The 114,285-nt window shown below is 70.3% G+C and carries 97 protein-coding genes, 1 tRNA gene and 1 pseudogene (2 of these 99 running past the window's edge); 63 read left to right on the plus strand and 36 right to left on the minus strand.

All coding sequences use genetic code 11. From position 1 onward, the window contains the following. From TA3x_RS03060 to TA3x_RS03085, 6 genes are all read right to left on the minus strand, one after another. Positions 1-1,406: the start of a protein kinase domain-containing protein gene (locus tag TA3x_RS03060; protein ID WP_435018630.1), read on the minus strand. The gene continues 1,963 nt to the left of window position 1, outside the view; 1,406 of the gene's 3,369 nt are visible here — the first part of the coding sequence; it begins with the start codon at positions 1,404-1,406; the stop codon falls past the left edge of the window. After that, entirely contained in the window at positions 1,403-2,098 is a 696-nt protein-coding gene (locus TA3x_RS03065; RefSeq protein ID WP_435018631.1) for an RNA polymerase sigma factor, read from the minus strand. Before TA3x_RS03065 ends, TA3x_RS03060 begins: the two co-directional genes overlap by 4 nt. An 81-nt stretch (positions 2,099-2,179) precedes the next feature. Beyond that, positions 2,180-2,398 carry a hypothetical protein gene (locus TA3x_RS03070; protein WP_435018632.1) on the minus strand — a complete coding sequence of 73 codons (219 nt, stop codon included), beginning with the start codon at positions 2,396-2,398 and terminating at the stop codon, positions 2,180-2,182. A 20-nt stretch (positions 2,399-2,418) separates the two neighbouring features. Beyond that, positions 2,419-3,504 (minus strand): PA0069 family radical SAM protein, encoded by a 1,086-nt coding sequence (locus TA3x_RS03075; RefSeq protein ID WP_435018633.1) that lies wholly within the window; start codon positions 3,502-3,504, stop codon positions 2,419-2,421. Positions 3,505-3,605: 101 nt separating this feature from the next. Continuing rightward, positions 3,606-3,974, minus strand: a complete 369-nt coding sequence (locus tag TA3x_RS03080) for a bifunctional nuclease family protein (protein WP_435018634.1) — start codon at positions 3,972-3,974, stop codon at positions 3,606-3,608. Between the two features lie 69 nt (positions 3,975-4,043). Next, entirely contained in the window at positions 4,044-5,105 is a 1,062-nt protein-coding gene (locus TA3x_RS03085) for an SDR family oxidoreductase (protein WP_435018635.1), read from the minus strand. Positions 5,106-5,208: 103 nt separating this feature from the next. On the opposite strand from TA3x_RS03085, the gene TA3x_RS03090 reads away from it, so the two are divergent. From TA3x_RS03090 to TA3x_RS03120, 7 genes are all read left to right on the plus strand, one after another. Beyond that, positions 5,209-5,610 (plus strand): winged helix-turn-helix transcriptional regulator, encoded by a 402-nt coding sequence (locus TA3x_RS03090; RefSeq protein WP_435018636.1) that lies wholly within the window; start codon positions 5,209-5,211, stop codon positions 5,608-5,610. Positions 5,611-5,700: 90 nt separating this feature from the next. Then, on the plus strand, positions 5,701-6,519 hold the full coding sequence (locus TA3x_RS03095; RefSeq protein ID WP_435018637.1) for a HEAT repeat domain-containing protein: 819 nt from the start codon (positions 5,701-5,703) through the stop codon (positions 6,517-6,519). 144 nt (positions 6,520-6,663) lie between these two features. Continuing rightward, positions 6,664-8,037 (plus strand): ATP-dependent protease ATPase subunit HslU, encoded by a 1,374-nt coding sequence (hslU, locus tag TA3x_RS03100; protein WP_435018638.1) that lies wholly within the window; start codon positions 6,664-6,666, stop codon positions 8,035-8,037. Between the two features lie 17 nt (positions 8,038-8,054). Further along, positions 8,055-8,567, plus strand: a complete 513-nt coding sequence (locus TA3x_RS03105) for a hypothetical protein (RefSeq protein ID WP_435018639.1) — start codon at positions 8,055-8,057, stop codon at positions 8,565-8,567. Between the two features lie 155 nt (positions 8,568-8,722). Then, positions 8,723-9,745: a DUF1559 domain-containing protein gene (locus TA3x_RS03110; RefSeq protein WP_435018640.1), complete on the plus strand. Its 1,023-nt coding sequence runs from the start codon at positions 8,723-8,725 to the stop codon at positions 9,743-9,745. A gap of 478 nt (positions 9,746-10,223) precedes the next feature. Further along, positions 10,224-11,315 (plus strand): DUF1559 domain-containing protein, encoded by a 1,092-nt coding sequence (locus TA3x_RS03115; protein WP_435018641.1) that lies wholly within the window; start codon positions 10,224-10,226, stop codon positions 11,313-11,315. Positions 11,316-11,409: 94 nt separating this feature from the next. Beyond that, complete coding sequence (locus TA3x_RS03120) at positions 11,410-12,513, plus strand: C2 family cysteine protease (RefSeq protein ID WP_435018642.1); 1,104 nt, start codon at positions 11,410-11,412, stop codon at positions 12,511-12,513. A 180-nt stretch (positions 12,514-12,693) separates the two neighbouring features. Here TA3x_RS03120 and TA3x_RS03125 read toward each other — a convergent pair whose 3' ends face one another. Further along, on the minus strand, positions 12,694-13,248 hold the full coding sequence (locus TA3x_RS03125; RefSeq protein ID WP_435018643.1) for a hypothetical protein: 555 nt from the start codon (positions 13,246-13,248) through the stop codon (positions 12,694-12,696). Positions 13,249-13,653: 405 nt separating this feature from the next. Here TA3x_RS03125 and TA3x_RS03130 point away from each other — a divergent pair, with 405 nt between their 5' ends. Together TA3x_RS03130 and TA3x_RS03135 are read left to right on the plus strand one after the other, a co-directional pair. Further along, complete coding sequence (locus TA3x_RS03130) at positions 13,654-14,079, plus strand: hypothetical protein (RefSeq protein WP_435018644.1); 426 nt, start codon at positions 13,654-13,656, stop codon at positions 14,077-14,079. 124 nt (positions 14,080-14,203) lie between these two features. Beyond that, the gene (locus tag TA3x_RS03135) at positions 14,204-14,773 is read left to right on the plus strand and encodes a DinB family protein (protein ID WP_435018645.1); all 570 of its coding nucleotides are present in this window, start codon (positions 14,204-14,206) and stop codon (positions 14,771-14,773) included. Between the two features lie 34 nt (positions 14,774-14,807). Here TA3x_RS03135 and TA3x_RS03140 read toward each other — a convergent pair. From TA3x_RS03140 to TA3x_RS03150, 3 genes and pseudogenes are all read right to left on the minus strand, one after another. Continuing rightward, a pseudogene (locus TA3x_RS03140) lies at positions 14,808-15,171 on the minus strand (nuclear transport factor 2 family protein). Positions 15,172-15,209: 38 nt separating this feature from the next. Beyond that, positions 15,210-15,872, minus strand: a complete 663-nt coding sequence (locus TA3x_RS03145; protein ID WP_435018646.1) for a hypothetical protein — start codon at positions 15,870-15,872, stop codon at positions 15,210-15,212. Positions 15,873-15,967: 95 nt separating this feature from the next. Beyond that, positions 15,968-17,284, minus strand: a complete 1,317-nt coding sequence (locus TA3x_RS03150) for an NAD(P)/FAD-dependent oxidoreductase (protein WP_435018647.1) — start codon at positions 17,282-17,284, stop codon at positions 15,968-15,970. Positions 17,285-17,342: 58 nt separating this feature from the next. On the opposite strand from TA3x_RS03150, the gene TA3x_RS03155 reads away from it, so the two are divergent. Then, positions 17,343-18,014 (plus strand): HAD-IB family phosphatase, encoded by a 672-nt coding sequence (locus tag TA3x_RS03155; protein WP_435018648.1) that lies wholly within the window; start codon positions 17,343-17,345, stop codon positions 18,012-18,014. 299 nt (positions 18,015-18,313) lie between these two features. Here the strand turns inward: TA3x_RS03155 and rpiA are convergent, their stop codons facing one another. Both rpiA and tkt read right to left on the minus strand, forming a co-directional pair. After that, complete coding sequence (gene rpiA, locus TA3x_RS03160) at positions 18,314-18,985, minus strand: ribose-5-phosphate isomerase RpiA (protein WP_435022281.1); 672 nt, start codon at positions 18,983-18,985, stop codon at positions 18,314-18,316. A 68-nt stretch (positions 18,986-19,053) separates the two neighbouring features. Further along, positions 19,054-21,147, minus strand: a complete 2,094-nt coding sequence (tkt, locus tag TA3x_RS03165; RefSeq protein WP_435018649.1) for a transketolase — start codon at positions 21,145-21,147, stop codon at positions 19,054-19,056. A 415-nt stretch (positions 21,148-21,562) separates the two neighbouring features. Here tkt and TA3x_RS03170 point away from each other — a divergent pair, with 415 nt between their 5' ends. The 3 genes from TA3x_RS03170 to TA3x_RS03180 all read left to right on the plus strand — a co-directional run bounded on the left by TA3x_RS03170 (position 21,563) and on the right by TA3x_RS03180 (position 23,895). Further along, on the plus strand, positions 21,563-22,003 hold the full coding sequence (locus TA3x_RS03170; RefSeq protein WP_435018650.1) for an RNA recognition motif domain-containing protein: 441 nt from the start codon (positions 21,563-21,565) through the stop codon (positions 22,001-22,003). 230 nt (positions 22,004-22,233) lie between these two features. Further along, a complete protein-coding gene (locus TA3x_RS03175) occupies positions 22,234-23,232 on the plus strand; it encodes an NAD-dependent epimerase/dehydratase family protein (RefSeq protein WP_435018651.1) in 999 nt (332 codons plus the stop codon). A gap of 87 nt (positions 23,233-23,319) precedes the next feature. After that, on the plus strand, positions 23,320-23,895 hold the full coding sequence (locus TA3x_RS03180) for a type 1 glutamine amidotransferase domain-containing protein (protein WP_435018652.1): 576 nt from the start codon (positions 23,320-23,322) through the stop codon (positions 23,893-23,895). A gap of 9 nt (positions 23,896-23,904) precedes the next feature. On the opposite strand, the gene TA3x_RS03185 is transcribed toward TA3x_RS03180, so the two are convergent. Further along, entirely contained in the window at positions 23,905-24,228 is a 324-nt protein-coding gene (locus TA3x_RS03185; RefSeq protein ID WP_435018653.1) for a tetratricopeptide repeat protein, read from the minus strand. A 372-nt stretch (positions 24,229-24,600) separates the two neighbouring features. Here TA3x_RS03185 and TA3x_RS03190 point away from each other — a divergent pair, with 372 nt between their 5' ends. From TA3x_RS03190 to thiL, 6 genes are all read left to right on the plus strand, one after another. After that, positions 24,601-26,016, plus strand: coding sequence for a trypsin-like peptidase domain-containing protein (locus TA3x_RS03190; RefSeq protein WP_435018654.1), 1,416 nt, complete (start codon positions 24,601-24,603; stop codon positions 26,014-26,016). Between the two features lie 144 nt (positions 26,017-26,160). Continuing rightward, positions 26,161-26,562 (plus strand): hypothetical protein, encoded by a 402-nt coding sequence (locus tag TA3x_RS03195; protein WP_435018655.1) that lies wholly within the window; start codon positions 26,161-26,163, stop codon positions 26,560-26,562. A gap of 72 nt (positions 26,563-26,634) precedes the next feature. Next, positions 26,635-27,291: a hypothetical protein gene (locus TA3x_RS03200; protein ID WP_435018656.1), complete on the plus strand. Its 657-nt coding sequence runs from the start codon at positions 26,635-26,637 to the stop codon at positions 27,289-27,291. Positions 27,292-27,406: 115 nt separating this feature from the next. Then, positions 27,407-28,558, plus strand: coding sequence for a glycerate kinase (locus TA3x_RS03205; RefSeq protein WP_435018657.1), 1,152 nt, complete (start codon positions 27,407-27,409; stop codon positions 28,556-28,558). Further along, complete coding sequence (locus TA3x_RS03210) at positions 28,555-28,902, plus strand: hypothetical protein (RefSeq protein ID WP_435018658.1); 348 nt, start codon at positions 28,555-28,557, stop codon at positions 28,900-28,902. The genes TA3x_RS03205 and TA3x_RS03210 overlap by 4 nt, the downstream gene beginning before the upstream one ends. After that, complete coding sequence (gene thiL / locus TA3x_RS03215; protein WP_435018659.1) at positions 28,889-29,854, plus strand: thiamine-phosphate kinase; 966 nt, start codon at positions 28,889-28,891, stop codon at positions 29,852-29,854. Before TA3x_RS03210 ends, thiL begins: the two co-directional genes overlap by 14 nt. A gap of 89 nt (positions 29,855-29,943) precedes the next feature. On the opposite strand, the gene TA3x_RS03220 is transcribed toward thiL, so the two are convergent. The 3 genes from TA3x_RS03220 to TA3x_RS03230 all read right to left on the minus strand — a co-directional run bounded on the left by TA3x_RS03220 (position 29,944) and on the right by TA3x_RS03230 (position 35,376). Then, positions 29,944-30,519, minus strand: a complete 576-nt coding sequence (locus TA3x_RS03220) for a helix-turn-helix domain-containing protein (RefSeq protein ID WP_435018660.1) — start codon at positions 30,517-30,519, stop codon at positions 29,944-29,946. Between the two features lie 540 nt (positions 30,520-31,059). Continuing rightward, positions 31,060-32,847, minus strand: coding sequence for a flagellar basal body P-ring protein FlgI (locus TA3x_RS03225; RefSeq protein ID WP_435018661.1), 1,788 nt, complete (start codon positions 32,845-32,847; stop codon positions 31,060-31,062). Between the two features lie 255 nt (positions 32,848-33,102). Beyond that, a complete protein-coding gene (locus TA3x_RS03230) occupies positions 33,103-35,376 on the minus strand; it encodes a DPP IV N-terminal domain-containing protein (protein WP_435018662.1) in 2,274 nt (757 codons plus the stop codon). Between the two features lie 424 nt (positions 35,377-35,800). Between TA3x_RS03230 and TA3x_RS03235 the strand changes: the two genes are divergently transcribed. The 9 genes from TA3x_RS03235 (at position 35,801) to TA3x_RS03275 (ending at position 46,042) form a co-directional block, all read left to right on the plus strand. Further along, positions 35,801-36,949, plus strand: a complete 1,149-nt coding sequence (locus tag TA3x_RS03235; protein WP_435018663.1) for a WD40 repeat domain-containing protein — start codon at positions 35,801-35,803, stop codon at positions 36,947-36,949. A gap of 167 nt (positions 36,950-37,116) precedes the next feature. Then, positions 37,117-37,809, plus strand: coding sequence for a hypothetical protein (locus tag TA3x_RS03240; protein WP_435018664.1), 693 nt, complete (start codon positions 37,117-37,119; stop codon positions 37,807-37,809). A 132-nt stretch (positions 37,810-37,941) separates the two neighbouring features. After that, complete coding sequence (locus TA3x_RS03245; RefSeq protein ID WP_435018665.1) at positions 37,942-38,223, plus strand: hypothetical protein; 282 nt, start codon at positions 37,942-37,944, stop codon at positions 38,221-38,223. A 243-nt stretch (positions 38,224-38,466) separates the two neighbouring features. After that, the gene (locus tag TA3x_RS03250) at positions 38,467-39,087 is read left to right on the plus strand and encodes a hypothetical protein (RefSeq protein WP_435018666.1); all 621 of its coding nucleotides are present in this window, start codon (positions 38,467-38,469) and stop codon (positions 39,085-39,087) included. A gap of 379 nt (positions 39,088-39,466) precedes the next feature. Further along, on the plus strand, positions 39,467-40,396 hold the full coding sequence (locus TA3x_RS03255; RefSeq protein WP_435018667.1) for a hypothetical protein: 930 nt from the start codon (positions 39,467-39,469) through the stop codon (positions 40,394-40,396). A gap of 689 nt (positions 40,397-41,085) precedes the next feature. After that, positions 41,086-42,996 (plus strand): dihydroxy-acid dehydratase, encoded by a 1,911-nt coding sequence (ilvD, locus tag TA3x_RS03260; protein WP_435018668.1) that lies wholly within the window; start codon positions 41,086-41,088, stop codon positions 42,994-42,996. Positions 42,997-43,355: 359 nt separating this feature from the next. Next, a complete protein-coding gene (locus tag TA3x_RS03265; RefSeq protein ID WP_435018669.1) occupies positions 43,356-44,708 on the plus strand; it encodes a hypothetical protein in 1,353 nt (450 codons plus the stop codon). Between the two features lie 81 nt (positions 44,709-44,789). Further along, positions 44,790-44,862 (plus strand) — tRNA-Val (locus tag TA3x_RS03270). A 244-nt stretch (positions 44,863-45,106) separates the two neighbouring features. Then, complete coding sequence (locus tag TA3x_RS03275) at positions 45,107-46,042, plus strand: alpha/beta hydrolase (protein ID WP_435018670.1); 936 nt, start codon at positions 45,107-45,109, stop codon at positions 46,040-46,042. 290 nt (positions 46,043-46,332) lie between these two features. Here the strand turns inward: TA3x_RS03275 and TA3x_RS03280 are convergent, their stop codons facing one another. Continuing rightward, complete coding sequence (locus TA3x_RS03280) at positions 46,333-46,662, minus strand: hypothetical protein (RefSeq protein ID WP_435018671.1); 330 nt, start codon at positions 46,660-46,662, stop codon at positions 46,333-46,335. A 20-nt stretch (positions 46,663-46,682) separates the two neighbouring features. Further along, a complete protein-coding gene (locus TA3x_RS03285) occupies positions 46,683-46,901 on the minus strand; it encodes a hypothetical protein (protein WP_435018672.1) in 219 nt (72 codons plus the stop codon). A gap of 416 nt (positions 46,902-47,317) precedes the next feature. Here TA3x_RS03285 and adhP point away from each other — a divergent pair, with 416 nt between their 5' ends. From adhP to TA3x_RS03325, 8 genes are all read left to right on the plus strand, one after another. Continuing rightward, entirely contained in the window at positions 47,318-48,343 is a 1,026-nt protein-coding gene (gene adhP, locus TA3x_RS03290; protein ID WP_435018673.1) for an alcohol dehydrogenase AdhP, read from the plus strand. Between the two features lie 81 nt (positions 48,344-48,424). Continuing rightward, positions 48,425-49,468 (plus strand): zinc-dependent alcohol dehydrogenase family protein, encoded by a 1,044-nt coding sequence (locus tag TA3x_RS03295; RefSeq protein ID WP_435018674.1) that lies wholly within the window; start codon positions 48,425-48,427, stop codon positions 49,466-49,468. A gap of 61 nt (positions 49,469-49,529) precedes the next feature. Beyond that, positions 49,530-50,204, plus strand: a complete 675-nt coding sequence (gene phoU / locus TA3x_RS03300) for a phosphate signaling complex protein PhoU (protein ID WP_435018675.1) — start codon at positions 49,530-49,532, stop codon at positions 50,202-50,204. A 433-nt stretch (positions 50,205-50,637) separates the two neighbouring features. Then, complete coding sequence (locus TA3x_RS03305) at positions 50,638-51,468, plus strand: universal stress protein (protein ID WP_435018676.1); 831 nt, start codon at positions 50,638-50,640, stop codon at positions 51,466-51,468. Positions 51,469-51,535: 67 nt separating this feature from the next. Next, positions 51,536-53,125, plus strand: a complete 1,590-nt coding sequence (locus tag TA3x_RS03310) for an AAA family ATPase (RefSeq protein WP_435018677.1) — start codon at positions 51,536-51,538, stop codon at positions 53,123-53,125. 3 nt (positions 53,126-53,128) lie between these two features. Beyond that, positions 53,129-55,042 carry a heavy metal translocating P-type ATPase gene (locus TA3x_RS03315; protein ID WP_435018678.1) on the plus strand — a complete coding sequence of 638 codons (1,914 nt, stop codon included), beginning with the start codon at positions 53,129-53,131 and terminating at the stop codon, positions 55,040-55,042. A 1,097-nt stretch (positions 55,043-56,139) separates the two neighbouring features. Then, positions 56,140-56,925 (plus strand): S24 family peptidase, encoded by a 786-nt coding sequence (locus tag TA3x_RS03320; protein WP_435018679.1) that lies wholly within the window; start codon positions 56,140-56,142, stop codon positions 56,923-56,925. A 103-nt stretch (positions 56,926-57,028) separates the two neighbouring features. After that, positions 57,029-58,735 carry an ABC transporter permease gene (locus TA3x_RS03325; RefSeq protein WP_435018680.1) on the plus strand — a complete coding sequence of 569 codons (1,707 nt, stop codon included), beginning with the start codon at positions 57,029-57,031 and terminating at the stop codon, positions 58,733-58,735. On the opposite strand, the gene TA3x_RS03330 is transcribed toward TA3x_RS03325, so the two are convergent. From TA3x_RS03330 to TA3x_RS03340, 3 genes are read right to left on the minus strand one after another with little or no spacing between them, the layout of a single operon-like run. Next, positions 58,689-59,471 (minus strand): prolipoprotein diacylglyceryl transferase, encoded by a 783-nt coding sequence (locus tag TA3x_RS03330; RefSeq protein ID WP_435018681.1) that lies wholly within the window; start codon positions 59,469-59,471, stop codon positions 58,689-58,691. The genes TA3x_RS03325 and TA3x_RS03330 overlap by 47 nt on opposite strands. Next, positions 59,468-60,913 (minus strand): radical SAM protein, encoded by a 1,446-nt coding sequence (locus TA3x_RS03335; protein WP_435018682.1) that lies wholly within the window; start codon positions 60,911-60,913, stop codon positions 59,468-59,470. The genes TA3x_RS03330 and TA3x_RS03335 overlap by 4 nt, the downstream gene beginning before the upstream one ends. 31 nt (positions 60,914-60,944) lie before the next feature. After that, positions 60,945-61,580: a hypothetical protein gene (locus tag TA3x_RS03340; RefSeq protein WP_435018683.1), complete on the minus strand. Its 636-nt coding sequence runs from the start codon at positions 61,578-61,580 to the stop codon at positions 60,945-60,947. Between the two features lie 229 nt (positions 61,581-61,809). On the opposite strand from TA3x_RS03340, the gene TA3x_RS03345 reads away from it, so the two are divergent. Next, positions 61,810-64,746 (plus strand): mechanosensitive ion channel family protein, encoded by a 2,937-nt coding sequence (locus tag TA3x_RS03345; protein WP_435018684.1) that lies wholly within the window; start codon positions 61,810-61,812, stop codon positions 64,744-64,746. Here TA3x_RS03345 and TA3x_RS03350 read toward each other — a convergent pair. The 3 genes from TA3x_RS03350 to TA3x_RS03360 all read right to left on the minus strand — a co-directional run bounded on the left by TA3x_RS03350 (position 64,743) and on the right by TA3x_RS03360 (position 68,335). Beyond that, complete coding sequence (locus TA3x_RS03350; RefSeq protein ID WP_435018685.1) at positions 64,743-66,716, minus strand: hypothetical protein; 1,974 nt, start codon at positions 66,714-66,716, stop codon at positions 64,743-64,745. The two genes, TA3x_RS03345 and TA3x_RS03350, sit on opposite strands and share 4 nt — an antisense overlap. Before the next feature lie 63 nt (positions 66,717-66,779). Then, positions 66,780-67,775, minus strand: a complete 996-nt coding sequence (locus TA3x_RS03355; RefSeq protein WP_435018686.1) for a GNAT family N-acetyltransferase — start codon at positions 67,773-67,775, stop codon at positions 66,780-66,782. Further along, positions 67,772-68,335, minus strand: a complete 564-nt coding sequence (locus TA3x_RS03360) for a pyridoxamine 5'-phosphate oxidase family protein (RefSeq protein WP_435018687.1) — start codon at positions 68,333-68,335, stop codon at positions 67,772-67,774. The genes TA3x_RS03355 and TA3x_RS03360 overlap by 4 nt, the downstream gene beginning before the upstream one ends. A 555-nt stretch (positions 68,336-68,890) precedes the next feature. Between TA3x_RS03360 and TA3x_RS03365 the strand changes: the two genes are divergently transcribed. Next, a complete protein-coding gene (locus TA3x_RS03365) occupies positions 68,891-69,568 on the plus strand; it encodes a macro domain-containing protein (protein ID WP_435018688.1) in 678 nt (225 codons plus the stop codon). Positions 69,569-69,721: 153 nt separating this feature from the next. Beyond that, complete coding sequence (tsaE, locus tag TA3x_RS03370) at positions 69,722-70,210, plus strand: tRNA (adenosine(37)-N6)-threonylcarbamoyltransferase complex ATPase subunit type 1 TsaE (protein ID WP_435018689.1); 489 nt, start codon at positions 69,722-69,724, stop codon at positions 70,208-70,210. Between the two features lie 9 nt (positions 70,211-70,219). Here the strand turns inward: tsaE and TA3x_RS03375 are convergent, their stop codons facing one another. After that, positions 70,220-73,657, minus strand: coding sequence for a hypothetical protein (locus TA3x_RS03375; RefSeq protein WP_435018690.1), 3,438 nt, complete (start codon positions 73,655-73,657; stop codon positions 70,220-70,222). 248 nt (positions 73,658-73,905) lie between these two features. Between TA3x_RS03375 and TA3x_RS03380 the strand changes: the two genes are divergently transcribed. Beyond that, the gene (locus tag TA3x_RS03380; RefSeq protein WP_435018691.1) at positions 73,906-75,333 is read left to right on the plus strand and encodes a hypothetical protein; all 1,428 of its coding nucleotides are present in this window, start codon (positions 73,906-73,908) and stop codon (positions 75,331-75,333) included. Between the two features lie 33 nt (positions 75,334-75,366). Here the strand turns inward: TA3x_RS03380 and TA3x_RS03385 are convergent, their stop codons facing one another. Beyond that, the gene (locus TA3x_RS03385; protein ID WP_435018692.1) at positions 75,367-79,629 is read right to left on the minus strand and encodes a virginiamycin B lyase family protein; all 4,263 of its coding nucleotides are present in this window, start codon (positions 79,627-79,629) and stop codon (positions 75,367-75,369) included. A 298-nt stretch (positions 79,630-79,927) separates the two neighbouring features. Between TA3x_RS03385 and TA3x_RS03390 the strand changes: the two genes are divergently transcribed. The 11 genes from TA3x_RS03390 to TA3x_RS03440 all read left to right on the plus strand — a co-directional run bounded on the left by TA3x_RS03390 (position 79,928) and on the right by TA3x_RS03440 (position 89,831). After that, positions 79,928-80,683: an RDD family protein gene (locus TA3x_RS03390; RefSeq protein WP_435018693.1), complete on the plus strand. Its 756-nt coding sequence runs from the start codon at positions 79,928-79,930 to the stop codon at positions 80,681-80,683. A gap of 4 nt (positions 80,684-80,687) precedes the next feature. Then, positions 80,688-81,665, plus strand: coding sequence for a stage II sporulation protein M (locus TA3x_RS03395; protein ID WP_435018694.1), 978 nt, complete (start codon positions 80,688-80,690; stop codon positions 81,663-81,665). Next, positions 81,655-82,440: a hypothetical protein gene (locus tag TA3x_RS03400; protein WP_435018695.1), complete on the plus strand. Its 786-nt coding sequence runs from the start codon at positions 81,655-81,657 to the stop codon at positions 82,438-82,440. The genes TA3x_RS03395 and TA3x_RS03400 overlap by 11 nt, the downstream gene beginning before the upstream one ends. Continuing rightward, the gene (locus tag TA3x_RS03405) at positions 82,434-83,153 is read left to right on the plus strand and encodes a DUF4129 domain-containing protein (RefSeq protein WP_435018696.1); all 720 of its coding nucleotides are present in this window, start codon (positions 82,434-82,436) and stop codon (positions 83,151-83,153) included. Before TA3x_RS03400 ends, TA3x_RS03405 begins: the two co-directional genes overlap by 7 nt. Then, on the plus strand, positions 83,150-84,268 hold the full coding sequence (locus tag TA3x_RS03410) for a DUF4350 domain-containing protein (RefSeq protein WP_435018697.1): 1,119 nt from the start codon (positions 83,150-83,152) through the stop codon (positions 84,266-84,268). Before TA3x_RS03405 ends, TA3x_RS03410 begins: the two co-directional genes overlap by 4 nt. Beyond that, on the plus strand, positions 84,265-85,320 hold the full coding sequence (locus TA3x_RS03415; protein ID WP_435018698.1) for an AAA family ATPase: 1,056 nt from the start codon (positions 84,265-84,267) through the stop codon (positions 85,318-85,320). The genes TA3x_RS03410 and TA3x_RS03415 overlap by 4 nt, the downstream gene beginning before the upstream one ends. Positions 85,321-85,345: 25 nt before the next feature. Then, complete coding sequence (locus tag TA3x_RS03420) at positions 85,346-86,665, plus strand: DUF58 domain-containing protein (protein WP_435018699.1); 1,320 nt, start codon at positions 85,346-85,348, stop codon at positions 86,663-86,665. A gap of 23 nt (positions 86,666-86,688) precedes the next feature. Beyond that, positions 86,689-87,657: a hypothetical protein gene (locus TA3x_RS03425; protein WP_435018700.1), complete on the plus strand. Its 969-nt coding sequence runs from the start codon at positions 86,689-86,691 to the stop codon at positions 87,655-87,657. A 103-nt stretch (positions 87,658-87,760) separates the two neighbouring features. Beyond that, positions 87,761-88,420: a hypothetical protein gene (locus TA3x_RS03430; RefSeq protein ID WP_435018701.1), complete on the plus strand. Its 660-nt coding sequence runs from the start codon at positions 87,761-87,763 to the stop codon at positions 88,418-88,420. 42 nt (positions 88,421-88,462) lie between these two features. Further along, positions 88,463-89,137: a hypothetical protein gene (locus TA3x_RS03435; protein WP_435018702.1), complete on the plus strand. Its 675-nt coding sequence runs from the start codon at positions 88,463-88,465 to the stop codon at positions 89,135-89,137. Positions 89,138-89,165: 28 nt separating this feature from the next. Continuing rightward, complete coding sequence (locus tag TA3x_RS03440; RefSeq protein ID WP_435018703.1) at positions 89,166-89,831, plus strand: hypothetical protein; 666 nt, start codon at positions 89,166-89,168, stop codon at positions 89,829-89,831. A gap of 29 nt (positions 89,832-89,860) precedes the next feature. Here the strand turns inward: TA3x_RS03440 and TA3x_RS03445 are convergent, their stop codons facing one another. Together TA3x_RS03445 and TA3x_RS03450 are read right to left on the minus strand one after the other, a co-directional pair. Then, complete coding sequence (locus tag TA3x_RS03445) at positions 89,861-90,451, minus strand: redoxin family protein (RefSeq protein WP_435018704.1); 591 nt, start codon at positions 90,449-90,451, stop codon at positions 89,861-89,863. After that, the gene (locus TA3x_RS03450; RefSeq protein ID WP_435018705.1) at positions 90,444-93,170 is read right to left on the minus strand and encodes a fused MFS/spermidine synthase; all 2,727 of its coding nucleotides are present in this window, start codon (positions 93,168-93,170) and stop codon (positions 90,444-90,446) included. Before TA3x_RS03450 ends, TA3x_RS03445 begins: the two co-directional genes overlap by 8 nt. A 356-nt stretch (positions 93,171-93,526) precedes the next feature. On the opposite strand from TA3x_RS03450, the gene TA3x_RS03455 reads away from it, so the two are divergent. Both TA3x_RS03455 and TA3x_RS03460 read left to right on the plus strand, forming a co-directional pair. Next, on the plus strand, positions 93,527-93,826 hold the full coding sequence (locus TA3x_RS03455) for a hypothetical protein (protein ID WP_435018706.1): 300 nt from the start codon (positions 93,527-93,529) through the stop codon (positions 93,824-93,826). 16 nt (positions 93,827-93,842) lie between these two features. Beyond that, complete coding sequence (locus TA3x_RS03460; protein WP_435018707.1) at positions 93,843-94,784, plus strand: 1-phosphofructokinase family hexose kinase; 942 nt, start codon at positions 93,843-93,845, stop codon at positions 94,782-94,784. A gap of 70 nt (positions 94,785-94,854) precedes the next feature. On the opposite strand, the gene TA3x_RS03465 is transcribed toward TA3x_RS03460, so the two are convergent. The 3 genes from TA3x_RS03465 to TA3x_RS03475 all read right to left on the minus strand — a co-directional run bounded on the left by TA3x_RS03465 (position 94,855) and on the right by TA3x_RS03475 (position 99,867). Next, positions 94,855-95,457 carry a sugar transferase gene (locus tag TA3x_RS03465; RefSeq protein ID WP_435018708.1) on the minus strand — a complete coding sequence of 201 codons (603 nt, stop codon included), beginning with the start codon at positions 95,455-95,457 and terminating at the stop codon, positions 94,855-94,857. 342 nt (positions 95,458-95,799) lie between these two features. Next, positions 95,800-97,083 carry a Gfo/Idh/MocA family protein gene (locus tag TA3x_RS03470; RefSeq protein ID WP_435018709.1) on the minus strand — a complete coding sequence of 428 codons (1,284 nt, stop codon included), beginning with the start codon at positions 97,081-97,083 and terminating at the stop codon, positions 95,800-95,802. 153 nt (positions 97,084-97,236) lie between these two features. Beyond that, a complete protein-coding gene (locus tag TA3x_RS03475) occupies positions 97,237-99,867 on the minus strand; it encodes a c-type cytochrome (RefSeq protein WP_435018710.1) in 2,631 nt (876 codons plus the stop codon). 155 nt (positions 99,868-100,022) lie between these two features. On the opposite strand from TA3x_RS03475, the gene TA3x_RS03480 reads away from it, so the two are divergent. Both TA3x_RS03480 and TA3x_RS03485 read left to right on the plus strand, forming a co-directional pair. Further along, complete coding sequence (locus TA3x_RS03480; RefSeq protein ID WP_435018711.1) at positions 100,023-101,402, plus strand: sensor histidine kinase; 1,380 nt, start codon at positions 100,023-100,025, stop codon at positions 101,400-101,402. After that, a complete protein-coding gene (locus TA3x_RS03485; RefSeq protein WP_435018712.1) occupies positions 101,399-102,790 on the plus strand; it encodes a sigma-54-dependent transcriptional regulator in 1,392 nt (463 codons plus the stop codon). The genes TA3x_RS03480 and TA3x_RS03485 overlap by 4 nt, the downstream gene beginning before the upstream one ends. A gap of 49 nt (positions 102,791-102,839) precedes the next feature. On the opposite strand, the gene TA3x_RS03490 is transcribed toward TA3x_RS03485, so the two are convergent. The 3 genes from TA3x_RS03490 to TA3x_RS03500 form a co-directional block, all read right to left on the minus strand. Further along, positions 102,840-103,967 carry a redoxin domain-containing protein gene (locus tag TA3x_RS03490; RefSeq protein ID WP_435018713.1) on the minus strand — a complete coding sequence of 376 codons (1,128 nt, stop codon included), beginning with the start codon at positions 103,965-103,967 and terminating at the stop codon, positions 102,840-102,842. 141 nt (positions 103,968-104,108) lie between these two features. Then, entirely contained in the window at positions 104,109-104,960 is an 852-nt protein-coding gene (locus TA3x_RS03495; protein ID WP_435018714.1) for an aldo/keto reductase family protein, read from the minus strand. Between the two features lie 85 nt (positions 104,961-105,045). After that, a complete protein-coding gene (locus TA3x_RS03500) occupies positions 105,046-105,957 on the minus strand; it encodes a bestrophin family protein (RefSeq protein ID WP_435018715.1) in 912 nt (303 codons plus the stop codon). A 349-nt stretch (positions 105,958-106,306) separates the two neighbouring features. Here TA3x_RS03500 and TA3x_RS03505 point away from each other — a divergent pair, with 349 nt between their 5' ends. The 3 genes from TA3x_RS03505 to TA3x_RS03515 all read left to right on the plus strand — a co-directional run bounded on the left by TA3x_RS03505 (position 106,307) and on the right by TA3x_RS03515 (position 108,189). Further along, positions 106,307-106,723, plus strand: coding sequence for an Hsp20/alpha crystallin family protein (locus TA3x_RS03505; RefSeq protein WP_435018716.1), 417 nt, complete (start codon positions 106,307-106,309; stop codon positions 106,721-106,723). 93 nt (positions 106,724-106,816) lie between these two features. Then, on the plus strand, positions 106,817-107,494 hold the full coding sequence (locus TA3x_RS03510; RefSeq protein WP_435018717.1) for a class I SAM-dependent methyltransferase: 678 nt from the start codon (positions 106,817-106,819) through the stop codon (positions 107,492-107,494). A gap of 119 nt (positions 107,495-107,613) precedes the next feature. After that, positions 107,614-108,189, plus strand: coding sequence for a DUF1579 family protein (locus tag TA3x_RS03515; RefSeq protein ID WP_435018718.1), 576 nt, complete (start codon positions 107,614-107,616; stop codon positions 108,187-108,189). Between the two features lie 75 nt (positions 108,190-108,264). Here TA3x_RS03515 and TA3x_RS03520 read toward each other — a convergent pair whose 3' ends face one another. Then, on the minus strand, positions 108,265-108,804 hold the full coding sequence (locus tag TA3x_RS03520) for a BON domain-containing protein (RefSeq protein WP_435018719.1): 540 nt from the start codon (positions 108,802-108,804) through the stop codon (positions 108,265-108,267). Between the two features lie 252 nt (positions 108,805-109,056). Here TA3x_RS03520 and TA3x_RS03525 point away from each other — a divergent pair, with 252 nt between their 5' ends. Continuing rightward, positions 109,057-109,956: a DUF4886 domain-containing protein gene (locus tag TA3x_RS03525; protein ID WP_435018720.1), complete on the plus strand. Its 900-nt coding sequence runs from the start codon at positions 109,057-109,059 to the stop codon at positions 109,954-109,956. 62 nt (positions 109,957-110,018) lie between these two features. Continuing rightward, positions 110,019-110,243, plus strand: coding sequence for a hypothetical protein (locus TA3x_RS03530; protein ID WP_435018721.1), 225 nt, complete (start codon positions 110,019-110,021; stop codon positions 110,241-110,243). 24 nt (positions 110,244-110,267) lie between these two features. On the opposite strand, the gene TA3x_RS03535 is transcribed toward TA3x_RS03530, so the two are convergent. Then, positions 110,268-111,542: a metal-dependent hydrolase family protein gene (locus TA3x_RS03535; RefSeq protein ID WP_435018722.1), complete on the minus strand. Its 1,275-nt coding sequence runs from the start codon at positions 111,540-111,542 to the stop codon at positions 110,268-110,270. A 234-nt stretch (positions 111,543-111,776) separates the two neighbouring features. On the opposite strand from TA3x_RS03535, the gene TA3x_RS03540 reads away from it, so the two are divergent. The 3 genes from TA3x_RS03540 to TA3x_RS03550 all read left to right on the plus strand — a co-directional run. After that, positions 111,777-113,015 carry an aldo/keto reductase gene (locus tag TA3x_RS03540; RefSeq protein WP_435018723.1) on the plus strand — a complete coding sequence of 413 codons (1,239 nt, stop codon included), beginning with the start codon at positions 111,777-111,779 and terminating at the stop codon, positions 113,013-113,015. A gap of 164 nt (positions 113,016-113,179) precedes the next feature. After that, a complete protein-coding gene (locus TA3x_RS03545; RefSeq protein WP_435018724.1) occupies positions 113,180-113,569 on the plus strand; it encodes a thermonuclease family protein in 390 nt (129 codons plus the stop codon). 148 nt (positions 113,570-113,717) lie between these two features. Continuing rightward, a protein-coding gene (locus tag TA3x_RS03550; RefSeq protein ID WP_435018725.1) for an amidohydrolase family protein crosses the window boundary here: on the plus strand, positions 113,718-114,285 show its 5' portion. The gene runs 329 nt beyond the window's last position; only the first 568 of its 897 coding nucleotides appear in the window; it begins with the start codon at positions 113,718-113,720; its stop codon lies beyond the right edge, outside the window.

The following is a 114,285-nucleotide window of genomic DNA, read 5'->3' on the forward strand; positions in this document are numbered from 1 at the left end:
ACGTAGAGCGTCTGCTTGAGCTCGTCCCGGGCGCGGGCCTCGGCGGCGGCCCCCCGGGTGATCCGGATGGCGGCCAGCGTCGACCCCACGGCGATGAAGGCCAGCAGCAGCGCGACGGTCGCCGCGGAGCCGACCAGCAGCGGACGCTTCCTGGCCCAGCGCCCGGCCTTCGCCCATCCCCGGGGCGGCCGGGCCAGGATCGGCTCGCCATCGAGGTGGCGGCGCAGGTCCTCGGCCAGCTCGCCGGCGGTGCCGTAGCGCCGCGACGGCGACTTCTCCAGGCATTTCATGCAGATCGTGCTCAGGTCGCGCGACAGGCCCGGCTGGAGCCGGTCGGGGGGCACCGGCTCGGTCGTTCGGACCAGCTCCAGGGTCCGGATCACGCTCGCCGCCCGGAACGGCGGCCGGCCGATCAGCAGCTCATACAGGATGACGCCCAGGGCGTGGAGGTCGGCCGGCGGCCCGACCGGCTCCCGGCCCGGGTCCGCCTGCTCCGGGGCCATGTAGGCGGGCGACCCGAGCAGCGTCCCGGTCTGGGTGTGCCGCTCGTCGAAATCCAGGAGCTTGGCCAGCCCGAAGTCGCCGATCTTGGGGGTGCCATCGGCGGCGAAGAGGATGTTGTCCGGCTTCAGGTCGCGGTGGACCACGCCCAGCCGGTGGGCCTCGGCGATCCCCCCGGCCAGGCAGCGGACCAGCCGGGCCGCCTCCTCGGCGGGCCAGGGCGTGCCGTCCAGGCGATTGGCCAGCGACCCCCCGGCCATGTACTCCATGACGAGGTAGGGCCGCCCCTGGTGCTCGCCCGCGGTGTGGACCTGGAGCACGTTGGGATGCCGGAGCCGGGCGATCGCCTCGGCCTCCGTGCGGAACCGGCCGAGATCTCCGGCGCCCCCCAGCCGCATCATCTTGATGGCCACCGGGCGGCGGAGCCCGATCTGCTGGGCCAGGTAGACGACCCCGGTCCCCCCCCTCCCGATCGCGGCCTCGATGATGTAGCCGTCCGGGGCGGATGGGAGCGGGCCGTTCCCCTCGGCCGCCGGTGGTCCCCGGTGGTCCCCGATGGTCGTGGTCAGCGGATCCCCGGGGTCGTCGACCGCTTCGAGCAGGCGTTCCAGCGCGAAATGCCGCCGGATCGGCTCGGCCAGGTGCGGGAAGCGGAGGCAGTACGATTCCTGGTCGAACGAATCCCCCCGCTCCTGCCGCAGCGCGACCTCGCAGCCGATCAATTCGAGGGCCACCTCCCCCGCGGGATCCTCCTCGGGGGCCATCCCTTCGAGGTACGACTCGGCGGGATGGCACAGGCCCGCCCGCCAGTCCCGGATCATCGCATCCAGGGCGTCATCCGGCGTCCGGCCGGCCGGCCCGATCGCCCCGGGCGGATCCTCGCCGGGCTCGGGTCGGGAGGTCATTGGATGTCCAGCTCGGCGGCGAGGCGATGGAGCACGCGGGACCATTGCTTCCGGCGTGCCTCGGCGGTCCCCCCCAGGCGGTCGGCGATCTCGGCCCAGGTCAGGCCCTCCCCCCTCAGGTCCGCCATGGCCCGCTCCTCGGGGTCGAGCTTCTCCTGGAAGGTCTCCCACTGCTCGCGGGCGGCCAGGATCCGGCTGGGCGTCATGGCCCGGGCATCGATCAGGTCCGCGACCATCGGCCCGACCCGCCGGACGTCGCGCTTCTGCCGGTACTGGTCCCGGAGCCTGATGCCGAGCTTGTGCCGGGCCATCGCCACCAGGAGGCCGAGGACGCGGTCGGGCCGATCCAGGTCGAATCGGCCGCTCTGGGCCTGGTCGAAGAACTCGGCCAGGACCGACTGGCAGACGTCCACCGATTCGAGCTGCGAGGCGACCGCCGCGCCGCGAAGGCGCAGCCAGATCCGCACCTTGCGGCGGATCTCCGGTTCGAATTCCCGCACGAATTGCTCGGCGGCCTCGGCATCCCCGGCCCGGATGCGTCGGATTTGGTCCGCGGAAAGCCTGAGTGGGGCAGTCGGGCCTTCGGTCATCCTGCTCGACCTCTCGGTACGCCCCACGCGTCCCGGCCGGGACGAAAGCGGGGACGTTAAAGCATCACGGGTTGATTCGAGTTTGCCCGATCGCTCGCCCATGGGCAATCGCAAGGACGGATTTCGCCCCGACGTGGCGTGGGATAACGCGAGCGATCGCCCGCCCCCTCAACAGCCGCCGCCTCACGGGTTCTTCGCCGGGGCGGGCGCGAGGGGCTCGTCGAGCCGGGCGAAGACCTCGGACCAGAGGTGGCGCACGTTGGCCAGCGGTCCGGGCCTGGGCCCTTCCCCCAAAGAGCGGATCGGTCGGGCCCGCCGCCCCAGCCGGAACAGCCCGGAGTCGAACCCATCGGCCGACCGGACGTACCGGCGGACTTTGTCCTCGCCCCGGATGGAGAGCATCGCCCGCGGCTTCCTGGGCGTCAGAACAGCCGCAACTGGCCCGTGGTCGGCAAGGGGGGGCGGAACCGGGACGAGTCCAGCGGGGGCATCCCGCCGTCCAGCCCGAGTTTCCGCGCGTACAGGCGGAACAGGGCCGAGACCTGCCCGGCCATCACCCCCGTCCCGGTCATCCGGGTGGCGAAATCGCTGACGTTGAGCCGGCCGCCCCGGGCCTCCCGGACCCGGCCCAGGACCCGGGCGGCGCGCTCGGGCCGGGCGCGTTCCAGCCACTCCACGAACACCGGGGCCACCGTCAGCGGCAATCGGAGCATCGTGCAGCCCGCGGCGACCGCCCCGGCCTCCCGGGCCGCGCGGAGGATGGCGGGGATCTCCGAATCGGTGAGCCCGGGGATCACCGGCGCGACCAGGACGCCCACCGGCACCCCCGCCTCGGCCAGCCCCCGCACGGCCCGGAGCCGGGCCTCCGGCGTGCTGGTCCGCGGCTCCATCGACCGCGCCAGCTCGGCGTCGAGCGTGGTGATGCTGACATGGACGCCGATCAATCCCTCCCGGGCCATCCCCCGCAGCAGGTCGAGGTCGCGGAGGATCAGGGCGTTCTTGGTGATGATCATCATCGGCTGGCGGGCCTCGGCGGCAACTTCCAGGCAGCCCCGGGTCAGGCGAAACCGACGCTCGCCGGGCTGGTAGCAGTCGGTCACCCCGGACATCGCGATCGGATGCCCCGCCCATCCCTCCCGGCCCAGGAACTCCCGGAACAGCGCCGGGGCCTCGTGCTTGACCATGATCCGGGTCTCGAATTCGAGCCCGGCGTTGAAGCCCAGGTACTCGTGCGTCGGGCGGGCGAAGCAGTAGGAACACCCGTGGGAGCACCCGCGATAGGCGTTGATGCTGTAACGGAAGCCGACGTCGGGGCTGTCGTTCTCGGCGACGATGGACCGCGACCGGTCGGCGAGATACTCCGTGGCCGGGCGACGGAGCCCGTCCAGGAACTCGTCATCGCGTTCGAGCTGCTCGAAGTCGAGTTCGTGATGCGTCCCGCCGAATCGGTTGGGCGGGGCGATCTGCGATCCCCGACCCCTGGCGGTCGGTCGGTCCGGGGTGGGCATCGACGCAGGCTCCGGCGGGCGAATGTGTCCTTTTGTTCAGGATAGCATCCGGGGCCCGGTCGGGGAAGCCGGTGCTCGATTCCCGCGATCCCGGCGGATGCTCATCCGTCGAGGTAGATCGGGGCATCCAGGGCGAGGGCGACGGCGATGGCATCGCTCGGGCGGGCGTCGACCCGGATCAATCGCCCCTTCCGGCGGATGCGGAGCGTCGCGGGATAGGTGTGGTCTCGCGGGTCATCGATGACCACGTCCTGGAGAATCCCGCCCAGCCGTCCGATCAGGGCGGCCAGGAGGTCATGGGTCAGGGGCCTGGATGATGGCCTCCCTCGGGCGAGGCGATCGATGGCGATCGCCTCGAACCGGCCGATCACGATCGGCAACGACCGTTCGCCCCCGGCCTCCTTGAGGAAGATGATCTGCGGCTCGTTGTTGTCGCTGATGATGATCCGCGCGAGTTCCACCCGAATCACGGCGATCCGCTCCTTGTCCATGACGCCCGGCGGGTGCCCTGCCCCGGCGAGGCCCGGGCCGGGGTGGGCTCAGGGGATGATCCGCTCGCGGCGCAGGCGGTTGAACACGTCGAAGAAGGCCGTGGTGCTTTCCTTGAAGTCGTGGAAGCCGAGCGACCGGCCCCGGGACAGGTCGTGGAACGCCTCGAAGCTGCGCGAGAGGTCGGCGTCGGTGTGCCACCAGGGGGCCAGGTCCTCCACCTTGTAGGGCTTCAGGCCGTGCTTCGCGACGATCGAGTCCCAGATCGGGCCGGCGTCCTTCATCTGCTCGACCAAAGGCGTCGGATGCTCCGGGTAGGGGGCCGCCTCCAGTCCGAAGTAGGCCGCGATCCGGGGCCACATCCAGTCCCAGCGGAAGAGGTCGCCGTTGGCGACGTTGAATGCCCGATTGGCCGCCTCCGGGGTGGTCGCCGCCCAGGCGATCTGCCGGGCGAGGATGTCCGCATCGACCACGTCCACGATGCAGCGATAGGTCACGGCCGAGCCCGGGAAGACGAACGGGCGGCCGGTCTCCTTGCAGATCGTCGCGTAGGCCGCGAGCGTCGTCCCCATGTTCATCGCGTTGCCCGGCGCGTAGCCGATGATCGTGGTGGGGCGGTGGACGTTCCAGGAGAACCCCTTCCTCCGGGCGTGCTCGAACAGGATGTCCTCCTGGGTGTAGTAGAAGTTGAGCCCCGGCTTGCGCGGCTGCTCCTCGCGGAACGGGGTCGTCACGTCGTACTGCCCGGCCTCGTCGAACGAGCCGAAGTAGTTCTTGCCGCCGGTCACCAAGGCCACATGGCGGAGATCCCGGCGGTCGTCCAGCGCCGCCAGGAGGTTCTCGATCATCGCCCCGTTGACCCGGCAGTTCTCGGCCTCGGTGGGCTGCCGCAGCCAGGCCGTGAAGAAGACGTGGGTCGGGTCGATGCCGTCCAGTGCCTGCTTCAGCGAGCCGGGGTCGAGCATGTCGGCGGCGACGGGCCGCACCCCGGCGCGGTCCTTCGGGGGCTTGCGGGCGATCCCGTACACGTCCCAGCCCAGAGAGGCAAGGTGGTCGGCCAGGTGGCTGCCGGTGATGCCGCTCACCCCGGCGACGATGGCTTTCGGTTTCATCGGGAATCCCTTGTTCGATGCTTGCGTTGCTGCGACAGGGGAACTTTAGCGCCTTGCCCCCGGACATCAAGTCGTTACGATTCCGGGACATAGTCGCCAGAAGGTGCCCATCAAGCCGATCGAGAAGGCCGCCCGCATCGTCCTTGAAGAGGACTGCGCCCCGCGGCGGATCCTGGAGCTGTTCGGCGTGAAGTGGACCACGATGGTCCTGCACCCGCTCCACCATCACGGCGGGATGTGCCGCACCGGGGAACTGGCCCGGAGCCTTCCTGGATGCTCCGGGAAGTTGCTCACCCGGACCCCGCGGGAGATGGAGGCCGACGGCCTGCTCGACCGCAAGGTCGACGCGGCCGCCCCGCCGAAGGTCGAGTACTCCCTGACCCCCCTGGGACGGCGGTTCGTCGAGCCCCTGGAGATGCTCTACGACTGGGCGAGGCGGAACGATGACGCGGTCCAGGGGGTGAAGAAGCGGAGGCAGAAACGCGACGGCCTGGCCGAGGGGTGACCGGTCGGTGATGACCTCGCGGGGGCGGGCGGGTACGATCGGGCCGACCATGATGCCGAGCCCACGCGACCGGAACTGGGAGGCCCGCCCATGCCCTTCACCGTTGCCCTTCTGATCGCCCTCGCGTCCCGGGACAACCTCGACCTGTTGCGGCAGAAGTCCGCCGTCCTGGCCGAATCGCCGAGCGCCCGCGCCGTGGTCGCCGCGGTGCGTCGGCGAGAAGACGCGGTGATGCGGGAGACGCTGGAGGCCTTCCTCGCTACCAAGGAATGGAGCGAGGTCCTCCAGCACGGCGGACAACTCGCCCTGTTCGGCGACCGGGCGGTGCAAGCCGTCGCCGAGGCCCTCCGCCGCAAGGACCTGGACGAGCGGACCGTCCGCGATTGCTATCAATGGCTGCTCCAGCGTTTCCCCGAACACCGGCTGACCATCAGGATCGCGATCGGCGGCTGCTCCCGGACCGATGTGGCGGGCATCCGGTATGAGTGCGTCTTCTTCCTGGGGCAGCACAGGGTCTACGGTGCCCATCGTGCCCTCCGTCGCGTGCTTGAGGACCACAAGCTCGACGAGATGATCCGCTATACCGCCGCCAAGTCGCTGGCCGAGCTGGGGGAGCCGGACGCCATCCGGACGCTCTATGAGGCCGCCGGCAGCCATTCTTACATGCACCGCTATGTGGCCCACATCGGCTTCCTGGCCATCGCGGGCAAGTCTCCCGACGATTTCGGCGGATATCAGTACGGCGAGGGGACCGCCGTGTCGGGGGGGATCGAGTACCAGATGGCCATCGACGGCATCACCCTCGCGGAGCGGAGGGCCGGCCGCTACCGGGCCCTGGCCGACTTCTGCGCCTGGCTCAAGGCCGAACGGCCCCATCTGTACAAGCACCTGACCGCGGGCGTCTTCTGACGAACCCTTTCGCCTTCTCGACCCGCCGCTGGGGACCCGGGGACGGGTCCGGCGTGTCGCGGACGGGGGTGAAAGGGTAGAATCGGGCGATCGGGCGGGGAGACCGCGCCAACCCCATTCGTGTCGAACTGCCGAGGTATTGCCGTGTCCGACCTCACCCCGAGGGAGATCGTCGCCGAGCTGGACCGCGACATCGTCGGCCAGGCCGAGGCCAAGCGGGCCGTGGCCGTCGCGCTGCGGAACCGCTGGCGTCGCAAGCAACTGCCCGACGACCTCCGCGCCCAGGTGATGCCCAAGAACATCCTGCTGATCGGCCCAACCGGCGTGGGCAAGACCGAGATCGCCCGACGGCTGGCGAAGCTGGTCGGCGCCCCGTTCGTCAAGGTCGAGGCCACCAAGTACACCGAGGTCGGCTACTACGGCCGCGACGTCGAGAGTCTGGTCCGCGACCTCGTCGAGGCGGCCATCGCGCTGGTCAAGGCCGGCGAGCGCGACCGCGTGGCCGGCGCGGCCCGCGAGCGGGCGACGGCCCGGCTGCTCGACCTCCTGATCCCGCCCATCCCGGCGCCCGGCGCGTCCTGGGCCGACGGCCCGACTCCGGGCGGCGCGGACGAGGCGGCGGAGCGTCGCGCCCGGTCCCGCGAGAAGATGAAGGCCCGGCTCGAAGCCGGCGAGCTGGAAGACCGCGAGGTCGAGATCAGCATCCCCGGCCGCGCCGCCCCGCCCGTCTCGATCCTCGGGGCGGGGAACATGGAACAGATGGAGATGGACCTCCAGGGCATGTTCGAGAAGATCATGCCCAAGCCGGCCCGGGCCCGGACCATGACCGTCGCCCAGGCCCGGCCGATCCTGGAGGCGCAGGAGGCCGAGGCCCTGCTCGACCCGGAGAAGATCAACGCCTCGGCCGTGGCCCTGGCCGAGGAGTCCGGGATCATCTTCCTGGACGAGATCGACAAGATCGCCGGGGGCGAGGACGGGGGCGGCGGCCGGGGCCCCGACGTGTCGCGCCAGGGGGTCCAGCGCGACCTCCTGCCGATCGTCGAGGGGACCACCGTCACCACCAAGTACGGCCCGGTCCGCACCGACCACGTCCTGTTCGTCGCCGCCGGGGCGTTCCACCGCGCCAGGCCGTCGGACCTGATGCCCGAACTCCAGGGCCGGTTCCCAATCCGCGTCGAGCTGAACGACCTGGAGCGCGACGACTTCGCCCGCATCCTCCGCGAGCCCCGCGCCTCGCTGCTCCGGCAGTACCAGGCCCTCCTGGCGACCGAGGGGCTCGACGTCGCCTTCGCCGACGACGCCGTGGACGCCATGGCCGACCTCGCCTACCAGGTCAACCGCTCGACCCAGAACATCGGCGCCCGGCGGCTCCACACGATCCTGGAGCGGGTCGTCGAGGAGATCAGCTTCGACGCCCCCGACCGCGAGGACAAGGCGATCACGATCGACGCCGCCTACGTCCGCCGGAGGCTCGATGCCCTGGCGAAGGACGAGGACCTCAGCCGCTTCATCCTCTGATCCCGGACCCGCCCTTCATGGCCGACGAATCGCAGACCTTGCCGTTCCTGAACATCTTCGAGGTGGCCGACCCGGACGGGACGGCCCACCACATCGTCGCCTTCGTCGAGCCGGTCCGCGCCGGCTCGGAAGGGATCCCGACCCGGTCGGTGGCCGGGGACTTCACCCCGGGGCCGGGCGGGGCGTTCGACGCCGCGACGTTCCGGCCCAACCCCGCCTTCATCGAGGCGTTCACCGCCTACATGAACGAGGAGGCGGGCCGTTCGCCGGCCCTGATCGAGCAGGCCCGGGGCCTGGAATCCGGCTGGCTCTACGTCCTCGATCCCCGCGCCGACGTCGGCCCCGACGAGGATCTGCCCTCCGGCGAACTCCTCGGGGCGTTCGCCGTGGATGATTCCGGCCAGATCGCGCCGCGGTCGTTCCAGTACAATCGCGAACATCTCCTTTTCCATCCAGAATCCGGGCCATCCGGGCTGTTTCGCGAGCGCAGGTTCTACGACTGGCTGCACGCTCCGGCCGCCGGCGAATAATTTCGGCCCACTGCCCTTGTCTCATCCCCGATACATTCGATACGATCTCACGCGTCGCCGGCCTTCTGTCCGAATTCTCGGACATCCTCTCCCACCATGACCGCGACGCCGGCCCTCGCCATCCCGCCACATCTCTCCCCGTCGAGTCGCCTCCCATGAACGATGACCGTTCACGCCCTGGCCGCGGTTTCACCCTGATCGAGTTGCTGGTCGTCATCGCGATCATCGCGGTGCTGATCGCCCTGCTGTTGCCGGCCGTCCAGGCGGCGCGCGAGGCCGCCCGGCGGTCGCAATGCACCAATAACATGAAGCAGCTCGGCCTGGCCATGCACAACTATTCGTCCACCCACATGGCATTCCCGATGGGGGGGACGTACTTCCCGGTCAACGGGACGTGCAACATGACCTACCAGCACACCGTGTTCACCATGGTCCTCGGGTACATGGAACAGGGGAACATCTACAACAGCATCAACTTCGCGTTCCTCGCCGGCATGGGCGGCACCGACACCCAGCTAGGCATCCAGCCGGGCCGGGTCCAGTACACGGCCTTCGGCACGACGATCAACTCGTTCGTCTGCCCGTCCGACGGCAAGCAGACCCCGCTCTCCCTGGCCAGCTCGCAGAATGCCTACACCCAGTGTTCCTATGCCGGCTCGGTGGGCACCTGGGACACCGTCCGGAAGACCGCCGGCTCGTGCCAGCCGGAGACCCCCAACGGTGCCTTCGGCCTGAACATCTCCTACCGCGAAGGAGACTTCACCGACGGCTTGAGCCAGACCTTGCTCCTCGGCGAGCTGGCGCGATTCCGGAACCATCCCCTCACCTGGCAGAACACCTGGAGCCGGCTCGGCGGCTATGAATTCGATTACACGACCCCGGCCGGGGCGAGCGGGTCGTCGTTCACCTACCAGGGGCTCGTCACGGCGGTCCCACGGATCAACGCCAGCATGCGCCTGCCCCACGTGGTGACGCCGACGACCAAGATGTCGTGGCTGACCGACGCCCGCGTCCTCGAGCAAGGCCAGATCGGATTCCGGAGCCAGCACCCCGGCGGGGCGAATTTCCTCTTCGGCGACGGCTCGGTCCGTTTCCTCAAGTCCACGATCAACACGGACACGTATCGCGCCCTGGCCACCCGAGACGGCCAGGAAGTGGTGAGCGCCGATTCCTATTGATGGGACGCCCCCATCGCTTGCGGCCGCCGATCCCCGGGGTCGGCGGGCTTTCTCCGGGAGATCAGTGATGCGCGTTCGTGTTCTCATGCTCGCCCTGGCCGGATCGTGGTTCGCGGGGTGCGACTCCAATCCCGATGCCCCCACCGCACCCGAGGGGGTCATCATCTCCTCCTCGGAGACCGGCGAACGAGGCGACGGGGAGGGCAAATCCGCCCGCCCAGCGAAGGCCCGCGTGACGCCCCAACAATAGCGGGCGACCCGGAGTCGACGGAGGTCCGACCTCGACGTCCCCGGGCTCATCGCCGCCGATCTCGCCCGAATCCCCGCCCTTCGGCCCAGACACCCGGGGGCATGCGTGGCCGCCTTCCGGCCCCTTCGCGCCATGCCCCGGGATTTCCGGCCTCCCCTCATCTCACCGCCCTCTCCCGCGACGGCTTTTTCCCCTCCCCATCGTCCCGGTCAGGTACGGACTCATCTCATGCCCACCATCCGCCATTCCGAGCGTCGGGCCTTCACGCTGATCGAGCTGCTGGTCGTCATCGCGATCATCGCGGTGCTGATCGCCCTGCTGTTGCCGGCCGTCCAGGCGGCGCGCGAGGCCGCCCGCCGCATGCAGTGCGGCAACAACCTCAAGCAGATCGCGCTGGCCGTGGCCAACTACGAGAGCACCAACGGCTGCATCCCCCCCACCAGCAATCCCGGCGCGAACGCGTCGGCCTACCGCAACAACTGGTCGATGAAGCTGCGGATCCTCCCCTACCTGGAGCAGGCCAACCTGTTCAACGCCCTGAACCAGGGGGCCTACGTCGGCTCCACGCTCGCCCTCCAGAAGGCCTGGTCCTACACCGTGGTCACGACCAAGGTGTCCACCTTCCTCTGCCCGTCCGACCCCAACGAGCCGACCAACACCACCGGCGCCACGATCACCACCGGGGCGGTGACCGGCGTGGTCGCCTCGGGCAACTATCCCAACAACATCGGGACGTTCATCGGAAACAACGGCGGGAGCATCGACGGCCCGGCCTCGATCTACTCGGACGGATCGACCTCCTACGGCGGGACGATCCGCCTGGCCGACGTGACCGACGGCACCACCAACACGGTGATGTGGAGCGAGTGGGTCAAGGGGAACATGACCGCCAACCCCGGCCTCGGCCAGGTCTATTCGCTGAATTCCACGGTCGCCCCCACCCCGAGCACCCGGAGCACCCCCCGGGACCTCGACGCGATCAGCGCCGAGTGCCAGGCATCCACGACTCCCTACTCGTTCTATTCGGACACGGCGGTCGGGCAGAAGGGGCGGTTCTGGACCACCAACTACTGCGGCGAGGGGGGCGGCTACTCCCATATCAACACGCCCAACCAGCGGGCCTGCGTGTGGGCCAACGAGGCCGGCGCGCCGCTGACCTGGTCCACCGTGATCGGCGCCAGCTCCAACCACCCCGGCGGGGTGAACGTGGCGATGCTCGACGGCTCGGTCCGGTTCGTCAAGAGCACCGTCAGCAAGGCCACCTGGCGGGCCCTGGCCACCAGGGCCGGCGGCGAGGTCATCAGCGCCGACAGCTTCTGACCGGACCGGATCCTGGCCCACCCCATGCCGCCCCGGGATTGCTCCCGGGCGCGGCGTCCCCTTTTCCCTCCCTCGACGACTGAGGATTCGGCCCGTGCCCTTCGCCCCACTCGCCCTCCTGCTCGCCCCCGCCCTGCTCGGCCAGGCCCCGGACGCCGCCCCGAAGTTCATCGACGTCGTGTCCGCCCACTTCGCCGCCTGGGACGGCGACGGCGACGGCACCCTGTCGACGGCCGAACTCGACGCCGCCGTGGCCGACCCCAAAAACACCGGTGACGCCGCCGCGGCCGTCTCCGCGCTCGACCGCGCCGATCGCAACCGCAAGCGGGTCCCCCTGCCCGACCTGACCCTCTCCGCCATCCGCGAGCTGGCCGAGGCGAAGCCGTCGAGCAAGACGCCCGCACTGGACCGGATGTATCGCGAGGGCCGGACCCGGATCGGCAAGATCAAGGATCGCGCCCTGTTCGCGTCCGACCTCCCCCGCCTGGACACGATCCACCAGGGGAAGCTGGGCAACTGCTTCTGCCTGGCCCCGATCGGGGCGATGGTCCACCGCGACCCGAAGCAGGTGGCCGGCCTGTTCGCGCTCCAGGACGACGGGACGTACCGGGTCACCCTCGGCCACCGCACGGTCACGGTCCCCCTGCCCACCGACGCCGAACTGGCCATGACCGCCTCCAACGACCAGGACGGCATCTGGGTCAACCTGTACGAGAAGGCCGTGGGCGAGGCCCTCCGCCGCGAAGGCCGGCCCGGCTCGATGGTCGATGCCCTGTCGCGCGGCGGGTCGGCCGGGACGATGCTCAGCTTCATCACCGGCCACGCGATCCGCCGGTTCGGCTGCAAGCAGGCCACCGACCCCAAGCTCTCCGACGAGGAACGCGCCGCGAAGCTCGACGAACTCCGCCGCGAACTGGTCGAGGCCGGCAAGGACCACCGCCTGGTCACCATCGGCACGACCAGGCCCACGACCCCCGGGCTCACGCCGAACCACGCCTACGCGGTCCTCGCCTACGACCGCGACGCCGACATCGTGAGGGTCTGGAACCCCCACGGCTCGTCGTTCACCCCCAAGGGCACCCCCGGCCCCGAGCACGGCTACACCCGCGTCGACGGCGTCTTCTCGATCCCCCTCACCGAACTCGTCCGCCAGTTCAGCGGCCTGGCCTTCGAGACCGACCGGCCGGATACCCCCTGACCGCCGAGCCCCCCGGGCGACGATGCCCGGGATGCCGACCCTCGCGGCCTGCGTGACGCTTCGGATCGGGGAAGCGAGTCGACGGGCCGCCGGCGTCGTCCGCGCCGGATCGTCTCGCATCCGAGGATCGTGTCGGGGCGGGTCCTTCGGCGACGGGGCTTCGCCGAGCGGGCGCCAGATTCAGGGTCGCATCGACGCGAGATGGCGTTCGATCGCCGTGACGATGTGACCCACCTCCGACTCCTGGAAGGGCAGGAGGACCGGAACCTCATCGTCCCCGAAGCACTCGATGATGCCATGATGCAGCCGTCGGCTGGACTCCGCACCGAAGGCCCTGTCCAGATCGGCGACCCGGACCGCGATGTAGCCGCCCCCGCCCCCGTCAAGGATGAGGCCTCGGACGCCGCGGATCAGATCCCAGGGGATCGTCAGCCTCTGCCTGGGACTATGCAACGCGTTGAAATCCAAACTCAGGTAGACCGGCCGGAAGATCAGCTCTTTCGCCCCGATGTAGGCGAGGACCGCGCCGATGGCCGCGATGTACCACCCATTGATCCGCATCGGCACGTCCCGGAGGGCGACCTCATAGTACGGATAGATGATGAATTCCAGGGCGCTGCCCAGCACGAATGCCGGAAATCCCAGGGCGAACAGGGCGAGGGCATGTTTCCCGGGAATCCGGACCTCGCTCGGGATCTCGTAGTCATGATCTGCGGAGCCGGACGACGAGTGCATGGATTCTTCCGGGAGAGTTTGTTTTCCCGGAGCATAATCTCACGTCCCGCCAGCGACAAGAGCCGGACGCCTGCGCCCGGCCGGTCGGCCGTGGTCGGAGGGTCAACCTCGGGCACCCGCCCTGGATCCCGCTGCGTTTCGGAATCCGATCGCATCCCCCCATCCGATGTTGACGGCGGAGCCCGGCACCCGGCCGCGTCGGTGAAGTCCGAGGAGGGGCACATGGACGCCGCCGTCGGCGAACTGGTAGGCTCTGTCCTGTGCGTCACCATCGGGTCATCCTCGCCGGGAACCCGGTGGGTCGGGGTGGTTCGATGGGCTCCGGACGCGGGGCGACGACGATCTCTCCCCCGGGTCGACCGGTTGGCGACGCTGTGAATCGATTGATCCGGCCTGGTGTCCAAGATGATTTTGTTCGATCTCCGCGCCGGCGATGGTGATGCTGACTTCATCGCGGCCGTGAACAGCAGCCTGGATCGCGTGCCGGGCAACCCCTACTTGGCCCGATTCGGTCCTGTGTGCAGCCCCCAGTGGTGGGACTGCCTCGACCGGGGGGAGATCCCCGTCGTCGAGATGGTCGGCGTCGTGACGCACGCCGGCCCGCGCCTCGACGACTTCGACGAGGACGAAGACGTGGTCGAGATCGACTGCGATGGGACCGCCATCGCCTTCGATCGCCTCGGCCGCTGGGCCGCCCACCCGGTCCGCGTCAAGGACCGGGTCCAGATCAAGCGCACCGAGGTCGAGATCCGGACCCCCACCGGGTCGAGCCGGTTCCTGATCGACCTCGCGGCCGAGTGGTTCCCTTCCGGCGGCGGGCGTCCCCGCTGAGCTTCGGCGGGGAGCGACCCTTCCATTCGCCTCCTCCCGAGGCTCGACAAGCCGCCGGGCCGAACCTCGGCCTCTCGACCGCTGTCCGCTGCTTGCGTGACGCAACGCGGAGGAGGTCGAGAAAATGCCCTACGAGCAGACAGAACGGCACATCCGCGACTCCCTCTGCTCGATCTTCGCCCGCGTCGACGCGTGGTTTGACCGAGACGCCGATTTGCGTGCCTTTCGGCCGGCGTCGGGCGGCTGGTCGATCGATCAGGTGCTGGAACACGTCGCCCTGACCAATCGCTCCCTGCTACTGACCTTGCGCAAGCACGTCGCGATCGCCGAGCGGCGGGCCCGTCGGGGCGCATCGCCGCCCGGCGTCGAGAGCGACCTGTCCCGCCTGGAGATCATCGGCGAACGGGGCAGCTTCGCCTGGCCCCGGCCCGAGCACTTGGAGCCGACCGGCGTGGCCTCCTCCGACGATGTCAGGGCCACGCTGCACGCCCAGCTCGGCGAGTGCCTGATCCTCCTGGAACGCATGGGCGGGGGCGTCGGGACGCACTGTCGGATCACCATGTCGTCGGCCGACCTCGGCAAGATCGACCTCTACCAGTTGGCCTACTTCCTCGCCCAGCACGCCCGGAGGCACCTGCACCAGATGTCGGCCATCGAGGCCGAAGGCATGGCCGATCGCACCGTCTCGACCTGACTCGCTCTTGGCATCGACCACGCCCGGGCGAGGTTCAGGACTCGATGGGCAACGGTAGGCCCTGCGACCGCAGGAACGAGAGCTTTTCCCAGTCGCCGCGCTGGATGACGATGACCCCATCCCGGACCTGAAAGAAGCCGCAACCTCTCAGCCCGAGCGGGTCACGCTATTCCAGGATGGCCCACTTACCGTCTTCGAACAGGTTCTCCACCGGGCAGACCATCTTGGCCGAGGCGAAACCAGCCGCGAACATCGCGCGGATCGCGGCCCGGCCCTGCACCGGCGATTCGGCGACCTGATGATTCGTCGCGTCCTCCGCGTAGAAGGGCGGCGATCGCACCGACGTCGGCCCCGTTGAAGGCCTCGACCCAGGCCCGGACGATTTCTCGTGGTGACATGATCGTTCCCTGAAATGGAGGGCATGGATGTTCGCGTGTTACGATGAGCCGTCGCTCCGCCCGATCAGGTAACCGTAGGCTTCATACGGCACCCTCGCGATCTCATCCGAAGCGAACCACGCCACGATCCGATCATGCGAGGGGCATGGAGGTTCCCAATACGGGTTGCTCAGCTTGCCATGCGGCAATGTGTCGGCATTCTCCTCGAAGATCGCCAGGATCGCCTCGGGGCATTTCGCGATCCGTTCCAGATAGGGACCGACCTCGAAATTCATCTTGGCGATGGCGCATAACCAGCCGTCGAGCCGGTAAGCCTCCTCCGTCGGGATCCACGCATCGACGATCGCATCCAGGAATTCGGCCAGCCCGCGACGTTGACGCTCGTCCCACCGCCCCGGTTCGGCGTCCCGGATCGCCCGCCCCGTGACCTCGATGCTGGGCCACCAGCCGGCATCGGTCGCGGTGATCTCCAGGATCCTGGGCAGGAAGTAGAGGTAGTCGGCCACGCTCCCGATGGTCAGGAAAGCCGAGAACGCGTAGGAGCAGAGTTCGTCCGGGTTCAACGTCCGCGGGTCGCCCCGAAGGAGAACGTCGACGTTCTTTCGATCGATGCAGCACGGACAGCCTTCGATCCGACCCGGCCTGGGCACGCCGGAGAACGCCGCATACAGGGCATCGATCGCTTCACGGAGGTCGGCCATCGCGATGACTCCTCGGCCCGCTATCCCGGCCCCGGTCCGACCAATCGAACCCAACGACCCAGAGGGGAACGCGAAGTATCAGGCTCGCGCCCTCTTCAATCTTTCGCCGACTCCCCGGCGAGCCAGCCGGTGCTCCAGGCGGCCTGGAAGTTGTAACCGCCAATGAGTCCGTCGAGGTCGAGGACCTCGCCGGCGAAGTGGAGGCCGGGCTGGCGGAGGCTCTGGAGGGTCCTGGGGTCGACCTCGTCGAGGGCGACGCCGCCGCTGGTGACCTCGGCCTTGGCGAAGCCCAGGGTGCCGGCCACCGGGAGCCGCAGCCCCTTGATGCCGGCGACCAGCCGCTTCCGCTCGTCGCGCGACAGGTCGGGGCCGACGCGGTGGGGCGGGATGCCCGCCGCGACCATCACCGCCTCGGCCAGCCGGCGCGGCAGGGCCTCGGGGATCAGGCCGGAGACGAGCCGTTTGCCAGTGCGGCCGGCCGTCTGGAAATAGCGGTCGATCTCCTCGGCCTTCTGGTCGGGGACGAAGTCGATCGCCAGGTCCAGCCTGTCCCCGGCCTCGCGGCGGGCCACGGCGCGGCTCACATCCAGGATCGCCGGGCCGGTCAGGCCGAAGTGGGCGAACAGCAGCGCCTCGCGGCGTTCCAGAAGCGCCGGGCCGGACTCCGCCCGGATGCTCGCCGTCACGTCGGGCATGGTCAGCCCCTTCAGGCCGGGCACCCACTCGGCCTCGACCCGGAGCGGCACCAGCGCCGGGCGGGGCTCGACGATCGTGTGGCCGAACCCCCGGGCGATCGCGTAGCCGTCGCCGGAGGTCCCGCAGCCCGGGTACGACTGCCCGCCCACGGCGATGATGACCCGTCGGGCGAACTCCACGCCGTCGCCGACCCGGACCTCGAAGCCGCCCCCTTCGACGGCCCGGATCTCGGTGGCCGGGCACAGGGTGCGCAGCTCGGCGTCGGTCCGCGAGAGCCGGCGGACCAGGGCGTCGACCACGTCGGACGCCTTGTCCGAGGCCGGGAAGATCTTGCCGTTCCCCTCGATCTTGGTGCGGACCCCCTCGTCCTCGAACAGGGCCACCGACGGCTCGACGGGCAGGGCCTTGAGGCTCGGGCCGAGGAACTTCCCCCCGGCGCCGAAGGCGTCCTGGATGCTCCGCGACCCCTTGGCCTGGCGGGGGTCGTAGGCCGGGTCGATCGGCCCGGTCACGACGCCGAGATTGCGGAGGCCCCGGGCATTCGAGAGGTTGCAACGGGTGCCGCCGGACATCAAGATCTTCACGCCGGGGCGCCGATTCTTCTCCAGCAGGAGGACCGAGCGGCCCAGCTCCGCCGCGCGGATCGCGGCGCACAGGCCGGCGGCCCCGGCGCCCAGGATGATCACGTCGCGGGCGCGGGATTCGCGGTCAGTCACGGGATGGCCCCCCGGATCGGACGGGGGACGGATGAGTTTCGGCCGATGGGAGAATGATGTGAGCGACGCCCAGGACAAGACAGCCGGGCCGATCCTGGTCTCGGATTTCGACGGGACCATCACCCGCCGCGACTTCTTCGACCTGGTCCGGACCGGGCTGCTGCCCGCCGGATCGCCCGACCACTGGGGCGACTATCAGGCCGGGCGGATCACCCATTTCGACGCCCTCAAGAACATCTTCGCCGAGGCGGCGGTCGGCGAGGCCAGGCTGATCGAGACCGCCGACAAGATGCAGCCCGACCCCGACCTCGCCGACGAGGTCGCCGCCCTCGCCGAAGCGGGCTGGCGGGTGATCGTCGCCTCGGCCGGGTGCGACTGGTATATCCGCCGCCACCTGAAGGCGGCCGGCGTCGACGAGGTGATCCAACTCCACGCCAACCCGGGGCGGGTGGAAGGCGACCGCCTGGTCATGGAACGCCCGCCGGCCGGGGCGCCGTTCTACTCGCACGAGGTCGGCGTGGACAAGGTCGGCATCGTCCGGGCCGCACTGGCCGGCGGGGGCACCGTGGCGTTCTCGGGCGACGGGATGCCCGACCTGCCCCCGGCATTGCTGGTCCCGGCCCAGTGGCGGTTCGCCCGCGGGACGCTGGCCGAGGAACTCCGCAAGCGCGGCGAGGGCTTCCGCCCGTTCGAACGCTGGTCCGAGGTCGCCCGGGCGTTGCGCGGCTAAATCCCCCGGGGAAGAGCCCCCGAACGTCCCCAATCCTTCCGAGGGTGGCTGTGGTTGGCTTGCCAACCACGGCGCCCGCGAGTTTGCTACGCATCGATGGCCCGGGTCGCCTCGCTGCGCATCCGGGTCACATCGACGGTTTCGATCACGGTTCGTTCGTACGAGATCGGGTCGGGCCGAGCGAAGTCGATCGGCATCGGGCATCCACGGTCGGCCTGCTCCTCGGCGCCGTGGCTGGCGAGCCAACCACGGACACCCGGAGGCCACGAAGTGGGCGGGGCGGGCGGCCGGGTTCATGGTCAAGCGGGGCCGCGGCGCAGGACGCGGACGGAGCCGGCCTCGTCCTCGATCAGGACGGTGTCGGCCATGCCCAGGAACAGGCCGGTGTCGACCACGCCGGGGATCGTGTGGATCGCCGTCTCGGTCGCCCGGGGATCGGCCAGCGCGGAGGCGTGGCAATCCAGGACGTGATTGCCGTTGTCGGTGACGAAGGGGGAGCCGTCCGGGCCGGGGCGGATCTCCGCCGGAAGGCCCAGGGCGGCCAGCTTGCGCAGGGCCAGCGGCACGCCGAACGGGACGACCTCGACGGGCAGCTTGCCGCGCGAGCCGAGGGCGTCGACCTCCTTGCCGGGGCCGACCAGGATCACCAGCCGTCGCGACGACGCGGCCACGATCTTCTCGCGGACCAGCGCCCCGCCCAGCCCCTTGATCAGGTCGAGGTTGGGGTCGACCTCGTCGGCGCCGTCGAAGGTGATGGCCAGCTCGGCGACGTCGTCGAGCGTGGTCAGGGGGATGCCGAGCCGGGTGGCGAGTGCGGCGGTCGCGGCCGAGGTCGGGACGCCCCGGACCTTCAGCCCGGCCCGGACCCGCTCGCCCAGGGCCTCGACGAATCGGGTCGCCGCCCGGCCCGTGCCCAGGCCGATCGCGTCCCCGTCTCGGATCATCGCGATCGCTGTCTCGGCGCTGCTCATGGTCGTGGGGAGGCTTTCCAGGGGGAGGATGCGGCCCGCCGGGTCCACGGCGGGCCGCCGGAGGGGGGTCACTTGGCGGCCGACTGCGCCTGGCGGCGGTCCTTGTCCTTGGCCCGCTCGATCTGGGCCTTGGCGGCCTCGACGACCTTGTCCGGCGAGAAGCCGAACTTCTTGACCAGGTCCTTCAGCGGGGCCGACGAGCCGAAGGTGTGCATGCCGATCTTGGCGCCGTCGATCCCGGTGAACCGCTCCCAGCCGAAGGTCGACGCCTTCTCGACGTAGACGCGGGCCGTGATGTGCGGCGGGATGACCGAGTCGCGGTAGGACTCGTCCTGCTTGTCGAACAGGTCCCACGACGGCAGGCTGATGACGCGGGCCTTGATCCCCTCGGCCTTGAGGGCCTCATACGCCTCGACGCAGAGCTGGACCTCGCTGCCCGAGCCCATCAGGAGGACGTCCGGCTCGCCCCCCTCGGCGTCGGCCATGATGTAGCCGCCCCGGGCCACGCCCTCGGCGGAGGCATACTTGGTGCGGTCGAAGGTGGGGATGTCCTGGCGGGTGAGCATGAGCACGGCCGGGTCGTGCTTCAGCTTCATGATGACCTTGTAGGCCTCGACGCACTCGTTGGCGTCGGCCGGCCGCATGGTCACCAGGCCGGGGATCGACCGCATGTTGGCCAGCTGCTCGACCGGCTGGTGGGTCGGGCCGTCCTCGCCCACGCCGATCGAGTCGTGCGTGAAGACGTGGATCGTCGGCACTTCCATCAGCGCCGACAGGCGGATCGCCGGGCGGGCGTAGTCGGAGAAGATGAAGAAGCCCGATCCGTAGGCGCGGATCTTGGTGAGCGCCAGGCCGTTCAGGACGGCCGACATCTCGTGCTCGCGGATGCCGAAGTGGAGGTTCCGGCCGCCATAATTGTCCGGCTCGAACGACCCGGCCGACTTGTCGGTGATGTCGGTCTTGGTCGACTCGTTGAGGTCGGCCGAACCGCCGATCAGCCAGGGGACGTTCTTGGCCAGGACCTGGAGGATCTTGCTGGAGGCGACGCGGCCGGCCATCCCCTTGGGGTCGGCGGGGAAGACGGGCAGGTCCTTGTCCCAGCCCTCGGGCAGCTCACGCCGCTGGATCTGGTCGAGCTGCTTGGCCTCATCCGGGAACGCGGCGCGGTAGGCGTCCAGCTTCTGGAACCAGGCGTCGCGGGCCTGCTTGCCGTTCTTGCCGATGCCCTGCTGGAAATGCTCGTAGACGCCGTCGGGCACGACGAACTTGCCGGCCGGGACGCCGAACTTCTCCTTCCACGCGGCGATCACGTCGTCGCCCAGCGGGGCGCCGTGGGCCTTGTTGGTGTCCTGCTTGGACGAGCCGTAGCCGATGTGCGAGTGGACCAGGATGAAGGTCGGGCGGTCGTTGCAGTCCTTGAAGCCCTGGTAGGCCTTGGCCAAAGCGGCGGTGTCGTTGGCGTCGGCCACGGTCAGGACGTGCCAGCCGTAGGCCTCGAACCGCTTGGCCACGTCCTCGGTGAAGGTGAGGTCGGTGGAGCCGTCGATGGTGATCCGGTTGCTGTCGTAGATCCAGCAGAGGTTGGACAGCTTGAGGTGGCCGGCGAGGCTGGCGGCCTCCGACGAGACGCCTTCCATCAGGTCGCCGTCGCCGCACAGGGCGTAGACGTCGTAGTCGAACAGGTCATGGCCGGGCTTGTTGTAGTGGCTGGCCAGCCACTTGCCGCCGATCGCCATGCCGACGCTGGTGGCGACGCCCTGGCCGAGCGGGCCGGTGGTCGTCTCCACGCCGCTGGTCCAGCGGTACTCGGGGTGGCCGGGGCACTTGCCGTCGATCTGGCGGAACTTCTTGATGTCGTCCAGCGAGACGGCCGGCGTCCCCTCGATCTCGTAGGTCTTGGTGACCGACTTCACGCCGGTCAGGTGGAGCATCGAGTACAGGAGCATCGACGCGTGGCCGATCGACAGCACGAACCGGTCGCGGTTCGGCCAGATCGGGTCGGCCGGGTCGAACCGGAGGAATTGCTGCCAGAGGGTGTAGGCCACCGGGGCCATCGCCATCGGCGTGCCGGGGTGGCCCGAGTTCGCCGCCTGGACCGCGTCCATCGACAGGGTTCGGATGGTGTTGATGCACCTCAGGTCGAGGTCGTCGTTGGCGGCCATGCTGGCAAACTCCCCAGATCGTGGAAGCGGAGGCTCGATGGATCGGTTCGGGACGGCGGAGGGCGGCCGGGCCGCCTCGCGAGACCCGAGAGTATAACCGGGACCGTCGGCGACGGGCAGTGGGCAGCCCCGTCAACAAATCGACTCGCGCCTCGGGGCCGGGCCCTCCGGGGCTTCCTCGCGAGCGCCCGGCGAGAAATGGCGCGATTTGGTTCGGAAGGTCTATTCAGCGATGCCGATCTCGACTATGCTGTCAACGGTTGGACTGACGACTGAGTTGTAGCATCGCTGGCTCTCCCCGATCCGGTCTGCTTGCTCCCTCGCCTTTCCTGCCTGCCGGGCTCTTTGAGAGCCCCTTTCGTCCGACCCCGAAAGTCATGTGCGGGTCACAGAGCCTTCCGACCGGAGTTTGATCGTGGGCAAGAAGCTGTATGTGGGCAACCTGTCGTATGGCGTGAACGAGTCCGATCTCGAAGGGCTTTTCTCGCAGTTCGGCACCGTCCAGAGCGCGCAAATCATCGTCGACCGCGACACGAACCGGTCCAAGGGATTCGGCTTCGTGGAAATGGACTCCGAGTCGGAAGCCCAGGCCGCGATCCAGGGGCTCCACGATCAGGAGCATGACGGCCGTCGCCTGACGGTCAACGAAGCCAAGCCCCGCGAAGATCGCGGCGGTGGCGGCGGTCGTGGTGGCTACGGCGGTGGCGGCGGCTACGGCGGCGGCGGCAGCCGTGGTGGCAGCGGCGGCGGCTACGGTGGCGGCGGCGGCTACGGCGGTGGCGGCGGCGGCTACGGTGGCGGCGGCGGCCGTGGTGGCAGCGGCGGCGGCTACGGTGGCGGCGGCGGCCGTTATTGATCCCTTCGGGCTTCTCCCTCGGGGGGAGCCCGCAACAAATCATCGATGAAACGCGTGACCCTCTCCGCGGCGAAATCATCCGGCCATCCTGCTCCCGATCGAGCAGGGTGGCCGTTTCGCTGCGCGGCGCCGATCCGAGGTTGATCGGCGATTTTTGACCCTGACGGTTCCTGCGTGTAGGCTTGGGTCGTTCCGACCGTTCCGAGCCTGAGCTGGTCCCCGGGGTCATCATGAGCGAACCGAAGACGATTTTCGTGACCGGGGCGACCGGGTTGGTCGGCAGTCACGTGGTGGAAGAAGCCCTCAAGCGGGGGTTCCGGGTCCGGGCCCTGGTCCGGGGCTCCAGCGACACGCGATGGCTCGACACCTGGGGGGTCGAGAAGGTCTCCGGCGACCTGGAAGACGCCCGGGCGATCCGCGAAGGGGTGGCCGGGGCGGACTGGATCTTCAACTGCGCCGCGAAGGTCGGCGACTGGGGCACCCTCGAAGAGTTCCGCCGGCTGAACGTGGAGGCCCTCCGGATCCTGCTGGATGCGGCCGTCGAGGCCGGCGTGGGCCGGTTCGTCCACGTCAGCTCGCTGGGCGTCTATGAAGGCCGGGACCACTTCGGGACCGACGAGACGACGCCCCCGGCTGCCAATGCGCTCGACGGCTACACCCGGTCCAAGGTCGAGGCCGAGGCCCTGGCGCTCCAATATGTGAAGGAGAAGGGGCTGCCCCTGACGGTGGTCCGCCCGGGGTTTATTTATGGCCCGCGCGACCGCACCGTCCTGCCGAAGCTGGTGAACTCGCTGCGAACGGGCAAGTTTGCCTATTTTGGATCGGGCAATCAGGCCTTGAATTGCATCTATGTCAAGAATCTGGTGCACGCCCTGTTCCTGGCGGCCGAGTCGCCCCAGGCCGTGGGCGAGGTCTTCAACATCACCGACGGCGCCCGGGTGAGCAAGAAGCAGTTCATCGGCCGGGTGGCCGAGCTGGCGGGCGTGAAGCCGCCCCGCCGCCGGATCCCGCTCTGGCTGGCCTGGACCCTGGCGATCCTGCTGGAGCGGCGGGCCAAGCGGAAGGGTTCGACGACGCCGCCGCTGGTCAACAAGGCCCGCTACAAGTTCCTCGGCCTCAATCTCGATTACTCGATCGGAAAGGCCCGGCGGATCCTGGGGTACGAACCCCCATTCACCACCGAGCAGGGGCTGGTCGCCGCCAGCGCCGACTTTGCCGCACCCGGTTGACGCCGATCCCCCGGCCGGAGAACACTGGACGGAAAGGCGTGGAGCCCGGATCCACGCCGCTCGCCAGCCGCCCAGGAGTCCGACTCGATGGATCAGGTCCAGGGGAAGAAGGTCGCGGTCCTCGTGGAGAAGCTCTACGAAGACCTGGAGTTGTGGTATCCGGTCCTCCGGCTCCGCGAGGCCGGCTGCGACGTCAAGATCGTCGGCCCGAAGGCGGGCGAGTCGTACGCCTCCAAGCATGGTTATCCCGCCAAGGCCGACGTGGCGGCGGCCGACGTCAAGGCCGAGGACTTCGACGCCATCGTGATCCCGGGCGGCTATTCGCCCGACCACATGCGTCGATGCAAGGCGATCGTCGACCTCCTGATCGACGCGGCGCGGCAGGGCAAGGTGCTCGCGGCGATCTGCCACGGCCCCTGGATGCTCTGCTCGGCCAAATGCCTCCAGGGCCGCAAGGTCACCGGATTCTTCGCGATCCGCGATGACGTCGAGAACGCCGGAGGGGTCTGGGAGGATGCCGAGTGCGTGGTCGACGGCAACCTGGTCACCAGCCGGACCCCCGACGACCTGCCCGCCTTCATGAAGGGGATCTTCGGGGCGATGATCGCGGCGGAATCGGCCGGCCCGGTCGTGGATTACAACAAGGCCAGCGCCCACGCCTGATCCGGGCCCTCAGTCGAGCCCCGACAGGATCCCTTCCATCTCCGACGCCGCGTGCCAGTCGCCGCGCTTGCCGGCCAGGGCGATCCCCTTCTGGAGGATCGCCCTGGCGTCGGCGAACTCCTCGGACTCGACGAACGACTGGCCGAGCTGCTGGTGGGCCGCGACCTGGTCGTCCGGGTGGTCGGCGATCAGGGCGCGGAGCATCTGCCGGCCGACCTCAGTGTCCCCTTCCCGGAGGCACTGGACGGCCAGCCCATAGCGGAGGAAGGTGTCGGCCGGGTCATCCGCCAGGCTGGTTTCGAGCATCAGGCGTCTCGCGGATTTCTCCGCCATCGCGGCCCCTTTCGGATCTTGCCGATAGATCGGGTTGTGTCGGATTTCCAGGCTAAGGGGGCCCCCGCCCGCTGTCAATCCGGCCACGCCGCTCGTCCACCTTCGTTCCTGTCCGGGTGGTAGGGATTGGCCGGCCGGGGTGGTGATGGGCAAGGTGTGCGGGTCGTGCGGAAGATGGGAAAGCGGGGTTGATCGCGGGGCGAGAGGCTCGCAAGGAACGGAGGAACGTGGGTCGATGGAAGACACGTCGGGCGTCGCATCGCGGCGTCGGGCGAAGCAAGGCGGGCACGGATGCCTCGATGGCGTGGCGGCGTAGCGTACTCGGCCTTGGTTCGCGTCGGTCGTTCAGGATCAAGCCTGGGGGGCTTCGCCGTGCCTGTGCCCAAGATGCTTCGGGAAGGATTCCGAGTTGCCACGCTGGCCGCTCTGGTGGTCGTCGGGAGGGGCTCGCCGGCCTCGGCCGACATGGCCAGCCGGCAGACGCCCGTGACCAAGGCGGTGGCCAAGGTCCAGAATAGCGTGGTCAACATCTCCAGCGAGAAGAAGGCGGCGTCCACCAGCCGCTGGCCGTTCTCGGCCGAGGAGAGCCAGCGCCCCCGCGTGAGCGGCATGGGCACCGGCGTGATCGTCGACGGCCGGGGTTACATCCTGACCAACTATCACGTCGTGGACAAGGTCCAGGGCGTCGAGGTCCACCTGCTGGACGGGTCGAGCTATTCGGCCCGGGTGATCCAGCAGGACAAGGAGATGGACCTGGCCGTCCTCAAGGTCGACGCCGGGCGTCCCCTACCCGCCGTGAACATCGGCAACTCGTCCGACCTGATGGTCGGCGAGACGGTCATCACGCTGGGCAACGCCTTCGGCTACGAAAACACGGTGTCGGTGGGGATCGTCTCCGCCCTCAAGCGGAACGTGACCCTGTCCGACGAGCAGGTCTACCGCAACCTGATCCAGACCGACGCCTGCATCAACCCGGGCAACTCGGGCGGGCCCTTGATCAACATCGACGGCGACCTCGTGGGCATCAACGTGGCGACCCGCCAGGGGGCCCAGGGGATCGGCTTCGCCCTGCCGATCGACGACGTGAAGCGGGTGGCCACGGAGATGATGAGCACCCGCCGCCTGGCGATGCGGTGGCACGGTCTGGTGGCCGATGAGGCCGGGGTGGGGATCGACCGCCGGGTCGTCCTGGCCGACGTCCAGACCGGCAGCCCGGCCGAGGCCGCCGGCTTCCGCGCCGGGGACCAGGTCCTCAAGGTCGGTGAGTTCCCGGTGAGCAACGTCCTGGACATCGAGCGGGGCCTCCTGGACGTCGAGCCCGGCCGCCCCTCCCGTGTGGTCGTGGTCCGCGACGGCAAGGAGCAACTGCTCTCCCTGGACGTCCGCCCGCTCAATCGGGGCTCGGTCGCGGTGGCCTCGGCCCCGGCGAATGATTCGATGGATGCCGTCTGGTCGGCCCTCGGACTGAAGGTGATCCCGGTCGCTTCCGAGTACGTCGCCGCCGCCTCGACGCAGCTGCACGGCGGGCTCTACGTCGAGCGGGTCAGCCCCAACAGCCCCGGCGGCCGGGCCCAGATCCAGAAGGGGGACATCCTGGTGGGCATGAACGTGGGCAACCGCCACTGGGAGACGATCCAGCCCGACAATGTCCTGTACATCCTCCGCCAGCCCGAGGTCGCCCAGTCCCAGATGCTGCCCTATTACATCGTGCGACGCAACGTGATCCTCCAGGGGGCCATGAGCCTGGCCGACTCCCCCCGCCCGGCCGAATCCACCGCCCGCCGCTGATCCTTCAGGATCGCGTCCGAAATCAGGCCGGGGCCCGGCGAGTGGCGGGCGGGGTGATCTTCACCCCGCGACCGTCGCCCGCCGGGCCCCGGTCGTTTAAGCTGGCGGGACGTTTGGGGATGCATGATGGTGCGGGGACGGGCGATGCTGCGAACCGGGTTGGAATGGCATGATTCCGAACTCCTCGCCATCCGCCAGGAACCGTGGGGCTGCCTCCTGGTCGTGAACGCGGTCATCCACAAAACCACGGGCGTCCCCGGCGTCGATCCCGGGACGGTGTGGATTCAAACCGCCGAAGTACGGCTTTCGAACGGTCGGCCTCATGGGCTGCCGATCGGACCACTTGACCCGCCCCTGGATATCTGGGACGGCTCTCTCATCACGAAGGGGCAACTCCTCGACGGGCTCGTCCCCTGCCCGTTACATTCCGTCGGCTCGACGACGATTGACCTCACGTTCAATCGGGGAGATCGTTTCGTCATCCAGGCCGATGGCCTGACCATCGATCTGATCGGTGAGCCGACTTATCTGGAAGAATGGCTTTGAGTTTGTGGGCGGTGGGCGATGCCCACCCTCGAATTCGATTCAGGGCGAGCCGATCACTGATGGAATCAGTTCATGGATCATCGTCGAGTGGTCAAGATGCCGGCGCGGGTGGATTTGAATCCCCCGCTACGGCGAAGATTCACCCTCCTCGATGCGATGCTTGTCGTTGCCGCTTTCGCTGCGATCTTGGCTGTCCACCGATGGAATGACATGGGGACTGAATGGTGGACGTTCTTTCGAAATCTACGCGACAGGAGGCTGTGGTCTTGGAAGATCATCCCGGAGATCCCCTTCCGCCTCGCCGGCGACGCGTCGTTCCCGATGCTCATTTTGAGCTTCACGGTGTTCGCCTCGCGACTCATGAGCCCTCGTCCGCGATGGAGAAGGCTAGCCCGGCAACCGGGATTCGTGGCCTGCCTGGCGATTGTGCCCGCTGGGATCATTGGGCTCGCCCTCACCATAATTGAGGTGAATCGTTTCTCCGCCGTTGCCTACCCCTCGGGCGGATTGCTCGCGAAAGAAAGGCTGAGCGTCTGGCTTCAGACGCTATCGATGACGCTCGCTGAACCTTGTGGCTTCGCCGTAGCGATGGCCTGGTCTACCCAGGCTTTGGTCGGCGGCTGGAGGCCGAAGGACGATTGGGTTGACCGCCTCGGCCGAGTCGTCGGTTGCACGTGGGTCGCCATGGCGATGGCCAGGTTATTCCGCTCGATGCTTTTCTATCTATGACCTTGAATGCTCGGGTTGGCCCATCGTCCCGATTGGTCAGGGCGAGCCAGTCCCACGCGGCGTGAACATCGAGGTGTGTGGTCGACAGGTATTAAAAATGCGGGAAGATGTGGTAATGAAATTCATCGTCGCCCCCGACAAATTCAAAGGTTCGTTGACTGCGCCCGAGGCGGCCGAGGCCCTGGCGCGGGGGGTGTTGCGTGCCGACCCGGGGGCGGCCGTCGACCGGGCGCCGATGGCCGATGGGGGCGAGGGGACGGTCGAGGCGCTGGTGGCCGCGACCGGCGGGCGGTTCCTGGAGAGGGACGTGGTCGGGCCGATGGGCGAGGTGGTCCGGGCCCGGTTCGGGATGCTCGGCGGGGGCGGGTCGGCGGCGATCGAGATGGCCACGGCGTCGGGGCTGATGCTGGTGCCGGCCGGCCGGCGCGCCCCGATGAGGGCGACCACGCGGGGGACGGGGGAACTGGTCCTGGCGGCGATCGAGGCCGGGGCGACGCGGATCGTGGTCGGGATCGGCGGGAGCGCCACCAACGACGGCGGGGCGGGCTTGGCCCAGGCGTTGGGATATCGATTGCTCGACGCCGACGGGGAGGAACTGCCGCCCGGGGGTGGGGCGCTGGAACGGTTGGACCGGATCGAGCCCCGGGGGAGAGACCCGAGGCTCGATGGGGTCGAGATCGCGGTGGCGTGCGACGTGGACAACCCCCTGTGCGGCGTGCGCGGGGCGTCGGCGGTGTTCGGGCCTCAGAAGGGGGCGACGCCGGAGCAGGTCGTGCAACTCGACCGGGGGCTGGCGAACCTCGCGCGGGTGATCGGGCGGGACCTGGGGATGGCCGTCGCCGACCTGCCCGGCGCCGGGGCGGCGGGCGGCCTGGGGGCGGGGCTGGTGGCATTCGCGGGGGGGAACCTCACGCGGGGCGTAGACACGGTGATCGAGGCGGTCGGGCTGGCCGATCGGCTGCGCGGGGCCGACCTCTGCCTGGTGGCCGAGGGGATGCTCGACGGCTCGTCGGCCGGGGGCAAGACCGCCGTCGGCGTGGCCCGGCTGGCCCGGTCCTTGGGGTGCCCGACGCTGGCCATCGCCGGCACGATCGGGCCGGGGGCCGAGGCCGTGCTGTCCGAGGGGATTGACGCCTACGTCTCGATTTGTCCCGGCCCGGTCGATTTCGCTCAAGCGATCGCCCGCGCCGCCGAATTCCTGGAACGCGCGGCCGAGCAGGTGACCCGCGCCTTCCTGGCGGGGCGGAAGCATCGGGGGAACGCATGATCGGTGGAGAGGACCGCTTCGTTCCGATCCTCGGCATGGCGATGGGCGTCATCCAGATGGCGCTGATCGCGTTCGCGATATGGGTCTGTCTGACGTATCGGAGTGTATCCCGCTCGATGAATCTGGCCGTGGTCGGCCTGGTCGGGATGCTTGCGGCCTCGGCCTGGTCCTTCGTGTTTCCTCCCGAACCCGGGGACCTGGGTGTCGCCGCCTTGCTGGTCGTCCTCCCGACCCTCATGAGACCGATCGCCTGGGGAGTGTTCATCGTCGGCCTCGCGGGTATGCTCAGGGACGTCCACGCGAGGCTCTCCCCGGCCAAGGATTTAATCGATGACATCCCCTGATCCGACGCAAACCGAGTTCGGCCTGATCGCCTGGATCCGCGACAAGGCCCGAGGCGGCGAACGGGTGGCCGCCGGGATCGGCGACGACTGCGCCGGCCTGCGGCTCACGCCGGGGGCCGAGGTCCTGGTGACGACCGACATGCTGATGGACGGCCGCCATTTTATTCTCAAGGACAGCAGCCCCGAGGAGGTCGGCTACAAGGCGATGGCCGTCAACCTGTCGGACGTCGCCGCGATGGCCGGCATCCCGGTGGCAGCGTTCGTCTCGGTGGCCCTGCCCCGGGGCTCGGCCGTGGAGGTCGGCCAGGGGCTGATCGCCGGGATGATGCCGCTGGCCGATCGGTTCGGCGTGGCGCTGGCCGGCGGGGACACCAACGCCTGGGATGGCCCCCTGGTCGTGAGCGTGACCGTGGTCGGCGAGGCGACCGGGCGCGGGCCGGTCCGGCGGTCGGGGGCGCAGCCCGGCGACGCCATCCTGGTGACGGGCGCCCTGGGCGGGAGCCTGCGCGGTCGGCATCTCCGGCCCGAGCCCCGCGTGGCCGAGGCCCTGGCGCTCCACGAAAGGGCCCCGCTGCGGGCGATGATCGACATCTCCGACGGGCTGGCCTCGGACCTCGGCCATATCCTGGAGGAAAGCGGGAACCTGGGGGCGACGCTGATCGCCGACCGGGTGCCGATCCACCAGGATGCCCACACCCGCGCCCGGCGGACCAGCCGGCCGTCGCTCGACCACGCCCTGAACGACGGCGAGGACTTCGAGCTTTGCTTCACGCTGGACCCCGAGGCCGCCGAGGCCCTGATGGCCGAACCCCCGCCTGGCGTCGCCCTGTCCCGGATCGGCACGGTCGAGGAGTCGCCGGGGCTGCGGCTTCTCCGCCCCGACGGCAAGGTGGTCGACCTGGCGGCGAAGGGGTTCGACCACTTCGCCGACGCCGAGGCCCCGGCCTTCTGATCAACGACCTCGGGCCCGGGGCCGACCCCCGGAAGGGAGCGACCACGGGCCCGAGGAAGGGATCCGTCACGCCGCGAGGGCGTGCCCGATCAAGGTTCGTTGGCCTTCTTCTGCGAGATCAGGCGGCGGACCCGCTCGGCGAGCAGGGCGCCGTCGAACGGCTTCTTGAAGGCGTCGTTGAACCCCAGGTTGTAGGTGTCGTCGTTGGGCTCGTCGCTGGTCAGGGCGATCAGGATCGTGGCGACGTGATCCTGGCTCTTGCGCAGGTTCTGGGCGATCTGCCCCGCCTCGATCCGGCCGACGGCCATATCGATGATGATGCAATCCGGGTGGAAGCTCTCGGCGCGAATGCCGGCTTCGAAGCCCGAGGCGGCCGTCTCGATGCGGAAGTCGTCGCCTTCGCGGAGGTGCTCGCGGAGGCCCCCCAGCATCGTGGCGTCGGCCCCGACGACCAGGATCTTGTGATAGACCTCGGCCTCGAGGTCGCCCAGCGGCATGTCATGTTCCTTGAGGAACCTGAGCAGGTGCTCGCGGGGGATCCGCCGGTCTTGCGAGCCGGGGATGCGATATCCACGCAAGCGGCCGGAATCGAACCACTTGCTCACCGTCCGGGGCGCGACCTTGCAGATCTTGGCGACCTGGCCGGTTGTGAAAACTTTCTTCATATCGAGGACTCCATCCCCTGGAATGTAGCGAGGCCTCGGAGGTTTCCTCTCCCCTCCGGGAGGACCCAAGTCGGCGCCAGGGCGGCCCTCGTCGAACGACCCGCGGGCCAAAAGCGCCCGGGGGACGATCCGCGAGGCCCCCGCGAGGGGGACGCTCCGCCATCGCTCTCGCGTCCGCCCCGAAGCACGACCGAGCGGGGATCAAACCCGAACGGCCGGCGAGGATGCGGGGCGGGCGGTCGGCCCGGGTGAAGGCCTGCCGCCCGTCTTCGGTCGCGAGACGCCCCCCCTAGCGTGTCGGGGGGGCTGACCGGTCCGGGGCCACTCAAGGGGTCGCTGCCGCGTCCTTGCCGTAGCGAACCTGACCGTCAAGAGTAATTTTCGAGTTTCGAGGCTCGTTTCTTGAGGATCGATTGCAACGATCTTTGGACACGGCCGGGAAGGGATGGGGTGGGCCGTCGGGCGGGGCCTGTCGGGGCGGGCCGGAAGGCCCGCCCCGGGGGCTGATTTCGGGGATGGAGGCGGTGGATCGGGCGGGGCTCAGCGGCCGAAACGCTTGCGGACCTTCTCCAGGAACGAGGGCTTCTTCTCGGGCTCCGCCGAGGCCTTCTCGACCTGGTCGTCCTTCTTGGTCACGCCCAGGAGCTGGGCCTCGTCGTAGGCCTTGTTGGCCAGCGGGACGGCGTCCACCACCATCGGGCCGGCCAGGTTCTTCTGGGTGGAGGCGCTCATCAGGATCGAGACGATCTCCGGGTACGACGACTGCAGGGCGGCCATCTGCCGGATCACCTCGGGGAGGTCCAGCGGGCAGTTGATCTTGCTCTCCGGGTCGTCCAGGGACTTCGACGTGATCTTGGTGAGCTGGACCTGATCGTCGCCGTCCGACGCGTTCAGGAGGATCGAGCCGCCCGAGCCCAGGACCACCGGGGTCAGGAGCTTCTGGTCCCGGCCGAAGATCACGATCTCGCACCGGAGGTTGCGCGAGACGTGGACCATCGGCGGCCCCTCGCAGTCGACCACGTAGAGCGAGAACGGCTCCTCGGCCCGCGTCTTCTTCTTGCGGGCCGACCGGCCGGCGATCTGGAGCGCCATGTTGTCGGCGTCGTCCTCGTCGACGGGCGGGTCGTCGTAGAGCCGCCGGGCCCCCAGGAACGGGTCGTAGGGGTCCAGGGTCCGCAGGGCGTCGAACGCGCCGTAGCGCAGCTCGAAGTCGGATTCGCCCATCAGCGACCGGAGCCCCATCAGCGCGGCCGACTGGTCCATCGCCGCCATGCTCTTGAGGGCGAACGAGCGGAATTCGGGGTGATTCTTGGCGGTATCCACCAGGACCTTCACGCCGTCGCTGTTGTTCAGGTAGGCCAGCGCCTCGGCGGAGAAGAAGCGGACCTGCCAGTCGGGCGAATCCAGCCCGGCCTTGAGCATCGGCAGCGCGTTGGGGCCGATCCCCTCCAGCCTCAGCGCGGCGACGCCGGAGGTCTTGGGGTCGAGCAGCTCCTTGCCCCACGCGGCCAGCCGGGCCTCGCGGAGCGATGGGTTGTCCACCAAAGGCAGGAGCTTGATGATCTGGTGGTAGCGGGTCTGGTTGTGGTGGTAGACCTTGGGCACCTTCAGGACGAGGAAGCCGTCGGTCTTGGCGATCGTCATCCCCTTGTTGTCGCTCGCATCGGTCTGGGTGAACCGCTGCTTGATGACGGCCTCCAGCAGCTTGGAGGTCTTGCCGCTGCGCCGTGCCTCCTTGATCGACAGCCCGTAGGGGGCGTCGGCCTTGACGCGTGCGCCGCCCAGGACCTGGCCGACCCGGGCGTTGTCCATCGCCCCCGCCTTGCCGGTCATCACCGGGCCATAGACCGAGGCCAGGGCGTTCCCTTCTTTCGGCCCTTCCTTGGTCTGGCCCATCGGGGCCAACTGGGTGTTGATCAGCCAGCCCCCGGCCAGGCTGGTGGTGGCGCTGGCGGGCGGGAGTTCGATGTCCACGTCGAACCGGTCGGTGGTGCTGACGCCGGCCGGGATGGTGGCCCGGACGATGACGACGCTCGACTTCTTGGATTGGATCAGCCGGTCGGGGTGCTCGACCCCGGCCTTGAGCATCTCGTCGGTCAGCTTCTTGGTGTACCAGGAGGCCGACGGCTCCGACCCGGTGTCGTCCAGGCCGACCACCAGGCCCACGCCCTCGACCTTGATCGTGTTGCCGATGATGTTGGCGACCGTGCCGACGGTCTCCTCGATCTTCGGGTCCGGGACATCCTTCTTCTTGGCGGCCCCGACCGGGATCAGGGCAGCCGCCGCGATCGTCAGGGCCGTGGCGCGCCAGGGGTCTGTCCGTCGCATCGAGCTGCCTCCATGCCTTCGCGTTCCTCCCGGCCCGGCACGCTTTCCGACATCCGCCGGGGCGGGTCGGCGTCGGCCGGCCGGTGCATCCGCCCCCATCCTTGGGGGCCGACGGCCGCGCGGGCCGGCCCTTCGCGTGCGAAGGGCGCGGACCCACGGCGCCGGGACTTTAGCAATGGCCCGAAAAACGGTCAACCTCGCTCGTTTCGAATCCCTTGAATCTTTATCAAAAGATTTTTCTTAAAAAGGCGAGGCTTAGCCTTCGTCCTCCGCGATCGGCACCGCGTTGCGGTCGGGCGGCGCCAGGCCCAGCAGGTGGCGGACGAAGAAGTCGCGCATCCTCCGATTCCCGTAGGGGCTCCCCCCCGCCCCGTGGCCGCCCCCGGGGAAGACGATCAGCTCGAAGTCCTTGTTCGCCCGGATCAGCGCGTCCACGACCTGCATGGTCGAGGCCGGGTCGACGTTGTTGTCCATCTCGCCGACCGTCAGCAGCAGCGCCCCGCGGAGCTTGTGGGCGTTGGTCACGTTGGACTGGGCCGCGTAGTGCGGGCCGATCGGCCAGCCCATCCAGGCCTCGTTCCACCAGATCTTGTCCATCCGGTTGTCGTGGCACCCGCAGTCGGCCGCCGCCGCCTTGTAGAAGTCGCCGTGGAACAGCATCGCCCCCAGCGCGTTCTGCCCGCCCGCCGAACCTCCATAGATGCCCACGCGGTCGAGGTCCAGGTAGGGATACGCCTTCGCCGCCGCCTTCATCCAGAGGATCCGGTCGGGGAACCCGGCATCGGCCAGATTCTTCGCGCAGACGTCGTGGAACGCCCGGGATCGCCAGTTCGTCCCCATCCCGTCGATCTGGACGACGACGAACCCGAGCTCGGCCAGCGCCTGGGGCCAGTGGAACGGGGCGAACGACTTGGGGACGAACGCCCCATGCGGCCCGGCGTAGATCTGCTCGATCACCGGGTACTTGCGGGCCGGATCCAGGTTGGTCGGCCGGAAGATCACGCCGTGGATGTCGGTCGTCTCGTCGCGCCCCTTGGCCACGAACCGCTCGGGCCGGGCCCAGCCGGAGGCCACCAACGCCGAATCGTCGGCCTTCTCCAACTCGCACACCAGAGACCCGTCCTCGGCCTTCCGCAACTCGACCGTCGGCGCGGCGTCGACCCGCGAATAGGTGTCGACCAGGAACCGGCCGTCGGGGGATGCGCGGACGGTGTGGTCGCCGTCCCCCACGGTCAGACGGGTCAGGCCCGATCCATCGAAGTTGACCCGGGCGAAGTGGACCTGGTACGGGTCCTGGCCGTGAAAGATCCCCAGGGCCCGGAAGTGGATCTGCCGCTTCTCCTCGTCGACCCGATCCACGGCCCGGACCAGCCACGCCCCTTGGGTGACCCAATTCTTGACCGCCCCGGTCTTCGCGTCGATCAGGTAGAGATGGTTCCAGCCGTCCCGTTCCGACATCCAGAGAATTTCATCCGTTTTGTCGAAGAACTGGAGGAACGTCTTGTTCGAGTAGTCGACGAACGTGGGGGACTGCTCCTCTATCAGCGCCTTCGCCTCGCCGGACGCGGCGTCCACGGCGACGACGCGGAGGACCTGGTGCCCCCTCTGGTTGAACAGGAACGTGAACCGGGACGAGTCGGGCGACCATCGGACCCGGTCCAGGCTCCAGGGGTTGGCGAACAGGGCGTCGGACACCTCGATCGGCTTCTTCTCCCCCACGTCGAACAGGTGCGGCTTGCTGATCGGGACCCGGTCGCCCGGCTTGAGGTAGTCGTACCCCGTCACCTTGGGCTGGACCTGGTCCCGGGGGGACGACTCGACCAGGGTGACCCGGCGATGGTCCCCCTGGAGGGTCCGCATCGCGACCAGCTTGCGCGAGTCGGGCGACCAGAAGACCCCCGCCTCATACCCGTCGTTCTCGACCCCCTCGGTGCTCAGCGCGACCTCGTCCCCCCCGTCCTTGGGGCGGAGGTAGACGTTGAAGTCCTTGATGAACGCCACCCACTTGCCGTCGGGCGACTCGTCGCGGCGGGGCGACCCCTGGCGACGGCGGCCGCCCTCCCCCCCGCCCCGGCGTCCGGGCCCGGGCCCCGGCCCGGCCTCGTCGTCGACCTTCGCGGGCGGCTCCCCCTCCTCGATCGCGTCGGCCTCCGGGCGATACTTCCAACCCTTGCCCCCGGCCGCGAACCGGATCGCCCCGCCGTCATCGATCGCGATCGCGTCGAACGGCAGCCGATCGGCCGCGACCTCTCGCTGGAGCGCATCGCCGAGCTTCGCCGCGAGCTTCGCGTGGTCGAACGCCGGCCGCTTCACGCCCTTCGTCGCCTCGACGACGACGAACTCGCGGGCCTCGTCGGGCAGGTCGTTGCGATACCAGAACGAGTCATTCCCCGCGAACCAATGGGGCGTGACATGATCCCGGAACACCTTGCCCTGCGTGGTCGCACGCAGCCGGTTGGCCCGGCGATACGCCTCGGCCACGTCCTGCGATCGCGCCTCTCCGGCCGACAGGGCCAGGCTCGCCAACATCAGGCCGACGACGGCCCGGGGAAATCGAACGGAACCGGGGATGTTCATCAAGGGTGCCACTCGAACAGGAGGATGATTCGGGCGGATGGGATGTGGCCGGGCCGAGATCGGGCCGGTCCGTCACAGCATAAGGGATCGGCCCGGAAAATCGAACCAGTCCGCCTCCCCGGCTCGCCGGCCACCCTGAAGGCGGGTGAAACCGATGCTGTCGGGCCGCCGGGCTGGCAATCGGGTTCCATCGCATGCGAAAATTTGCCTGTCATGTGCTTCGTGCGAACGGACCGAGGGCTGACCCATTGCCCCCCCTTGCCGGCAGCGGAGTCGGGTGGACATCGCCCACCCCTTCGTCGGGGAATGGCGGGGGTGTCCAGCCTGCTTGGCGTGAAGTCGCACGTTGAACCTCCCCCCACGATCGGAGTCATCGATGGCCAGATCCGTCGACCCGCGTCTCTTCCTCGTCGCCCTCGGGATGTGGGCCGCCGGCCTGGCCGCCGCGCCGGCGGAGTCGCCGCCCGGGTCGGCGCAGCCCACGCCCCGCCTGAGGCGCGGGACCGGATTCGGATCGGGCGTGGCCTTTTCGCCCGACGGGGCCACCCTGGCCGCCGGCCGGCAGGATGGGACCGTCGCACTGTTCCCGTTCTCCGATCTCGGCGCGATCGGCGAGCCCCGCTCCATCGGCGTCGCCGACGAGCAGTTCTCGAAGTTCCGCTCGGGGCCGGGGCCGATCCGCTTCTCGCCCGACGGGGCGATCCTGGTCGCTTCCAACTTCCTCGACCCGATCGACCTCCGCGACCACCGACGGGTCGGCCCGGACGCCTTGCGGGCCTGGGACGTCGCCTCGGGGCGGGTCCTGTACACGGTCCCGATGGGCGGGCTGGGGCGGACCTTCGCCATCACCGCCGACGGCCGGACCCTCCGGGCGACCGTCTCCACGGGGCGGGACGACGACGTGATCCGGTCGTGGGACCTGAAGACCGGCTCGCCGATGGTCTCCGTCCCCCTCGCCACTCCCGGCGTCGTGGCGACGGAGTTCTCCCCCGACGGCGAGACCCTGGCCGTCGTCGCGGCCTGGCGCGAGACGATCGCGTTCCACGAGGTCGCCACCGGCCGCGTCCGCTCGTCGTGGGCGGATCGTCGGGGCGGAGAGGCCCCCCGGAGATTCCACTCCCTGGCCTACTCCCCCGACGGCCGGACCCTGGCGGCGCTGGGCGACGATCACGTCGTGCAACTCTGGGACGTGACTTCGGGCAAGCCCCGGGCCTCGATCGCCCCACCGCCGGACGACTCGATCCGGCACCACTACCGGATGGCCTTTTCCGCCGACTGCCGGCGCCTCGCCCTGGCCGGCGGCTACTCGGTCCCGCGCCCTGCCGGGAAGCCCATCGCCGGGCGAATCATCCTGGTCGACGTCGCCACGGGGGCCCGTCTGGTCGCCTTCGAGGGGATGTCCCCCTCCTGCCGCGACCTGGCCCTCACGCTCGACGGCCGGACCCTGGCGAGCACGTTCGTGGAGTTCCCCGGCACGGTTCCCGAGGATACCCTCTCGGTCTATGATGTCCCCGCCGACCGCTGAGGACCATCGATCGGCTCATCAGGTCGTCGAATCGGGCGGCCCCTGCACCATCGTCGGCCGGCCGATGATGGACCGACCCCACCCGACCCCTCCCCGAAGCCGGATCTTGCCATGATCGTCCGGCCACCGGGCCTCGCTACGCGACGCGGGATGTTGACGAGCATAATATGAACAGTCCACTCGGCGCGGATCGATCGGGCAGGCCGTTCCAACTCCGGCTGGGCACGGTGATGATTGTCATCATCGGGATCGCCACCTTGCTCGGCGTCGTGCGACGGCTAGGACCTGGTGCCCCCTTTGGCCTGATACAGATCGTATCTCTCCTGCTGGGGATCGTGGGCGGGTGCCTGGTCCGACGTCGATTGTGTGGGGCCATCCTCGGGGGATTATTGCCCATCCTGTATGTCCTGAGCATAGAAGTCGCGGCTCACGTCGGACATCGTGCAGGATGGCCGGCGGGGATGCTCCGTTTGTGGGAATTCTACTCTTCGGTGTGGTTCAGCCACTCGATCGACTCGCCCTCCCTCTGGAGTGCCTATTGGACGTGGGAAACCCTATGCGTTGATTTACGTGCGCAATATGGGGCTGATACTCCCCTGGCGTCTCAATTTTTCGTCAATCTGATCGCGGTCGCGGCCATTTCGATCATGGCGGCGAGGAAGATCCATGCCGCTATGCTAATGCCATTAGTTGCGGTCGTTGCCGGCACCGGACTCGCGATCGGGCACGATCTTGACGCCACATTCCTCGGATGCTCCTGCGGCCTGATCATCGCCATCCCGCTTGCTGGTCGAGGGAGGCGAAAACGAGAACCTCGGATCAACTCTTCTGACAACGCCGAAGACCGTGTGGCTCTCTGAGTTCGTCGGTTAAGTGTGGGCGATGCCCACCCGACTCCTCTGGTCCATAATGTTCTGACAAAACCCCTGGAATCACGTAGATGTGGGATGCCGTCGGGATGGTGATAGAGCGAGACGGCCCGGAGAGTTTCGATGCGAGTCCAGCATTTCCCGGAACCAAGGCTGCCCGAGGACATCCCGATCGCTGGCGTGACCCTGTTGGATCTTCTTGGTGAGGGTGTCCCGGCCGACGAAGTGCAGCTTGCCCTGAGCAGGGGATCGGGCAAGAATCCGGACGTGATGATCCAACTTGGCGACGAGTTTCGACGATTCCGTACCCCGACATGGACCTGGGCAGCCATGGCCGGAGTTGAAGGCGTCGTCGTCCTTCGATCCGGTCGAGTCGTATTCTGGGTCGTCACCCGGATGAATTGAATCGGGTGGCGGCCGGCTGGCAGGGGTCTTGCCTCGCCGCCGCAACCCCCGGATCGGGCGTCGCAAGTGACGTAGGCTGGGTCCGGACCCAGCGATGGGGTTGGCGATGAGATCGAAGCTGGGTCCGGACCCAGCCTACGAGACTTTACTCCTCTCATTGTGCCTCGGGTCAGCAGAGGCGAGACCACGTGCCGGTCGGATGAGTCGACGAAGTATGTCCATGAATACGATCATAGGGCACCCATGGAGATGACCGTGACAATCGCCTTGGCTGTCGCCTCTGTTGGAAGTTTCCTGCTCCTGATCCTGAGCGCCTTCCCCGGCGTCTTGGCCGACCTCTTCCGACTCACGCTGATCACCTCGTGCCTCTGGTTCCCGGCGCTGGGCATCGGTTGTTTCGTCTACTTGCTGCGATCGTCTCGAAGAAAGCCGAGTTCGGAGAGCGGATCGGACGACTTGTTTGGTGTGGTTCAACCGCGGCGGTCAAGGGTGCCTTGGAAGGCGATAGCGGCTGCGGTCCTGATCGTGGATCTCGGCCTCATAGCCTGCGACGTGCCCAAGCGGATTGCTTTCGCCTTCACCAGGCCCGCCTTTGAGCGACTGCTGGCCGACCTATCGCCCGAGGATTTCAGACACGTTCGCGTCGACCTTCGACTCGGCCTCTATCATGTGGACCGCATCGCCACCGACTCCCAAGGCGGGGTTTACTTCCGCACCCGCGCCACTCGCGACTCGATTGACGAGTTCTCCTACGGATTCGCCTACCGACCGGACCCCATTCGTTCACCATTCGGTCGTTGCGACTACAAACGTCGTCACCTGTCGGGAGATTGGTATCAATTTATAGCGAATAACGATTATTAAAATGGGCCGATTTGAATGGGTTCGGCCGGGTGGTAGGGGTCTTGCGGCGCAGCCGCAACTCCGGCTCGGGCGTCGCACATCCCATCGGCATCGGGATCTCGGGCGTCGTCTCCGGGTTTGCGGCTGCGCCGCAAGACCCCTGCCACCTGGGAAGGCCCCCGAATCGAAGGGCCGATCCGCCCTGGAGCATCGCCCACCAGCTTCGGCGGGGCGTGGTGGAGAATGCCCGCCCGGCAGGTCTTCGGAGCCGAGTGCGACGTTCGAAATTTGCGCAAAGTTCGCCCGCCGGGGCAGATCGTGTGCTAATCGGGCCGCGCCGCAACGATAGTGTTCGGTGGACTTTTCCCCCGGCACCGTCGCTTCGTGAGGCCGCACCATCATGACATTGGCCATCGCCCCCGCCGCCGCCCCTCGCTATCCCGACGCCAACGTCCTGGTCGACGGCTTCGCGACGCCGGTCTCCCGCGTCCCGGAGAACGCGCAGAACGTCAAGGATCGGGAGAAGGTGTACTTCGAGGCCCTCTGCCCGCAGAACTTCTTCCACGCCTGGATCGCCGAGGATGTCGCCCTGATGACCCTCCGGCTGGAGCGATGCGCCCGGATCGAGCGCCGGGAGCGCGACCGGATCGCCCTCCGGGCCGAACGCTTCTGGGACGACGACCGGCGCCGCGAGGTCGAGGAGGTCGGGGCCCGCCTGGCCGACGACCCGGCCCGCGCCGTCGCCCGGCTGCGGTCCACCCCCCACGGCTGCGACTGGATGATCGGGCGCTGGGCGCTGCTGGCGAACGAGATCGAGCAGGGCCGGCCCTGGACCGACGCCCACATCGCGCTGGCCCACGACCTGCTGGGCACCCACCCCGACTTCCGGATCGACGCCCCCGGCCTCCCGCTCGACCCCGCGAGCCTGGCCCGCCGCGAGATCGACGCGCTCCGCGATCACCGGGCCACCGTGGCCGAGGCCGACGCCCTCGACCGATCGCTGGCGATGGCCGACCTGAGCGAAACGACCACCCCCGAGCTGCGCCGGCTCCGGCGCCACGAGGCATCGCTCCACAAGCGACTCCGCTGGAACCTCCACCAACTCCAGGTCGTCCCCCAGCACGGCCACCCGCACCCCGAACTCGCCTTCCTCCACCCGTCCGAGCCCGACCCGGCGCCGGTTGACGCCGAATCCGAGGCCGTGCCCGAGGCCGAAGCACCCCAGGTCGACCGGGAACCGGGGCCGGCCCGACGTCCCGAGCCCCGGTTGCTGAAGGAGCGGGCCCGCCGCCAGGCGAAACAACGCCGCGCCGACCGCCTCGACACCTGAGCCCGCATCCGCCGCGACGCGTACCCCATCCGCCCGTCCTGGAATCAGGACCGGGCCGGCTCCCCCGCGTCCGCCCCCGGCCGTCGACCCGCTTTTTGGCAATCTGGCGCACGCACGACCCGGTTTTCGGGCCGGATTCCGCCGCGACCGGCCCTCCGTTTCGCCAACCGGCGTGGGCCTGCGACCGCAACCCGGCCGCCCCCAGCCCGAGAAGCGGAACGAACCCATTTGCCGCCCGGTCGATGGGACAGTCAGGGACGGAACGAACCCATTTGCCGCTCGGTTCAAGGGAAAAGACAGGACGAACCCAACGAATCCCGGAGAACAATGCTTCCTGCCTTGGGTGGCTGTGGTTGGCTTGCCAACCACGGCGCCGGCGACGCGATCCCGGGGTGATGGCCGATGCGGCATCGGGCACCCTCGGTCGACTCCCGCCACTTCACCGCTCGCAATGGTCTCGCCGGCGCCGTGGTTGGCAAGCCAACCACAGCCACCCGGAACCCAGGCCGCCCATTTTCCAGATGGCAAGCCCGCCCGGGCGTCGAAGGCATACGCGGCCCGGCCTTCCCGATCTCGCGAGTCTTGGAAGCCCGATCCCGGGCGGATAAGATGGAACGTCCCGCGATCCGAATCCCGAAGTTCCTCCGACCCGGATGCCGCCCATGTCCTCCGACCAGACCGCACCGTCGATGCGTTCCGATACGATCAAGAAGGGGGACTCCCGCGCCGGGCACCGCAGCCTCTTGCGGGCGACCGGGGTCGGCGAGGGGGACTGGAACAAGCCGTTCATCGCGATCTGCAACAGCCACGTCGACATCATCCCCGGCCACGTCCACCTGCAGGAGGTGGGCAACTACGTGAAGGAATGCGTCCGCGCCGCCGGCGGCGTGCCGTTCCTGTTCAACACGATCGGGGTGGATGACGGCATCGCCATGGGCCACTCGGGGATGAAATACTCCCTGCCCTCGCGCGAGATCATCGCCGACAGCGTCGAGACGATGATCGAGGCCCACCGCTTCGACGGGATGATCTGCATCCCCAACTGCGACAAGATCGTGCCCGGCATGTTCATGGGGGCGATGCGGGTCAACATCCCGACCCTGTTCGTCTCCGGCGGGCCGATGGAGGCGGGCAAGACCGAGGACGGCAAGCCGATCGACCTGATCGACGCCTTCGTCGCCGGGGCCAAGCGGCAGAACGGCACGATCACCGCCGAGGAACTCGACGCGATCGAGAAGGCCGCCTGCCCCACCTGCGGCAGCTGTTCGGGGATGTTCACCGCCAACAGCATGAACTGCCTGGCCGAGGCCCTGGGTATGGGCCTGCCCGGCAACGGGACGATTCTGGCCACCTCCGCCGACCGCAAGGCCCTGTACAAGGCCGCCTCCGAGCGGATCGTGGCGATGGCCAAGGACTTCGGCCGTCTGGGCGAAGGGCACGGCATCCTCCCGCGCGAGATCGCCACCAAGGCGGCATTCGACAACGCGATGATCCTGGACATGGCCATGGGCGGCAGCACCAACACCGTGCTGCACATCCTGGCCATCGCCTACGAGGCCGGCGTCCCGTTCACCCTGGACCGGATCGCCGAGCTGTCGGCCCAGACGCCCAACATCTGCAAGGTCGCCCCGTCCAGCAGCTACCACATCGAGGACGTGGCCCGCGCCGGGGGCATCCACGCGATCCTGGGCGAGATCGCCCGGGGCAAGCCGGGCCTCCTGGACCTGACCTGCTCGACGGTGACCGGCAAGACCCTGGGCGAGAACATCGCCGAGCACGACATCCGGGGCCACACCGCCAGCCAGACGGCCCACGCCATGACCCGGGTCCGGCCCGGCGGAGAGCGGACCACCCGCGCCTGGACGGTCCCGAGCGTGGTGGCCGAGGGGCGCTCCCAGGTGGCCGGCGTCGCGCTGCTGGACGCCGAGGGGGAGGATGAGCCGGTTGCGGGCGGCGGCAACGGCAACGGCCTGCCCCCCGCCGGCGGCGACGGCTTCGACCCCTACGACGTGATCCGCACCTGCGAGAACGCCTATTCGCAGGAGGGCGGGCTGGCGGTGCTCCGCGGCAACCTCGCCCCCGAAGGGGCCGTGGTCAAGACGGCCGGCGTCGACCCCAAGATGCTGGTCCACAGCGGCCCGGCGGTGATCTTCGAGAACGAGGAGGACGCTTATAACGGCATCGTCTTCGGCAAGGTCAAGGCCGGCGACGTGGTCATCGTCCGCAACGAAGGGCCCAAGGGCGGCCCCGGCATGCAGGAGATGCTGGCGCCGACCACCGCCATCAAGGGCGTCGGGCTGGGCGACAAGTGCGCCCTGATCACCGACGGCCGGTTCTCCGGCGGGACCGCCGGGGCCTCGATCGGCCACGTCAGCCCCGAGGCGGCCGTGGGCGGCCCGATCGGCCTGCTGGAACCGGGCGACATCATCGACATCGACATCTACGGCGGAAAGCTCGCCGTCCGGCTCTCCGACGAGGAACTCGCCGCCCGGAAGGCCAAATGGGTCAAGCCCAAGCCCCGGTATACCAAGGGCTACCTCGGCAAGTACGCCGCCATGGCCACCAGCGCCCACACCGGCGCCATCCTCCAGTGGGACTGATCCACCACCCGCGTTGTTGAGATCCCAACCGGGGGAGGGCCCGGGGCGTCGGCGATGTCCGGCCCCGGCCCTCCCCCGATTCGTTGCCGAATCGCCACATCTGCCCCGGATCCCTTGCGCATTCGGCACATCGCCGAAGAATCTCAGTGTTGCCCGTATCGTCCGATCTCGCCCCGTGCTATTCTGGCCGATGACCTTTCTCTGCGGCCCTCCTCGGCCGCCGATGTCTGCCCGTCCGCGGTCGTCCTGATCGCGGGCTTTCGTCGCCTTTTAATGCGTTGATCCATCGATGCGCCTCCGGGGGACCCGTCCAGGATCCCGATGGGCACGTCGTGCCCCGTCAGGAAGGACCCATCCGGATGAGGATCGTGTTTGCGCGGGCCGCCCGACTCCTCGCCGTTTCGTGCGCCCTGGCCGGCGTCCCGGCCGTCGCGGCCGAGCTATTCATCCCCACCTACTCCCGCGACGTGGCCCCGATCCTCCGAGAGAAATGCCAGGAATGCCACCAGGCCGGCCAGGTCGGGCCGTTCCCGCTGGTGACCTACGAGCATGCCCGCAAGCGGGCCGACGACCTGGCCGCGGTGGTCCAGGACCGGCGCATGCCCCCGTGGAAGCCGGAGCCGGGATTCGGCCCGAAGCTCCGCCACGACCGGTCGCTCTCCCCGGCCGAGGTCGCCACGATCTCCCGCTGGGCCGAGTCGGGCGCACTCCCGGGCGAGGCGTGCCAGGCCCCGGCCGCCCGCCCGATCGTCGACGACTGGGCCCTGGGGACGCCGGACCTGGTGCTGGAGCCGTCGGAGTCCTACACCGTCCCCGCCACCGGGGCCGACTTCTACCGCTGCTTCGTGATACCGACCAACCTCCCGGACGACGTCTACGTGTCGGCCATCGAGTACCGGCCGGGCAATCGCCGGGTCGTCCACCACCTGATGTCGTTCGTCGAGACCGCCGGCGCCGGCCGGGCCCGCGACAAGGCCGACCCCGGGCCGGGCTACGAGAGCTACGCGAACGCAGGGGTCGAGATCATCGGCGACCTCGGCGGCTGGGCGCCCGGCAACGAGCCCGCCCGGCTCCCGGAGGGGGTGGGCCGCTCGCTGCCCCGCAAGGCCGACGTGATCCTCCTGGTCCACTATCACCCGGTCGGCAAGCCCGAGGTCGACCGCACCCGGATCGGCCTCCACTTCTCGCGGAAGCCGGTCCGGCAGACCCTCCAGTGGAAGGGGGTGATGAGCCAGGACATCCGCCTCCCGGCCGGCGAGGCCGACGTCAAGGTCAAGGCGAAATGGTTCGTCCCGGTCGACGTCGAACTGCTGGCCGTCGCCCCCCACATGCACCAACTCGGGCGCGACATGACGATTACCGCCACCCTGCCCGACAATCGCGTCGTCAACCTGCTTCACATCGCCGACTGGGACCCCGACTGGCAGGGGACCTACACCTACGAGGCCCCGCTGCACCTGCCCAAAGGCTCGACTATCCACGTCGTCGGCCGGTTCGACAACACGAATCGGCCGGGCAACCCCAACCGCCCGCCCAAGCTGGTCAAATTCGGCCTCGGCTCCGCCGACGAGATGTGCGTCGCCTACCTTGCCGTCGTCAAGACGGGCCAGGACCTCACCCGGCCCGGCGAGCCCGACGACCTCTTCGAGATTTTCGCCGACCAGCATCGGCGAGGCATGAGGCGGGAATTGATCAGCCGCCGCCGCCACTGATCTCGCCGAGACGCCGTCCGGACAACCCCCTTGCGGCGGCGGGCCAACTTCAATACACTTGGACCCGCAAGCCAGGAGCCCGGGCGGCTAACTCAGCGGTTAGAGTGCCATCCTCACACGGTGGAAGTCGCTGGTTCGAATCCAGCGCCGCCCATAGACTTACGAAAAGCCTGGTACGGGATCCGGTCTCGTCATCCCGTCCAGCATCGAAAGAATCGCCCCGTCTTTTCCCCCGAGGAGACGGGGCGACTTCGTCTGGTGGCGAACCATCCCCCGGCGGTAGGATCAGTCCGGGGCACGACGCCGCGTCGCTTGCGGGTGGGCGTGGAGAATCGGCCGATTGCGATCAGGCCGCCTGGTGGGAGATCGGGCCCCATCTCAACCGAGGATCATCGGCGATGATGTCCCCTGGTTCGGCATGGCGACGGCGCATCGTCCGGTCGTTGCGGATCGCCGGTTATCTCCTGGCGGCGTGGTTGCTCGTGTCCTGGGCGGTCGCCTATCGGCTCACCCATCGCAGTCGGGCTCCGTTCCCCGAGACAGCGCCCGCCGTCGCCTGGGGTGCCTACGAGTCGCATCGGCTCTCGACCGGAGACGGTCACGAGATCGGTGCCTGGTATGCTCAGGGGAGGGAGGATGCTCCGTCCATCCTGCTGCTCCACGGCAACAAGGGGAGCCGCTGGAATTGCCTGGATCGTGCCGAGTTGCTGGGGAAGGAAGGATGTTCGGCGCTGCTGATCTCGCTCCGGGCTCACGGCGATTCGACCGGCGATTACAACGACATCGGCTACGGCGCCCGGGGTGATGTCGTCGCCGCCGTCGAGTTCCTGGAACACCGTCGCCCCGGCAAGCCGATCGTGATTCTGGGCACCTCGCTGGGCGGGGCGGCCGCCCTGTTCGCCGCCGGGGAACTCGGCCACCGGGTCTCCGGTTATATCCTGGAGAGCCCGTATCGCGACCTCCGGGTCGCCGTCCGGAACCGGACCGAGAACGAGTTGCCGCCGCTCCTCGACTGGATCGCCTACCGGGGGTTGCTGACCGTGGCCCCGCTGGTCCTGCCGCACCTGGATCGGATCTCGCCGCACGAGGCGATCGGCGACGTTCCGGGCGACGTGCCGGTCCTGATCCTGGCGGGCGACGACGACCTGATGGCACGCCGCGACGAGGCGGAAGCCCTTTTCGACCGCGTGCGGTCGCACGGCGATTTGCTGAACTTCCCGAACGCGGGCCACCTCGGGATGATGGCGACCGACCCGGTGCGATACCGCCGTGCGGTGCTCGACTTTATCGGGCGATGCTCCGCCCCGGAGCCGCGATCGGGCCGCGGCGGGTGATCGGGATGGGCTGCGAGGACGGCTCCGGCTCGCTTGGGACGATGCCCCGGGTGGCGGGAGTCATCGCCCGATCGGCGTCATGTCCGGTCGCGCCCAGGCTCGCCGATGCGTTGACGATGTGAGGCGCCGGGATCTGGATCAGATCGATCGGGTCGCGAGGAATCGTGCTTGAAGCCGCCCAGGCCATCCCGACGATGGCGCCGGCCGACCTCGCGGTCACCCCGTTACGCGGCGATCGATCGGTCATCCGCGGGCGCCCGAGGATGCCGATCGGCGTCCCGGGCCCGAGTTCATCGCCTCCGGCGGAAGGCGAGGAACGAGGTCGTGTCCCGCGTGGTCACCGCCCCGCCCACGGTCTGCACCGCGTCGCGGGACAAGAGCGAGCCGACCGGCTCCCATCCCTGGCGAGCCTGCTCGTTCAGCGTCCTTTCGAGGATCGCGGCTCGCTGTTCGTCGGTCCGCCGCTCACCCGGGTTGAACGAGACGACCGCGACCTTGTATTCCCACGTGGCGTCGTCTCGCGGCTTCTGGGCCACGGCCCGGGGGAGACGCATCGTCGAGCCCAGCCCCAGGCCGAAGGCCCCGACGGCGACGAGCGCGATCCATGTCCTGGACTTCATGAGTTCGATCCTTGGTTGGGTCAGGCAGCTAGGGTTTCCGGGACCTGATCGATCCGGGACGGCGGCCTTCGGCATGCTGCAAGCCCTCGCCCCAGATCAAGCAAGCTCGGCCAGCAGCCGCTCCACTGGTGAGAGCCATTGAACTCATCATCGCCGATGATCAGTCCCGTGCGCTCGACGCGGAATCGATCAACCTCGCGCCGAAGGCCGGGGTTGTCGACGATGGCGATGCACCACATCCGGCCCAGGTCATCCGGAGGAGTGGAGATGATACAAGATGCCAGCCCCTCCGTTCGTAGCTCCAAGGGTTCGCCTCTCGTTCGCATGACAGGGGCTGTGTCGATGGGACCCGGCCGGGGGGGCGATGGCGGTGGGCATAAGGCCCGTCACCCCGAGCGGAGCCTGCCCCGGACGACATCCTCGCATCGGCACCCGCCCCGTGCTAGTGGTTCCCCTCGCCCGCCTCGGCCCTCGACCGACGTCCGACCCCCCCGGCTGGCGTCGAGGTCGAGGCCGGCCCCGCCAAGGGGGACACCTCTCCGGGTCGTCGCCACTTTCGGGATCGACCCGGATGCATTCGCGATCGCGAATGATACGATGGTGCCGGCCGGCGCGGGCGTCCGGGCCGATCCATCCCCTTCCCTGGGAGAGCGTCATGGCGAAGACGATGATGGCGGCCGTGGCCCGCGGGTTCGGACGGCCCCTGGAGGTGGAGAGCATCCCGGTCCCCGAGCCCGGGGCCGGCCAGATCCTGGTCAAGATCGAGGCGACCGGCGTCTGCCACACCGACCTCCACGCGATCGACGGGGACTGGCCGGTCAAGCCGAGGCTGCCGCTGATCCCAGGCCACGAGGGGGTGGGCCGCGTCGCGGGCGTCGGGGCCGGGGTGAAGCACGTCAAGGATGGGGATCGGGTCGGGATCCCCTGGCTCCACACGGCCTGCGGCCGCTGCGACCATTGCTGGACCGGCTGGGAAACCCTCTGCCTCGCCCAGGAGAACACCGGCTATTCGGTGAACGGCACGTTCGCCGAGTATGCCCTGGCCGACCCCGATTACGTCGGCGAGGTCCCCGAGGAGGCCGACCCGACCCAGGTCGCGCCGGTGCTGTGCGCCGGCGTGACGGTCTACAAGGGTCTGAAGCTGACCGACGCGAAGCCCGGGCAATGGGTCGTCATCTCGGGGATCGGCGGGCTGGGGCACATGGCCGTGCAGTACGCGGCCCTCATGGGCTATCGCGTCGCGGCGGTGGACGTGGACGAGGCGAAGCTCGCCCTCGCCCGGCGGCTCGGCGCCTCGGTGGCGGTCAACGCCGCCGAGGTCGATCCGGTGGCCTTCCTGAAGCGAGAGATCGGCGGGGGCCACGGGGTCCTGGTGACGGCCGTCTCCACCTCGGCGTTCGAGCAGGCGGTGGGGATGGTCCGCCGGGGCGGGACGGTCGTCCTGACCGGCCTGCCGCCCGGGACCTTCCCGCTCTCGATCTTCGGGATGGTGCTGGACGGGATCACGGTCCGCGGGTCGATCGTCGGCACCCGGCTCGACCTCCGGGAAGCCATCGCGCTGGCCGGCGAGGGCAAGGTGCGGGCGAACGTCCGGACGGAGAAGCTCGAAGCCATCAATGACGTCTTCGACAGGATGAGGCGAGGTCAGATCGAGGGCCGGATCGTGCTCGACCTCCGGTGATGAGTCGGGACCGGGGCGAGGCGATGTTGTCGGCCGGTCGCCCCGATCGCGGGCCGGATGTGGGCCGGGAGGAGCACACAGATGCGTGCGATGCTGCTCAGCAAGATCGGCCCGATCGGGGCCAACCCGACGCCGCTCCAGCAGGCCGACTGGTCCGACCCGTCCCCGGCGGAGGGCGAGATCCTGATCCGCGTCTCCGCCTGCGGCGTGTGCCATACCGAGCTGGATGAGATCGAGGGGCGGACCCCGCCGCCGCGCCTCCCGATCATCCCCGGCCACCAGGTGGTCGGCCAGGTCGAGGCGTTGGGCCGGGGGGCGGAGGGGTTCCGGGTCGGCGATCGCGTCGGCGTCGCCTGGATTTTCTCGGCGTGCGGGATTTGTCCGCACTGCCGGGGCGGCGAGGAGAACCTCTGCGAACGCTTTCGGGCGACCGGACGCGACGCCCACGGCGGCTATGCCGAGCGGATGACGGCGCCCGCCGCTTTCGCCCACGCGATCCCCGGGGCCCTCTCGGATGCGGAGGCCGCCCCCCTCCTGTGCGCGGGGGCGATCGGTTACCGCTCGCTGAGGCTGACCGGGCTGGTGGACGGCCAGTCCCTGGGGCTGACCGGGTTCGGCGGCTCGGCGCACCTGGTCCTCAAGCTGGTGCGCCACCGGTTCCCCAGGACCCGGACCTTCGTCTTCGCCCGGGGCGAGGCGGAACGCGCGTTCGCCCGCGAACTGGGGGCGAGCTGGGCGGGCGGCATCTCCGAACCGGCCCCCGAGCCTCTGCATGCGATCATCGACACGACCCCGGCGTGGCTGCCCATCGTCTCCGCGCTGGAGAACCTCGCGCCCGGCGGGAGGCTGGTCATCAACGCGATCCGCAAGGAGGATTCGGACAAGGAAGCCCTGCTCGGGCTCGATTACCCCCGGCATCTCTGGCTGGAGAAGGAGATCAAGAGCGTCGCCAACGTCGCCCGGGCCGATGTCCGCGAATTCCTCCGATTGGCGGCCGAGATCCCGATCCGGCCCGAGGTGCAGGAATTCGCGCTGGAGGATGCCAATCGGGCCCTGGTCGAGTTGAAGGGCGGGCAGATCCGCGGGGCCAAGATCCTGAGGGTGGGCCGCCCCGAGGCGGGTTGAGGGCGGGTCATCATCATCTTCCCCCGATCCGGGGCCGAGAACGACCCAGGAGGACCAGACCATGAAGCGATTCGCCCAGGAACTGGAAGGCCTCACCGCCGAGATCATCGATCTCGCGATGGTGGTCATTGCGGCCGTCCGCGACGCGGTGAGGGCGCTGGAAGAAGGCCGGCCCGACCTGGCCCGCCGCGTGATCGAGGAGGACGCGGCGATCGACCGCGAGGAGGTCCGGATCGAGGAGGCGTGCATCCGGATCCTGGTCCTCTCCACACCGGCGGCCGGCGACCTCCGGCGGGTCATCGCCGCCCTGAAGATCAACACGGACCTGGAGCGGATCGGGGACCTGGGCGTCGACATCGCCGAGCAGGCGCTGGCCCTCGCCCGGTCGCCGGGCGGGCTGGAGATCCCCGGGGCCCTCCGCGCGATGGCGGATCGGGCCCTTCAAATGGTCGGAGACGGGCTCAACTCCTTCGTGGGCTCCGACGTCATGCTGGCCCGGAGCGTCCTGGCGATGGACGACGAGGTCGACCGGCTCGACCGGATCATCCGGGAGGAGATGGCGGTGATGATCCGGGCGGATCCCGGTCGCATCGAGGCGGCCCTCGGCCTGGCCTCGGTGGCGCGTCACCTCGAGCGGATCGCAGATCATGCGACCAACATCGCCGAGGATGTGGTCTACCTCCGGGACGGCGAGATCGTCCGCCACCTCCACGAGCCGGGGGCCGGGCCGGGATGACTGCGATTGCGGGACCGGTCGATGGGCCGGCCCCCGCATCCCGCCTGCGTTCGGGATCGATTCCGTGGGCGAGGTCGCCGTCCCGGGCGATCGGGGCCGGGCTCATCGGCGCGACCGACCCCGGCGCCTGAATCTGCCCGGGGGGTTGCCCGAGCGGCGGCATGCGATGAAGATAAGCATTCCTTGTGCAGATCGGGGGCGCGTGCCCCGGCCGAGTCCGACGGCCGGATCCGAGAGGAGCCGATCCGGCAGGCCCGGTCGCCGCGACGTCGCCGATCCTCCGACACGCGATGGATCGCGTCGGTTGCACGAGCCGGCCCGCGGCGCGAACCTCCCCGGGCGGGATCCTGGATGACGCCGGGTGGATATCGGAATATGATTGAATCGCCTGGGTTGGTCGTCGGTGGCGGTCGAAAACAAGGGGTGCCACTCCATGCTGCGTTCGATCCTGGTCGGCCTCGATGGGTCCGATAACGGCGATTCCGCCCTGGAACTGGCCATCCGATGGGCCAGGCGATCCGACGCCCTGCTGGTCGGCATGGGCTGCATCGACGAGCCGGGCCTCCACGGGGTGGAGGAATTCCTGGTGGGCGAGGTGTACTTCGAACGCCTCAACGCGGAACTCCTGGCCGAGATCCGGGCCCGGGTCCAGGGCACCCTGTCGCGGGCCGCGCTCCGTTGCGCGGAGGCGGGCGTGGCATTCAAGCCGCTCGAAGACGTCGGCACCCCGCACGCCCGCATCCGCGAGGAGGCGCAACGCTTCGACCTGATCATGCTCGGCCAGAAGACCCACTTCCGGTTCGGTTGGGAGGGCGAGCCCGACACCACGCTCGCCAGCGTCCTGGCCGACAGCCCCCGGCCCGTGGTGGCCGTGCCGGGCGAGCTGGGCGACGGCGAATCGGTCATGGTTGCCTACGACGGCAGCCTCCAGGCCTCCCGCGCCGTCGCGGCCTTCCGGGCGTCCGGGCTCGGCCAGGGGCGAGAGATCCGCGTCGTGAGCGTCTCCGAGGCGAGGATCGACGCCGCGCGTCGGGCCGATCGCGCGGTCGAATATCTCAAGTCGCACGGGCTCGACGCGGTCGCCGACCCGGTGGAATCCGGCCGCCGGCCGGCGGACGTGCTTCTGGAGAAGATCCGGCCCCAGGACGTCGGCCTCCTCGTGATGGGGGCCTACGGCCAGCCGGCCCTCCGCGAGTTCTTCATCGGATCGGCCACCCGGTCGATGATGGGACGCAGCCCGGTTCCGATGTTCCTGTATCATTGACGGGCCGCCCGCGCCCGGCCGGGGTCGATCCGGCGGCCCGGGCCGCGTCGCACCCGGGGAGTTCGCGATGGAACTCGATGACCTGATCGCGGCCCTCTCGGATCCGGCCGCCTATCCCGACCCCGTCGACGCGGTGGAAGTGCATCAGACCCACATCTCGGTCGTCTTCCTCGCCGGCCCCCACGCCTACAAGATCAAGAAGCCCCTCGACCTGGGTTTCCTCGACTACAGCACCCTGGAGAAGCGGCGCTTCTTCTGCGAACGCGAGGTCGCCCTGAATCGCCGCCTGGCGCCCTCGGTCTACCTCGGTGTCCTGCCGGTGGTCCGCCGGGGGGCGAAGCTCGCCTTCGGAGGCCCGGGCGACGCGGTCGAGTGGGCGGTGGAGATGATCCGCCTGTCCGAAGGGGACACGCTCCGGGAACGGGTCCGTCGCGACGAGATCGGCCCGCCGCAGGTGGAGGACCTGGCGGCCCGCGTCGCCGCATTCCACGCGGACGCCGCGTCCGGCCCGGACATCTCGGCCGGCGGGCGATTCGACGTGGTCGCCGGGAACGCCCGCGAGAACTTCGAGCAGGCCGCGCGGCACGCGGGCGTCACGGTCGCCCGGCCGGTGTTCGAGAGGGTACGGGCGCTGACCGAGGAGGCCCTGGCCCGGCTCCGGCCCGTCATCGAGTCGCGGGCCGCGCGGGATGTCCCGCGCGACACGCATGGGGACCTGAGGCTCGGCCACGTCTATCTCTATCCAGGACGCCGCCCGCCCGACGACCTGGCGATCGTGGACTGCATCGAGTTCTCCGATCGATATCGCCACGCCGATCCGGTGGCCGACATGGCCTTCCTCGTCATGGACTTCGCCCGGGCCGGCCGGGGGGACCTGGGGGCGGCCTTCGCGGGGGCCTACTTCCGGGCCTCGGGCGACGCCGAGGGCCGTGCGCTTCTGCCCTTCTACTCCGCGTACCGGGCCGTCGTGAAGGCCAAGGTCGAGGGCCTGAAGCACGAAGAAGGCGAGATCCCGGCCGCCGATCGTGCGCTCGCCCTGGAGAAGGCCCGCGCCTGCTGGCTCCTGGCGCTGGGGGAACTGGAGGCCCCGGGCCGTCGCCCCGGCCTCGTGCTGGTCGGCGGGCTCCCCGGCACCGGCAAGTCCACCCTGGCCCGAGCCCTGGCCGACCGCTCGGGGTTCGCCGTGATCCGCTCGGACGTCGTCCGCAAGGAACTGGCCGGGCTGGCCGGGGGAGACTCGGCGCGAGCCGGATATGGGGAGGGGATCTACGGCCGGGAGTGGGGGGAACGCACCTACGCCGAGTGCTCGCGGAGGGCCGGGGCGCTCCTCCTGGAGGGGGAGCGGGTCGTGGTCGACGCGAGCTTCGGCCGGGAGGAGGATCGGCGGCGCTTCCTCGACCTGGCGACGAGCCTGGGCGTCCCGGCGGTCTTCCTCCTCTGTCGGGCGGATCCGGACGTGGCCCGGGAACGGATCCGGGGCCGCCGGGGTGATGCCTCCGACGCGGATTGGTCGATCCACCTCGCGGCCGCCTCGCACTGGGAGGAGGTGGGCTCCGCCACGCGGAGGGCGACGCGGGAGATCGACGCCGGAGGGACGCGTGAAGCGGCGATCTCCGTCGCCCTCGACGCACTCCGGGAATTCGGGATCGAGGATTGATCGATGGATGATTCTCGGTCGGGGGGCCCGCCCGCGAAGGCGGGCCGCCTCCAGGCGATGATCGCGGGCCTCTCGCTGGCGGCGATCGCGCTGCATCTCCTGATCCGCTTCGGCGTCCATGCCGGCGGCGATTTCCTCGGGATCTCGTTCGAGACCCTGCCCCTGGCCATCTGCCTGGTCCTGGGCGGCGGCCCGCTCCTCCTCGAACTGCTGGGGAAGCTGATCCGGCTCGATTTCGGGTCCGACCTCCTGGCCGGGATCTCGATCGTCACCTCGGTCCTCCTCGGCGAGTACCTGGCCGGCTGCCTGGTCGTCCTCATGCTGTCGGGGGGCGAGGCCCTGGAAGGGTATGCCGTCCGCAGCGCCTCGTCCGTCCTGGACGCCCTGGCCCGGCGCATGCCTTCGCAGGCGCACCGGAAGCGGGGCGATGGGATCATCGACGTCCCGCTGGACGAAGTCGCCATCGGCGACGAGTTGGTCGTCCTCCCGCACGAGATCTGCCCGGTCGACGGCTCGGTCATCGAGGGCCGTGGGTCGATGGACGAGTCGTTCCTGACGGGCGAGCCGTATCGGATGTCCAAGGTGCCCGGCTCGGCCGTGCTCTCCGGGGCCATCAACGGCGACGCTGCACTCACCATCAAGGCGGAGAAGCTCGCGGTGGACTCGCGCTACGCCCGGATCATGGGGGTGATGCGCGGCTCGGAGCAGCGACGGCCCCGCCTGCGTCGCCTCGGCGATCGCCTGGGCACGATCTATACGCCGGTGGCCATCGCCATTGCCCTGGCCGCCTGGGCGGCGAGCGGGGAGCCGATCCGGTTCCTGGCCGTACTGGTGGTCGCCACCCCCTGCCCGCTCCTCATCGCCATCCCGGTCGCGATCATCGGCGCGATTTCGCTGGCGGCCCGGCGAGGGATCATCATCAAGGATCCGGCCGTCCTCGAAACGATCGAGACCTGTCGCACCGCCATCTTCGACAAGACCGGGACGCTGACCTACGGCAGGCCGAGGCTCACCGAGGTCATCCCCCGGCCCGGGCTCGACGAGGGCGAACTGCTCGGGCTGGTCGCCAGCCTGGAGCGATACTCCAAGCACCCCCTGGCGGGCGCGGTCCTGGAGCGGGCCCGCGCGGCCGGGGCGACGCTCCGCGAGGTCGACCAGGCGGAGGAACGGCCGGGCGAGGGGCTGGCGGGGATGCTCGGCGGGAGGAGGGTCCGGATCACCGGCCGCAAGAAACTGATCGCGCAAGACCCGCAGGTCGAGCGAGAGTTGCCCCCGAGCGTCGGCGGACTGGAGTGCGTCTGCCTGATCGACGACCGCTACGCGGGCACGCTGCGTTTCCGCGACGAGCCGAGGCCCGGCGGGGCCGGGTTCATCCGCCACCTGGGGCCGCGGCACCACCTCGAACGCGTGATGCTGGTCACCGGGGACCGCGAGTCGGAGGCGCGGTATCTGGCCGAACGGGTCGGGATCTCGGAGGTCCTCGCCGACCAGACCCCCGAGCAGAAGCTGGAACTCGTCCGCCGGGAGACGCAGAAAGCCAGGACGGTGTTCCTGGGGGACGGCATCAACGACGCCCCGGCCCTGACCGCCGCGACGGTCGGGATCGCCCTCGGCCAGAACAGCGACATCGTCGCCGAGGCCGCCGGGGCCGTGATCCTGGACAGTTCGCTCGCGAAGATCGACGAATTCTTCCATATCAGCCGGCGTCTGCGAGCCATCGCGCTGCAAAGCGCCATCGGCGGCATGTCGCTGAGCCTGATCGGCATGGCGATCGCCGCGGCCGGATATCTGCCGCCGGTGGCCGGGGCCATCGCGCAGGAGGTGATCGACGTGCTCGCGGTGGTCAATGCGCTGCGGATGGCCATCCCGCCGCGGACGCTCACGGACTATGAATCGGCCCCGGCGGCGTCGGCCTGAGCGAGTCGTCGTTCGGCAAGCGGCGGGGATTCGAGGAGTGTCGCGACAGCCGCAAGAGTGCTCGCGTGGAGATTCGCTCGGTTCGCAAGCTGCACCGCCGCCGGGGGGATTGCTCCCCCCGGCGGACGGCGCCCGGACCGACCTCTTCCCCCCCGGGGAGGCCGGCCTGGCTGCTCCTGGCTCATCGCTTGGGCGTCATGTCGTCGGGCTCGGCCTTGCGGCCCGGCCACGGGGTCGGCATCGACCCGATTGCTCGTCGGCGATAAATTCTCCCGGTGATCCGCCGCCGAGGGGATTGCTCCCCCCGGCGGACGGTGCCCCGGACCGACCTCGTCCCCCCCGGGGAGATCGGCCTGGTTCCTCCTGGCTTTTCACCTGGCGTCATGTCGTCGGCCCCGGCCTTGCGGCCCGGCCACGGGGTCGGCATCGACCCGTTCGCTCGTCGGCGAGATTGTGCTCTCGATGCCTACTATACGGTTCATGGGATCAGCTTGTTCTTTCTCACGCCGTAGAAAATCGTAATCTGTTCGTGCGTGAACCATCGGGGTTGCCCTGGCGGGCGATTCCGCCATGGATCGGGGCGATGGCGACGTGGGGGACGGTGCGGCGGGATCGGTCCGGGCCGGCGTGCAGGGGGCGCCCGCCTCGGCGATCTTCGGGGGACGCGGCCACGGTGCCGGTCGAGTCGGCCTGCACTCCGCGCCGCGCGATCCGGCCGAGCCGATGCCTCACCGCGGCCCGCGACGGCGGTCTCCGGGGGCTTGACCGCGACGATGATCGTGCTTCGGGAGTCCAGGTCCTCTCCCATGACTACTACAACGATCAAGGCACACTTGTGACTCGGGCTCGTCGAGGTTCCGCCGAACCGGGATCCGATGATCGCATCCCGGGGCCCCTTCGCGCCAGTATCGTCTCCCGAATGCACGCGATCAACCGATCAGGGCCGGGCGTCGCCGGAGCGCGGGCATCATCGCCAAAGGGCGATCGGATTCGACTTGGTGACGAGCTATATGGGAATTGATTCGACCGTCCTGCTATTTTCTTCCGAGATTGGCCCGAGCGTGCGTGAGCTACACCAGGTTGCAGGAGTCTCGGAAATGGCCCGGCGCAAGAGTCCCACCCATCGGATCGCCTTGAAAGCATCCATTTCTGAACGCCTGCGGGAGATCCGCCAGGAACTCTTCGGGGATCGCGGCGGGCCCGAACTGGCCCGGCGGCTCAACCTGCCCGTGCGCGTGTGGTACAACTACGAGTCCGGGGTGACCGTGCCCGCCGAGGTCCTGCTCGAATTCATCGAAATGACGGGGGCCAGCCCGGTCTGGCTGCTCACCGGCGAGGGCCCGAAATACAACGGCCCCGCCGAAGGCAAGCAGGACGGAGAACTCGCTCCGATCGAGTTGCTGCGCCGGGGGCTGGAGAGGCTGGAGGCCACCCTCGGACGGGAACGACCCGACGCGGGGACGCCGCCCGATTACGTGCCGATCCGCCTGTTCCCCCTGGGATCGCTCGTCGACGACATCCCCGACGACTCGGGCGGCGAGGGCGAGGTCCTGGCCACGCGCGACTGGATCGCCAACCCCGAGCGGACCATCGCCGTCCGCATGACCGACGACTCCATGCACCCGATGCTCGCCGAAGGCTCGATCGTGGCGATCGACCTGTCCGCGACCGACCCGCGCGTGCTCCAGGGGCAGATCGTGGCGGCCCGCCCCGGCGGAGTCCCCCTGATCCGCTGGTTCGACCGATCGGGCGGCCATCTGATCTTCCGCCCGAACCAGCCGGGCCGGGAATTCCCCGCGATCCCGATCGAGAGCAACAATGGCGGCCCTTCCCCCCTCATCGGGGCCGTCGTCTTCTCGTGGAATCGGATCGGCCCGGTCTGAGGCCGGGCCCGGGAGCCCCTTGCCCCGCGATGGCTTTGCGATGTAAAGTTTGTCCGGGCGGGCCGCGGGCCCGTCGCGGGGGGCGGAGGCGGAGGGCAGGCCCATGGCGACGCGCGACTGGCCGATGCTGGGCCCGGTCTTCGCCCAGGAATGGCGTGCGGCCTCGCGGGCCTGGCAGGGGTATGCGCTGCGGTCGCTGCTGGTCCTGCTCCTCCTGCTGGGTCTGTCGGGCGTCTGGCTGGATCAGCAGGACACATCGGAGGACCTGTCGATCCGCCAGTGGGCGGAGATCGGGCGGGAGTTCTACGCCGCGACGTCGCTGATCCTGCTCGGGCTGGTCGGCCTGGCGGCGCCGGCGGCGACGGCCGGTGCGATCTGCGTGGACAAGGCCCGGGGGAACCTGGCCCTGCTGCTCGCGACCGACCTGACCGCCCGCGAGATCGTCCTGGGAAAGCTGGCGGGCCGACTGGTGCCGGTGCTCGGCCTGATCGCCTGCGCCGCCCCGGTCCTGGCGCTGGCCACCCCGTTCGGCGGCGTCGATCCGGCCTTGCTGGTCGGGGCGATGCTGGTCTGCCTGGCCTGCGGCGTCTTCGGCTGCAGCCTGGCCCTGGCCCTGTCGGTCTGGGGGAAGAAGACCCACGAGGTGCTGCTGGCGACCTACGCCTTCGGGATCGCCTGGCTGGTGGCGGCGCCGGCCTGGGCGGGGTTGGCGGCGACGCTGCCCTGGTCGGCACGGCCGTCCTGGATCCCGAACGCCCTGGCCCTGCTGCCCTACAACCCGATCTTCCTGGTGCTCGCGCCGCTGGGGGCCCCGGGCGGGATGGGCCCGGTCGGGCTGGCGGAGCAGGCCCGATTCTGCCTGCTCGGGCTGGCGGCCTCGGCGATCCTGGCCGCGACGGCGACCTGGCGGATCCGGGCGGTCGTCATCCGGCAGTCAGGGGGCGTGGGCCGGCCGGCCCGGGAACGCCGGCTCGGGCGGCGGCTGCCGTCGCCGTCGCTCGACTTCAACCCGGTGCTCTGGCGCGAGTGGCATCGGCGGCGGCCGTCGCGCTGGACGGTCTTCATCTGGGGCCTTTATGGGCTGGCCTCCGGGGGAGCCAGTTCCTGGGCAATCTTCGACGCACTCCGAGGCGCCGGGATGATCGCCCGCGATCTCGGCGCGGTGCTCAACGGCTTCCAGGCGTCGGCCGGCCTGCTATTGCTGAGCGTGTCGGCCGCCACCAGCCTGGCCGAGGAACGCCAGCGAGGCAGCCTGGACGTGCTCCTGACCACGCCGCTGACGACGCGGTCGATCGTCCTGGGCAAATGGTGGGGGGCCTTCCGCGGCGTCCTGCCGCTGGCGGTCCTGCCGGTTCTCGTCGCCTCGGCGCTGGCCACGCAGCACACCGGCTTCGCCCTCGGCCCGGCCCTGATCGGCGGGCTGATCCTGGCTTATGGCGCCGCGATCACCAGCCTCGGCCTGGCCCTGGCTACCTGGCTGCCCCGGATGGGCCGGGCCATCGGGCTGACCGCCGGGCTTTATGTCGTCGTGACGGTCGGGGCCATCCCCGCCGGGATGATCCTGTTCGGCGAGGGTTCCGGGACGGCCGGCCCCGGCGTCGCCTCGGCCAGCCCGTTCTGGGGGATCGGCTTCTCCAGCGCCGTCTTCGGCGGGTCGGATGGGTCGAATCACAGGCTGGACCATCAGGCGGCCTGGCTCGCCTTCTGGATCGTCGCCTATGCCCTGATCGCGCTCGGGTTGCTGCTGGCGACCCTGATGACCTTCAACCGTTGCCTCGGCCGGGTGGAGGGGAGGATCGGTCGTCGGTGATCTCGGGCGTCATGCCGGGTCGGGCCCGCATCGACCGGGCATCGCGGGCCCAGAGGGCCAGGAACACCGGGGCCAGCCCCAGGCAGGCCCACTGGTAGCCGGTGAGGCCCCCGGCCAGGCGCGGCTCGGGCCGGATGAACTCGGTCGCGAACCGGTAGGCCAGGTAGCCCAGGATATACAGCTTGATCAACTGGCCCCGGAATAGCCCCCGGCGCTGGAGTGCGGCCAGACCCAGGGCCGCAGCGGCGTGGAAGGCTATCTCGTAGAGTTGGGTCGGGTGGCGGCGGACCCCGTCGCCGAAGTCGACGCCCCAGGGGAGCCGGGTCGCGACCCCGTGGCAGCACCCGGCCGCGAAGCAGCTGAGCCGACCCACCGCCACCGCCCCCGCCACCGGCACGGCGAAGCCGTCGCCGGTCTTCACGCGGACGCCGAGCAGGGCCTTGGCGATCTCGACCCCGAGGTAGCCGCCGACCATCCCGAAGACGATCGTCTTGCCGTTCTCGGCCCAGGCACGGCCGGTGAGCAACCCCTCCCAGTCGGCCAGGGCGAACGGCAGCTTGGCCCCGATCATCGCCCCGCAGAACGCCCCCAGGCCGATCCCCCACCGCTGGCGCGGGTCCAGGCCCGAGGGCTGCGGCGTCCGGCCCCGGAGCAGGATCGCCGTCCCCACCGACGCCATCATGATCAGCGGATAGACCCAGGGGACCGTCGCCCCCATCGCCGAGCCCCCGATCATGGCCCGATCGCGATCGTGGCCGGGTCCTCGACCGCCCCGGCGTCGCGCAGGGCCGGGAGGACGGCATGCCCCTCGCGATACAGGACGTTGTAGGCGCAGAACGGGATGACGTGGCCGCTGGGCAAAACGTGGTGGATGCAGCACTTCATCAGCCGGCGGACGTCGAAGTTGTAGGCATCCAGGAACGACGTGATCGTGATCCGGAACACGTCGGCCTGGGACAACTGCTCGGCCACCGCCTTGCGGAAGAAGTCCGAGGCCGCGTCGGCCGTCGGGTCTCCGTCCCCTTCCGGGAAGCAGCCGATCCCGCACCCGCCGACCCGTTCCAGGTATTGCTCGATCAGCTTGCGGGCCGCGTTCCGCGAGAACAGGATGCCGTTGGCCAGGATGTCCAGGTGCTTGCGGGCGTCGATGAAACGCATGAGCGGGGTGACCGCCCCGCCCGAGCGGAAGGCGTAGGTCAGGCTGTGGCAGTTGGGGTGGGCGCACGGCAGCGGCATGAAGTCGTCTTCGCGGAACATCCCGCCGGTCTGTTCGGCCACGGCCCGGATCACGTCCGGGTAGGTGATCCGCCGCTCCAGCTCCTCGGGCAGGACGTGGCGGCCCGAGTAGGTGGCCGGCTGGAAGCTGATGCCGGTGACCCAGGGCCGCTCGACGCCGAACCGGACGATCGCCCCGACCTCTTGGTCGTTCACCCCCGGCTGGAGGGTGCAGACCAGCGAGGTCTTGATCCCGCGCTTGCCCAATTCCTCCACCGCCTTGAGCTTGGTCTCGACCAGCGGCTCCCCCCGGAGCGTGGCCGAGGCAGCGTCGTCGAAGCCGTCGAACTGGAGGTAGACCTCGACCCGGGGGGCATGGGCGGCGATGGCGTCGAGCATCCGGCCGTCGTGCGCCAGGCGGATCCCGTTGGTGTTGACCATCACGATGTCGATGGGCTGCGCCACGGCGTAGTCCAGCACGCGGAGGAAGTCCGGGTGGATCGTCGGCTCGCCGCCGGAAAGCTGGAGCACCTCGGCCCGGCCCTCGACCTCGACCAGCCGGTCGATCGAGCGGATGCACTCCTCATAGGTGAGGTGCGACCCGCCCGGCCCGCTCGACGCATAGCACATCGGGCATTTGAGGTTGCACGACGAGGTGACTTCCACCAGCCCGATGCAGGTGTGCTGCTCGTGCTCGGTGCAGAGGCCGCAGTCGTAGGGGCAGCCCTTGTCGGGCTCGACGCCGAAGCCGGGCGGGACCTTGCCGGGCAGGCTGTACTGCATCTGGTCGTACAGGGCCACGTCGGAGCAGACGAAGTCCTCGCGGAACCCGTGGGTCGGGCACCTCTTGCGGAAGTAGACCCGCCGCCCCCGGGCGATGATCTTGGCCGGCACCAGCGCCAGGCATTCCGGGCAGAGGCTCTGGGTCGTGCCCAGGAACGTGTGGTCGCGGAGCCGGGCCATCGGTCGTCCCCTTCCCCGGCGCCCGGCCGGGTTACTTCCAGTGGATTTGCGAGTCGTGCCAATTCGCCTCGGCCGTGCGGCGGGATGCAGCCAGCGTGGCGCGGGTGAGCTTGATCCCAACGAAGATCGCCGCCACCCCGCCGGCAACGACGCCGACCACGATATTTTGGCTGACCATTCCGAACGGGAAACAGGTCACCCCGAAGGCGATCACCGACGCGATCAGGATCAGGTAGGACATCACGAAGGTCAGGATGAACGCTAGGGCCAGATCGCCGGCCCGCATCGCCCTTCCGCCGACATCACCCCGGCTGGAGAGCCAGGCCAGCCGGATCGTGGCCGGGATGAGCCCGATCGACAGGCCGATCCCCAGGGCCTCGTCGGCCGCGAAGGCCCCCAGGCCGACCGCGATCACGGCGACGACGATCATCGCCGTGCCGATCCGGAATGTCGGGCGGCGATGGAGGTCGGAAGTCGGCGGGGCGTAGGGGTTCGGGGCCGGGATGGGTCGTCGCGAGGGAAGCGGGCCCGTCGACCCGGGCGACGCCGGGGCGGGCGGCCGTCCGAAGTCATGCCCGCAACCCGAGCACGTCGCGGCGTCCATCGGGTTCAGGGCCCCGCAGCCGATGCAGGCGAACTGGATCTGGTCGGGCTCGGGCTCGGACATGATCGGGACTCCCATCCGGGCCGTATTATCGTCGGCCCGGATGGGCCCGTCCACGGGGCGACCGCCGCCGCCGGGCGATTCGGTCGCGAATCCCGGGCGGATCGGACCGGAGTTCTTCGATAGATCCGCCTTGCCGAGTTCCGCGGAACGGGTATCCTCGCCCGACTCAGCCGGGGCGGTCCATCGGCCCCCCCGGAGCGACACGAGCAGCCAGCCAGGAAGGCGCATCATGAATCGCTTCAGGACGTTGTCTTCGCTCACGCTCATCGCCATCGCGCTCGGCTCCCCGCCGGCCCGGGGCCAGGCGCCGGCGACGCCGGGCCAGAAGGTCGACGACGCCGCGCGGTGGAACGACCGATCGACCCCGCGCAAGACGTTGGAGACGTTCTACTTCGCGATCACCGGCTACGACCGCTCGACCGGGCTGATCGCCAACGCGATCGACTGCCTCGACCTCGACGAGCTCGACCCCGAGATGCGCGAGCGGGACGCGGCCTTGCTGGCCCACCAGCTCGAATTCATCCTGAACCGCCAGGCCATCCCGCTCTACAGCGTCCCGGACCGGCCCGAAGGGGACCGGGTGGTGCTCGACGAGGTGGGCGGGCACCCGATCGCCCTGGCCCGCCAGCCCGACGGACTGTGGCGGTTCGATGCCGCGACGGTCGGGCGGATCGGCCGACTCAGGCGGATCGCTTCGGATGGCCAGCGCGAGGCCCAGGAGGCCCGGTCCAAGCTGGCCGAGGGCCGGACCGACCCCAACGCCACGATGCGCACCTTCGTCGGCGCGGCGATGGGCCGGCGCGACTTCGCGGCGGCGGCGCGGTGCCTGGACCTCCGCGACATCCCGCCCAAGTTCCGCGCCGCGGAGGGGGCCCAGATGGCCCGCAAGCTCGCCTTCGTGATGCAGCGGTGCGGGTTCATGTTCTCGCAGGAGGTGCCCAACAGCCCCGACGGCTATCGCTACGTCTGGCACTCCAACCATCGCGGCCGGATCATGATGGAGCGGATCCGCCTGCCCGAAGGCACCGACGCCTGGCTGTTCACCCGCGGGAGCCTGCGCAACCTCGACGCGCTGGTCGAGGGCTTCCGCCCCAAACAGCCCGACCCCCGGTTCGCGACCATCGGGCTGGTGATCGGGGAGGAAGTGCTGGTCGCCGGCCGCGAGGCCCGGGTGCCGGCGCCGGCCGGGGTGCCCGCCGGCCTGGGGTCGCCGCGCAAGGCGATGCGGACCTTCCTGGAGGCGATGGACGGGCTGGAGTTCGACACCGACCGGTCGCGCGAGCTGCTGGCCTGCCTGGACCTCGACTCGGTCGCGCCGGAGGTCCGCCAGGGGGTCGGGCTCCGCACGGCCGCCAAGCTGGAGGCGGTCCTCCGCCGGCTCCACGTCGACCTGATGACGATCGCCGACACCTGGGAGGCCGACCCGCTGGTGCTGGGCCGCGACTCCGAATGGCAGGTCACGCTGGCCCGGGGCAAGGACGGCGCCTGGCGGTTCGACCGCGAGACCGTGTCGCGCGTCCCCGACCTGTTCGAGCGGCTGACGCCCGAGGAGAAGTCGGCGCGGGAGCGGCGGTCCAACTTCCACTCGGCGCAGCAGTCGATGCGGACCCTGCTGCAGGCCACCAACGCCGGCGACCTCGACCTGGCGGCCCGCTGCCTCGACCTGGACGGCGTGGCCCAGGGGGCCCGCGACGAGATGGGGCCGGTCCTGGCTTTCAAGCTCAAGTCGGTCCTCGACCGGATCGGCCGGGTGGCCCTGGAGGAGATCCCCGCCGAGGCCGACGGCCCCCGCTACTACTACTACCGGGGCCCGCTCGGCCGGATCGACCTGGCCCGCCGGGCCGAGGAGCCCCGCCGGGGCGACTGGCAGTTCTCGCGCGAGACCGTGGCGCGGATCGAGGCCATGTACCGCGACGCCGCCGATCGGCCGATCGCCCCGGCCCTGGCCAGGGGGGGCGGGGGCCACGAGGCCGCGATGGCCGCCCTGGTCCCCTCGCTCTGGATCCGGGGCAGGCTGCCGGCCTGGCTCCGGGGCCCGGCCCCGGGGTTGGACCTCTACCAGTGGATCGGCCTGGCCCTGGCGCTGCTGACCTCGTTGACGGTGGCCTGGGTGGGGCTGCGGGCGATCGAGGCGATCGCCTGCGCGATCCTCCGGCGGGGCGGTTTCGGGCTGGATCGCTCCCTGGTCGGGCCCAAGCTGCGGCCCCTGTCGCTGCAGCTCGGGCTGTTCTGCCTGTTCCAGCAGTTCCGGCTGCTCGACCTCCCCTCGGCGGTGGTCGGCGTGACGATCCCGGCGGTCAAGGTGATCTGGATCGGGCTGATGGGCTGGACCGCGATCCGCCTGATCGACCTGGGGATGATCCTCTACGCCCGCGACGAGCGGCTCCACGACCGCCGCAGCCTCAGCGACATGATCGTGCCCACCGCCGCCAACGGCCTGAAGCTGGCCGCGCTGGTGGTGGCCGTGGCCTGCCAGGTCTACCTGATCGGCAGCCGCGAGACGCTAACCCAACTTTTGGCCGGCCTCGGTTTGGTGGGCCTGGCCGCGTCGCTGGCGGCCCAGGACACCCTCAAGAACTTCTTCGGCACGCTGCTGCTGATCGGCGAGCACCCGTTCCGGATCGGCGAGCACGTCGCGGTCCAGGGGATGGAGGGGACCATCGAGAGCGTCGGATTCCGATCGACCCGGCTGCGGACCTTCGAGGACTCCCTGCTGACGATCCCCAACTCGGTGATGGCCTCGGCGATGATCGACAACCGGGCCGCCCGCACCTGCCGGCGGCTCAAGACGGTCGTCTCGCTGGAGTACGGGACCCCGGCGGAGCGTCTGATCGCGCTGCGGGATGCCCTGCGGGCGTTCGCGAAGGGGCATCCCCGGTTCGTCGCCGACAAGGTGGAGATCCACCTCGGGGGGCTGGGCACCAGCTGCGTCGAGCTGTTCGTGCAGGTCTACTTCCGGGTGGCGAACTTCTCCGACGAGATGGCTTGTCGCGACGAGTTCTGCCGCGAGATCCTGGCCCAGGCCGATCGCCTGGGGGTGGGGATCGCCTTCCCGACCCAGACGCTCCACTTCACCGGCGAGGGGGAGATGCCCCGGGCCTTCCCCCCCGCCCCGATGCACCTGGGCCGCGACCGCGCCGAGGCCCATCGGCCCCGCAACGGCTAGGCCGGGCCGTCGGCCTGGGCGGGCTCCTCGCGGACGAACTGCAGGCGGGCGAAGGCCTCCTGCAGCTCGCTCCGGGCCTCCTTGAGGCGGGCCCGGAGCTTGGGCAGGGCCGACCGCCGGGCCTGGCGGAGTTCCGCCTCGGCCTCGGCCAGGTCGGTCCGCCAGGCGTTGGCCTGCTCGGCGTGGCCGTTGGGGATCAGCTTGATCAGCCGGGCCTGCTCGTCGGCCAGGACTTTCGCCTTCTGTTCCAGTTCCTTGATCTCGGCCTCCAGGTCGTCGACCCGGCGCTGGGCGTCCATGCACTCCTGAAGGGCCGGGTCGGGGCCGGCCGGGCCATCCCAGGAGATCAGCGAGGCGGACAGCCAGGACCACGACTCCTCCAGCCGGTATTCCCGCCGATCAACCGACTCCTCGACGACCTGGATCGCGATCGATCCCCCGGCCGCCAGGAGCGTGCGAATCCGCACGCCGCCGGGGATGTCCGACTCCTCGTGGCCGTCCCCGCCGGGGATGTCGACCCGGAGCCGGGAATCGGCCGAATCCCGGGGATGCTCGACCTCCAGCGGGAGCGCCTCGGGCAGGGTGCTCCCGATCCGGTACGAGGTCCGCCGCCGGTGGAGCTTCTCGCTGACCACCATCCCGTCGGAGATCCGGATCGCCATCCGGCGGGTCTCGTGGTCGTGGTCCTCCCGGAAGACCCGGACGCCGTTCTCGCGGGCGTGGACGAGCAGGATTTCCTCGCCGGGCCCGGCCGACTCCAGCAGGGACTTGCCCCGGAAGTCGCCGTCGATGAAGACCTCGCACACCCCCCGGCCCAGCGCGTAGGCGGCCGGGTTCCTGAACCGGACCGCCCGGAACGGCCGCCGGGGGTCGTCGCGCTCCCGGTAGAGGAGGCAGGCGCGGGCCTCGCCCGCATCGGTGCGGAACAGGGGGATGATCGCCGACCGGCCGGCGGCCACGTCGATCGGCTCGGGCGAGGTGAAGATGCTGAAGTCGCCGCTCTCCCGGGCCTCGGCTGCGGGCTGCTTGGCCCGGGCCTTCTCGGTGCGGCCCGCGTCCCGGAGCGTGCCCCCGCCGAAGGAGGGGGCACGCTTCGAGAGGATCATGGGCGCGCACGCGGCCGCGGCGGGGGCGTCGTCGGACCAGGCCTCCCCCACGGCGGGCGGCAAGTCCGGCGAGGCGATGACGGCCCCGGCCGCGCGATCGGCCACGACGTTGACCCGGCCACGCGCCGGGCGGCGGATCTCGGCGAGGTCGGTCGAGAAGGTGATCGGCTCGCCGGTGATCACGGTGATCAGGGCGTGGGACCAGTCGTCGTCGGTGTCGTTGTCCACCACGGCCTGCCCGTCCAGCTCGGCCTTGCCGGCGGCCATCCGCAACTGGTAGCGGATCTTCCAGGCGGCGACCGGGGTGGCGTAGGTCACCGTGGCGACGGTGGCCCCCGGGTGGGGCCGGAAGGTCATCGCGACCTCGCTCCTGTCCGGGCGGATCCGGCCCAGTCTGGCCATCAGGGACCGGTCGACCTCGGCCTGGACCGCCGGGTCCGCGAACCGGAGGGCCGTGATCGAGGACTCGTCGACCTGCTGGATCCCCTTCGCGGTGAGGATGACCAGCCGATATTGCTCGACCACGCCGTGCTCGGACTCGCGGCGGTAGGGCTGCCGGCCGACCAGCCGGCCCGCGTAGACGGGGCCCGCCTCGACCTCCACGGAGGCCCCCGCCATCCGGGTCGCCAGGTCCCGGAGGGCGTGGGCCGGGTCGATCTCCAGCGACGTGTCCTCGGCGTTGGTCGGCGTGTAGGTCGGCGGCCCGACGATCGCCAGGTCGCCGAAGACGGCCAGCGACGAGACCACGTCGTCGAGGTCGTCGCGGCGGACGGGGATCGCGATCCGGAGCGATTCCTCGCCCCGGAAGGGATAGTCCCGCGAGATGACCGCCGTGCCGTTGCTGTAGAGCCTCACGCTGTTCATCGTCCGATCCACAGAGGGTTGGGCCGTCCGTCCGCCCCGTAGATTAGACGGGCCCGGGGCCGATCACCAGGACTTCTCGTCCAGCGCGTGCCCGTGGGCCTGGACGAGATAGGTGATCTGGCCGACGTGGTTGTTGATGTGCCCGGCGCATACGAGGAACAGCCCGAAGCGGTCGCGGATCGGCTCGCCGCAATGGGTGATCGGCGTCGTCAGGCCCGCCTCGCCCTGCGAGCGGAGCGTCTCCACGACCATCGCGATCGTCGCCCGGAACGGGGCGAGCAGCGCGTCGGCGTCGGGCCGGTCCCCCTCGGCGAATTCCGCCGGCCGGTCCCGGACGTAGCCCGTCCCGGCGATCTCGGCCCCGATGAAGTGGCGGAGGCTGCCGGTCAGGTGAGCCACGATCCGGCCCACGCTGTTGCCGAAGCCGAAGGGCTTGTGCCACAACTCGTCCGCCGTCAGCATCCGCGCCAGCCGCTCGACGCGGGCGCCCAGGTGCTCGAAATAGGCCGCCAGGTCCGACTGCACCAACTCCGCCAGCATCGCATCACCCATCGCTCCGCCTCCCACGATTTCCCGCCCCAGGAAGATGGCGTGCCCGGCCGGGTGGTCCCAGTAGGGTTCCGCCTCGACGAACCCGTATTCCCAATACAGGGCGAGGGCCCCGGCCATCTCCGGCAGGGTGTCCAGCACCATCCGCCGGTACCCCATGGCCCCGGCACGGTCGAGGATCGCCCGGACCAGCAACCGGCCCACGCCCCGGCCCCGGTGGACGGGGTCGGCGTAGAGCCGCTTCATCTCGCAGGTGCCGTCGCCCAGGTCCCGCAGGGCCACGCAACCGGCGGCGACGTCGCCGTCCATCGCCAGCAGGAGCGATCCCGAGGGCGGGGCATAGCGGCCCGGGAGCCCGGCCACCTCGGCCTCGAACCCCTGGACGGCGAAGACCTTGCCGACCAGGCGATCGTACTCGGAGGCGAAGGCCCGGAACAGCCGGCGGGCCTCGTCGAGGTGCCCCGCCCCCTCGGCGTCCACCACGCGGAGCTTCGGGTCGATCCCGCTCATCGGCCGCCCTCCCCCAGCGAGCGGAGGCCGGGGATGCCGTCGATGCTCCGCCGGTTCTCCTTCGCCTTGTACTTCTCCATCGCCTCGGGCCCCTTCTTGTTGGCGTAGTCGATCAGCTGGGACCGCTCCCCCATGTACTCGTACCGGGGCACGGCGAACCCGCACGAGTCGGCGATCCGATCGAGGTCCACGACGATCACCGAGCGCACTCCGGGATATTCCGGGAACCCCGCGATCAGGCCGTCCCACTCGGGATCCGCCGGCTCGACCACCCGGCCCCGGCCGTAGAGCCGCACGATGAGCGGACGCCCGTCGAAGGCGCAGAACATCAGGGTGATCCGCCCGTTCTGGCGGAGGTGGGCGATCGTCTCCACGCCGCTGCCGATCAGGTCGAGGTAGGCGACCGACGTCGGCCCCAGGATCCGGAACGAGTCCAGCCCCTTGGGCGACAGGTTCAGGTGGCCGTCGGGCGCGTCCGGCGCCGTGGCGACGAAGAAGACGTGCTGGTTGCCGATGAACTTCGCCAGGCGATCGTCCAGCCGCTCGTAGACCTTGCTCATCGCGTCGTTGACCCAGGGCGCCCCGTTGGGGCGGGATTGAAGCCGGCACGCCGTCCCGGCCGATCGATCGTACCGAAAATGCCCCGACCCTGCCCGGATCGGATGCCGGCCGCCCTCCGACGGTTCGCCCGAGGGCCACCAGGAATGGAATGGCGACGCCGCCGCCCGGCGGGCTATCCTGGCGAACCACCTCCATCCAGGACTCGGCCCACGAGGCGAGTGGGGACATTTGCCCGATGTGCATCTTCTCGCAGCCCGTCGATCACGTCGGGTTGGCCCGGATTTTCGTCTCCGACATGGCCGGGGTCCATCGCGGCATCTCCTACGACACTCCGCAATTCCAGCCTTATTGAATTTCCTCGGCCCGTCGGCAGCCCCCGCCATGCGGTGCTCTGGTTGGCGAGCCTCCGATCGGTTAGGAACGTGCGGGATGTCCGAGGATCCCGCACCGGCTCCCCGGGGAGGTCGGCCGGGCGAGTCGCCCCGAGTCCCGGCCCCCGTCGAGCGGGATCCATACCCGCGCGAAGGTTGCTCCCCGTCCGAGCGGATCGAGCGATGCTCCGAGCCCTGGCCCGATCGATGAGGAGGATGCGGATGACGGTGCACAAGCCGTTCGGGCGGGGACTCGCCGCCGACCTCTTGCGGGTCAGCTTGTGCGACCGGAACCCCGACGTGGCACGAGCCCTCGCCGTGGCGTTCCGGGATGTCGGGGGCGTCGAGGTCCTGGAAGGGGACCTGCTCGCCCTAGATTGCGATGCCCTGGTCAGCCCGGCCAATAGCTTCGGCTACATGGACGGAGGGGTGGAGAAGCAGATCGACGCCTTCTACCGGGGCGATGCCCAGCCGGCCGTCCTGGCACGGATCGCCAACCACCATTATGGCGAGCTGCCGGTCGGCTCGGCGGCCATCCTGGAGATGGCGACGCGCCGGTTCCCGTTCCTCGTCGTGGCCCCCACCATGAGGGTGCCGGGCCGGGTGGACGGGACCATCAATGCTTACCTGGCCATGCGGGCTGCGTTCGCCGCCGTCCTCGACCACAACCGGTCGGGAGCCCGGCGAATCGGGAGCGTGGCCGTGCCCGGGCTCGGGACCGGAATCGGCGGGATGGCCGCCGACGAGTCTGCCGTTCAACTGCGGGCCGCCCACGACATGATCCTCGGCGGAGGCTGGATGTCCGTCCTTCACCCCGCGCAGGCCCCCTTCGTCATGAGTGGCGGGAAGGGGTCGTCGTGAACGATCCCGACCGGACCTGGAGCCCGTTGGCCTGGTTTGCGGGCCTCCGATCGGGTAGGAACGTGCGGGATGATCGATGATCCCGCGTCCTCTCTGGGAGGTCGGCCGGGAGAGTCGCCCCGAGTCCCGGCCCCGATCGTGCAGGATCGACCGATGCGCATCGAGATCAGTGGGCCCGACCGCATGGAGATCGGGCTGGAGGCCGAGGCCGAGACGGTCCGGCTGGGTCAGGCCCTGGCCACCCTGGTCGGGCCGGGCACGGTCGTGGGGCTGGTCGGCACCCTGGGGGCGGGCAAGACCCGGCTGGTCCGGGCGTTGGCCGAGGCGTTGGGGGTGGACCCCGGCGCGATCAGCAGCCCGACCTTCGTGCTGATCCACGAGTACGACGGCCGCCTGCCCGTCTTCCACTTCGACGCCTATCGCCTGCCCGACGCCGACGCCTTCGATGCCCTGGGTGCCTCGGATTACTGGTCCGAAGGCGAAGGCGTCTGCCTGATCGAATGGGCCGACCTGGTCGCCGACCGCCTCCCGCGCGGGACCTGGTGGATCCGGCTCGAACCGACCGGCCCCGCCTCGCGTCTGGCCCGGATCGAGGGGCCCGACGCGGTGCGACTGGCCGCCCTGCTCGATCGGCCCGCGTAGCGTCCCGCGCTACCGGGGCAGGTCGGGGTCGAGGAACGGGGCCTGCGGCGGCAGGATCTCCGGCAGGTAGCATTGCACGTGCTGGCGGCGGCCGGTGGAGGACCGGACCGTGTCCACGATGGTCCGCTGGGCGTCGAAGATGGTCATCACGTCGGTCGGCTTGCGGAGCCGGCCCGCCGATTTTGCCTTGAGCACGTCCAGGACCCCCTGGGCGAAGGCGCGGTGGTCGATCCCGGTGGCCAGGCTGGGGCCGTGGTCCGACGCGACGAGGGCGGCCACCTTGCACTCGGACTGGAGCCGGCGGATCCAGTCCTCGACGTCGTTCTCCCAGCCGGGCACCTCGACCTTGTGGACGGCATCGATCAGGACCACGACCCGGCAGCCGAGCCGGGCCAGGTCGCCGAGCCGGCCGGCGAGGTCGCCCGCCGAGAGGGCGGGGGGCGTGGGGTCATCGCTCGCGGAGGCCTCGGCCGAGGCGATCAGCGGCCGGGATCGGATGTCGAGGTAGTGGGACTCGATCACCAGGGCCACCACGTCGCCGGGCCCGGGCGGGGCCGCCCCGGCGCGGAACTCGTCGAACGCCGCCAGGAGCGGCGACGAGGCCAGCCCGTCGCCGAGGAACTCGCGGGTGCGGACCCGATCGGGGTCGAATCGTCGGCCGGTCGTCGGATCGACCAGGTGCCGGCCCAGGAACCGGGCCAGGTCGCGGGCATCGCGCTCGGCGCGGGGGATCGCCGGCAGGCGGGCGTCGGCGAACCGATCGGCGGCGATCGCGATGATCTCCAGCCGGGCCGGGCGGCGTGCGGGCGCGGGGGGGGCCTGGCTGGCCACGTCCAGGGATTGGGTCCGTTCTACCCCCTTCTCGTCGACCGCGACCAGCGTCACGCGGCCGACCCTGGCGTCGTCGACGGGGATCTCGCGCAGCCCCTGGGCGGTCGGCACCGGGGGGCCGGCGAGGAGGTCGGCGACCCTCCGGCCGTTGACCTCGACCCACAGCGACCGGAGCAAGGCCGCCCCCTGGGCCGCGGCCGCCTCGTATCGGACGGCGAGCGTGGGCCCGGCCACCGCCGCCGGGCGATCGACGGGCGCGGGTTCGGCCGGGAGGATCGCCAGCATTTCCAGCCGGCTGTTCGACGGGGCGGCCGGCGCGTTCGGGGCCTCGGGCGGCGGGGGCGGGATCAGGGCCGCCAACGCCGCGCGGGGGTCGGCGGTCTCCAGCAGCCGGTCGATCACGTTGGGCTGCACGGACCTCCGCTGGCGATACCGGGGCTCGAACCGCGCGATCGCGTCGTACAGGCCCGCCTGGAGCCGCGCGGCGGTCCCGCGATTGGTCTGCCAGCCGATCGTGTCGCGGTCGCCCGCGGCCGAGGTGTCGTAATAGCCCTGGGGGGTCCACACGACCCACTGGCGGTCCAGGCCGGGGAACAGGGTCAGGGCCGGCGAATCGCGCTTGGTCGCCCCGACCCTGACCTGATCGGCGACGCCCGTCCGCCGGGCATAGAACGAGATCATGACCTGCGGGGGCTGGGCATCCAGGGCCGCGAAGAAGGCGTCGAGGTCGGCCCCCTTGTGGCCCGCCCGGCCGAGGAAGCCTTCCTCGATCATGTCGCCCGCGAGCAGGCCGGCCCCCTCGGCGAACCCGCTCGGGGTGATCTCGGCGACCTTCCAACCGCCCTCGGGGGCCTTCTCGAACCGGGCCCCGAAGGCCGGGGTCCGATCGGCCCCGAGCAGCGGCCAGAGCCGGACCGTCTGGTCGGCCGAGCCGGTGACGAGCCATCGCCCGTCGGGCGAGGCCGCCACGGCGTAGACGTAGCCGCCGTGGCCGACGAGCTGGCGGGTCCGCACGCCGCCGGGCAGGGTGAACAGGGCCACGCCGTCGCCGCACGCCACGGCCGCCATCGGCGAGGGCCGGCCGGGGCCGGGTGGGACCACGGTGTAGGACCACCATCGCAGGTCGGTGGCCCGGTCCAGGGCCAGGGTCGTCGGCGGCCCCTGGCCGTTGCTGGCGCGGAGGGTGTACTGGTCGACCGGGGCGATCGTCCAGCCCTGGTCGGCGGCCAACGCGTGGCGATAGGTGCCGGGCCCGGCGTCGTCCAGGAAGTGCCGTTCGTTCAGGTCGAACCCGTCGTACACGGCCGCCGCGCCGGGGCGGGCGGGCCGTTCCCGGGCGAACCGGACCGCCCGGCCGTCGCCGCGGAAGCCGACGTCCCAGAGGCTCGACCCGTCGCCCCGCATCGGGTCGGTCGGCGCGGCCGGATCGGCCACCTCGCGGACCTCGATCGCCTGGTCGTCGCCGCCCGAGAACGCCAGGCGCCGGCCGTCCGGGCTGAAGGCCAGGGCGTAGGCCAGGTTCGTGGTCCGGGCGACCCGCGCGATCACCCGGCCGTCGGGCATCGAGCGGATCGCGATGTCGCAGGCGACGGTCGGGGCGTCGGCGGCACCGGCCAGGTTGGACACGACCGCCGAAGTGGCCAGGCGGGCGCCGTCCGGGCTGATCGCCAGCGCCTCGACGGGGCCGGTCGTGCCCCCGGGGAATCCGGCCTCGGGCAGGTAGGCCCGTTCGGCGAAGGTCGCGGCGTCGAACCGGACCAGGCGTCCCCCCTCGCGGCCGACGGCGACCCAGCGGCCGTCCGGGCTGACGGCCAGCGCGAGGATCATCCGGGCCAGCGGGTCGGCGCCCGGGGCTTCGGCCTCGGGCGGTGCCTGGAGGATGGGCGGGCCGGGGTTGGCGACGCCCCAGGCCCGGAGCACGCCGTCGGCTCCGCCCGAGACGACCCGCGTCCCGTCCGGGGTGAAGGCGACGGCGTTGACCGCCCCGGCGTGGCCCACCAGAGCGGCGACGTGGCGTCGGGGGGCGACCTCCCAGAGGCGCACCGTCCCGTCGTTGCTCGCCGAGGCCAGGTAGCGGCCGTCTGGCGAGAAGGCCAGGGCGTTGACGACGTCGGTATGCCCCGGTACGGCCGATCCGTCGGGGGCCGGCACGGGCAATTGCGCATCGATCTCGCCGGTCCCCTGCGGGTCCAGGCCCGGGTAGCGGAACAGGAGGATCTCCCCGCCGTTGGCCAGCACGCCCCGGCCGGCCACCGCCAGGATCCGCTGGCCGCGCTCGTCGGGGCGGGGGGACAGGGCCATCGCCTGGATCGCGCCGCGGCCGCCGCGGCCGATCGGCGGGCGGAGCGTCCGCGCGGGGCGGGAGCGGTCGACGTCGAGGTTCCAGGCGTGGACCTGCTTGTCCAGCCCGCCCGACAGCAGTTGCGAGCCGGTCGGGGTCGTGAAGATCAGCGACCGGACCGGCGCGGAGTGGCCGGTGCCGGCCAGGATCAGGTTGGGCTCGGTGAAGAACCCCCGGGGCGCCTGGGCCCCGGCCGTCGCGGCGATCGACGCGATCGCCAGCCCCGCCATCAGCCCGCAGGCACCGAGATGCCGACCCTTCGCCGCGATAAGCATCGGAGCATTCCCATCGGAGATCGTGCAGGAACCGCCTCGAATACGCCGGGTCGCCTCGGGTCGTGACCCGGGGCATGGCGCCGAACGATGAATCCTCGCAACTCCTCCCACGCTCATTTTAAGCTCATCCTGGGCATCGCGATTGAAAGGTGCAAGCGAAAGCTCGGGTGCGGCCGATAAAGAGGGCAGAATCCCATTTTTCGACCCAATCGGCGAGCGGGATCGGGTTCCCGAAGAGAGGCCGGGCCATGCCGAGGATGTTTTCGAAGTGTCCGGCGGCGTTGGCCGCGACCCTGATCATCGGGGCCTGCCCGGCGTGGTCGCAGTCCCCCCAGACGATCCCGAACGACTCGGGCGCGCAGGGCCGATCTGCGCCCGGCACGGGCGGCGAATTCCCCTACGGCGATCCGCTCGGCGGCGGTGGTGGGATGGCCCCGGGCGGTGCCGATGGGGCGGGACGGCCGCCGCAGGCGGGGGCGTCCGAGGCCTACGACGCGGCGGGGCGGGGGCCGGGGACTGCCCCCGGCTCGGACGTCTCGCCCCTGGCGGATGGTTCGATTGGCGGCGATGCCGGGGGCGGGGACGGGGGTGCCGGCGGGGTCTCGCCCGGACTCGGCGGCAACGCCAGCGTGGCGGCGGCCCCCCCGGGGGTGATCGGCGACTACCAGCCCTTCACGTCGTTCCGCGCGGCCTCCTCGGTGAAGGCCAGCGCGGCGCGATCCAAGTTCCCCAACCTGCCGACCCCCCTGCCCCCTCCGGGCGCGGGGGAGGACGGCCGGGGCGTCCCCAATCCCAACGGGACGACCGCGATCATCTACAAGCTGGCCGGGCTGAAGATCTCCGACAACCAGAGCCCCCGGCCCCAGGATCGCATCTACTACTCGTTCAACTACTTCGACGACATGGGCGCCGCGATCAACAAGAGGCTCGGGTCGCCGGTCGAGAACATCCAGGTCTACCACCAGCTGTTCGGGCTCGAGAAGACCTTCCTCGACGGCAAGGCGTCGCTCGGCCTGCGGCTGCCGCTGGACACGATCTCGCAGAACGTCCGGCCGGGCAACCCGCAATACGCGGGGCTGGGCGGATCCAAGACGGCGCTGGGCGACCTGTCGATCATCGGCAAGTATGCGATCTACGACACCGGCCGGACCTTCTTCTCGCTGGGGCTCCAGGTCACGGCGCCGACCGGGCCGGGCGGATTCGCCGGGAACAAGTATTACAGCTACTTCCGCGACACCCAGATCCAGCCGTTCGTCGGCTACGTGTTCGCGAGGGATCGGTTCTTCATCCAGGGGTTCTCGGCGATCGCCGTGCCGACGATGTCCCAGGACGTGACCATGCTGTTCAACGACGTCGCGCTGGGCGTCTACGCCTACCGCTCCGACGACGCCAGCCGGCTGCTCACGGCGATCGTTCCGACCATCGAGGCCCACCTCTCGACGCCGCTGAACCACCGCTACTTCAACCCCGACGACGTCGCCACCACGCCCGACGTCCTGAACCTGACCTTCGGCGTGAACGCGGAGCTGCACCGCCGGGCCTACCTGAGCGCCGCCTACATCACCCCGGTCACCGGCCCCAAGCCGTTCAACGCCGAGCTGGCGCTGCAGCTCAACATCCGGTTCGGCGGCAATTACCGCACCCGCCCGGCCGCGTTCCCGCTGATCGGGAACTGATCGGCCGGGCGGTTCGATCCCGCGCCGCGGGGCTCAGCCCCGGGCCGGGCGGATCGCGGCCAGGCCCCGGCCGCCGAACGATTCGGCCCGGGCCCGCACCCGGACGACCTTCGCCGGGGCACGGGCCGGTTTGGGCTGGGAGCCGGGGATCCGGCTGTTCTCCTGGACCTGGTTGCGTCGCCTCAGGGCCCCGTCGAGGAACCGGATACCCAGGCGGCGATTGGGCAGCGGGCGGCCCGAGGCGTCGACGCCGATGGCGTTGGACGCGACGAGGTTGCCCACCGTGAGCCGGCCGCTGAGGGCCACGCCGTCCCGCCGGTTCCCGGCGATCACGTTGCCGGCGACCTGGTTCCTGGGCGCCTGCCGGATCACGATCCCGTCCCGGCCGTTGGCCAGGCGGGCCGTCCCGGCGAGGTCGGTGCCGATGAAGTTGCCCAGGATCCGGTTATCGAACGCCTGGGGCGAGAAGATCGTGATGCCGTCGGCCAGGTTGCCCGAGATCACGTTGCGGGCGAATCCCTCGACGCCGCCGATCGTGTTGCCCGACGCCCCGTTGATGTAGACCCCGGCGCCGACGATCTCGCCGTCGAGGACCTGCCCGTTGGGGATCGCCGCCTTGCCGTCGACGTCGGTGCCGATCAGGTTGCCCGTCACCTCGTTGCCGGTGGCCCCCTCGCCCGAGATCATCACGCCCACCTGGCCGTTGCCGGAGATCACGTTGCGGGACGGCTCCCCGCTGGTCTGGATGCCGCCGATCAGGTTGTTGCGGGAGCCGTTGATCAGGATGCCGACCGTGGCATTGCCCAGCCTCCGCCGGCCCGTGACGTCGGTCCCGATGAAGTTGCCGCTGATGATGACGTTCGAGGTCTCCGGCCCTTCGATCCAGATCCCGGCGCCGGCGCGGGCCGATCCGTTGCCCGAGATCACGTTGCGGCCGCCGATCAGGGCCGAGGCCCCGCCGGTGACCAGGATCCCCGAGCTGCCGTTGCCCACGGCGGCCGTCCCGCTGACGTCGGTGCCGATCAGGGCGTTCGCGATCAGGGTGCCGATCGACCCGCCCTGGACCGAGACGCCCACCGACCCGTTGCCCGAGATCACGTTGGGCCGCCCGCCGGGCGGGGCCGCGATCGTGGTGAAGGCCGAGCGGAAGCCGATGCTGACCCCGTCCCCGGCGTTGCCGATCGCCCGGGTCCCGGTCACGTCGGTGCCGATGAACGCCCCGGAGATGCTCGTGGCGAGCGTGCCGGCCAGCGAGACGCCGTTGCCGCCGTTGCCCGAGATCACGTTGCCCTCGCCGATCTCGACGTTGCTCACGCCGATCTGGAAGCCGTCGGCCCGGGACCCGATCAGGATCCCGTCGCCGCCGTTACCCCGGGCCGCGAACCCGGCGGGGTTGAGCCCGATGATGTTGCCGAGGAACCGAGTGCTCTGCCCCCCGTATCCGGACGGCACGTCGTTCCGGACCTCGACCCCGGCGCCCCGATTGCCCGAGATCACGTTGCCCTCGCCCGGCCCCGACCCCCCGATGTGGGCGCTCGCCCCCCGCACGAGGATGCCGGGGGCCGCCAGCTCGACCCCCGACAGGTCGGGGGCCGAGCCGTCGGAGCGGAGGCCGACGTAGCTCCCGATGACGAAGGTGCCGAACCCATCCAGCGCGATCTGCGGGCCGGAGAAGCCGAAGATCGACAGCCCGATGATCCGGCTATCACGCGTCCCGTCCGCGAGCCGGAGCCCCGCCGCGCCGCCCGGCAGCGACCGGCCGTCGATCTCGATCAGCGGCGGCCCGAACAGGTCGAGGATGAAGCGGGACTGGCTCTTCCCGTCGACGATCGTCGTGTCGGTCAGGTCGGGCAGCGGCGACGCGGGGCGGATCGTCTGGACGTACCCGGTCGGGAGCTGGAAGGTGATGATGTCCGGGCCGGGGAGGATGTTGGCGTTGAGCATCGCCTGGCGGAGCGACCCGGGTCCGGAGTCGTTGGTGTTGGTCACGATCGTGCTGAGCGAGGGGGGCGGGGGCAGGACCGTCACGATCGAATCGGCCCGGACTTCTGGCCCGGACCCGGCCGAGACGAAGATCGTGGCGAGGTAGGTGGTGTTGCCGTTGGGGTTGATCGATGCGTAGGTATGGTCCGCGTCCACGGCGTACTGGCCGGGGCCGACCTGCCGGATCGTCCCCGCGCGGGACGTGCCGTCGCCGAAGTCGACCCGCGCCGCGTAGTCGGCGGCCGTCCGGCCGGGGGTGGCATCGACGAAGAAGGCATAGGTCGAGTTGGACGGCTGGTTGCCCTGGGTCGTGAACGAGACCCCCGACGCGGCGAGCGCGGCGTAGGCCGTGATCAGGGTCGTCGCCGGGGCGTCGGGCGGGGCGGGGACGTAGTCGGGCGAGGCCGGGGGCGTGGTGGCGTTGCGGTTGGCCACCGCGATCGACGCGGTGTAGTCCCCGGGCTGGGGGTAGGCATGGGAGGCGACCACGGCGAACTGGCCCGGGCCGATCTGGAGGATCGTGCCGGGGCCGCTCGTCCCGTCGCCGAAGTCGATCGTCGCCAGGTAGTCGCCGGCGACGCCGCCGGGGACCTGGGACGTGAACGAGGCGTAGGTGATCGGCGTAGCCAGCCCCGCGTTGACGCTCGCGCTCGACCCCTGGGCGGCGATGCCGCTGGTCACCGCGACAGAGCCGACCGCGCGGGAGGTGCCGAATGCGTTCGACACCGCGATCCCGACCCGGTAGGTGCCGGCCGCGAAATAGGTGTGGGTGGCGTCCACGGCGTACTGGCCGGGGGCGACCTCCCGGATCGTGCCGTTGCCGGCGGTGCCGTCGCCGAAGTCGATCGTCGCCGTGAAATCGGCGGCGGTCGTCCCCGTGACCAGGTCGGTGAAGGTGGCGAAGGTCGCCGCCAGGGGGGCGGTCGCGATCGCGGAGGGGTTGGCCCCGGTCACGCTGAAGCTGGGCACGGCGAGGACCACGGACGTCACCGGCACGGCCGGCCCGGCGTCGGTCGCGATCGTGATCGTGGCGACATAGGTCCCCGCCGCGGGATAGGCGTGGGAGGCGACCACGGAGAACTGGCCGGGGCCGGCCTGCACGATCGTCCCCGCGCCGGTCGTGCCGTCGCCGAAGTCGATGGTGGCCAGGAAGTTGGCCGGGACCGTGGCGGTCGAGAGGGTGCCGAAGGTGGCGTAGATCCGGGGCGCCGACTGCCCCGCGAAGACCTCCAGGTTGGAGCCGCTGATGGGGGCGATGCCGGTCGGCAGGACGAGCTGGCCGATCCGGCCCCCGTCCCCGGTCTCGAAGTCCCCGTACTCGGCGAACCAGAGGTTGCCGTCGGGCCCGGCGGTGATGGCCAGGGGCGTCTGCGCGGCGGTCGGCAGGGGGAACCGCGTCAGCGTGGCGGGCCCGGCGGGATCGCCGATCCGGACGACGTTGTTCCCCCGGGCCTCGACGAAGTAGACCCGCCCGTCGGGTCCGACGGTGATCCCTGCGGGCCGGCCCCCCTGGTTGCCGGTCGAGAATTCCGCGACGGCCCCCAGGTCGGCGGCGGCGCCCACGCCGATCGAGCCGAGATCCGACTCGGTGACGTAGAGGGTCGAGGCGGCCGCGTCGGTGCGGAAGGTGAGATCGCCGAGCCCCGCCTCGGGCGAGATGCCGGTGCTCGTCTCGCTGAGGAACACCCCCTGGGTCGAGATCCGGCCGATGGAGTCCCGCGCCACGTTGGTGAACCAGAGGTTCCCGTCCGGCCCCGCCACGATCGCGGTCGGGGTATACTGGACGTCGAACTGCTGGAACTCGGTGATCACCCCGTCCGGCGTGATCCGCCCGATCGCGTTGGCGTTCTGCTCGGTGAACCAGAGGTTGCCGTCGGGACCGGCGGTGATGCCCGCGGGGTTCTTGCTGATCGAGGCGGTGAACGGCAGGTCGAACTCGGTGACGACGCCCTGCGGGCTGATCCGGCCGATGCGGTCGGTGTCGTATTCGGTGAACCAAAGGTTGCCGTCGGGCCCGGCGGCGATCCCGGCGATGATGGGGGCGTCGGAGATCCCGGCCGAGAACTGGGTGATCTGCCCTCCGGTGGTGATCCGGCCGATCACGCCGTTCGACTGGCCGAACCAGAGGTTGCCGTCGGGCCCGGCGACGATGGCGGTCGGCCCGACCAGGCCGGCCGCGGCGCCGAACTCGTTGATCGACGCCAGGAGCAGCCGTCCTTCCAGGGGCTCGACCAACGGCATCCGGCGGGGACGCCCGGGCCGCCTCGCGGGGCGGGGCCGTGGCTGCAGGGAGGGGCGGGCAGGCGTCTTCATCGGATGGTCCCGGTCGGGTCAGGGCTCCGGGGCGTCGTGCCTCGCGGGCCGATGGCGGGGCTCGGCGTTTCCGGAACTATAACATGCGAACGGGTTGACCTTGAGGATGGGGCGACCTGGGTCGGGCGGGGTCGCCGGCCCGGAGGCATCCGGGATGGGTCATTGCCCCCGGCCGGGAGGGCCGCGATAATGGGCTCCCCCGCCGGTCCATTGCCGCGGGATCGGGAGCGTTTCGCCCTCCTCGTCGGCGGCGGATCGGGGCCCGACCGGGCGGGCGGGGCTGCTGCGACCGATGGCCATGACGACCGCGATCCCGGAGGCCGAACCTCTCGACGCGAAAGCGCGGCTGATCACGCCGGAGCGGGTCCGGTTCACGTATCCCCTGGCCGGCCCGTTCCGCCGGTCGCTGGCCTACCTGATCGACCTGCTGGTGATCGGTGGCCTGCTGGTCGCCGGCTCCCTCCTGTCGATGGCGCTGTCGCTGGGGACACCCTCGGCGATGGGGCCGATCCTGGCGATCGCCTTCGCCCTGACCTGGGGCTACGGGGCCTTCTGCGAGGGGATGTTCAACGGCCAGACCGCCGGCAAGCGGGCCCTGGGCATCCGGGTGATGACCACCCTGGGGGTGCCGATCACCGGGTCGCAGGCGGCGGTCCGCAACCTGGTGGGGGCGATCGACGGCTGGCCCCTGTGCTTCCTGCCGGGGCTGGCCTGCATGGCGATCACCCCGCGCTTCCAGAGGCTGGGCGACCTGGCCGCCGGGACCATGGTGGTGATCGAGGAGCCCCGGCTGGGCCCGGAGATGGTGAGGGTGGAGGGGCCGGCGGTGGCGGCCGTCCTGGCGGACCTGCCGCTGCGGATGGCGGCCGGCCCCGACCTGGCGCGGGCCCTGTCGGACTACGTCCGGCACCGCGGCCGGTTCCACGCGGATCGCCGCGAGGAGATCGCCCGGCACCTGGCCGGGCCGCTCCGGGAACGCCACGGCCTGCCCGCCTCCGCCCCGGGCGACGCCGTCCTGTGCGCGGTCTATCATCGGGTATTCCTGGGAGAATGACGCGATGAGGGTCGCCGACCGGCTGGCTCAGCGGGAATCGAGCTGGCGAGAGCTGCAAACCCTGCTGTTCCGGCTGGACGGGCGCCGGATCCGCCGCTTGCCCCCGGCCGACGTGCTCCGGCTGGGCGAGCTGTACCGCTCCGCCTGCGCCGACCTGATGCTGGCGGAGTCGCACGACCTGCCGCGCGACACCGTGGCATTCCTCCACGCGCTGGTCGGCCGGGCCCACAACGCCGTCTACCGGGCGCGGGGGTTCCGGCTGGCGGACTGGTCGGGCGTGGTCTTCGGCGAGGTCCCGCGCCAGCTCCGCGCGGACCCGGCCCTGCGGCTGGCCTTCGCCTGGTTCTGGGGGCTGTTCCTGCTGACCGCCGTGCTGGCGGCGGCCCGCCCGGAGATGGCCGCCAACCTGCTCGGCCAGGCGGCGCTGGACCAGGCGGAGGCGATGTACGACGGCCCCGTCGAGGGCGTGCGGGGCCTGGACGGGGACACGACGATGGCCGGCTACTACATCAGGCACAACGCCGGCATCGGCCTGTCGTGCTACGCCTGGGGGCTCCTGTTCGGCCTGGGGAGCCTGTGGATCCTGGCGTCCAACGCCATCATCCTGGGCACGACCTTCGGCCACATGGCGACCGTGCCCCAGGCGGGGAACTTCTTCACCTTCGTGACCGCCCACGGACCGTTCGAGCTGACGGCGATCGTGTTCGCCGGCGCGGCGGGGCTCCGGCTGGGCTCGGGGCTGATCGACACCCGGGGGCGGTCGCGGGCGGCGTCGCTCCGCCACGAGGCGGCCCGGTCGCTGCCGATCGCCGGCGTCTCGGTGATCCTGTTCGTCCTGGCCGCCTTCCTGGAGGGGTTCGTGTCGGCCTCCGCCCTGCCCTACTCGGCCAAGGCGATGATCGCTGCGGCCAGCGCATTGCTGCTCGTGGCATACCTCCTGCTGCCCGGCCGGGCCCCGGGGGAGGTCGCCGTTGGCCTTTGACCGGACCCTGATCCAGATCCGCGAGCGGCCCCTGCTCGACCTGCTCGACCTGGGCATCGTGGTGGTGCGACACCGACCGGGGACGCTCCTGGCGGCGTCGCTGGCGGGGATCGCCCCGTTCGCGCTGCTCAATGCCCTGGTCTTCCGGGCGGAGTCGGAACCCAACCCGATGGCCGTCCTGATGCTCCTGGCGTTCGAGTCGCCCCTGGCCACGGCGCCTTTGACGGTGGCCCTGGGGGCGATGATGTTCGGCCAGAGGCCCCGCCCCGGCCGGGTGGCCCTGACCCTGCTGCGGTCGGCCTTCTTCCTGCTCCTCTACCAGTGCGTGCTCCGGACCGTCCTGCTGTTCTCGTGCGTGCTGTCCCCGCTGGTGCCGATGTACCTGTCGTTCCAGAGCGAGGTGATCCTGCTGGAGCGGGACCGGTGGTGGAAGGTGATCGGCCGCAGCTCGGCCCTGGGCACCGACCGCCGGGGCGAGCTGGCCCTCCTGGCCCTGATCGAGCTGGGCTTCGGGGCCGCGTTCGTCGCGTCGGCCTGGATCGGCGGGGGGAGCCTGCTCCGGGCCGTCCTGGGGTCGACCCCGAGCTGGGCCATCCCCGAGGAGTTCGACCTGGCCGACGCCCGGTTCCAGGCCCCGTTCTGGTTCGCCACCGCGTTCTTCGCCCTGGCCCGGTTCCTGGTCTACATCGACCAGAGGATCCGTCTGGAGGGCTGGGAGGTCGAACTCCGGCTCCGCGCCGTCGGCCGATCCCTGGAGGAGGCCGAGCCGTGGTGAGCCTGATCGCCCTGGGCTGGGCCGTCGCGTTGCTGGCCGCACCCGCCGATGCCGAGTCGCCCGACCCGTCCCGCGCGGTCAACCAGGCGCTGGGCAAGGCCGCCCCGCGGTGGTTCGACCCCGCGAAGGACGCGATCCGGCCGGTCGCGATCCCGATCGACCTCGCCCCCGAGGACATCCCGTCGAAGTCCGGGCGCTGGCCGGGCCTGGGCGGGGCCGGCCTGGGGAGCTTCCTGCCGATCACGGCGATGGTCGCGGCCCTGGGGGCGCTGATCGGGGTGCTGATCTACTCCTGGATCCAGTACCGGCCGATCGCCGAGGAGATGCCCGCGAGCCGGCCGCGCGGCCCGGGCGGGGCGCGATCGGTCGAGGAGCTGCCCGAGGCGCTGCGAGGCGGCTCGGCCGACCCCTGGGAGGATGCTCTCCGGCTCCGCGACCGGGGCGAACGGGGGCCGGCCGTGGTCCGGCTGTTCGCCCACCAGCTGCTCACCCTCGGGCGGCTCGGCCTGGTCCGCCTGGTCCCCGGGCGGACGGGCCGGCAGCTGGTCCGGTCGGTGGCCGACGCCGAGTTCAAGGCCCTGGCCACGACCACGCTCCGGTCGTTCGAGTCCTACTATTACGGCCATCGCGAGCCCACCGAGGCCGAGTTCGCGGCCCTCTGGACCGACGCCGAGGCTTTCCAACGCCGGGCCGCCGCGGGGGGGATGTCATGAAAGGGCGCCTCCGGTTCGTGTGGCTGGCCCCGCTCCTGCTGGCGGGATGCGGGCCCGCCAAGGTCGACGAGTCGTTCGACCGTTCGGGCGGGGAGAGCATCAACGGGACCTCGGCCCTGGTCGAGCTTTTCCGCCAGCGGGGCCACGAGGTCCGATCGAAGCGGAGCTTGAACGGCACCGTGGAGGGCTGGGCCGACGTCCTGGTCCGGTTCTCCCACCGTCCCGGGCCCCCCGATCGGGAGGAAGGGGACCGGCTGCTGGATTGGGCCGATGCGAACCCCGGACGCCGGATCATCTACGTGCCCAGGGACTACGACGCCGGGCCCGAGTTCTGGTCGGCCATGCTCGCGGCGAAGGCCCCGGATGCGAAGCCGGAGTGGATCAGGCAGGTCGAGCGGAACCGCGACGATGCCCGGGCCCGGGCCGCCCGGTCCCCCGCGAAGGCTTCCGACCCGGCCGACCCCGAGGAGTGGTTCTCGCTGCTGCCCGACCCCGGCCCGCCCGCCGTGGCGACGGCCCTCGAAGGGGAATGGGCCGAGGGGGTCGACGCCGCCGCGGCCGCGATCGCCCGCCACGAGACGTTCCAGCTCATCGGCGAGACCCCCCTGCTGTCCGACGGCGAGGGGCGGGCCCTGGCCATGACCTGGACCCTGGACAACGACTCCGCCATCCTGGTCGTGGCCAACGCCTCGTTCCTGCTCAACGGGGCCCTGATCAACCCCGCCCGCCGGCCCCTGGCCCTCCGCGTGGTCGACTGGGCCGGCGACGGGCCGAAGCGCATCGCCTTCCTGGACGGATCCAACCTGCTCCGGGACTCCGAGGAGTCCGGGGATTTCAGCGTGTTCCACCTCCTGGGGATCTACCCGTTCAACTGGATCGCGGCCCACCTGGCGGTGCTGGGCCTGCTGGCGGCCCTGGCCCGCGCCGTGCGGCTGGGGCGTCCCCTGCCCGAGCCGCCGAGCGGGATCGAGCGCCCCGCCGCCCACCCCGAGGCCCTGGGCGGGCTGCTGGCCCGGACCGGCCGGGCCGACGTCGCCCGAGACCTGCTGGACGCCTATCGCCGCTGGCGTCATCCTTCGTCCTCCCCATCACCCCCCCGGGCCCACCGCTCATGACTCAGGGCGACAGCGAGATCCAGTTTTTCCCCGACGACCCCACCCCGGCGGAGCCGGCCGGGGTCGCGCCCGAACCGGCCCCGGACCCGGGCGTCCCGGCCGGGCCCGTCGCCGCGTGGGCCGATCGGGTGATGGTCGAGATCGAGAAGGTCTACGTCGGCCAGGATGACCTGGTCCGGGGCGTCCTGGCGGCGCTCCTGGCCGAGGGGCACGTCCTGATCGAGAGCGTCCCAGGCCTGGGCAAGACCCTGCTGGTCCGCGCCCTCGGGCGGGTCCTGGGCTGCGACTTCAACCGGATCCAGTTCACCCCCGACCTGATGCCCTCCGACGTGACCGGCTCGCCGGTCTACGACGAGAAGCAGGGGGACTTCCGGTTCCGCCCCGGCCCGGTCTTCACCCAGCTCCTGCTGGCCGACGAGATCAACCGGGCCCCGGCCAAGACCCACGCCGCCCTCCTGGAGATCATGCAGGAGTTCCGGGTCACGGTGGACGGCACGGGATACCCGATCGAGAAGCCGTTCCTGGTGCTGGCCACCCAGAACCCGATCGAGTCCGAGGGGACGTACAACCTGCCCGAGGCCCAGCTCGACCGCTTCCTGTTCAAGCTGATGGCCGGCTACCCGACCGCCGCGGAGGAGGTGGACATCCTCCGGCTCCACACGGCCGGATCCGGGCCCGACGCCCGGCTCGGGCAGGACGTGGAGACCGTGACCGGGCCGGCCGAGGTGCTGGAGGTCCAGCGGCTTTGCGCCTCGGTGCTGGTCGACGGGCGTGTGCTGGACTACATCGCCGCCCTGGTGCGGAAGACCCGCGAATGGCCCGCCTTCTCGCTGGGCGCCTCGCCCCGCGCCGGGGTGGCCATCCTCCGGGGGGCCCGGGCGATCGCGGCCCTGGAAGGGCGGGATTTCGCCCTGCCCGACGACGTCCAGGAGGTCGCCCCCTGGGCCCTCCGCCACCGCGTGATCCTGACCCCCGAGGCCGAGGTCGAGGGACAGACCCCCGACGACGTCCTCGCCGAGCTGATCCGCTCCGTCCCGGTGCCCCGGCTGTGAACCTCGGATCTGGGGGGGGCATCCGATGATCTGGCCCGGCCGAGCCCTGGCGAACGTCGCCCTGATCCCCGCGCTGCTGACGCTGGGGCTGTTCGTCGCCCCCGACGCGTGGCCGGTGCTGCTGGTCCTGGACGCGGCGGCGTTGGTGGTGGCCCTGGTGGACATGGTGAGCCTGGTGGGCGCCGGGGCGTTGCACGTCGAGCGCAAGTGCGCGCCGGTGGGTTCGATCGGCGAGCCGTTCGACGTCGAGCTGACGGTGGAGAATCGGGGAAGGTGGGGACGCCTCCTCCGGATCCGCGACGACGTGCCCGACGCCATGGTCGCCGACCCGCACGAGTTCGAGGTCCGGCTGCCCCGCCGGGGGCGGGCCGTGCTGGCGTATCGGGCCACCCCGAAACGCCGGGGGACCTATGCCCTGCGGCGCGTCGATGCCCTGGTGATGAGCCGGCTGGGCCTGTGGGCTCGGTCGGTGCGGATGCCGGCCGAGGACCGGGTCAAAATCTACCCGGACATCCGCCAGATCGGCCGGTATGCCCTGCTCGCCCGCCGCGACAAGCTCAACGCCCTGGGCGTCCGGCGGTCGCGGCGGCTGGGGACGGACAACGAGTTCGAGCGGCTCCGCGACTACGCCCGGGGGGACGAGCCCCGCCACATCGACTGGAAGGCCACCGCCCGCCGCCGCAAGGTCACGGTCCGCGCCCACCAGGCCAACCAGAGCCAACGGGTCATGTTCCTGATCGACTGCGGGCGGATGATGGCCGGCGACACCGGCGGCGGGCTGTCGCCGCTGGACCACGCCTTCAACGCCATGATCCTGCTGGCCCACGTCGCCCTGCTCCGGGGCGATCAGGTCGGGGTCCTGGCCTACTCCGACCGGATCCGGGCCTACGTCCCGCCGGGCGGGGGCGCCCGGCGGATCAACCGGATCGTCCACGCCGTCCACGACGTCTTCCCGGAGCTGGTCGAGGCCCGCCACGACCGCGCCTTCGTCGAGCTGGAACGCCGGTGCCGCAAGCGGTCGCTGGTGGTGCTGATGACCAACGTGTTCGATGACGTGAATGCCCAGCAGATCTCCGACCACCTGAGCAACATCGTCGGGCGTCACCTCCCGCTGGGGGTCTTCCTCCGCGACCGCGACCTGTTCGCCCTGGCCGATGCGGCGCCCGATGGCCCGGGCCCGGGGTTCTACGAGGGGGCCGTCGCCGCGTCGATGCTCACCTGGCGCGAGAAGGCCATCGCCGGCCTCCGGCTCCAGGGGGCGCTGACCCTGGACGCCTTCCCCGACGACCTGACCGCCCCGCTGGTCAACCGCTACCTCCAGATCAAGGCCCGACACCTCCTCTGACCCCCCCCGAAAGCAGGACGCCGATGTCTTCGATCAACCCGTATGACGCGCCCGACGACGCCTTCAACCCTTACATGACGCCCAAGGCGGCCCCGGGCCGGCCGGGGTTCGCCTACGAGCCGGGCTCGTCGTCGCTCCCGTTCGGGGTGGGCGAGGTGTTCGGCCGGACCTGGGAGATCTTCAAGGACCAGTGGGCCGTGTGCCTGGGCACCGTGATCGGGTGGTGGCTGATCTGCGTCGTCGGCGTCTTCATCCCGCTCATCGCGCTGGCGATGGTGGGCGGGACGACCGTCTCGATGATCCCGGCCGGGGGCCCCGCCGTCCCCGGGCCCAACCCGAACAACGCGGCGGCGGTCCAGGGGGCCCTGCTGATGATGGTCGCCGGCATCGTCGTGCAATTCGCCATCGGCCTGTTCATCACCTGGGTCACGATCGGCATGGCGATGGTCCTGATGGACATCGCGCGGGGGCGGCAGGCGTCGTTCGCGGACATCTTCGCCGGGGGCCGCTACCTCCTCCCGGTCCTCGTCGCGTCGATCCTCTTCACGATCATGACGGCCGGGGCGTCGGGCCTGCTCATGGCCCTGGCCGGCGGGCTGGCCAGCGTGGTCGGGTCGGGCGATCAGGGCACCGTCAGCGCGATCTTCCTCGTCGGGATGCTGGTCGTGGTGGTCGGGATGACTTATGTGATGATCCGGCTCTCGCAATTCTACTTCCTGATCATCGAGCGGGGGGCCGGCCCGCTGGAGTCGCTCCGACTCTCGGTGGAGGCCACCCGCGGGCGCGTCCTGGGCCTCCTGGGGCTGCTGTTGCTCTCGTATCTGGTCAACCTGGGCGGCTTCCTCGCGTGCGGGATCGGCGCCCTGGTCACCTACCCGTTCACGATGCTCCTGTTCGCCGTCTCGTACCTGTCGCTGGTGGGCGGCCCGGTGGCCGACCCGGCCGGCCGCGGCAAGCCCTTCATCTCGGGCGATCCGCTGTTCGAGGTCTGATCGATGGATCGAAGCGCTTGACATCCGACGATGGCTCGGCGACCCTGATGCGTCGGCTCGCCTCGCCATCGCGCCCCGTCCCCACCCCCCGCCAGGACCGCCCATGAGCTTCGCCCCGCCGGAAGGGATCAACCCATTCGAGGCCCCACGCGCCGGGATCAAGGCCGTCCCGGTCGAGGGGGTGGGCACCGACGCGGAACTGACCCGCCGCGCCCACCTCGGTCACGAGGCGGCCGTCGGGGCCATCGTGATCCTGCTGGCCTTAGGGGCGTTCCTGGCGGGCCTCGGCTCGGTCGTCTTTCTGTTGAAGGCATTCGGGGTCATCGGCATCGACCAGGGCCGCTTCGCCGCCGGGCTGTTCGGGGGGGGGCTCCTTGCCGTCTTCGCCCTCTATTCGACCCTGGCGTACGGATTGGTCCAACTCCATGCGTGGGCACGCCTGGCACTTGTCGTTCTGACCACGCTGGCCACCCTGTGGAATCTTGGGGAACTGGTCTATCTGTCCTTCGCTAATCCCCAACTCCTGACCGCCCCAATCTTGACCGGCAAGGGCATCGCCCTGCTGGTCGAGGGTTACATTCTCTACCACATGCTGATCGGGCCCGGGGGAAGGGTGGTCTTCTCGAAGGCTTACAAGGATGTGATCGCCCAGACGCCGCACATCCAGCCCAAGCCGAATCCCGTCGCGGGGATCTTCCTGGCCCTGATCACCGGCATGATGGTGCTCGGCCTCATCTGGGCGTCCATCAACCTGCGTTTCTGAGGGATGATCGGACGCCCTGCCCCAATTGCCAGGAATTGACTCATGAGCTTCGCCCCGCCGGAAGAGATCAACCCATTCGAGGCCCCACGCGCCGGGATCAAGGCCGTCCCGGTCGAGGGGGTGGGCACCGACGCGGAACTGACCCGCCGCGCCCACCTCGGGCACGAGGCGTCGGTCAAGTCGATCGGATCGCTCTACTACCTGTCCGCCCTCTTTTGCGGGCTCGGCCTGATCGGCAATGTTTTGCAACTGACGGGGTCGATCGGCGACGCCCCGAGAGATCCGGGCCAGATGATGGGGTTGGCGCTGGTCTGCGTCTTCTCGTTCGCCCTGCTCGTCCTCACGGCGGCCCTCGGGTTCGGCCTGAACAAGCTCCAAGCCTGGGCACGCTGGACGGCCGTGGTCCTGAACGCCCTGTCGATCCTCTACATGCTGGGGGTCGCCGCGTTCATCGCCCTGGTCATGCCGAGGGAATTTGCGGCGGGCGGGATCGCCGTCGTGGTCGTGATCCTCCTGATCACGTCCTACATCCTCTACCTGCTCGTCTGCGCCAAGTCGGGCGTGGTATTCTCCCCCGCCTACAAGCAGGTCATCGCCCAGACGCCGCACATCAAGTACAAGACCAGCATCATCGTGAAGATCTTCCTCGGGCTGATCCTCGGGCTGATCCTGCTGGGCATCATCGGGGCGCTCCTCAGCTCGGGACGCAGGGGGTAGCAGGGCATTCCCTCGCCAGGACGATCCGATGAGCTTCGCCCCGCCGGATGAGATCAACCCGTTCGAGGCCCCCCGGGCCGGGATCAAGCCCGGCTCGGCCGGCCCGGTCGTCGACGCCGACGCGGAGGCGGCCCGCCGGAAGTACCTGGGGCACGAGGCGTCGATCGCGGCGATCGGCCTGCTCTGCTATCTCGTGGCGTTCGCCATGGGGCGCGCCGTCCTGGCCACCGTCTTGCTGCTGATCGAACTGTCCGATCGGCTCAAGGACAACGGGGAGAGGCTGGCGTTCTTCCTGGTCATCGGCTTCATCTGGCTCGCCCTTGCCGCCTTCTTCGCGGCCGTGGGCAATGGGCTCGGGCGGTTCAAGACCTGGGCCCGCTGGGCGGCGGTGGCGCTCGCCGCCTGCTGGATGCTCGGCCTGCTGTGGGCCGGGGCTTACCTCTTCCTATCCATGCAGGAAACGGCCACGTCGGCGTTGTTCATCGTGGCCGGCCTCCTCCTCGTGACGTTCATCCTCCGCCTTCTCCTGTGCTTCGGGTCGGGCGTGGTGTTCTCCCCTCCGTACCGAGACATCATCGGGCGGACGCCGCACCTCCGGCCCAGGATCAGGCCGGTGGTCAAGATCGCCCTCGGGCTGCTCCTGGGAGGGATCATCCTGGGCTACCTCAAGACGATCCGGTCGGCGTCCCTCTGATCGGGCCGGGATGCCGGACCTTCGGGGGCTCACTTCGCCGGGGCGGACCACCGGGCGAAGTAGTCGAAGACGGAGGGATCATCCCACCGGGCGGCGCCCATCTCCGAGGCGACGACGCGGCCGGAGGGGTCGATGATGAAGGTGGCGGGGATGCCGTCGGTGAGGAACGGGTCGGGGACGCCGGTGGCATGGAGCATGGTCATCGCCCAGCCCTTCCCCTCGGCATAGCGCCGGGGGGCCTGGCGCGAGCCGTCGACCGAAACGCAGACGACGGCCACATCCTTCATCCTCGGGTCGGCGGCGAGTTTGGCGATCGAGGGCATCTCCGCGACGCACGGGGGGCACCAGGTCGCCCAGAGGTTGAGCAGGATCGGCCGGCCCCGGAACGAGGCGAACTCGACCGGCTTGCCGTCGAGGTCGCTCAGGGTCCAGGCGACGTCGACCGGCCCCGCCGTCGCGGACCCGCCCCCGAGCCGGGGCGGTTCCAGCCCGCCCTCGCCGCCGGAGGGGCCGAAGACGGCGAGGTAGCCGGCCCAGGCGAGCGCCAGGGCGAAGCCGATGGCCACGGCCCGCCAGCTCACCCCGCCGGGCCCCGATCTCGTGGGCTGGGGCTCAGTCATCGCCGCGGGTCTCCGCCACCGGGGCCAGGAGGTTCTCGACCGGGGCATAGTCGTCGGTCAGGATGATCCCGCGCGATCGGGCCTTGATGGCGTCCATGTCTTCCTTGGAGTAGGGCTTGGGCTCCAGGAGCTGGTCATCCTGGAAGAACCGGGGGTCGTCGTCGCGCCCGCCCAGGATGTCCAGGTCCAGGGGCTTCCTGGAGGCGACCACCACGAAGGTCTCGCGGAGCCCGCTGCCGGGCGTGGAGTCGGTCCCGAAGACGTAGATGTGGTCGAACGTCTTCCGCGCCGTCTCGATCCACGAGCCGAGGAAGCCGCCGTAGCGGAGGGCCTTGGCTTTCTCCCTGGCCAGGGCGGTCTCCATGGCGTTGGCCGGCGGGTTCTTCATCGCCGCGACTTCCTTACGTGCCTTCTCCTCGGCCTTGGCGTCGGACTCGTAGACGTCGATGATGTTGATCATGTAGACGCCGTCCGGGTCCATCATCGTGGCGAGCTTGTCGTTGAACTCGCGGGTGGTGAGGTGCCAGGGGACCGAGAAGTCGTTGAACGCGTCGCCGAAGACGATGTCGAACTGCTTCTTGCCCTGGTTCCGCTCGACGAACTGGCGGGCGTCGCCCCAGGTGGTCTTGATCGGCGTGTCTTTGGGCAGACCCAGGGCCGCATGGTTGGCGCGGGTGACGGCCGGGTCGATCTCCGCGACCTCGGCCACCGAGCCGGGGTAGGTGTGCTGGATGTAGCGCTGGAAGGTGTAGGCCCCGCCGCCCAGGAACATGGTGTTGATGGCGGTGGGGTCCTTGGCCGCGGGATCCTTGGCCAGCCGGGCCCTCTTCTTGGCCTTGGCGACCCGGTCGGACACCAGGGCGTAGATGTGCTCGTAGTCGTAGTCGAGCCGCTCGGGGTGGTCGAGGATGAAGTAGCCGTGGATCAGGTTGTCCAGGACCAGGGTCCGCTTCTTCCCCTCGGCGTCCTGCGAGTTCTCGACCTTGATGTAGTAATAGTTGCTCTCGTCGATCCAGGCCAGCCCGTCTTCCTCGTTGGTGTCGGGGTCGAAGGTCGCCTCGCGGAGCCCCCAGGCCTGCCCCTGCTTCGGGATGGAGTTGATCGCATTCTGGAACCAGTTCAGGCGTCGTCCCTGCTGTTCGGGGAACAGCGGCCCGGGCATGTACGCGATCACGCACATCCCGAGCGGGATGCCCGCCCAGACCGCGTGCCAGGTGGTGCCCAGCACCGTGGCGGCCAGGGCCATCAGGGTGGCCACCAGCAGGATCACCCCCTTGGTGCCCAGCACGTCGATCAGCAGGAACCCGGTCAAGAACGTCCCGAGGATGCTGCCCACCATGCCCCAGGCGTACACGGCGCCGATGGCGCCGCCGGTCCTCTTGGTGCGGCGGACCCGCTCGATGGCCAGCTTGGCCATGACCGGGCTGACCGTCCCCAGCGCGACCGACGGGAGGAAGAACGCCACGAACGTGACCAGGAAGACCCGGACGCCCCAGCTCCGGCCGGTCATCGTGATCGCCGTGCTGAGCAGCGAACCGCCGCCGGAGATCAAGGGCTCGCGCGGCTCATCCTTGAAGAAGTAGCCGATCGGGTTGGACACCAGCCAGCGGGGCGGGCTCTCCAGGAACAGGACCGACAGCAGGAGGGCCGACGCCGCCAGGAACAGCCAGCTCGCCTGCTTCTCCCTTTTGATGAAGTCGGCGAGCTTGCCGCCCAGGAAGTTGCCCAGGCTGAGCCCGCCCAGCAGCACGCCGATCACGCTGGTCCAGCCGTAGATGCTCGACCCCAGGTGCCGCGACACCAGCCGGCCGGCGGCCATCTCGAAGGCCATGAACGCCAGGCTGATCAGGAACGACAGCGCCGCCAGGTCGCCGAGCTTCGGCCTGTGGGACAGCTCCATCCCGGACAGATCGGCCTCGTCGGGGGCCTCCGGGGGCAGCTTGGCCTGCACCAGCCGGACGACGCCGATCGCCGCCAGCATCAGCGCCAGGACGTGCCCGACCAGCGCGAGGGGGTTGATCGCGATGCCGCCCACCACCACGCCCGGCACCGGCACCGACCGCACCACCGGGCCGATCGAACCCAAGGCCAGGAAGGCCGCGGTCAGGAGGCCGAGCACGCGGCCGACCCGATCCCCGCCCAGCATCATCGTGGCCAGCAGGGCCAGGGCGGCGGCCACCAGGGTGATGATCGTGGTGGTCGAGGCCAGGTACATCAGCTGATAGCCGGCCAGGAACGTCCCGGCGATCGACCCCACGGCGCCCAGCGTGTAGACGTCGCCGATGGCGGAGCCGGACTTGTGGGCCTGCTCGACGGCCAGCTTGGCCACCACCGGGCCGATCATCCCGAGGACGGTGCCGGGGATCAGGAAGTCGATGGTGACCAGCGAGATCGTCCGGACCCAGGTCGGCACCCCCTCCACGGGGATCAGCCCGCCCAGCGCGTTGATCCAGAGGCAGCCCAGCGTCAGCGCCGTGGCCAGGGCATACAGGGGCCCGATCACCCGGAGCGGCTGCGAGCGGTCCGCCAGGCGACCGCCCAGGACGTTGCCCAGGCAGATCCCCCCCAGCATGATCCCGATGACGCTGGTCCAGACGTCCAGCGACGCGCCCACGTGGCGTGCCACCAGGCGGCTGGCCACGAGTTCCAGGATCATGATCACCAGGCTGCTGAAGAAGGCGAGGAGATAAGGCAGGATGCGGACGGCGGGGCCGTTCATGGAACGCTCGCTGGTGGTGGCACCGGGACGGACAGAATCGACCCAATTTATCCGGCGCGTCCACCTCCCACAACCGAGCAGGACCCCGGGGCCGGATCGCGGGCCCGTCGCCGCGTCCGCTCGATGGCGGGGGTGGCCGCGCAGACGTCGGGTTCGTGGCGGAGTGAGGCGAAAAGGCCCGTCGTGCAGCGTCCGCCGACGTCGAGTCTCCCAGTAAGACGCCGTCGCGACTCGATCCGGCCCGGAAGCCGGGCCGGGTGGCCGAACGATTTCGGATGGAGCCCCGTTGACAGCCGGGGGATAACATCCTACGGTTCCCGCACACGTTCAGGACAACCTCGAGGCGGAGGCTCACGATGGATCACTTCCCTGGCGACGCGGGGTGCGCGGAGCGCGACGGCTCCCTCCTCGACGGGATCGTGGTCGGCCTGGCCCTGGAGGTCGGGTTCGGTTCGATCCTCGCCGCGGTGGCCGGCCAGATCCGCCCGTCCGCCTGGTCCCTGCCGGTCGCGCCGGCCGGCCTGCTGATCCTCGCCGGTTTCGCGTTCGCCCTGGTCGCGAGCACCTGCCTGGAGCCGTCCGCCGGCCTCCTGTCGCTGCTCGACGGGCGCCCCCGGCGTCGCGGCCCGGCCGATCCGCCGTCGCCGCTCCATTGACGCGAACGGCGCCGCCATGATCCTCTGCGTCACGGCCAACCCCTGCCTCGACAAGACCCTGGCGGTGCCTCGCTGGTCGCCCGGCGACAACGTCCGGGGCACGTCGCTGCGCGAGGTGGTCGGCGGCAAGGGGAACAACGTCGCGCGGGCGCTGGCCCGACTGGGCCGACCGGCCCGGCCCGCGACGTTCCTGGGCGGGGTCATGGGGGACCTCTGCGAGGCCCTGCTCCGCGAAGATGACGGCTTCGACCCCCTGATCGTGCCGACCCGCTCCGCCACCCGGGTGATCCTGACCGTGCGGGGCCCGGACGACGCGGCCACCGCCTTCTTCGACCCCGACCCCGACATCGCCGCCGACGAGGCCGCGACGCTGGTCGAGCGGGTGGAGTCGTCCCTGGGCCGGGGCGGGATCGAGGCGCTGACGCTGTCCGGTTCCAGCCCGTCCGCCGCGACCCACGGTCTGTACGCCGCCCTCGCGGGGGCCGCGAAGCGGCACGGCATCCCCGCCTTCGTCGACACCTACGGCCCGGCGCTCGCGGCCTTCCGCGACGCCTGGCCCGACGCGATCCAGCTCAACCGCCGCGAGGCCGCCGCCCACCTCCGGATCGCCGATCCGACCGAGGCCGACCTCGCCGGGCTGCTCGACTCCTGGGCACGGAGCGGGATCCGGTCGGCGATCGTGACCGACGGGCCCGGCCGGGTGCTGGCCCGGGTCGACGGCCGGTCGTTCCGCGTCCATCCCCCCCGGATCGAGGCGGTCAATCCCATCGGCTCGGGAGACTGCCTCCTGGCCGGGTGCGTCGATGGTTGGCTCGGCGGCCTGGACCCGGCCGCGATGCTCCGCCGGGCGGTCGCCTCGGCCACCGCCAATGCGCTGACGTGGGATGCCGGGGGCATCGATCTGGCCACGGTGAAGCGGCTCGAAGCGGACGTGATGGTCGAGGAAGTTGCAGGCTGAGGGGGAGCGAGGGGGGAGGTCCGGCTTCGCCTGGGGGGATGGGGCGAGCCGAGGAGGCGGGGCGGGCGGCTCAGCAGGCGCCGGAGCGGGCGAGGACGACCCAGACGGTGCGGAGGAGGATGCGGAGGTCGAGGCCCAGGGACCAGTTCTCGACGTATTCGAGGTCCAGGCGGATCATCGTCTCGCTATCGGCATCGCTCCGTCCGCCGACCTGCCAGGGCCCCGTCACGCCGGGCATCACGCTCAGCCGGTGGGCATAGCCCAGAGGGTTGATGTCCGCCAGCTTCTGGCTGTCGCGGATCTGGAGGGGCCGGGGGCCCACCAGGCTCATCTCGCCCATCAGGACGTTCCACAACTGCGGGATCTCATCGAGGCTGGTCTTGCGGAGGAACCTTCCGAGCCGGGTGACGCGCGGGTCGTCCTTGATCTTGAACAGGACGCCGCCGGCCACCTCGTTCAGGGCCTCCAACTCGCGGAGGCGGGACTCCGCATCGGGGATCATGGTGCGAAACTTCAGGCAAAAGAAGGTGCGCCCGCCCAACCCCATCCGAGCCTGGCGGAACAGGATCGGGCCCCGCGATTCGAGCCGGATCAGGACGGCGATCGCCGCGATCACCGGCAGGAGCAGCACCAGGCCGAGCCCCGCGCCCACCACGTCGATCGCACGCTTCATCGGCGAGCAGCCCGCCCGAATCGTGCGGCCCGTCCGCGAGGTTGCCGAGAGGTCGAGGGATGAGTAGCAAGTTTGAAGCATGGTTGAAATCGTCGAGAACCGTTGGACCTTTGCGAGGGACCCGGCGGGTCGACCGGGTCCTGCCTCTCCAGGAATCTAGGTTATAACGTCCGTTCGCGTTTTCAGTGACGACGGAAACCGGGATGTTGCACCAATTCAACACCCCGAGTCGGGGAATTCCCGGAGTTTTCCGGGCGGATGCCACGGATCGTGCGACCGGCACGATGCCCGGCCCGGTGGGGCGGGCATCGTGCCGGATGAAGCGAGCCTGGGCGAGTCCGATCAGGCGAATTTGTGGATCCCGGGGATCGGGATCGCGGCGTGCGGCGCGTCGCCCCAGGCGAATTCCTTGGGGACGAGGGCTTCCTGGGAGTTCATCGCCTTATCCCAGGTGATGACCTCGCCGGTATAGGCGGCCATCCGGCCCATCAGGGCCAGAAGCGTGCTGTACGCCCCCTGCTCGGCGTTGTTGATCGGCCGCCCGGCGCGGATCGCGGCGAACATCTCGTTGTGCTCGGACTGGTACATGTCCAGCGGCTTGCCGGCCGACTCGTACCGCCACTTGTTGGCGCCCGTGATCCGCTTGTTGAAGACCTCGGCGCGACCCTTGGTGCCCTGGATGAAGTCGGCGGTCTGGGAGGCCGTCTCGGCCCAGTGCCGGCACTGGTGGTAGCCCCGGACGTCGTTGGGATACTCGTAGACGATCGAGAAGTGGTCCCAGATGTTGCCGTACTTGGCGTCGGTCCGGACCTGCCTGCCGCCCACGCCCCAGCACTTGGTGGGCGGGGCGTCGCCGAGGGCCCAGGCCATCGTGTCGATGCCGTGGACCGCCTGCTCGACGATGTGGTCGCCGCTCAGCCACGAGTAGTAATACCAGTTGCGCATCTGGTATTCCATGTCGTTGGAGCACTGCTCGCGGGTGCGGCGGGGATCCCAGACGCCCCGGGAATTGTAGGTGGTCTCGACGGAGGTGATGTCGCCGATGGCGCCGTCGGCCACGCGCTTCATCAGCTCGCGGCGGGGCTCGTAGTACCGCCAGCAGAAGCCGTGGGTGGCGGCGAGCCCCTTGGCCTTGGATTCCTTGGCGGCGTCCAGGAACATCCGGAGGCCGGGGCCGTCCACGGCCATCGGCTTCTCGATGAAGGCGTGCTTGCCCTTGGCGACGGCGTAGGCGAAGTGGATCGGCCGGAACCCCGGCGGGGTGGCCAGGAGGACGACGTCGACCGCGTCGATCACGTTCTTGTAGGCGTCGAAGCCGCTGAACCGGGCGTCCGAGGGGACGTCGACCCGCTCGGCGACCGCGGAGCCCTTGAGGGTGGAGAAGCTCGATTCGATCTGGTCGGGGAAGGCGTCGCCCATGGCGACCAGGCGGTTGCCCGGGTCGGCGGTCAGGGCCTGCTCGGCGGCGCCGGTGCCCCGGCCGCCGCAGCCGACCAGCCCGATCTTGAGGGTGTCGCTCCCCCCGGCGTAGGCGTTGGCCGCGATGTTCGCCGACGAGGCCACCGCGGCCACGGTCGCGGCCGACTGGAACAGGAAGGTGCGCCGGTTCGCGTTCGGTGTCTGCATCAGGGGAACTCCGACGGAGGGATGGGCGGGGCGGGACGGGGGGCACGTCAGCGGGGTCGCATTGTCGCAGAGTCGGGCCCGGGAGGCAAACGGTTACTTCCCGGGCCATCCCGCCCGGGCCGAGGGATCGGCCCGGGCGGGGTGCGGGTCCGGTCAGTGGAACATCTTGGCGTTCCGGTCGCCCCGGGACAGGAGGTAGGCGACCAGGTCGAGGATCTCTTCTTCGTTGAGGGTGGACAGCAGCCCTTCGGGCATCATCGAGATCGGCGACGGCTTGCTTTCCTCGATGTCATTGCGGTTGATCGACACCTGGGCGTTGGGGTCGAGCATGTCGGTGTTGATCATCATGTTGTCGCCGTTCAGGTTGACCACCCGGCCGGTGTAGACCTTGCCGTCGGTGGTGGCGACGGTGATCGCCTCGTACTGGTCGCTGATCACCTTGCTGGGGACGATGATCTGCTCCAGCAGGTCGCGGGTGCTGTAGCGCCCGGCCACGCCGGTGAGGTCGGGGCCGGCCGCCCCGCCCTCGTTGTCGTAGCGGTGGCAGGAGAAGCACTGCGTGGCCGCGAACAGCGTCCGTCCGTGGTCATAGTCGCGCTTCTTCCCCAGGCCCGACTCGACCAGGGGGACCAGTTCCTCCAGGGTCCAGGCCTTCACGAACGGGCGGGAGGCGGCGGCGGCCGTCGCCTTGGGCTTCGGCTGGGCCTCGATGATCGGCTTCAGGGCGACCTTCTCCTCCTCCGAGAGCGTGGCGAGGGCGTCGTTCTTGATGTTCTTGAGGAACCCATCGAGGCTGGCCCCGCCCTTGAAGTTGTTGGCGTCCAGGAACCACGAGAAGTAGGCCTCGCGGAGCTTGGGCGTCCAGCCGGTCTTCAGGGTCCGCAGCGACCGGGCGTAGTCGATCCGCTCCTCCTGGGTGGGCGCCTTCTCCATCAGGGCGACGGTCTTGGCGGCGGCGTCCGGGGCCTCCAGATAGATCAGGAGGTTGGACAGCTCGATGTTCAGCTCGCGTCCCGAGGCCGGGAAGGCCGGGTCGAACCGGGCGATGAGCTTGGCGACCGCGGCCTCATCGGGCTTGCCCATCCGGTTGAGCGTGACCGCGTGGACGCGCAGGAGGTCGAGCTTCTGCTGGTAGGACAGCTTCGCCCAGTCGAGCCGGGCCAGGGCGTCGAGGATCTCGCCGCGCCGCTTGGGATCCGGCTTGGGGTCGGATTCCGAGCGGTGGGCGGGGTCCTGGGCCGAGACCTGGGCCAGGGCGAGCAGGGCTTCCAGGCTGGCCTGGGGGTTGGTCTCGGCCAGGGCCTTGTCGGCCCAGGAGGCCGGGTCCTGGTGCTCGATCGCCACGCGGGCGGCGTAGCGGATGAAGCGGTCCTCGTGCGACAGGTAGGGCCAGGCGGTTTCCACGGCCTTGGGGTCGGGGCCTTCGTGGAAGGCTTCCAGTTGCTTGCGGATCGCCCGGAGGTCGGCGCCGGCGAGCTCCGTGGTCGACGGGGCGGTGGACTCCTCGCCGGTGTAGGTCACGCGATAGAGGCCGGAGGTCGTGCGACGGCCGCCGATGGCGAAGTACATCGCCCCGTCGCCGGGGTGGACGACCAGGTCGGTGAGCGGCAGGGGCGAGCCGGTGATGAACTCTTCGAGGTCGCCGCCGTAGGCCGCGCCCTGGGGCTTGAGGTGGACGGCGTAGAGCTTGCCGTAGCTCCAGTCGCAGATGAACAGGGCGTCCTGGTACTTGGCGGGGAACTTGGCCCCGTAGCCGAAGGCGACGCCGGTGGGGGAGCCGGGGCCGATGTTGACGACCGGCGGGAGGCTGTCGAAATAGTAGGTCGGCCACTTGCCGGCGCCGTTGCGATAGCCGAAGTCGGCCCCGCTGGCGGCGAAGCAAACCCGGGTCGGGCGATACCACGGCGTGTTCATGTCCCACTCCATGTCGGAGTCGTAGGTGAACAGGTCGCCGTCGCGGTGGAAGGCCAGGTCGAACTGGTTGCGGTAGCCCATCGAGGTCAGCTCCCAATGCTTGCCATCGGGGGAGACCTTGTAGATGCAGCCGCCGGGTGCCTTCTCGTCCCTCATGAAGCCGCGGCCGTCGGTCATCCGGGGCAGGAGGTTGTCCTCGCCCCAGACGCGCGGGACCAGCGAGTCGTCGATCTCGGTCAGCTTGGTGGCATTGCCGGCGACCACGTAGAGCGACTTGCCGTCGGGGCTCAGGGCCACGCCGTGGGGGCCGTGCTCGCCGGAGCCCTGGAGCTCGCGGAGCATCTCGACCTTGTCGAGCTGGTCGTCGTTATTCGTGTCGGTGACGCGGTAGAGCCCGCTCTTGTACGTCCCGCCGGTGTTGACGACGACGTAAAGGCTGTCAAAGGCCCACAAGAGGCCCTGGGCCTCGCCGATCTCGACCGGGATCGGCTCGACCTTCGGGTCGCCGATCGGCCCGCCGACGGGCGGGGGGGTGAGCCGGTAGAGCTTGCCATACTGGTCCGAGGCGATGATCCGGCCCTTGGGGTCGATCGCCAGGTTGACCCACGACCCCTGCGATTCGCGGGGGACCGGGTGGATCAACTCGACCTTGAATCCCTTGGGGGCGCGGAGCTTGTCCCCGGAGGCGGCGGGTTCCTTGTTGGGCTGGGGTGCGGCCTTCTTCGCCTTGGCTTTCGCCTTCGCCTTCGCCTCGGCCTTCGCGGCCGGGTCCTGCGCGCCGACCCCGCGGGCCGAGGCGAACAGGGAGAGGCCCACGAGTGCGGCGGCGATCAATGCCGTCGAGGGGGCCCGGAAACGGATTGGGAACATCGATCGGTCCTTCGGAGGGCGGAGAGTGCCGGGCCGGACGGCCCCTGGCGCGGTTGGGCGAGTTCGCTTATCATGATCCGATGGCCAGGGGGCGTCCAGTGACCGGCGGGGAAAAGCCCGCGATCCCCGGGCCCGGTTCGCCGACGGGGGCCTCGATGCGAGGGTCGATCCGCGCCCAGATCCTGGTCCCGCTGATGGCCGTGCAGGTGGTGGCCGTGGCCGCCACGGCCCTGGTGTCGGCCGGCCTGGCCGCCGACCGCGCCGGGGCGAGGCTCGCCGGGCAGCTCGACGGCGTGATCGGGACGCTGGACCGGCCGAACTTCCCGCTCACGGCGACGGTCCTGGCCCGGATGCGCGGGCTGTCGGGGGCCGAGTTCGTGGCCTGCTCCGGGGACGGCCGGGTCCTGGAGTCGACGGTGCCGGGGCTGGCGACCCTGCCCGAGTCGCTCCGGTCGCTGCCGAGCCGGCCCCGCGTCGACCCCCCCGGCCGCTCGCCCGAGCTGGAGCTGGGCGGCCGGCGCTACCTGGCGGCCTCGGTCCGGGCGGCCGGCGGGTCGGATCGGCCGTCGCTGCTGGTCCTGTACCCGGCGGACGCCTGGCGACGGGCCCGCTGGGATGCGGCGCTGCCCCCCCTGGCGATCGGCCTGATCGCCCTGGCCCCGATGGCGGCGGTCACGGGTTGGGTGGCCCACCGGATGGGCGAGCGGCTCCGTTCGGTGCGCGAGCAGGTCGCGGCGATCGCGGCGGGCGACTTCCGCGAGCTGGACGACGCCGGGCACGGCGACGAGATCCGCGACCTCGTCGGCTCGGTCAACCGGATGGCGGCCCAGCTCCGCGAGATGCGCGAGGCGATCCGCCGCACCGAGAGGGCCGGGGTCCTGGCCCAGCTCGGCGCCGGGCTGGCCCACCAGCTCCGCAACGCCGCCACCGGCGCCCGGATCGCCGTGCAGCTGCACGCCCGACGCTGCCCGGGGGCCGGCTCCGACCAGAGCCTCGACGTGGCGCTGCGGCAACTCACCCTGTGCGAGGACCAGGTCAAGGGGCTGCTCGCCCTGGGCCGGCCCGGGCTCAGGGATCGGACGGCCTGCGATGCGGGCACGCTGCTCGGCGATGTGGCCCGGCTGATCGAGCCGGCGTGCCGCCACGCCCGGGTCGAATTCTCGTGCAGGACCGAAGGCCATCCCACGCTCATGGCCGACGCCGAGGGGGTCCGGTCGGCGCTCCTGAACCTGGCGCTCAACGCCATCGAGGCGGCCGGGCCCGGGGGGCGTGTCGATCTGGAGGCGAGGGGGGACGATGCTGGCGTCCGGTTTGAGGTGATCGACGACGGCCCGGGGCCCCCGCCGGGCCTGGAGTCGACCCTGTTCGAGCCGTTCGTGACCGGCAAGCCCGAGGGGATCGGCCTGGGCCTGGCCCTGGCCCGGCGGGTGGCGGTCGAGCACGGCGGGAGATTGGCGTGGTCGCGGCCCGATGGCCGGACCCGGTTCTGCCTGCAACTGCCCCGCGACGGCGGCGGGGCCGAGGGGACATCATGAGTCGGATCCTGGTGGTGGACGACGAGGAGGGCATCTGCTGGGCGTTCCGCGAGTTCCTCGGCGACGAGGGGCATCGGGTGGAGGCGGTCGCCTCGGCCGAGGAGGCGCTCCGGATCGCCGGCGAGTTCCGCCCCGACGCCGTGATGCTGGATGTCCGGCTGCCGGGGATGGACGGGATCGCCGCCCTGCCCCGGCTCCGCGACCGGGCCGGGGGGCCGCCGGTGGTGGTGATGACCGCCTTCGGCGACCTGGACACGGCGGTCCGCGCCGTGGAGGCCGGGGCGTTCGACTACCTGATCAAGCCGTTCGACCTGGACCAGGCGTCGGCCATGGTCCGCCGGGCGCTGGAGGCGGGCGGGCGCGTCGACCCTCCCGGCGAGGTCGCCCCGGCCGCCGATCCGGGGGACGTGCCGATCGGGGCCTCCGCGCCGATGCAGGCGTTGTTCCGGCGGATCGCGATGGTCGCGGCGACCGACGTGCCGGTGCTGATCACCGGCGAGAGCGGGACGGGCAAGGAACTGGTGGCGCGGGCCCTGCACCGCTACGGGGCCCGCCGCGACGGCCCGTTCGTCCCGGTCTGCCTGCCGGCGCTGAGCCCGAGCCTGGTCGAGGCCGAGCTGTTCGGACACGCCAAGGGGTCGTTCACCGGGGCGGCCCAGGACCGCAAGGGGGTGTTCGAGCTGGCCCACGGCGGGACGGTTTTGCTGGATGAGATCGGCGACGCCCCCCTGTCGCTCCAGGTCAAGCTCCTCCGCGCGATCGAGAACCGCGAGGTCGCGCCGGTCGGCGACGGCCGGGCCCGGCCGGTGGACATCCGGGTGCTGGCCGCCACCAACCGGTCCCTGCCCGACCTGGTGGCGGCGGGCTCGTTCCGCGAGGACCTGTACTTCCGCCTCGCCGCGTTCCCGATCCACGTCCCGGCCCTGCGGGAGCGGGTGGACGACATCCCGGCCCTGGCCGCCCACTTCCTGGCACGCTGCCGGGGGGCCGCGGCCTCGGCCTCCGGGCTGGGCGACGACGTGGTCGCGGCGCTCAAGGCCCGCCCCTGGCCGGGCAACGTCCGCGAATTGCGGAACGCCGTGGAGCACGCCGCGATCATGGCCCGCGGCGGGCCGATCCGACCGGAACACCTCCCGGCGGCCTCGGCATCATCGATGACGGCCCGGCCGCCCGCCTCGGACCTGGCCGGGGTCGTCGCCGCCTGGGCCGCCCAGGAGGCGGGCCGGACCGACGCCGACCTCCATGCCCGATTCCTCGAAGTCGCCGAGCCCCCACTCATCCGCGCCGCGCTCGACCGGAGCGGGGGCAACCGCGCGGCCGCCGCCCAGAGGCTGGGGATCGACCGGGCCACGCTCCGCCAGAAGATGAAGCGTTATGGCATGGGCTGACGTTCCAGGCCCCGGGCGGCGATCACCGCCCGGGGATTTTGGGCGCTCGTCAGTAGGTCCGTCCGATCTTGCCGACGATCGCCCTTTTGAGTTCGAGCGGGTCGAGGGCGCCGGTCTTGCGGTAGATCACCTCGCCGCCGGGGGCGATCACGAGGGTGTGGGGCACGGGGCCGGGCCACTCCTTGTCGACGATGTCGGCGAACTTGTCGCGGTCGGCGACCTGGACGATCCGATTCAGGCCCGAGACGTGGTTGTCGGTCAGCACTTTGAGGGCGTCGTCCTTCTTGGCGGGGTCGTCCAGGCTCAGCGTGGCGACCCGCAGGCCCCGGCCCCGGTACATCCGCTGGATCTCCACCAACGCGGGAAGCTCCTGGATGCACGGGCCGCACCAGGTGGCCCACAGGTTCAGGACCAGCAGTCCCTTGGTGTCGTTCTTGACCAGGGCGGCGGCGCCGGCCTCGTCGATCGTTTCCAGGGTGACGGGCTCGGCGTCCCACTTCGCCAGGGACTCCTTGGCCGCGTCGCGCTTGTCGGCCCACTTGGTGGAGCAGCCCCGGACGCGGGTCTTCTCGACCGGGACCGGCTTGCCGGCCAGCAGGGCGTCGATGGCGTCGATCGCCTCGTGCGACTTGACCGGCTTGACCTCCTGGTCGTCGAACCGGCCGTTGTAGCGGAGCTTCCGCTCGGCGTCGAAAATGAATACGTGAGGCGTCGCCAGCGCCCCGTACTCGAACGATGCCTTCTGGGTCTCGCCGTCGTAGACGTAAGGGTAGTTGTAGTGGGCATCCCGGGCCCGGATCTTCATGGACTCAAAGGTGTCGTCCAGGTCGGTATATCCCAGCTCGTCGAGCCGGACCGCCGTGGCGTCGTTGGGGCAGATCGCCATCAGGGCGACGCCCTTGTCCTTGTAGTCCTCGACCAGCTTCGCCACGCGGGCCTCGTACGCCTGGGCGGTCGGGCAGTGGTTGCAGGTGAAGTAGACCACCAGGACCTTCGCCGAGGCGAAATCCTTGAGGCTGTACGTCTTCCCGTCCACGCCGGGCAGGCTGAAGTCGGGGGCCGGCGACCCGATGGCCAGGGTCTTCAGGCCGGGCGGATCGGCCAGGGCCATCCCCGGCACCAGGGCCGGCGCGAGGGCGGCGATCAACAGGGCGAAGCAGGCTCGGCGCATCGGCATGGGCTCCGATCGAGTGCGGCGGTCGAAGGTGAGGGGGCGATACCCGGTAGTGTCCCAGGAGCCATCCCTCACGCCAACCCGCCAGTCCCCGCCGGGAGGCCGATTGCCATCCAGGACGGGGCCCGCCGCGACGGCTCTGTGTCAGGGGAGGGAGAGCCGCTCAATCCTCTCGATCTCGGCGGGATCCAGGCGGAAATCGAAGGCGTCGAGGTCGGCCCGCATGTGGTCCGAGTTGGTCGTGCCCGTCAGCGGAATCATGCCGACGTCGAGGGCGAACCGGAAGATGACCTGGGCGGGGGTCCGTCCGTGGCGGGCGGCGATCCGCCTCAGGTCGGCGTGGGCCAGCTCGTCGCGGTTCGCGGTGAGCAGGGAGAACCCCTGGTAGGCCATCCCGTTCGCGGAGCAATAGGCGCGGACGTCGCGATCCCAGCCCTGGTTGGCGTAGCAGCGATTCTGGACGAACCGGGGCCGGACGCGCGCCCCCTGGCAGAGGGCGTCCAGCTGTTCCAGGCTCACGTTGCTGACGCCGAGCAGGCGGGCGCGGCCGCTGTCGTGGATCGCCTCCATCGCCCGCCAGGCCTCCCGGTCGTCCGGGCCCAGGCCGATCCGCAGGGTCGGGCCGTGGAGCACGTAGGAATCGACCACGCCGGTGCCGAGGTGGTCGAGCGAGCTGGCGAACGACTGCTCGACCTGGGCGGCCACGGGCGCGGCGGGGTCGTAGGGCAGGCGGTGATCCTGCCCCGGGCGGAAGGTGAACTTGGTCTGGAGGAACAGATCATCCCGGCTCACGAGCCCGGCCGCGATGGCGGCCGCGACGGCCCGGCCCACCCCGGCCTCGTGGTAGTGGCGGCGCTGGTTGGCCGTGTCGATGCCCCGGAAGCCCGCGCGCAGGGCGAGGTCCGTCAGCCTCTGCGTCTCCTCCTCCTTCCAGGCGGTGCCGTAGAGGAAGCGGGGCACCCGGACGCCATCGATCAGCAGGGTCGGCTCGGGCATCGGCTCCTCCGGTCGGGCCAGGGATGGGACCGCGAGAGATCCGGGGCATTTCTCGTACCGGCCGCCGCCTCCGGGCCGTCCGCGATCAGAAGACCTTGCTATAGGGCTGCGCGACCGAAGGCGCCGGGGGGCGCTTCGTGCCGAGGATCTCGCAGGCGGAGGCGCGGATCGTCGCGGCGATCGCCCCGGTCGGCAGGTCGTTGCAGTCCAGCCCGAACGGGTCCTCGATCTCCTCGGCCATCAGTTCCAGGCCCAGCAGGGCGAAGACGATCATCATCACCAGGGGGATGGCCAGGTAGCCATACTCGGGGACCAGCCCGACCGGCAGGATGGCGGCATACGCGAGGATGAACAACTTGATGAACACGCTGTAGGAGAACGGGATCGGCGTCTTGCGGATCCGCTCGCACGCCCCGGCGACGTCGAGCAGGGCTTGGGTGTGCGGCTTCGTGGCCAGGAGGTCGAACCCGTCGATCACGCCGTCCCGGCGCAGCTCCTGGATCCGCACCACGATCGCGCGGGACAGGAGCGAGGGGGCATGGCCGGGCGGGTCGTCGGGCCCGCCCAGCATCGCCAGGGCGGCCGGGTCCACGTCGTTGCGGAGGTGGCCGCTCAGCGCCAGGGCGAAGTCGGCGATGAGATGGGCGAACGCCTCGCGGCCCGCGCCGTCCTCGGGCGGGAGGAGGGCGTCGATCTGGATGGCCAGGTTCCGCGAGTGGTTGACCAGCATCCCCCACAGCTTCCGGCCCTCCCACCAGCGGTCATAGGCCGAGTTCGTGCGGAAGGCGAGCACGATGCTCAGGATCACACCCAGCAGGGAGAAGGTCCCCGAGATCGCCCGGTGCCCCTCCAGGTCGAGGCGCATGATCGCCACGCTCAGGCCGATCGAATAGAGGCCGACGAGCGCGACGGCGCGGATGACCCGCCGGAGTGTCCAACTCGTGCCCAGGTGCCGGAGGTCGCGGAGCCAGTGGCGGTTCGGATCATACTGGATCATCGGCGCGGCCCCCCTGAAATGGCACCGACTTTACCGTCGGCATGGCGGGACGCAATGGCACCCATGCCGTCCCGGTGATGACTGCCAATCAGGCAGGTCGGCATGTCGTGGATCGTGTCGCCAAATTGGCAGTAGGCCGCAAAGGTGACGCATCCGGGTTTTCGAGTCAAATCCTTATGGGGTAGGGACTTGCCGGTGGGCTGGATTCATTGGCACGGTTTTTGAATTTCTTCTGTGCGGGAGCGACAGGATGGTCGGAGTTCGACGGGCACCGACCCGCCGGTCGCTTCGATTATGAGTAATTTCCCTTTCATTGGTTGCCCGCGAACTATTGAGAGAGAGGTTCCCCATGGTCCCTGCTACCCGCAATCACACCGCCTGGGTGCCGACCAACCGGATGGATGCGCTGTTCAACCACGTCCTCGGCGGCGAGGCCCTCGCGGGCCAGGCCCGGGCCCCATTGGCGATGTGGGAGGACGACGATCACGTCTGGGTCGAGGCCGAGATGCCCGGCGTGAAGGATGAAGATGTCGATATCACCATCCACAAGGACTTGCTGACCATCACGGCGGTCCGCAAGCCCGAGGAAGGCCGCCGCTATCTCTACAATGGCCGGTCTTACGGCCGATTCGAGCGGACCATCAACCTGCCGGAGGCGGTGAACCCCGAGACCGTGCAGGCCTCGCTCGAAGCCGGCGTGCTCCGCATCGAGATGCCCAAGAGCCCCGAGTCCAAGCCCCGGAAGATCTCGCTGAAGACGAGCTGATCCGAGAGCGACGCGACGTTTCGACGATCTCACGGCTGCCGGCCCGGCGTGCTCACGCCGGCCGGCCGCGTCGTTTCAGGGCCCGAACACGAGGTGCGCTTGGGCCGGACCAACGTGCTGGAAACGCCGGGCGGGCCCGTCCCGCTGCTGGACTATCGCCTGACCCAGGGCGGACGCGCCTGGACGGTCGCGCACGCCGGCGTCTCGCTGAGCTTCGGCGACGAGCAGCAGGCCATCACCCGGAAGGAAGGCGGGGTCCCCTACGGGGTCAACCTCTGGCCGTCGGCCATCGGCCTCGCCCACGAGATCGCCTCCCGGGAATCCGACTTCCGGGGCCGGAGCGTCCTGGAACTGGGCGCAGGCACTGGTCTGCCCGGCATCGTCGCCGCCTCCCTCGGGGCCTTCGTGGTCCAGACCGACCACGAAGGCGGGGTGCTCGATCTCTGCCGCCGCAACGGCGAGCGGAACGGCGTCGCCATCGAGCATCGCCGGGCGGACTGGACACGCTGGGACGACGCCCGGCGCTATGACTGGGTCATCGGGGCCGACATCCTCTACGTCGAGGAGTTCCATCCCCAACTCCGGCGGATCTTCGAGGCGAATGCCGGGGGGCGGGTGCTGCTCGCCGACCCGTTCCGGAAGATGAGCCTCCGCCTGCTGGAAGCTCTGGAATCCGAGGGGTGGGGGATCACCGTCTCCCAGTGGGACGTCGGAGAAACCCTCATCCCCCGGCCCATCGGCGTCTTCGAGCTGCGGCCACCCCGGGGCTGACAAGGGGCCGGCGGCCGAGAATCGCTTCAAGATCGCGCTTGCGGATCGCCGAACATACGGACACAATCCTGTGTGCTTTTGTTCAGGTGTCTCGGCTGGTGTCCAAGGAGGCTGTTTCCATGCGTCGATCGATGCTCGCCCTCGGCCTGCTGTTCCTCGGTTCAGCCGCGTTCGCCCAGGATCGCGTGGCCGCCCCGGCCCCGGGCCAGGAGATGCCCATGCCCAAACCCGGCCCGGAGCACGAAGTCCTCCGCAAGGATGTGGGCGTCTGGGATGCCACCATCGAACTGACGATGGAGCCGGGCGGGAAGCCGGAAGTCACCCGGGGGACGGCGACGAACACCATGGTCGGCGGCTTCTGGCTGGTCGAGGACTTCCAAGGGGAGATGTTCGGCAAGCCCTTCCACGGCCACAGCATCACCGGGTGGGATGCTTCCCGGAAGAAGTATGTCGGCACCTGGGTGGACTCGATGTCCCCGGGCTTCTCGGCGGTCGTGGGGACGGTCGACCCCAAGACCCACGCGATGCACGCGACGGTCGAGGGCCCGAGCCCGCAGGGAGGCGCCATGAAGATGCGGTCGACCACCGAGTGGAAGGGGGATGGCACGCGCGTCTTCACCATGTTCTCGCCCGAGGGCCAGGGCGAAGAATTCGCGATGATGAAGATCACCTACAAGCGACGCGCCGCGAAGTGACCGCCGATCGCACGAAAAAGGCCGCCGGTCATCCGAGTGAGGATGCCCGGCGGCCCGGTGATTCCTGCCTGCGGATCAGGGCTTGATGATGACCTTCGAGCCGACCGGGGCGGTCGGCTCGATCACGGTGGTGGAGGACGGGGTCTCGATGATGTGGGCCCCGGGGCGGCTCTCGATCACGCGGGCGGGCGGCGTCACCTCGATCACGCGGGGATCGGGCTTGGCCTCGATCACCTTGACATCCTTCACGACGCCGAGCTGATCGACGACGCTGGTCACGCCCGTCGTGTTCTCGGTCAGGTCGATCACCCGGGCCCGGGCGGCTTCGGACAGCACGGAGCCCTGGAGCACGACGACCCCACCCGGCTGGGCTTCGAGGCGGAGGGTCGACCCGGCGAGCTGCTTGTCCCAGTCGATCCGCTTGCCGACCCGGGTCAGGACGTCACGCTCCTGCGCGGTGATCTGACCGCGGACGATCTCGGTCTCGACGGTCGCCCGAATGTTCTTTCCCGTCTGATCGAGGGCGCGTCCGGCCCGGCGGAGGGGGCCGTCCTGGGCCTGGGCTGAAGCAACCAGGGCGATGGAGAGGGCGGCTGCGGTGAATGCACGGATCATGGGCGGCTCCAACCACGAGAGGGCGGTATGGGGAAGAGTCCAGGGGATGCGGAGCCTTGGTGTGTCGTTCCGACTGGTAAGCAACCGGTGTGCCAGGGATCGATGCGGCCCGCCGCCGGCCGGATTGCGATCGGGGTCCTAGGAGCGACCCTCCCGGCTGGATACGATGCAAGTCCGCGAGCCGCACCGGCCCGAAACCACGCCCCCACGCCCGACCCATCGGCGTCCCCGTAACCCGCCGGAGCTTGATCCGTGAAGCGACCCCTCCTGACATTCTTCGCCTTCCTGGCCCTGGCGTGCGCGGCGTCCCCCGCGCACGCGAAAACGGTCCGCGTCTTCGCCATCGGCAACAGCTTCTCGGGCAATGCCCTGAAATACCTGCCGAATATCGTCCGGTCGGCCGATGACGAGATCATCGTCAAGCACGCCACGATCGGCGGATGCCCTCTGGAACGGCACTGGAAAGGGGTGGAGGCCTCCCTGGCCGATCCGGAGTCCAAGGAAGCGAAGATCTACGCGGGCAAGTCGCTCAAGGAGCTGATGGGCGACACCCGCTGGGATGTCGTGACGATCCAGCAATACTCGATGTTCTCGCCCAACCCGGAGACGTATCAGCCCTTCGCCACGAAGTTGCGCGATTATGTCCTAACGCTCCAGCCCCAGGCCCGGGTCGTCGTGCATCAGACGTGGGCCTATCGCGTCGACTCCAGGGATTGGGGCTTCGTGGGGCCGGGGACGCATGCGAAGGATCAGGCCGAGATGTGGGAGAAATCCCGGGCCGCCTATCGTCGGGTCGCCGCCGACCTGGGCCTCGGCCTCATCCCCGTCGGCGACGCATTCCACGCGGTGGATATCGACCCGGACTGGGGCTACCGGCCCGATCCCGCCTTCGACCCCAAGCACGCCAAGGAACCGATTCTGCCCGACCAGTCGCGCTCGCTCCACGTCGGCTACAACTGGAAGGCCGGCAAACTCGCCTTCGACTCGCACCACGCCGGCCCCGCCGGCTGCTACCTGGCCGGGCTGGTCTGGTACGCGACCATCTTCGATGCCTCGCCCGAGAAGGTCACCTTCGCCCCGCCCGATGTCCCGGCCGACTTCGCCGCCCACCTCCGCCAGGTCGCCGCCGCCACGGCCCGGGCCGACAAGTAAGCCCGACCTCGCCCGGCCAGTCGCGTGGGCGTGGCGGATTTCCACTTGCGGGGAAACTTGCGATGACGACGCCGAAGTGCATGAAGTGCTCCGGGGCGATGGAAGAGGGATACATCCTCGAAGCAACCAATGGGGCCGAGGGCGTGGCTACCTGGATCCGGGGGGCGCCCGAGCGATTGGGCTGGAGGGGACTCAACACAGGCGGCAAGGCGAGGATGGAGGTCGCGTCGTTCCGCTGCGTCTCCTGCGGGTTCCTGGAATCGTACGCCCGGCCGAAGTCGACCTGACCGGCGCATCGGGCCGTTCTCGATTCAGGGCCCTCGGTGGATCGTGCCGCCCTTCATCACGAGCCGCACCCGGCGCAGGGCGCCGATCTCCCGCGTCGGGTCCCCCTCGACCGCGACGAGGTCGGCGAGCCGGCCCGCCTGGACCTCCCCGATCTTCCCCTCCCGATGCAGGACCCGCGCGGCCACGCCCGTCGCCGCGCGGAGGGCCTGGGCCGGCGTCATCCCGAACTCCACGAGCAGCTCGATCTCGCGGGCCCCGTCGCCGTGGGCGAACACGCCGATGTCGCTGCCGTTGACGATGGTCACGCCGGCATCCCGGGCCGCCCGGAAGCTGGCGCGTTTCTCGCTCATCCGCCGCGAATCGAAGCGGGTCGGGGGCCCGATGCCTTCGTAGCGGTCGTAGGCCTCCGCCGCAGCGAGGGTCGGGCAGAACGCCACGCCGTGCTGCGCCATCAGCCGGAACTCCTCGGCGCCCCCCTCGTCGCCGTGCTCGATCGTCTCGACCCCGGCGAGCGTCGCCCGGCGCATCCCTTCCTTCGACTCGGCGTGGGCCACGACCGGCACGCCCGCGTCCCTCGCCGTGGAGACGATCAGCCGCAGCTCCTCCGTCGAGAAGGCGGGCTTCGCCCCCGGCGTCGGGCCGTGCGGGGTGTCGGCGTAGACCTTGATCCAGTCCGCACCGCCGCGGATCTGCCCCCGCACCACGGCCCGAAGTCCCTCGCCCCCCGCCTCCTCCGCCCCCTGGGGCAGGCCACCATGCTCCGGGGCAAACCCCCGGGGCGCGTAGCTGCCCGTGGCGACGATGGCCCGGGTCGCCACGAGCAATCGCGGGCCGGGGATGATCCCCTGGTCGATGGCCGACCGGATGCCGACGTCGGCGAACCCCGCCCCCTCGGTCCCCAGGTCGCGCAGGGTGGTGAAGCCGCTCAGCAGCCCGGCCCTCGCGTGGGCCGTCGCCCGGCAGATGCGCTCCGCCAGGGGCTCCCGCAAGACCTGATCCTCCCACTTCGTTTCGTCGTAGGGGTGCAGGAGCAGGTGCGAATGGGCGTCGATGAGCCCCGGCAGGAGCGTGGTGCCGGGCAGTTCGATGGTCCTCGCTCCGGGCGGGACCGCCACCTCGGCCGCCGGCCCTGCCGCCGCGACCTTCCCCCCGGCCACGATCACGACCCAGCCCGGGTGCGGCGCCTCGGCCGAGCCGTCGAAGACGCGATCGGGCTTGAGAAGGAGGGACGCCTCGTCGGCGGCCGCCAGGGCGTGGGCGAAGCAGGCCGTCGCCAGGATCGTGCAGAGTCGACGCATCGAGGACCTCCGCCTTTTGCGAATCGCATCCGGGGCCGCCGCGATCGCCCCGCCGGTCCCCATCTTGCCCACGCCCCGGGCCGGCTGGAAACGGGGTCGATCCGGGCGGATCGGCGGCGGCCCGATTGCCGGGTCGGGGATTGGACGGTCGGCCGGCACGCCGGTATCCTGGGGCAAACGCCGCGGGCCATCGAGTCGGATCCCCGGGCGAGGCACGAACCAGGAGCGCGGACGATGGACCATGCGGGACCGGCCGAGACCGACCGACGCGGCTTCCTCCAGGCGGCCGCCGTGCTCGCGGCCGGGGCCGCCGCGGCCCAGGCCCAGGACAAGGCCGCGCCGGCCCAGCCACGGGTCCTGCCCCGGCGGAAGCTCGGCAGGACCGGGGCCGAGGTCACGATCCTCAACCAGGGGGCCGTCCGGAGCGAGGCCATCGACCGGATCTTCCGCGCCGCGTTCTCGGGCGGGATCCGGATGTTCGACGCCGCCAAGGCCTACGGCAACGAGCCGCTGTTCCGGAAGTGGTTCGAGCAGGACCCGAAGGTCCGCGACGAGATCTTCCTCGTCACCAAGGACGAGCCCAAGGAGCCGGGCCAGCTCGTCGGCATGCTCGACCAACGGGTCGAGACGCTCGGCATCAAGCAGGTGGACCTGTTCTTCGTCCACGGGCTGGGCGACCACCACACGACCGACGAGGCCCTCCGGTTCCTCCGGAGCCCGGAGTTCGCGAAGGCCGCCGACGCCATGAAGAAGTCGGGCAAGACGAAGTTCGTCGGCTTCTCGGCCCACCACAAGGACCGGGCCGAGATGATCAAGGTCGCCGCCCAGACCGGCGTGGTCGACGCGATCATGCTGATGTACTCGCCGTTCCTGGAGAAGGACTCCGAGCTGAACCGGGCGCTCGACCTCGCCTACGAGAAAGGGATCGGCCTGATCTCCATGAAGCAGACGGCGGGCAAGTTCCTGGGCGACAAGTCGCGGACCAAGGACGACGTGCTCGGCGACGTGAAGGCCCGCGTCCCCGCCCTGGCCGAGCGGAACCTCACCCCGTTCCAGGGGCTGCTCCACGCCATCTGGACCGACGAGCGGATCAGCTCGGTCTGCGTCTCGATGCGCAACACCGACCAGATCCGCGAGAACGTCGACGCCGCCGGCCGCTTCGAGCCGCTCAAGCTCGCCGACATCCGGGCCCTGAAGGAGGCCGTGCTCGCCCACGGCCCGACCCTCTGCGCCGACTGCGATGGCCGGTGCTCGGCCGCCGCCGGGACGGGCGCCGCGCTCGGCGACCTGGCGCGGTTCTACACCTACCACGAGCACCACGGCGACCGCGCCGAGGCCCGTCGGCAGTATGCCGCCCTGGCCGCCTCGCACCGCGACTGGTCGGGCGCCGACCTCGCCGCCGCCCGGGAGGCCTGTCCCCAGAAGCTCGACTTCGCCCGGCTGTTGCCCGAGGTCGATCGCCTGCTCGGCTGAGGCCCGGCGGATCGGAAAGTGGCCGCCCGCCCGATCGACCCGCGTCGGGCCGGCGGCCGCGCCCCGGCCGTCCCCGCACGGCGAAAGCGAGCGGCGTGGCCGCAGGGATGATGGCCGGTCGCATCGCGCGGCCGGCGGCCCGATCCCCTGCGCCGAGTTCCCCCATGAATCCCCAGCCCTGCCCGTCCCAGGCCTATGTCTACAACGGCCGCGTCCTCCGGGTCATCGATGGCGACACGCTCGACGTCGCGCTCGACCTCGGCCTCCTGCTCTCCACGACCCAGCGGCTCCGCCTCGTCGACGTCAACGCCCCGGAGATGCATGGGCCGTCGCGCCCGTCCGGGCTGGCGGCCCGCGACTACGCCCGTGGGCGGCTGGAAGGCCGGGACGTGGTGATCCGCACGTCCCGGAGCGATGCCTTCGGCCGCTGGCTCGCCCGCGTCTGGGTGGCCGACGATGGGGCCGGCACGCCCGGCACCGCAGTGGACTTCAACCACGAGCTGGTGGCCCGGGGGTTCGCCGTGCCGTTCCTGGAGGGGACCGGCGGGGTGTAAACCCCCGGGCCGGAGCCGGCCGTCGCGGCGTCCCGGATTCCCGGGCAGGGCATCGACCCGGGCCCGGCCATGCCCTAAGATCGCCGGACCGGCCCACGCCGGCCCGCCCTACGCCCACCCGGCCCCGCCCCGTGGAGACCCGTCCGGCATGAGCGAGGACCGCCCCCGTTCGCGACGATCGTTCCTGAACCGGGCCGTCGCCGCCTCCGTGGCCGCCCCGGCCTTGATCGCGGGCCCGGCCGGATCGACCCTGGTCCGGGCCGACGAACCGGCCCGCCGGCCCCCGGTGATCGACTGCCACGCCCACCTCCAGCACCGGAGCCTCCCGAACTGGGATCGGGACGACCGGAGGCTGATCGCCGCGGCGGACCGGCTCGGGATCGACAAGCTCTGCTGCTCGACCCTCACGCCCAAGCGCCCGTCCTCGGCCGAGGGCTTCCGGGAATGCAACGGCTGGACGGCCGACGGGATCAAGCGGTTCCCCGGACGCGTGCTCGGCTACTGCTACGTCAATCCCATGTATCAGGCCGAGGCGCTGGAGGAGATCCGCCGCCGGGTCGGCGAGGGGTTCATCGGGATCAAGCTCTACAACGAGCGGAAGTGCACCGACCCGATCGTGGCCCCGATCGTGGAACTGGCCATCGAGCTGGGCGTGCCGATCCTCCACCACGCCGGGCACCTCCATTACCGCCTGGACGACCAGCCGTTGATCTCCG

This window comes from Tundrisphaera macrotermitis (assembly GCF_051175315.1).
Classification (GTDB): Bacteria; Planctomycetota; Planctomycetia; order Isosphaerales; family Isosphaeraceae; genus Tundrisphaera.

Excerpts from the sequence above, each read along its gene's own strand:
- TA3x_RS03325 (WP_435018680.1), top strand. The coding sequence starts at position 57,029 with ATGGCGACGCGCGACTGGCCGATGCTGGGCCCGGTCTTCGCCCAGGAA.
- TA3x_RS03210 (WP_435018658.1), top strand. The coding sequence starts at position 28,555 with ATGATCGGTGGAGAGGACCGCTTCGTTCCGATCCTCGGCATGGCGATG.
- TA3x_RS03460 (WP_435018707.1), top strand. The coding sequence starts at position 93,843 with ATGATCCTCTGCGTCACGGCCAACCCCTGCCTCGACAAGACCCTGGCG.
- TA3x_RS03230 (WP_435018662.1), bottom strand. The coding sequence starts at position 35,376 with ATGTTGGCGAGCCTGGCCCTGTCGGCCGGAGAGGCGCGATCGCAGGAC.
- TA3x_RS03345 (WP_435018684.1), top strand. The coding sequence starts at position 61,810 with ATGAATCGCTTCAGGACGTTGTCTTCGCTCACGCTCATCGCCATCGCG.
- TA3x_RS03275 (WP_435018670.1), top strand. The coding sequence starts at position 45,107 with ATGATGTCCCCTGGTTCGGCATGGCGACGGCGCATCGTCCGGTCGTTG.
- TA3x_RS03490 (WP_435018713.1), bottom strand. The coding sequence starts at position 103,967 with ATGCCGATGCGCCGAGCCTGCTTCGCCCTGTTGATCGCCGCCCTCGCG.
- TA3x_RS03355 (WP_435018686.1), bottom strand. The coding sequence starts at position 67,775 with ATGAGCGGGATCGACCCGAAGCTCCGCGTGGTGGACGCCGAGGGGGCG.
- TA3x_RS03470 (WP_435018709.1), bottom strand. The coding sequence starts at position 97,083 with ATGCAGACACCGAACGCGAACCGGCGCACCTTCCTGTTCCAGTCGGCC.
- TA3x_RS03310 (WP_435018677.1), top strand. The coding sequence starts at position 51,536 with ATGGAACTCGATGACCTGATCGCGGCCCTCTCGGATCCGGCCGCCTAT.
- TA3x_RS03505 (WP_435018716.1), top strand. The coding sequence starts at position 106,307 with ATGGTCCCTGCTACCCGCAATCACACCGCCTGGGTGCCGACCAACCGG.
- TA3x_RS03390 (WP_435018693.1), top strand. The coding sequence starts at position 79,928 with ATGACGACCGCGATCCCGGAGGCCGAACCTCTCGACGCGAAAGCGCGG.
- TA3x_RS03075 (WP_435018633.1), bottom strand. The coding sequence starts at position 3,504 with ATGCCCACCCCGGACCGACCGACCGCCAGGGGTCGGGGATCGCAGATC.
- TA3x_RS03145 (WP_435018646.1), bottom strand. The coding sequence starts at position 15,872 with ATGGCCGACCTCCGTGAAGCGATCGATGCCCTGTATGCGGCGTTCTCC.
- tsaE (WP_435018689.1), top strand. The coding sequence starts at position 69,722 with ATGCGCATCGAGATCAGTGGGCCCGACCGCATGGAGATCGGGCTGGAG.
- TA3x_RS03295 (WP_435018674.1), top strand. The coding sequence starts at position 48,425 with ATGCGTGCGATGCTGCTCAGCAAGATCGGCCCGATCGGGGCCAACCCG.
- TA3x_RS03410 (WP_435018697.1), top strand. The coding sequence starts at position 83,150 with ATGAAAGGGCGCCTCCGGTTCGTGTGGCTGGCCCCGCTCCTGCTGGCG.
- TA3x_RS03315 (WP_435018678.1), top strand. The coding sequence starts at position 53,129 with ATGGATGATTCTCGGTCGGGGGGCCCGCCCGCGAAGGCGGGCCGCCTC.
- TA3x_RS03335 (WP_435018682.1), bottom strand. The coding sequence starts at position 60,913 with ATGGCCCGGCTCCGCGACCACACGTTCCTGGGCACGACCCAGAGCCTC.
- TA3x_RS03085 (WP_435018635.1), bottom strand. The coding sequence starts at position 5,105 with ATGAAACCGAAAGCCATCGTCGCCGGGGTGAGCGGCATCACCGGCAGC.
- TA3x_RS03195 (WP_435018655.1), top strand. The coding sequence starts at position 26,161 with ATGCTGCGAACCGGGTTGGAATGGCATGATTCCGAACTCCTCGCCATC.
- TA3x_RS03280 (WP_435018671.1), bottom strand. The coding sequence starts at position 46,662 with ATGAAGTCCAGGACATGGATCGCGCTCGTCGCCGTCGGGGCCTTCGGC.
- TA3x_RS03425 (WP_435018700.1), top strand. The coding sequence starts at position 86,689 with ATGTCTTCGATCAACCCGTATGACGCGCCCGACGACGCCTTCAACCCT.
- TA3x_RS03500 (WP_435018715.1), bottom strand. The coding sequence starts at position 105,957 with ATGATCCAGTATGATCCGAACCGCCACTGGCTCCGCGACCTCCGGCAC.
- TA3x_RS03435 (WP_435018702.1), top strand. The coding sequence starts at position 88,463 with ATGAGCTTCGCCCCGCCGGAAGAGATCAACCCATTCGAGGCCCCACGC.
- TA3x_RS03250 (WP_435018666.1), top strand. The coding sequence starts at position 38,467 with ATGGAGATGACCGTGACAATCGCCTTGGCTGTCGCCTCTGTTGGAAGT.
- TA3x_RS03535 (WP_435018722.1), bottom strand. The coding sequence starts at position 111,542 with ATGCGTCGACTCTGCACGATCCTGGCGACGGCCTGCTTCGCCCACGCC.
- TA3x_RS03365 (WP_435018688.1), top strand. The coding sequence starts at position 68,891 with ATGCTCCGAGCCCTGGCCCGATCGATGAGGAGGATGCGGATGACGGTG.
- TA3x_RS03430 (WP_435018701.1), top strand. The coding sequence starts at position 87,761 with ATGAGCTTCGCCCCGCCGGAAGGGATCAACCCATTCGAGGCCCCACGC.
- TA3x_RS03125 (WP_435018643.1), bottom strand. The coding sequence starts at position 13,248 with ATGCACTCGTCGTCCGGCTCCGCAGATCATGACTACGAGATCCCGAGC.
- TA3x_RS03485 (WP_435018712.1), top strand. The coding sequence starts at position 101,399 with ATGAGTCGGATCCTGGTGGTGGACGACGAGGAGGGCATCTGCTGGGCG.
- TA3x_RS03520 (WP_435018719.1), bottom strand. The coding sequence starts at position 108,804 with ATGATCCGTGCATTCACCGCAGCCGCCCTCTCCATCGCCCTGGTTGCT.
- TA3x_RS03305 (WP_435018676.1), top strand. The coding sequence starts at position 50,638 with ATGCTGCGTTCGATCCTGGTCGGCCTCGATGGGTCCGATAACGGCGAT.
- TA3x_RS03360 (WP_435018687.1), bottom strand. The coding sequence starts at position 68,335 with ATGAGCAAGGTCTACGAGCGGCTGGACGATCGCCTGGCGAAGTTCATC.
- TA3x_RS03285 (WP_435018672.1), bottom strand. The coding sequence starts at position 46,901 with ATGTGGTGCATCGCCATCGTCGACAACCCCGGCCTTCGGCGCGAGGTT.
- TA3x_RS03545 (WP_435018724.1), top strand. The coding sequence starts at position 113,180 with ATGAATCCCCAGCCCTGCCCGTCCCAGGCCTATGTCTACAACGGCCGC.
- TA3x_RS03415 (WP_435018698.1), top strand. The coding sequence starts at position 84,265 with ATGACTCAGGGCGACAGCGAGATCCAGTTTTTCCCCGACGACCCCACC.
- TA3x_RS03175 (WP_435018651.1), top strand. The coding sequence starts at position 22,234 with ATGAGCGAACCGAAGACGATTTTCGTGACCGGGGCGACCGGGTTGGTC.
- TA3x_RS03320 (WP_435018679.1), top strand. The coding sequence starts at position 56,140 with ATGGCCCGGCGCAAGAGTCCCACCCATCGGATCGCCTTGAAAGCATCC.
- TA3x_RS03530 (WP_435018721.1), top strand. The coding sequence starts at position 110,019 with ATGACGACGCCGAAGTGCATGAAGTGCTCCGGGGCGATGGAAGAGGGA.
- TA3x_RS03180 (WP_435018652.1), top strand. The coding sequence starts at position 23,320 with ATGGATCAGGTCCAGGGGAAGAAGGTCGCGGTCCTCGTGGAGAAGCTC.
- TA3x_RS03115 (WP_435018641.1), top strand. The coding sequence starts at position 10,224 with ATGCCCACCATCCGCCATTCCGAGCGTCGGGCCTTCACGCTGATCGAG.
- TA3x_RS03105 (WP_435018639.1), top strand. The coding sequence starts at position 8,055 with ATGGCCGACGAATCGCAGACCTTGCCGTTCCTGAACATCTTCGAGGTG.
- TA3x_RS03205 (WP_435018657.1), top strand. The coding sequence starts at position 27,407 with ATGAAATTCATCGTCGCCCCCGACAAATTCAAAGGTTCGTTGACTGCG.
- tkt (WP_435018649.1), bottom strand. The coding sequence starts at position 21,147 with ATGGCCGCCAACGACGACCTCGACCTGAGGTGCATCAACACCATCCGA.
- TA3x_RS03420 (WP_435018699.1), top strand. The coding sequence starts at position 85,346 with ATGATCTGGCCCGGCCGAGCCCTGGCGAACGTCGCCCTGATCCCCGCG.
- TA3x_RS03330 (WP_435018681.1), bottom strand. The coding sequence starts at position 59,471 with ATGATCGGGGGCTCGGCGATGGGGGCGACGGTCCCCTGGGTCTATCCG.
- TA3x_RS03395 (WP_435018694.1), top strand. The coding sequence starts at position 80,688 with ATGAGGGTCGCCGACCGGCTGGCTCAGCGGGAATCGAGCTGGCGAGAG.
- TA3x_RS03095 (WP_435018637.1), top strand. The coding sequence starts at position 5,701 with ATGCCCTTCACCGTTGCCCTTCTGATCGCCCTCGCGTCCCGGGACAAC.
- TA3x_RS03265 (WP_435018669.1), top strand. The coding sequence starts at position 43,356 with ATGAGGATCGTGTTTGCGCGGGCCGCCCGACTCCTCGCCGTTTCGTGC.
- TA3x_RS03385 (WP_435018692.1), bottom strand. The coding sequence starts at position 79,629 with ATGAAGACGCCTGCCCGCCCCTCCCTGCAGCCACGGCCCCGCCCCGCG.
- TA3x_RS03475 (WP_435018710.1), bottom strand. The coding sequence starts at position 99,867 with ATGTTCCCAATCCGTTTCCGGGCCCCCTCGACGGCATTGATCGCCGCC.
- TA3x_RS03065 (WP_435018631.1), bottom strand. The coding sequence starts at position 2,098 with ATGGGCGAGCGATCGGGCAAACTCGAATCAACCCGTGATGCTTTAACG.
- TA3x_RS03380 (WP_435018691.1), top strand. The coding sequence starts at position 73,906 with ATGCCGAGGATGTTTTCGAAGTGTCCGGCGGCGTTGGCCGCGACCCTG.
- TA3x_RS03135 (WP_435018645.1), top strand. The coding sequence starts at position 14,204 with ATGCCCTACGAGCAGACAGAACGGCACATCCGCGACTCCCTCTGCTCG.
- TA3x_RS03375 (WP_435018690.1), bottom strand. The coding sequence starts at position 73,657 with ATGCTTATCGCGGCGAAGGGTCGGCATCTCGGTGCCTGCGGGCTGATG.
- TA3x_RS03240 (WP_435018664.1), top strand. The coding sequence starts at position 37,117 with ATGAACAGTCCACTCGGCGCGGATCGATCGGGCAGGCCGTTCCAACTC.
- TA3x_RS03070 (WP_435018632.1), bottom strand. The coding sequence starts at position 2,398 with ATGCTCTCCATCCGGGGCGAGGACAAAGTCCGCCGGTACGTCCGGTCG.
- TA3x_RS03255 (WP_435018667.1), top strand. The coding sequence starts at position 39,467 with ATGACATTGGCCATCGCCCCCGCCGCCGCCCCTCGCTATCCCGACGCC.
- TA3x_RS03465 (WP_435018708.1), bottom strand. The coding sequence starts at position 95,457 with ATGAAGCGTGCGATCGACGTGGTGGGCGCGGGGCTCGGCCTGGTGCTG.
- TA3x_RS03245 (WP_435018665.1), top strand. The coding sequence starts at position 37,942 with ATGCGAGTCCAGCATTTCCCGGAACCAAGGCTGCCCGAGGACATCCCG.
- TA3x_RS03185 (WP_435018653.1), bottom strand. The coding sequence starts at position 24,228 with ATGGCGGAGAAATCCGCGAGACGCCTGATGCTCGAAACCAGCCTGGCG.
- TA3x_RS03455 (WP_435018706.1), top strand. The coding sequence starts at position 93,527 with ATGGATCACTTCCCTGGCGACGCGGGGTGCGCGGAGCGCGACGGCTCC.
- TA3x_RS03515 (WP_435018718.1), top strand. The coding sequence starts at position 107,614 with ATGCGTCGATCGATGCTCGCCCTCGGCCTGCTGTTCCTCGGTTCAGCC.
- TA3x_RS03110 (WP_435018640.1), top strand. The coding sequence starts at position 8,723 with ATGAACGATGACCGTTCACGCCCTGGCCGCGGTTTCACCCTGATCGAG.
- TA3x_RS03440 (WP_435018703.1), top strand. The coding sequence starts at position 89,166 with ATGAGCTTCGCCCCGCCGGATGAGATCAACCCGTTCGAGGCCCCCCGG.
- adhP (WP_435018673.1), top strand. The coding sequence starts at position 47,318 with ATGGCGAAGACGATGATGGCGGCCGTGGCCCGCGGGTTCGGACGGCCC.
- phoU (WP_435018675.1), top strand. The coding sequence starts at position 49,530 with ATGAAGCGATTCGCCCAGGAACTGGAAGGCCTCACCGCCGAGATCATC.
- TA3x_RS03225 (WP_435018661.1), bottom strand. The coding sequence starts at position 32,847 with ATGCGACGGACAGACCCCTGGCGCGCCACGGCCCTGACGATCGCGGCG.
- thiL (WP_435018659.1), top strand. The coding sequence starts at position 28,889 with ATGACATCCCCTGATCCGACGCAAACCGAGTTCGGCCTGATCGCCTGG.
- TA3x_RS03540 (WP_435018723.1), top strand. The coding sequence starts at position 111,777 with ATGGACCATGCGGGACCGGCCGAGACCGACCGACGCGGCTTCCTCCAG.
- ilvD (WP_435018668.1), top strand. The coding sequence starts at position 41,086 with ATGCGTTCCGATACGATCAAGAAGGGGGACTCCCGCGCCGGGCACCGC.
- TA3x_RS03450 (WP_435018705.1), bottom strand. The coding sequence starts at position 93,170 with ATGAACGGCCCCGCCGTCCGCATCCTGCCTTATCTCCTCGCCTTCTTC.
- TA3x_RS03350 (WP_435018685.1), bottom strand. The coding sequence starts at position 66,716 with ATGAACAGCGTGAGGCTCTACAGCAACGGCACGGCGGTCATCTCGCGG.
- TA3x_RS03200 (WP_435018656.1), top strand. The coding sequence starts at position 26,635 with ATGGATCATCGTCGAGTGGTCAAGATGCCGGCGCGGGTGGATTTGAAT.
- TA3x_RS03445 (WP_435018704.1), bottom strand. The coding sequence starts at position 90,451 with ATGACTGAGCCCCAGCCCACGAGATCGGGGCCCGGCGGGGTGAGCTGG.
- TA3x_RS03220 (WP_435018660.1), bottom strand. The coding sequence starts at position 30,519 with ATGAAGAAAGTTTTCACAACCGGCCAGGTCGCCAAGATCTGCAAGGTC.
- rpiA (WP_435022281.1), bottom strand. The coding sequence starts at position 18,985 with ATGAGCAGCGCCGAGACAGCGATCGCGATGATCCGAGACGGGGACGCG.
- TA3x_RS03340 (WP_435018683.1), bottom strand. The coding sequence starts at position 61,580 with ATGTCCGAGCCCGAGCCCGACCAGATCCAGTTCGCCTGCATCGGCTGC.
- TA3x_RS03495 (WP_435018714.1), bottom strand. The coding sequence starts at position 104,960 with ATGCCCGAGCCGACCCTGCTGATCGATGGCGTCCGGGTGCCCCGCTTC.
- TA3x_RS03480 (WP_435018711.1), top strand. The coding sequence starts at position 100,023 with ATGCGAGGGTCGATCCGCGCCCAGATCCTGGTCCCGCTGATGGCCGTG.
- TA3x_RS03130 (WP_435018644.1), top strand. The coding sequence starts at position 13,654 with ATGATTTTGTTCGATCTCCGCGCCGGCGATGGTGATGCTGACTTCATC.
- TA3x_RS03235 (WP_435018663.1), top strand. The coding sequence starts at position 35,801 with ATGGCCAGATCCGTCGACCCGCGTCTCTTCCTCGTCGCCCTCGGGATG.